Here is a 103,819-nt window from a genome sequence, read left to right on the forward strand (position 1 = left end):
TCGCCTCCTCGCCATTGGCAGCCACGCGAACGGCGTAACCGCCGCGCTGCAGGTGTCGGCGCAGCAGCTCACGCGCATTGGGATCATCGTCGACCACGAGAACGATCGGCGCATGCTCGGGCTCGGCAGCCTGCGGACCCTCGGAACGCTTTTCTGCCGCAGAGACTGTAGTGTCCGATGCAGCGCGTGTTACCGCCGGCAGACGAACTACAAACGCCGTCCCCTTGCCGGCTTCGCTCGTCAGCGTCACGTCGCCACCCATCAGCCGGCAGAAGCTCTTGGTGATGGCGAGGCCCAGCCCCGTACCACCATAGACGCGGGTCGTCGAGTCGTCCGCCTGAGTAAAGGCCTCGAACACCTTGGCCTGCTGATCTGGCGTCATGCCGATGCCGGTATCGCGCACCTGGAACTCGATCCATTCGCCAGCCGCATTCGTGTCCCGCAGCGCGGTCAGCGTTATCGTCCCGTTCCGCGTGAACTTGCAGGCATTGCTGAGAAGGTTGAACAGGGTCTGCCGCACCTTGGTCAGATCGCTGTGGATCGTGCCGATCTCGTCAGCACAGTTCGCCACCAGAGTGTTGCCGGTCTTCTTGGCCAGCGGGGTGACAGTCGCCGCGACGCTATCGATCATGGGGTGGAGCTCGAAGGTCTCGAGATAGAGCGTCATCTTGCCAGCCTCGATCTTGGAAAGATCGAGGATGTTGTCGATCAGGCCGAGCAGATGCTTGCCGGCATCCTGAATCTTGCGCAGGTCCGCCATCTCCGATTCGCGGCCGGCGTTCTGGGCGTCCTCGAACAGGATCTCACTGTAACCGATGATCGCGTTCAAGGGTGTGCGCAGTTCATGACTCATGTTGGCTACGAAGTCCGACTTCGCGCGTGTCGCCTGCTCGCTCGCCCAGATCGCCTTGTGCAGCTCGCCTTCCATGCGCTTGCGGTCGCTGATGTCGGCGAGGCCGTTGATCATCGCCGGGCGCCCTTCGAACTCGACGCGCTGAGAAGCTATGAGCGCCCAGAACTCCTCGCCTCCAACCCGCTTGAGCAGCATCTCCATGCCCTCCACATGGCCGTGCTCGGTGAGCGCGCCGATGAAGCGCTCGCGATGTTGCGGGTCTGCGTAGAGGGTTTTCGCTTGCAGGCCCAGGGCAGACGAACCTTCGAGCTCGAACATCTCGCTGAAGCGCCGATTGGCATACCGGATGATCCCGTCATCAAAGGTTACGATCGCCACCGCCATAGGCGCGGCCTCGGCGATGACGCGCAGCCGCTGTTCGCTCTCTTGGATCGCCTGCTCCGCCTTCTTCACGTCGGTGATGTCGGTGTAGGTCGCCACGGTGCCGCCGTCGTCGGTTTTGCGCTCGTTGATCTGGATCCAGCGCCCGTCGGAGCGGCGTTGCACATGCGTGCCCTTGGGATCGCGATGCTGAGCGAGGCGTTGCTCGATCCAGGCTTCGACGCGCCCCTCCGCGTCGCGGATCTCGCCGCTCGCGGTCGCGTTGCGGAGGATTGTCTCGAACGATACGCCCTGATTCACGACATTGATGCTGGCGGTGCCGTGCATGTCCCGGTACCGCCGGTTGTATATAACCAGCTTGTCGTCGGCATCGTAGAGCGAGAAACCCTCGGAGATGCTCTCGATCGCGTCGACCAACCGGCGCTGCGCCTCTGTTGCCTTGTCGCGTGCCTCCGACAGCTCCTTCGAGCTCAGCTCTTGCGAGCGCTCGACCATCGCCCGATCGCTATCGAAATCGGTGTATGCGGAATCGACGGCCGCCACGAAAGACTGCAACGCAGCCGGTACTTCGCCCTCCACACCGAGGTGCTTTCTGAGCTGGCGTCGTAGCAGCCTGTGCATCGGTGCCCTGTGACCGTTCAGTCCTCGGCGAAAGTTGTAATTGTCATGGTTTGATTGTGCAGGCGGCAGTCGCCGCCATGCGTGAAGGGGCAAAGCTCGCCGTACGAGTAGAACCCGGAAATCTTCGCATCCGCCCCGAAGACATTTCGAATTGCTTCGATTTCTTCCTCGGTGCGCTGCTTCATCACGAGCTTACGACCGACGCAGCTCACTAGAATTGCAAGGTCCGGTCGCCTGCCGCCGAGCCCGCTGAGACTGGCGTTGGCGGCAGCCGTCGCGCCGTCGACCAGATCGTCGACATTGGTCTTCATCAACTGCGCCGTTCCGCCCTGTGGGATGTCGCCCGCGAACGTCATTGACTTTTTCTGCTCGTCCACAGACAGGACGGTTCGGACGACACCCTGGCCGCCCTTTGCCTCGGTAACCAGGATGGGAAAAAGCAAGGCAGAGCTTGGCAACTGGTCGGCGTGGGGGCCCAGGTACGATTTATAGAGATCGAGCGCCGAACGCTCATCCAGCTCATAGAGGATGTTGCCTTCGGCCCGTGTGATGGTGCGCAGGGGCCCAAATGCCTGCCAGCCGCCCATCGATCCGTAGCCAATGCGCAAATCGTCGCCATACAGACCGACCGCCGCCACGCGCTGAGGGCCAGCGCCACCGTCGGCAATGACCCAAGTCTCGGCGAAGTTGGTTCCGTCTCCGGAAAGGCCGCCAGTGATCGACACGCCTTCCGAGACGCCGCTCGCGAGACCGCGCGCCAGATCGGAGCCGTTGACGTGCAAGCCGTCCGAAAGCACGAACACATGGCGCAACGAGGCGTCGTTCAACTGCTGCGCGAGCTCCTTGCCGACGTTGTAGCTTGCCTTTGCGTCACCAATCGTAGCGGAGGCGAACCGCAGTCGCGTATGTTCGAAGTCGACAAGGGTGGCACTCACTGAGTCGTCGACGACCACGTCGCCGAGAATCTCGCCGGAAGTCGAGCAACCAAGCATGGCGGCCCCTTTGAAGTGGTCGCGCAACTCGCCCACGAGGCTGCCTGCCTGCACCAACGACCTAGCACCGAAAACGAACACGACACTCTGACGTCCGACTTCGCCAGTTGGCAAATTCGGCCGCCACCCGTCACTTTTGGACCACTTGTACTGCGCTGTTTTCATGAGTCGTCTCCATCACAAAGACAAACTCTCCGCCCCGATCGGGCCTCTGCCCCGGTCAGGACGTCCGCCTGAGCAGGGTAGCTGATCGCCGGTGCCGGCGATGAAATTCGCAGGACTGCACCCACCGCCTGGCCAGAGTCCATCCCATCTGGAGCGCGGCGAGCGGCCATTTTGTGTGTTCTTACGCCGGCCGCAATATGGCGACGACAACCTCCTGAAGCCGTGTAGCTAGCTCGTCATCTGTCCGGAATTTCTAGCTCCTCCATTGTCCCGTAGCTGCGAGCAGCGTCTCGATCTTGCCCAACAGCCTCTGCAGCTCGATCGGTTTTGTGTCGTAGTCGTCACAGCCGGCCTTGAGGGCCTTGTCCCGGTCGGTCGCCATGGCGTGCGCCGTGAGCGCGATGATAGGGATCTTGCGCAGTTCGGGCGTCGCCTTGATCTGGCGCGTCGCCTCCCAACCGTCGATCACCGGTAGGCTCATGTCCATCAAAATGAGATCTGGCCTGTCGCTCGTCGCGATCGCGACGCCGCGTGCTCCGTCCTCGGCAATGATGACCTCGTACCCACCGCGCACGAGGCGTCGCGAGAGCATATCGCGGTTCATCTCGTTGTCTTCGACCAGCAGGATCTTGGGCATCGCACCGCCTCGAGCCGGACTGTGAGCACCGCTTGCCGAGACTTCCAAATAGACGCCTGAAGAACAATTTAGCACCCAAGCCTACCTGTCGCATCACAAAAAATGGCGAGCTGTGGCGCCGACATTGAATTGAGGCGGGACGCGTGATCTGGGGCTGCGCCGACAGGTAGCCAACCACCTCTGCCACAAGGACGGGCGTGAGCCGGCGTTGCAGATGGTTGATGCGGGGTCGTTTTCCCTTGTCCGCAAGGCGAGGTCGACAGCGCTCCGTACCGCGACGCAGCTCTTGCTGCTCGCTTACGGAGATCGACGCAATCGCCGTTCCCACCAACCACCACGCGCACCGCACCAGTTTCGCACCAGAAACGACCGCGCCAAAATGCAACGAACGCGATCGAACCCGAACAAAGGCACAGCAAGATCAACGAAGCTGCACCATATCCGGCCGCTCATAACGGTCTGGTTGCAGGTTCGAGTCCTGCCGGGCCCACCAGCGGATCAATCACTTGACCCGATCGCAATGCTCGATCAGCAATTCCGTGAGGACTCGGATCTTCCGCGCGGGATGCTGGCCTGGCGGGCGGATGACATAGGCACCCGCCGGAGGTGGTGGATGACGGGTCATGACTGGAACGAGCGCCCCCGATGCCAACAATTCATCAGTGAGGAAATCGGGGAGGTAGGCAATCCCGAGTCCTGCCGTTGCGGCGGCCACCAGAGCTGTGCCGTTGTCGGCCTTGAAGCGCCCCTGTGGACGAACCGTGATGATCTTGTCGCCGTCCATGAGCTGCCAAGTTTCGGTGCCCTGCATCAGAGCTTGATGGGCGATGAGTTCCTCGGGTGTCTCAGGCGACCCGTGCTCTTTGACGTAGCCAGGACTCGCAACGAGCTTGCCGTAGATCGGTCCGACGCGCTTGGCGATCAAATTCGAGTCTTGAAGATGGCCAATCCGAATCGCGCAGTCATAACCTCCTGCGATGAGATCGACGAATTGGTCACTGTAGCAGGTGTGGATTTGGAGCTGGGGGTGTCGTCGCGCCATTTCCGCCATCACGGGAGCGAAGTAGTTCGAGCCGAACGACAGCGGCACAGCAACTCGCAAGCGTCCACGAAGCTCGCCGGCAGGCAGGATCGTCTCTTTGGCCACATCGATCTCGGTGCAGACCCTCGCAGCATAGTCTCGGAACGTCGCGCCAGCTTCCGTTAGAGCGGCGCCACGGGTGGTTCGTGCAAGAAGCTGGACGCCAAGTTCCGATTCAAGCCGCAAGAGCCGTCGACTGACGATCGACTTGGAGACGCCGAGCCGAAGCGCAGCAGGCGAAACTCCGCCAGCATCGGCGACTTCTACGAATGTCCGCAGCTCTTCGATGTCCACTTTGGCGTTCCTCATTTCGCGACACAGCTTGCCACGAAACGGTACTACCGCATCGAAGACGGGAACGGCAATAAGCCCTCCAGGTGGCGCCGCCTTTGGCGAGCGTCTCCCCAAAACCGATGCCGCATTCAACGGCAACAAAGGGATGTCATGATGAAACTTCGTAACGGCCTTGCTTCGCTGCTTCGTCCCGAAGACTCAGTGCTCGTTCTGATCGACCACCAGCCCTACCAGCTTGCGAACGTGAACAGCCATGAACCGCAGATGGTGATCAACAACACGGCAGCTCTCGCGAAGGCAGCAAAGGCCTTCGGTGTCCCCACGATCCTGACGAGCGTGATTGCCGAGCGGGGTGGCCTCCTCTTCCCTCAGATCACCGAAGTGTTCCCCGGACAGGAGGTGATCGACCGGACCTTCATCAACACCTGGCAGGACAAGAAGGTAGTGGACGCGGTCAAGGCCACGGGCCGCAAGCAGCTAATCATCGCCGGTCTGTGGACCGAGATATGCGTCGCGATGCCGACGATCCAGGCCCTCGGCGAAGGCTGGGACGTCACCGTGGTCACAGATGCGTCGGGTGCCGTTTCGGTCGAGGCCCACGAGGTCGCCATCCAGCGCATGATTACCGCCGGCGCCAACATGATGACCTGGTTGGCAGTGGCGGCCGAATGGCAGCGCGACTGGGCCAGGGCCGACCAAGCCGTCAAGCTGACGGAGGTGATCCTGCAGCATGCCGGCGGCAGTGGCATCGCGTTCCTGTGGGAGCAGCAGCTACTCAACACACCGGTCCCGAAAAGCGCGGGCTGAGCTGAACCGGGTGACGAGGATCCTGGAACCGTTGCGGGCCTCGTCACCCTCGCCTGGTGGCGCGACGGGCGTAACTACAACACCAGCAACAGTCCCGAAACCAGCAAGATGCTGAGAATAATTCGCCGGAACAGCGCGTCATTGACGCAGCGAAAGACAAAAATCCCGAGCGCCGTTCCTACAAGGAGCGCCGGGATGGTGACGGCGAAGTCAACCAGGACCTTTGTCGACAGATCTCCTCGGATCAGCATGAGAACAAGTGCCAATATCTGCATGGCGGCGATGAAGGGTTGAACCATTCCGCGCTGCTCGGTTTTTGGCACGCCGTGGATGTCACACCATATGGTCGGTATTGCACCCGGCATTGCCGTCAACCCGCCGACAAAGCCTCCGCCGAAGCCGATTAATGCATTACGTCCCGCATTCATCTGCAAGCGATGAGAAAGCACCGGCCGGAATAACGTGTAGGCCGCGTAGCAGGCGACGGCGATACCAAAGCTCTCTCTGAAGATCCGCGCGTCTGCAGCTTGCAGCAACCACACGGCGATCGGAACGCCAAGCAATCCACCGACGACCAGTCCCGAGCTCTGTTTCCAGCGGATGCTTTTTCTCAAGGCCCAAAGACCCGCGGCTTGCACGGTGATGCTGCAGGCCATCATCAGCGGGACCGCCTCCCGTGGTGGGAGAACGTGAAGGAGAATCGCGCCGGCCACCGCCGAGAAGGCAAAGCCCGCGAGGCCCGAGACGAAAGCGCCGCAAAACACAGCGATACTGAGCAGGCAAAACGACGCCATGTCGCCCATGAGCTAACCCTTCTTGTCTCTCAAATCCTGGAATAGCGACCTGGCGATTAGTCCCCGGACGACAGTCCGGGCGGCTCGGGCGGTGCCCCGGCATCGCTCTGGCGGATCGAAGTCAACATCGTGGCTGCGAGGATGTGAAAAATGACAACGCAGATGGCGATCGTTGCGAGCAGCGTATTCTCGCCCGGCGCCGAAATCGGAAGCTTGCGTTCGGACGACTTTTCACTGACCGGCATTGTCGCGCCCTCCAACATCTGACCGAGAGGCAAATTGGGGCCACCCACTGTCGACCAGGTGACGATTCTGTCGAAGGGTGCGCTCTGCCTGCAGGCGTCGCGAATGGTGGAGCGCTTGAAGGAGGTGCCCAAACCAGCCGTCTTTTCGGGAAGAGCCCGTGGAGGCGCCAAACGAACTCGTTGAAAATAGCGCATCGCTTCTGGTTGAAGCTCTGCTGTTGAACAATGGTACGGAGGATGCCACGATCGACTGAAACATCTTGTGAAGCAACAGCCTATAGAACACGCGGGTGAGACGCCGCGCCTTCTCTTCCAAGCGCATGACACGAGCACCTTGTGTGAGTGACTGGATACGGCTGGAAGTATCGGGCGGGACGCCGCGCCACGCTTTAAGGCGAGCTTAATTTGTTCTTATCGTTTCCTTGATTCTGAAGGGTGTGCTTGATTTCGGGCCGGTGTACCGGTTGAATATCCGCCTCGCGCGCACCTCCGAAGGCATTGTTTTGCTGTATCTATTTGACGAGTTTGTCCTCGACACCGACCGGCGGGAATTGCGCCGTGACGGACGTACGATCCCGTTGCAGCCTCAGGTTTTTGACGTCCTCGAATATCTGATCCGCCACCGCACCCGGGTGGTGACGAAGGACGATCTGATCAGTGCAATTTGGGGCGGGCGCATCGTCTCGGAGTCAGCGCTCACCACCCGCATCAACGCAGCCCGTACGGGAATAGGCGATTCCGGCGAGATGCAGCGGCTGATCAAGACCTTGCCGCGCAAAGGCGTCCGCTTTATCGGCACGGTGCGGGAAGCGGCCAGGGAGGTCGAGAACGCGGTCGTACCTCTGAAAACCGAAATCTCCACCCTGGTGGTCGGCCGGACACCCTCCTTCGAGACGATCGACCAGATGACACGGCACGTCTTGTCCGGCAAACGGCAGATGGCTTTTGTCACCGGAGAAGCCGGAATTGGCAAGACGGCTTTCATCGCCAAGGCGGTCGAGCAGCTGACGGACCAGGGCTTCGATCAGCTCTATGGGCGCTGCACCGAACGATTCGGCACAGACGAAGTTTTTCTTCCACTCATCGATGCGCTGGTGAGCCGTTATCGCGCAAACGGTCCGGAATTGATTTCGGCAGTTCGCGCCCACGCCCCCACCTGGATCCTGCAATTGCCCGGCGTCATCGACGCATCGGAACGCGCGGCTTTCCAGGACGAAGTGTTCGGCGCGACGCGCGAACGGATGCTGCGCGAATTCTGCGATCTTCTGGAAGCGCTGAGCATCGACCGCCCCTGGGTTCTTGTTCTCGAAGATCTGCATTGGAGCGACTTCGCGACCCTCGACGTACTGTCTCGCTTCGCGCGCGGGAACGGCAAGGCGCGCGTGCTGGTCCTCTGCTCCTATCGTCCGGCCGACAGTTCCGTCGGCGGGCATCCCATTCCTCGCCTGCACCGGGATCTCGAGATTCATGGATACTGCAGCGAATTGCGCCTCGATCGGTTGTCGCGCTCGGAGGTCGAGCGTTACCTGGCATTGCGCTTCGACGACGAGGAACTTGCCTCCAGCCTGTCAAAGCCGGTGTTCGACCGAACGCTGGGACATCCCTTGTTTGTTGCCACGCTGCTCAAACACTTGATCGACCAGGAGTCGATAGTCGAAATGGACGACGGATGGCGCCTGTCCTCACAGGCGGCATTTACGCAAGACCGCATTCCAGACAGCCTCGTGAACATGATCGGCCACGAGCTCGATCGCCTCACCGACAACGAGCGGCGTCTGCTCGATGTCGCCAGCGTTGCCGGCGAAGAATTTTCTGCGGCCCTCGTTGCGGCCGGCCTGTCCGACGATGCGATCGACGTTGAAAGGGACATCGAAGCGTCGATCCGGAGGGATCAAATCCTCGTTCGTTCGGGGGTTTCCGAGTGGCCCGATGGCACATATTCGGGCTCCTACGCCTTCCGTCACATTCTCTATCAGAACATCATTTACCAGAATCTTCCGCCCGGGCGCCGCGCACAAACGCACAAGCGCTTGGGCAAGAGGCTGGAGGAGGCCTATGCCGGCCGCACCTCCGAAATAGCGCCCGCGCTCGCACTTCACTTTGAGCTGGGTCGCGACTTTCCGAGCGCGTTGCGCTACCTCCAGGAAGCGGCAAAGAGCTCGACGAAACGCCTCGGCCATGCGGAGGCCGCAAGCTATCTCACCCGCGCGCTTGGCATACTCGATCGTTTCGATGCTGCCGACAAATTCTCAACCCGCGTCGCTCTTCTGCGGCAGCGAAGCTGGGCGCATCGCTCGTGCGGCGACCTCGTCGGCTCCATCCGTGATCTGCGAGACATGATTGCCTGCGCCGAACAAGCGGGCGATGTCCAGCAACAGCTCAACGGCCTCACGGCTGTGAGCAGTCTATGCTTGCGCGTGGATCGCCACGCCTGCCTTGAGGCCGCTGAAGATGTACTGTCGCGAAGCCAGGCGCTTGCGGACGACACGTTCAAGGCCCTGGTCCAGGGCAGCAGCGCGAGCGTCAACCTGTTCCTGAACGGCTGGCGCAAACAGGACGCCACGCTCTGCGACAGGGCGATCGAGCTGAGCGCGAATGCCACGAATTATGGCATCTTGATCAGGCGCAACGGAATATCCGGTATCGTTGATTGCTGGAGGTCGCGGTACCAGGAGTGTCGGCGCGCCGGCACGGAAGGCAAGCGATTGGCGCGTCTGGCTGGCGACGTTTACACTTTCGTTCTGTTCAACGTTCTCGAGTCTATCGCGCTTATTCATCTGGGCGAATGGCGCGAATTGCGACGTGAAATCACGGCCGGCCTCGAACTGGCCGTCAGGAACGCGAACGGCCCCAGCAGCGCATTGTGCCGGCTGACGCTTGCGTGGCTGCACGTCGAAGCGATGGACTTTGATGGCGCCCGGGAGCTCTGCGAAAGCGTCGACGATAGTCTGCTGGTCGGCGATCAGTCGACTTACTTCCACAAGCGGGCCGTTCTTGCCAAGGCCTATGTCGGCCTGAACGATCCTTCGGGAGCTCGCAGGCAATTTCACGATATTGAGCGCCGCCGGCTTGAAGAAGGCATCGACATCGAATTTACCGCCGCGACGCAGGTGTATCATTGCCTCGGCGAATATTACTTGCAGGTTGACGACTTTACGCAGGCTCAGAGCTGTGCTCGCCAGCTCCACGACTATGTGGCTACCGCCCCGGATCTCAATCACCTGGCCCAGGCCCACGGACTGCTCGCGCGTACTGCGCTTGCCTTGGGCAATTCAGCGGAGGCTCAGTTGCAGCTGTCCCGCGCGCTGGAGATCGTCGACAGTGCCGACTTCCCGATTGCTTCCTGGCGGGTGTACCGCACGGCCGCCGAGATCTTCGCGAAGTACGGAGACGTCGACAGAGCGGCGACGTATCGCATGCGATTTGTCGAGACCGTCCGAAGGCTCGCGCAAAATTTCGAACCCGGGGATCGGCTGCACAAGAGCTTGCTCGCCATGTTGGCAACGCGAACAGCGCAGCTGGAAGCAATGACCGCTCTGCCTTCGCGGCCCGACAGCGCACTCCATTGACCCAATCCGCCTTGGATTACGGTGACAGTGCACTCAATAGCGCAAGCCGCGTTCGCAAGGTTCGTAAGCTCATGAATCAAGCGCACCATCACCGTAACAGCCGCCCTTCGAGGCTTTGACGGCGAGACCATAGCCGAGAACGCGCATGGACCCGCGCCGCGCATAGGATCATACTCCCCGGGCATCACTTTGTTCGACGAGCAAGGGAGCCAGCGAATGTACGCCAACATTCTCTTGAGCACGGATGGATCGGACGTCGCGAGAAAAGGCGTGGAGCACGGCATTGCCCTGGCGAAGGCTTTGAACGCCAAGCTGACGATCATCACGGTGACGGAAGCGCTGCCGGTCGACTATGGGGGCGGACACGACTCGGGATGGATTCCGACGCAGGACGAGATTGACAGCTTTGACGCAGCCTGCAAGACCCGTGCGGGCAAAGTGCTTGACGAAGCGCGCGCCATGTCCGAGCAGATCGGTGCTTCTGCAGAACTCCTGCATGTTCCGAATGCGCACCCGGCGACTGCGATCATGGAAACGGCAAAGTCGAGGGGCTGCGACTTGATCGTCATGGCCTCTCATGGGCGTCGCGGCATCAGGAAGCTGTTTTTGGGCAGCCAGACATCCGAGGTCCTGGTGGACGGAAGCGTGCCGGTGCTGGTGGTGCCGAAGCCGGCATAAATGACCCTGCAGGGTTGACCCGACGACGCGCGGCTGTTCCGCTGAGCACCCGCACAAGACCGCTCTCTCGCGGCAGGAGAAATTCATGGTTAGTGAAAAAGGCCCGAACATCAAGAAGAAGCAGAAATGCAAAAATTGCGAGGGCAAAGGTTTGCTCAAGAAGGGCGACAAGGTGGTGAAGTGCCAGCGATGCAAAGGCACCGGGGTGCGGTGATGTTGGGTTGACGGCCTCTGTATTGCCGCGGCCGCTGCATCGCCTCGGTGATCGATTTTATTTTCGATCAGCAGGGCTGGATCTGGCCGACGTCACGGCGTCACCGATTCGCCTCAGCGTATTGGTGTTGCGCAACGTGCCGACGCCTTGCAGGCGCCCGGCGCCTATCGCCGAAAGCAAACGCGATCGCGCTGGATCGCCCGGAACGTGGATCCAGAGATCGCCACCGGCAACCGCAATTCGTTCATCGCTGATATAGGGTTTCAAGGCGTTTGCGCCGCCTCTCGGAATTGGACTGCGCATCACGCGAACGGCGACCCTTGCCGGATCGGCGGTCGCCTCAGCACGAAACGGGTTCGCGCGTAGCAGGCGTCGCCATGCGTCGGCGTTGCGAACGATGATCGCGACATGCTTGCCGAACCGCGCGTCGAAGGCCGCTTCGAGATTTGTCTCCAGCTTGCCAATCGACGCCTCGTCGCTCTCGAATGTCAGATTTCCCGTCGCGCCGATGGTTCTGACGTCATGGAGGCCGAGGCCTTGCGCCATGTCGCGTAGCTCGGCCATCGCCAATCGCCGGCCGAGCGGGAGAACCACACTGTAAAGCAGGGCCACGTAGGTCGTCATCGCGGGATGGCTCTCGTTTTCGGTCGGCTGTCCTGACGCGTTATCTTGCGGGGTGCAGTCCAGCACACTCAACTACTCCGACCGCTTTCGCGGGTTCAAGGGCTCAGGAATAAAGTGAACTCCAATTCCGACGCGTCCAGTTGACGGCGAAATCCGATCGATATTTTGGACAAGCAGGAGAACTCTCTGCAGTCACGGTTGTCCAGGCGGTACCACCTCGAAGATCAGGCAGGTGGTGCTTGCCTGAGCGGAAAGTCTACCACTCGCATCCCACAAGCTTGCTTCCGCCATCGCTGTCTGACGGCCCAGGTGGATGACGCGTCCGATCGCCTTCATCGGCCCGGTCTCGCGATTGACGCCCCGGAGGTAATTTACCTTGATCTCCAGTGTCGTGTAGGCGCGCGCGACGGGGAGCTTGGTGTGGACGGCGCAGCCCATCACCGAGTCGAGCACCGTAGCAATGATGCCGCCATGCACTGAACCGATCGGGTTGTATTGCGATTCCTGCGGTCTCAGCACCATCTCGACAAGGCCGTCATCAACCCTATCAATAGCAAAATCTACGAGATGGCAGATCGGCGGCAACGGAAGCTCGCCTCGAAGCATAGCTTCGAGGAAATCTCTCCCGCTCATCGTCTGCCCCGTTGCAGCCAAGGCTCGGGGATCATCCCAACGAATTGTGCGCTCGCGCGGGAGCTGCGTGGACAAGGTTGGCATGTCGACTATCCGGCTAAGGCGCGATGATTTTGAGTTGAATCGTCATCGCGCTTTAGCCCTTTGTTTGAGCATGATCTTTTCGGGAAACCGCTGCACACTTTTCCGGATCATGCTCCAGGACAACTTTGCCAAACGGTCGATCCTCAATCAGATGACGCAAGGCTTCGGCCGCTTCGGCGAGGGGATAGACCCGCTCGACAACCGGCTTGACCGATCCGCCCGCGATCAACGGAACAATATCCCGCCACGCGGCGGCGACGCCGAGCGGTGACTGGGCAAATAAAGAGAATCCGCTCATCCGCGCGCCTTTCCAGATCAGGTCTGTCACATCGATCGTGGTCTTGCGCCCGGCGGAATAGCCTAACGTAATCAGGACACCGCCAAGACCGAGGCTGCTCAGCGCCTCGCTGGTTACGGTGCCGCCGATGCCATCGATAACGATGTCGACTCCCTTGCCGGCCGTGATCCGGCGAACGCCTTCGGCAAGACCTTCAGTGGAAAGGTCAATCACGTCCTCGAAGCCAAGCTCTCGTGCTCTGGCAGCTTTCGCCGCGCTGCCGGCCGTTGAAATCACCTTGCCGGCGGCCTGTGCTCGCGCGAGCTGATAGGTCGCGTTGCCGACTGACCCACCGATTGCCGGAGCCAGCACTGTTTTGCCCGGCTTGAATCCGGCGAGCGTCAGTGTGATCTGCGCCGTCAAGTAGGCCACCGGAAGGCTGGCGGCGATCACATCGTCGATCGCGTCGGGGACGAGCGCTGCATCTTCGGGCCTCACCAGCAACCATTCCTGCCATGCGCCACTCTCACGGACGCCATAGGGACCGGCGAACATCACGCGGCTTCCCACCGAAAAACTGGAGTCGCCAGCATCCTCGATCACGCCGACGCCTTCATTGCCGAGCACCAGAGGCGCCGTGGTCCGCGGCAGTCCACCCGACAGAATTGTGTGATCGAGCGGCGTGACGCCGGCGGCGGCGACACGAACCAGCAACCTGTCCTTTGCCGGTTTCGGTTGGGGCAGCTCTACCTGCCGCAGCCCGTTGTAACCCGACAATGTCCCCGCCTGGATCGCGCGCATCGCTCTCGCTCCTTTAAAGTTACTGACCTGTCTGTAACTTGAAGTTACATACAGGTCTGTTACTTTGTCAACCGCGAAATTGAAACACGAGATCAAACGGTTATGGAGAAGTCAGCGCGCCCCCGACGCGGCGCTCCGCCAAAGGGCGAAATCAGCGCTCGCGAGCGCATCCTCACGACGGCGAGCGAATTGTTCTATCGTGAAGGCATCCGTGCCATCGGCGTCGACACGGTCGTCGAGCGTTCCGGCGTCTCGAAGACGAGTCTTTATCGCCTCTTTGAATCAAAGGACGCCTTGATCGCTGCCTTCGCCGAGGAACAGGATCGGTTGTTCTGGGCGTGGTGGGACCACGTTGAAGAACAGCACGCCGATGATCCGCGCGCTTTGCTGGAGGCGCTGCTGTCCGGTATCGCAAGGCGGATCCTGCACCCCGCCTACCGTGGCTGTCCGTTCCTCAACCTGGCGACGGAATTTCCTGACGACAAACATCCGGGCCGCGTCATCGCCCGGCGCAACAAGGAGGAAATGCGGACGAGGCTCACGGCCATACTTGGCAAATTTGGCGTCGGTGATTCCAACCGTACCGCATCTCAGATAGCGCTGATCATTAACGGCGCATACGTCACCGGCCTCATCGCGCAACCCGCAGATCTGAGGGGCGATCTGGTCGATGCCGCAATGAAATTATTGGTCTAATGGTTGGGCCGTTCGACATCAGGGCCGATGTTGCAGATGGTTCAAACGCTCATCTCTGCCGAGTCCGCTGTGGGCCCGATAGCGGCATGGCGGACGAAACGCGGACCCGTGCGGTTGAAGCCTGTTAGCGGTTCGTGGCGGTCTTCTCTATGCCGCCGGTGATCGGTCGCGTGGCGCAAAAGGACGCTTCTCGAGAGTCACCCCCGCGGCGCGGTCGCTGCCCCGGGGCGCCAGCCGCCATATTTCGGATGCTCCTTGCCGATCGGCAGCGCCACCACTGTTCCGGTTTCCGCGGCGTGATAGAGCGCAGTGATCAGTTCCAGCGAACGCCGCGCGTCCTGGAGCGTCACCGGCAACGGCCCGTTGCTTTCCAGCGCCTGATGATAGGCCGCCATCAAGCCTTCGAACCGCGATGGCACGAACGTAAACCCTTCCAGCGCCTTAGCGATACGCGCCTCGGCCTCGGGCGAGGTGGCGATGATCTGCCAGGGATCGTCGCCGGGGGCATAAGGCGCGAGCGAGCTCTCAAAGGTGACGTGCTCGAAGCAAAGCCGAAGGCGGCTGATCTCCCTGGCCGAACCCAGCGTTGCGACCAAGGAGGCCAGCGCGCCGCTTTCCATCACAAGGCTTGCCACGGCGCAGTCTTCAACCTCGATCGTGTTAACGCGCGTTGCGGTGCGCGCAAACGCCGAGGCGACGTCACCCATCAGCCAGGTGAGGATGTCGTGGGAGTGGATGGCGTGGGTGAGCAGCGCCCCGCCCAGTTCGGTCTCGAAGCGGCCGCGCCACGGCACCGAATAGTATTTGGCGCCGCGCAGCCAGGCGGTCTCGACGGTCGCGAGGTACGGCTTGCCGGCGAGGCCGAGTTCGACAATCCGCCGCGCCTTCTGCAGGCCGTTGCCGAAACGATATTGGAACACCGGCATGATGCGCCCGCGCGCCCCGGCCTCGGCGGCGGTGAGCTGGTCGATCTCGTGCAGCGAGCCGACGAGCGGCTTTTCGCAGACCACCTGCTTGCCGGCGGCGAGCGCCGCCATAACTTGCGGAAAGTGCAGCGTCGGCGGCGTGCAGATATCGACGATGTCGATGTCGCCCATGGCCAGCACCTCGTCGAATGAGGTGGTCCGGCGTGCGACCTCGAACTCATCGCCGACGCTGGCGAGGCGCTCCTCGCTGAGGTCGCAGATCACCTGCAGATCGTACTGATCGCGCAAGCGCGCATAGCCCTCGGTGATATGGTTGCGGCCGATGCCTAACCCGATCACGGCGACGGTGTAGCGTTTCGACATGCCTTAAGCCCTTCCTTCCGCCGTCGCCTGCGCGGTGAGCGCCAGCTCCATGGCCTTGAAGCAGCGTGCCTGCGGTATAGCGGTCTCGGTGCGATTGAGCACGTCGGAGATGAGCTGGCGGCCATAGGGCAGTTCGACATTGGAACAGTCGATCCGGTGGACACCCCTGCGGTCGACCATGATGAGATGGTCAATGCCGGGCTGCCCGGCGACGTCGATATATTTGCGCAGCTCCATGTACCCCTCGGTGCCGAGAATGGTGATCCGGCCGTCGCCCCAATTGGGCAGACCGTCGGGGGTAAACCAGTCGACGCGGACGTAGCCGGTGACATCACCGGTCCGCAGCAGCATTTCGCCGAAGTCCTGCAATTCCGGCCTATCAGGATTGGCGCGGTTGGCGACCGTCGCGCTGACGACCTTGGCATCGAGCGCGTCGGCGAAGAACAGGAACTGTTCGCATTGATGCGAGGCGATGTCGGTCAACACGCCGCCGGTGCGCTCGCGCGAATAGAACCAGTCGGGCCGCGGCAGATTCTTCAGTTTGTGCGGGCCGAGCCCGACGGTGTTGATGACCTTGCCGATGGCGCCGGCCGCGATCAGTTCGCCGGCTTTCACGGTGGAGCGGGTTTCGAAATGCTCGGAGTAGCAGATCGAATAGATCCGCTTTGTCTCGGCCTGGACCCGGCGCACCTCGGCCAATTGCTCCAGCGACGTCATGCCCGGCTTGTCACTCATATAGTCCTTGCCGTGGCGCATCACCTCGATGCCGAGCGGAGCGCGGTCGGCGGGGATGCCGGACGAGAGGATCAGGGCGATGGTCTTGTCGTCGAGCAATCTCGCCCGCTCGGCTACGCGCGGGACTTGCGGATATTTCGCCGCGAAGGCCCTGGCCAAATCGTCCTCGACGGCATGAAAGCCGACCAGCTCGGCGCCGGCGCGCAGCAGGCAATCGACCTGGCCATAGATGTGAGCGTGATTGATGCCGATCGCGGCGAAGCGCAGTTTGCTCATGGCTTTTCTCCCTTAGGTAGCAGTCGATGCGGGGATGCGTCCGATATCGTCACCCCTTCATCCCCGTGGTGGCGATGCCGTCGATCAGGAGGCGCTGGAACAGCAGGAAGAGGACGAACAGCGGCAGCAGCGTCAGCGTCGACATGGCGAACAGGCCGCTCCAGTCGGATTTGCCGGTGGAATCGACGAAGCTGCGCAAGCCGAGCTGCACAGTGTAGGAATTCATGTCGTTGAGATAGATCAGCGGCCCGAAGAAGTCGTCCCAGGTCCAGATGAAGGTGAAAGCCGCGGCCGTGGCGAGCGCCGGCACCGATAGCGGCAGGATCACGATCCAGTAGATGCGCCACGGCCCGCAGCCGTCAATCATCGCGGCCTCATCGAGTTCGCGCGGGATGGAGCGGAAGAACTGCACCAGCAGGAAGATGAAGAAGGCGTCCACCGCCAGGAATTTCGGCACGATCAGCGGCAGGAAGGTGTCGACCCAGTCGAGGTTGAGGAACAGGATGTATTGCGGGATCAACGTCACGTGATACGGCAGCATCAGGGTGCCGAGCATCAGCGCGAACCAGAACTTCTGGCCGCGGAATTTCAGTCGGGCGAACGCGTAGGCTGCGAGCGAGCACGACATCACGTTGCCGACCACGCTGCACAGCGAAACCACGAGCGAATTCAGGAAGAACCTTCCGAAGGTCACCTGCAGCCCGGACCAGCCGCGCCAGTAGGCGTCGAGGCTGAAATTGCGCGGCCACAGCGAGGCGTCGCCAAAGATGTCGCTGTCCGGCTTGAACGAGCTCGCCAGCATCCACAACAGCGGATACAGCATGGCAATCGAGGCGAGGCACAGCACGACATGATGGATCAGCGCGCGGCCGCGTCCGTTGCGAGGGTGCGGAATCTCATCCGATGTCGCGAGATCAACCATCGTAGTGCACCCAGTAACGCGATGACAGGAAGGACAACGCGGTGAAGGCCGCGATGATCACGACCAGCACCCAGGCCAGCGCGGAGGCATAGCCCATGCGGAAATAGGCAAAGGCCTCCTGGTAGAGATAGAGCGTATAGAACAGCGTCGCATCGATCGGGCCGCCGGTGCCCCCGCTGATGATGAAGGCCGGCGTGAACGCCTTGAAGGCGTCGATGGTTTGCACCACGACGTTGAAGAAAACCACCGACGTCAGCAGCGGCAGGGTGATCCGCCAGAATTGCTGGCTGCGGCTGGCGCCATCGATCTCGGCGGCCTCATAGACGTCCTTCGGAATTTGGCGCAAGCCGGCGAGGAAGATGATCATCGGCGAGCCGAACTGCCACACGCTCAGCGCCACCAGGGTGTAGAGGGCGGTGTCGGGATTGGAGATCCAGCTCGGTCCATGAATCCCGAAGAGCTTCAGCGCCTGGTTGAGCAGGCCGTCGCCGGCGAACAACTGGCGCCACAGCACCGAGATGGCAACGCTGGCGCCGATCAGCGACGGCAGATAGAAGATCGCCCGGTACAGCGGCAGGCCGCGGAGGCCCCGGTTCAGGATCATCGCCACCAGCAGCGCGAAGGCGAGCTTGAGCGGCACAGCCAGCGCCACATAGAGGAAGGTGACGTGCATCGCCGCGCTGAACTTGGGATCGCTGGTCGCGATGCGCACGTAGTTGGCGGCGCCGACCCAGCGCGGATTGCTAAGCAGATCGTAATCCGTGAACGACAGATACAGCGAGACCAGCGCCGGCCCCAGCGTGAGCGCGAAAAAGCCGATCAGCCAGGGCGCGAGAAACAGATAGCCCGCGGCGCTGTCGCGCCAGGAGGATTCGGGCGAGCGTGCGGCCGCGACGGGTGTGGCAGCGTCGATCAGCGTATCCGCCACCGCGTCTATCCGCGGGCCAGCACGGCGGCCGCCTCGGCGACAAACTGCCTGGCACCGTCGGCGGGGGTCAGGCGGCCGAAACCGACCTGCTCATTGACGCGCCGCAGCACGCTCTGGATTTCGCCGGCGCCGCGCGGCGGCGGAGGCGGCAACGGCCCAACCTTGTCGCTGACCAGGCCGATGTAGTCGACCATGGCGCGACCGAGGTCGTCGAGCGTCGGCGTCACGACGTTGCGCACCGCTGATGACGGCGGCACGCCGCGTTCGACGCCGAGCACCTTGCCGGCTTCGAGGTCGGCGACGAAGTAACTCACGAGCTTGACCGCCGCCTCGGCCTGTTTCGACTGCGCCGCGACGCTCCACATCATGGCCGGCTTCAGATACTGGCCGGGTTTCGCGCCTTTTCCGCCGTCGGGATAGGTGGAGAGGCCGAGCTTGCTCTTGCTGATGGCCTGGAAGCCGACCAGCTGGTTGGAGTGGGCAAAGGCCATCGCCGTCTTGCCGATCGACAACAGGTTCGAGTCGATCTCGCCGCGGTCGAGCGCCTGAGTATCCGGCGCGGCGCTGGCGCCGCGCTTACGCAGGTCGCTCCAGAACGCGAACCATTCGGCCATGTCCTTTTCGTCGTAGCCGACCTTGCCTTCGCCCGTGTACAGCGACTTGCCGCGCTGGGTGAGCCAGACTTCGAGCAGCGGCTCGTTGCGGCCGCCGTCCTCCATGCCCGTAAAACCGTCGCGCTTGGCGGCCTTGGTGATCGCGGCGGCGAGATCGCCAATCTCGCTCCATGTCATGTTCCAGACCGGCTCTCTCAAGCCGAGACTCTGGATCAGCGCCTTGTCGTAGACCATCGCCGTTGAGTTGAGGCCGAGGCTGACGCCGTAGATCTTGCCGTCGACCTTGCCGCTGTCGACCGCGGCCGGGCTGAAATCCGTCAGGTTGAGAGCGTTCGGCACGTAATTGTCCAGCGGCAACAGGGCGCCGCGGCGGGCGTATTCGTAGATGTAGCGGTAATCCATCTGCAGCACGTCGGCTGCATTGCGGCCGGCGGTTTGCGTCGCAAGCCGCGCCCAGTAGTCGGTCCAGCCCAGCGACTCGCCGGCGATCGTCACCTCCGGATGGCCGCTCACATAGAGCTTGTTGACTTTGTCGGTGCGCTCCGCCCGTTCCTTGGCGCCCCACCAGAACATGCGCAGCCGCAACTCCCCCGCCACAGCGGAAAAATCGCCGAGGCTCGCCAGCGTTGCACCGCCGATACCGGCTCCGATCAATGAACGACGCGAAAGCGCAAAGCCGCTCATGACTTGTCCTCCCTGACCTCGTGTCGATCAGGGCGCGTGTACGGCCCGGCCGATGACACCAGTTAACCGCGTGCCAATGCGCAAATTGCGCAACGTGCCGCTTTTTGACCGAAGGTAGCGGCGCAGTGTCGACTTTGTCAAACGCGAGCTCGGTTCCTACACACAACGAACACGATCAAACGCAGACGAAAGCGCAGCAAAATCACAGAAGCATGACGGACGCTATCCTGCCGCTCATAACAGGCCGCCTCACTCCTCCACCCGCCACAGCCGCCACTTCTCCGGCACGCCCTTGAGCTGATGCACCCCGTGATCCCTGAAGCTGATCGCCGACTGCGTCTTCAGCAGATCCTTCACCGCGCTAGACACCAGGACTTCGCCGGCGCGCGCCTTGGCGGCGACACGGGTGCCGATGTGGAAGGCGAGACCGACCATTTCGCCGCCGCTGATGGTGTATTCGCCGGCGTGCAGGCCGACCCTGATGTCGAGGCCCAGCGTGCGCACGGCTTTCTGGATCGCAGTCGCGCAGCTGATGCCGGCGGCCGGCGCCTTGAACGTCGCGAGCACGCCGTCGCCCGTCGTCGTGACTTCCTTGCCGCGCGAAGTCTTCAGCTCCTTGCGGACGGCCGCGTAATAGTGGCCCATGATCTTCGTCCAGCGCGCATCGCCGAGCTTGGCGGCCTTTGCGGTGGAACCGACGATATCGACGATCAGGATGGTGGCGAGTGCCTGCTTGGGCTCGGCGCTGCCGCCGCCCGACCGGCGCCGGTTCGCAATCGGCCCGGCCAGCGGCTCGTAGCGATGGTTGCGGCGCCGCGCGATCGCGGCCTTGGCGTAGTCCTGGGCACGCTGCGCCGTGCCGCAACGAATGGTCTTCTCCTGCGGCAGACGCGACCAGTAGACCTTGCGCCCGTCTCCGGCGCCATGGACCTCCACGGCGCCCCACTTCAGGAAAACCGCCGAGCCGACGCGCCTGACACACCAGGCCTTCGACGTGTATCCGGAGACGTTGGACTGATGGACTCCGATGCGAAGAAATTTTGGCATGAACGCGCGGCCAATCGTAGGAACGTTTGGGCTACCCAGGGTAAAGGGTAGTCGGACATTCCCGCGTTGGCAACAAGACTCCCCGATCGAAGATTTGCCGATAGCGCTCGCGTCAGCTCGCGATCACGTCGTGGGGGGCTCAAACGCAAACAGCTCGATCGGTTCGCTGAATCCCCGCACCTCGTGTTCGCCTACCCGCTCCAGCTCGAATATCGGCTCCACCAAATCGGCGAACGCGCGGGACAGCAGCACCTTTTTTCCCAGCTGCTTGGTGAGCGCCTCGAGACGCGAGGCCATGTTGACGGCGGGGCCGATCACGGTGAAGTCGAGCCGGGTGGTCGAGCCGATATTGCCGTACATGACGTCGCCGACATGGACCCCGATGCCGTAGTTCAGCGGCGCGCGGCCGCTGCCGTTATTCCGCTCGTTCAGCGCGACCATCGCCGCTCGGGCTTCGGTCACGGCATGCAGCAGGTTTGCGCAGGCATTGGGCTGGCTGAGCGGGAAGATCGCGAGCAGGCCGTCGCCGATGAACTTCAGGATCTCGCCGCCGTGCCGCGCGATCGGCTCGGACATCGCGTCGAAATAGTCGTTGAGCAGGTCGATGACGTCGTCGCGCGGCCAGTTGTCGGAGATTTTCGTGAAATCCCTGAGGTCGCAGATCATGATCGCGGCGCGCACCGTGGTGCCGGTGCCGCGCCTGGTGGCGCCAGCCAGGATCAGCTCGCCGGCATGGGAGCCGACATAGGTCTCGAGCAGCGTTCGCGCCAGGCGGTTCTTGATGCGGATTTCGCTGACCAGCGCCAGCACCGGCAGCAGTTTCTTCAGCGCAGCGATGTGCGCGTCGTTGAAACCGCCGGGACGGTCGGTCGCGAAGGTGACGAGATGGCGCTTGCCGAGGGTGTGGTAGAGCGGCCAGGCCACATAGTCGGTCAGGCCCTTGGACCGCATCTCGTCATAGAGGGCGTGCTTGCGGCCGAGCGCCGGATCGCGTTCGAGGTTCTCGCGCACCTCGGTCGCCCCCTCGAACATTTCGTTGGCGGGACTGCCGATGAATTCGGACCGCTCGCGCACGTCATAATCGACCCGCGCGATCTCGGCCTCGCGCATGCCGTCGGACCACATGAAGCGGGCCCCCAGCCATTGCGGATGATGGATCAGGACATGAAGCGTGGACCGCTTCAGCGGAATGCCGGCCTGCTGGAGGCGGAGACACATCTGCGCAAAGATATTGTCGATGAAGCGTTCGTCGCGCGTGCCGTTGGTCAGCCAGTCGACGACGCCGTCGGACAGCGTGGCGGGCGGATTTTTGTCTGGCGCGCTCATATCCTGCCCCTTCGCGGCGGTCTGCACGTGAGGAGATATCGTGCTCCGGCGCGACCGCGTCAACCTAGCCAGTTGCCCGGATTGTGCGCATCGGCTGCGCGGTTGCCGCCTAGCCGGCGAGCCGGATCGATCCCAGCACCGCCAGCCCCGAAACGAGCGCGAGTTGCGATGCCTCGGTCAGCTCGACCTTCAGCGTGCTGCCGTGGGGGATGACAAAATCCTCGCTATTGAGGCGAATGCTGCAATTGCCGGAAACCGCGTAAACCAGATGCGTGCCGGCGGACAATGGCCGATCGCCGGGTTCCCGAAGCGCCACAAGCGCGATCTCCGCCGCACCGTGCCGGGCCATCAGGTTCACGACCTCGACGGGACCTGCCTCAAGCTCGGTCACGATCTCGAGCTCGCCGGTGAAGCGCACGGTCGTGAACGGTTCGCGCTCGTCGAATTCCTGTCCTGGTGCTTTCAGCACCAGCCCGCGCCCCGCGACGACCATCTGCAAGCGGTCGATGCCGGGCATGTAGGAGAACGGACCGGGCGCCACGATCGGCGTGAACGCAAAGCGCCAGAGCAGGCTGTCCCAATCCTTCGCCGGGCTACCGGCACGATGGGCATCCGCGATATCGGTGAAGATGCCGCCGCCGTTCTTCCAGGGCGAGCGGGTGTAGTCTTCGGATTTCAGCAGCGTGGTCTTCATGTCCTGGAGTCCGTCCGGAAAGGCAGTGGCCCGATATCACAATGGCCCAAGGCTTGCGATCCTGGAACAGCAAATCGCGATGTCCTGGCGAAAGCCAGGACGACGTTGAGGAGGCCGCCCGGTCCTCGCCTCCGCGACTATTTTGTCGTCAGCGCCGCGATCGGGCGCCACGCCGCATCGGGCGCGGCGGCAGCAAGCTGCCGGCAGCGGTCGCGCATGAGTTCGGCCGGGCGATCGGCGCCGCGCTCGCTCAGAACGGCTTCGAAACAGGCGAGCGCGTCGGCAAACCGGCGCGAGCGGTAGTTGGCAAGACCGCGTTCGTAGTCCGCGATCCATCCCGCCGCGACCGGGCCTTCATCCGCGATTCCGACGAGCTCGTGGACCGAGAGCCCCTCCTCTCGTCCGTAAACCGCAATGCGGTCGATCTCACGCGAGACGATGGCACCGCGCGCCAGACGTTCGGTCGCCTCGCCGATCAGGATTTGCGTTCCGTAGGATTTGTTGGCGCTCTCCAGCCGGCTGGCGACATTCACGGCATCGCCGATCACGGTGTAGTTCAGCCGCAGCTCCGAGCCGATATTGCCGACCAGCATGCGGCCGGAATTGATGCCGATGCGGATCTGGAGCGGCTGGCCGAGATCGTCGGCAAGGCCAGACTGGTCGATCACCCTGCGGCAGGCCAGCGCCGCGCGGCAGCATCGCGCAGCGTGGTCCTCTTGCGGCTGCGGCGCGCCCCAGAACGCCATGACGGCGTCGCCGATGAACTTGTCGATCGTTCCGCCGTTGGCGACGATAATTTCCGAGGTGAGGTCAAGATAGCGCGACAGCAGCGGCACCACGCGGTCGCCCAGCCGCTCGGACAGTCCGGTGAAGCCGGCGATGTCGATGAACATGACGCTGAGCTCCTGGATGCTGCCGCCGGGCCTTGCCTCGACGCCCTGGCGCAGCAGGTCACGGACGAGATCGGCCGGAATGAACTTGCGGAAGGCGGATAGTCCGGACGCCATCTCGGCAATCGCGCCCGACAGGCTCGCGATTTCCTTGAGCCGCGACGGATGGCGACGGACCTGCTCCAGCGCGAACGCCTCGACATGGCGAAGCTCCCCGACGACGCGGGACAACGGCGCGGCGATGACCGAACGCGCCAGCATTGCCGAAGCCAGCGCCGCGAACACGGCGCCGACGGCAAGACCGAGAATCAGGCGCCGCAGCGTCGTCTCGACCGGGCCGAGAAATTCGGCCTCGGGGATCACGGTCGCGAGCGACCAGCCAGGAAACGGCAGCGGCGTCAGCGCAACCTCGTAGGCCGCACCGCCTGACGTGAGCCGGCTACGCCAGGCCTCCTTGCGGCCGGCCTCACCCGCCTTTTCGAGCGCTGCGCGCGCGAGCGGGAGCAGCGTGGTGTCGCCGCCCGCCGGATGCAGCTCGTCGGCATCCTTGTCCGGCGCGGCGACGAGCTCGCCGCTGCCATCGACGATGAAGGCCGTTCCCGTGCGACCGACCTCAAGCTGCGACAGGAAGCGTGCAAGCCTTGTATATTCGATGATGACAGCCAGAACGCCTTGCCGCTCCTGATAGACGTCGATCGGGCCCGCAAAGGCAATCGATGGCCGCTCGCCGGTCGGATGGCCCGTGACCCTGAACCATTGCGGCTCGTCCCCGGCGAGCCCGGCCTTGAACCAGGCCTGATCGGCGACGCGGAAATCAGTCGGCTCGAAGCGGCGATTGGCGAATTCGATGTCGCCGGGCACGACATCATATTCATCGACGCGGCGCTGGCCCGGATGATCGGTCAGCGAGATCTCCATCATTTCCAGGCGGCGATCGCCGAGCTTGTGCGCCGCGAAGAACGAGCCGTCGGGCCAGCCGAAAGCGACCCAGGAGATCGTCGCCTGCGACTGCAACTGCGACAGAAAGACGAACTCGCGCTTGTCGGCCTCACGGGTATCGAGCACGTTCTGCAGGAACAGGGTGCGGATCGCGGTGTGCGCGGCACGCGCCTCGTCGACGATGGCCGAGACCTCCTTGCGTACCGCCGCCACGATCTGCTCGTTGATGGTCGCGGCGAGCTGCCGGCTGGTCGCCTCCGCGGTGCGCCACCACAACAGGCTGGAAAAGGCAGCCGTCAGCAGGATCGCCGCGAGCACCAGCGCGGACACGGCGAGACGGATGCTGACCGTCAGCCTCGCGATCGCCTGAAGCCGCCGTCCGGGATCAACATTCATCGCCGTTTTCGCCTTCGCGGACCTGCGCATCCTCTGACATCTACGCTGCTGGCCCTCATTCGTTACGTGTGGCAGGTGCGAGCCGTCCTCGCCAATGCCCTGTGGCTAACGTCTCGATAGCGCCAAGGCATTGGATTTGCGCCGGCGATTGCCCGCTAATCCCGGCCCAGGCGCACCACACATGCGCCCGACCCAATCGGTCTCACGGACTCGTGAGCGGCCCTGCGGTAACGCAGCCTGCGTACGAAGCGAACGAGACTATGCGCTTGTCGCCTGCCAGGCGATGCACCTCGAAAGGAGAACTCCGATGTCTGCCAAACACGCCATCACCACGCTCGCGCTCGCCGGTGCCATGTCGACCGCGCTGGCGACCCTCGCCGCCGCCGGCCCGCTGACCAAGGCCGAAGCCGATGCCGCCGTCGCCGCCAAGAAGGAAAAGTGCTTCGGCGTCGCACTGAAAGGCCAGAACGATTGCGCCGCCGGACCGGGCACGACCTGCCAGGGCACCTCGACCGTCGACTTCCAGGGCAACGCCTGGAAATTCGTCCAGGGCGGCACCTGCACCAGCATCGACCTGCCGGGCGGCAAGAAGGGGTCGCTGAAGCCGGTCTGACGTCGGCCAACCAACACATCCCGTCAACAGGACAAAGCGGAGAAGCACTATGATCACGGCCCTCAAGCCAGCTTCCGTGCCGCTCCGCTTTTCGCTACCAATCGGCGGCATCGCCGGAACCAGCTTCAAGCCAGAACACCTTGCGGCGATTCTGGAAGCCGGCCCGAAAGCCGGCTTCTTCGAGGTGCATGCCGAGAACTACATGGGCGCGGGCGGTCCTCCGCATCGCGCGCTGGAAGCGATCCGCCGCGACCATCCGCTGTCCCTGCACGGCGTCTGCATGTCGATCGGTGGGCCGCAGCCGCTCGACAAGGCGCATCTGGCGCGCTTCCGCAGCCTCGTCGCGCGCTATCAGCCGGCGCTGGTCTCCGAGCATCTCGCCTGGTCGACGCATGAGTCCAGCTTCTTCAACGATCTGCTCCCGCTGCCCTATACCGAAGCGACGCTGGCTTGCGTCTGCAATCACATCGACGAGGTGCAGGAGGCGATCCGCCGCCCGCTGCTGCTGGAGAACCCGTCGACTTACGTGACCTTCCGCGAGTCGTCGATGAGCGAAACCGATTTCATTCGCGGCATCGTCGAGCGCACCGGCTGCGGCCTGCTGCTCGACATCAACAATGTGTTCGTGTCCGCAACCAATCACGACTTCTCCGCGCTCGACTATCTCGCCGGTTTTCCGCTTGCTCACGTCGAGGAAATTCATCTTGCCGGCCATGCCGAGCAGACCGACGACGATGGCAATCTCCTCCTCATCGACAGCCACGACGGCCCGGTCGCGGACGCCGTGTGGAAGCTGTTCGAGATCATCGTGGCGCGGCGCGGTCCCGTGCCGACGCTGATCGAATGGGACAGCAATATCCCGGACTGGCCGATCCTGCGCGCCGAGGCTGTCGCCGCGCAGGCGATCCTCGACCGCAGCCAAACGGCCACAACGGCGGAGGATCGCCGTGCGGCCTGAAGCTGACCTCGGATTTGCCGCGGCCTTCGCGCCGCCGCTACTCGACCCCGCGCGTAACGCGCCGACAGCCGTGATCGGCCGAAACGGCAAGCCGGCAGGCAGACGCTACGACGTCTACCGCAACAACGTCACGGTCAGCCTGATCGATGCGCTGGCTGCGACCTATCCGGCCGTGCAGCGCATCACCGGCACCGATTTCTTCCGCGCCATGGCGCGCTTCCACGTCCGCAATACCCCACCGACCTCGCCGCTGCTGTTCGAGTACGGCCGCGACTTCCCGGACTTCGTCGCGAATTATGCGCATGCGCAAGACATGCCCTGGCTGGCCGACGTTGCCCGCATCGAGCGCGCCTGGCTCGATGCTTATCATGCTGCCGACGCATTGCCGCTGGCGCCTGCGCTTCTGTCCACCATTGCGCTGGAGCGGCTTGGCGGTCTCGTCCTCACGCCGCATCCGGCCACACGGATCGTACGCTCGCAATATGCGGCCGCGACGATCTTTGCCGCCAACCGCGACAGCGCGCCCGTGGCACGCATCGACGCGTCAACGCCGGAAGACGCCCTGATCACCCGGGCCGAATTCGACGTCATGGTGCGCCACCTTCCGCCCGGCGGCGCCGTCTTTGCCGCCAGCCTGATGTCCGGCCAACCGCTCGGCGCGGCCGCAATGGCGGCGTTCGACACGTCTGCCGATTTCGACATCGCCGAGAACATCGCCGGCCTGATCGAATCCGGCGCATTCACCTCAATTGCTTTTGGAGATCCAGCATGATTACGGACCAGCGCATGCCCGCAAGCGGCAGCCTTCCACCCCTCGGGCTGCTCGTCGACAAGGCCAATCAACTGGTGCAGGCCATTGCGGCACCGTCGGTGGTTCAGCTCGTGCTGCGCTTCGCTCTGGCAGTGCCGTTCTGGCGCTCGGGCATGCTCAAATGGGGCGGCTTCCTTCGGCTCAACGACACCGCCGTGACGCTGTTCAGCGACGAGTTCATGCTGCATCTGCCGGGCGGGCCGTATCATTTTCCGGCACCGGCGGTGATGGCCTTCCTGTCGGGCTCGGGCGAGATCGTGTTCCCGATCCTGCTGGTGCTGGGACTAGGCACGCGGTTTGCGGGACTCGGACTGTTGTTCATGACAGTGATCGTCGAGCTCACGGTGCCCGACGGCTGGCCGATCCACCTCACTTGGGCGGCCATGGCGCTCGGCATCATGGCTTACGGGCCGGGGAGCCTCTCGCTCGACCATCTCATCTGTCGTGCACGATCGCACGGGCGATAGGCACTCGCCGCCGCTCGCGTCCGTAGCCCGGATGGAGCGCAGCGCAATCCGGGTCAGTTCGGGCGATGAGGCAGCGCTCCCGGATTACGCTTTCGCTCCATCCGGGCTACGGAATCAGATCCTACATCCCGCTCAGGCCGCTATCCACCGCGAGCGTCTGCGCGGTGACATAGACGCTCTCGTCCGAGAGGAAGAACAGCACGGCATAGGCGATCTCCCACGCCGTCGCCTGCCGGCCGAAGGGGACGTGGCCCTTGCCGCGCGAGGGGCGGCCGGCGCCGGCTTCGCGGCCGTTGGGGGTATCGACGAGGCCGGGATAGACGAGGTTGGCGCGGATGCCGCGGCGCGCGCCGAGATGGGCGATGTTGCGCATCAGGCCGCCGAGCGCGGCCTTGGAGGAATCGTACACCGCCATCTGCGAGCCCGCTTTCAGCGCCGCGATCGAGGAGATGAAGACGATGGCACCGCCATTGTCGAATCTCGGCAGGGCGGCGCGGCAGCACAGCATGGGGCCGCGGACATTGACGTCGTAGATCCTGTTCCACTCCTCGGGACTGACGGCTTCGAGACCGACCTTGCCGAAGGTGCCGATGTTCAAAACCATGCCGTCGAGCCCGCCCATCGCGCGGTGCGCTTCGTCGACCATGCGAACGACGTCGGCTTCGCTCGTGACGTCGGCCGCGATGGCAAAAGCCTCCCCGCCTTCGTCGGTGATGCGCTTCACCGTCTGATCGGCGGAGGTGCGGTTGAGATCGGCCACCGCGACCTTCGCACCCTCGCGCGCGCAAAGAATGCTCATGGCGCGGCCGTTGCCGATCGGATCGGTCAAGGCATCGAACACGCGCTGGCCGCCGCCGACGATCAGGATGCGGCGTCCGTTGAGACGTCCCCTCCCCGGCGCCTCACCGAGCGACTCTGCGCTCGGCGGACGGACATAACGCTCCGGCTTGATCTCGGAATTCTCAGCCATGCGCCCCGCCTATTTCTTGCCGCCGTCATAGACCTTCATGCCGGCCGCGGGATCGAGATCGGTCTCGGTCGCCTCGGTGACGCGCGCCATCATCATGTAGAAACCGAGCGCGACGATGGATTCCACGACTTCCTGGTCGCTGAAATGGCGGCGCATGGCGGCAAAGGTCGCCTCGCCAACGCGGACGTTCTCGACGACCTCGCGGCCGAATTTGAGCAGCGCGCGCTCGGCATCGCTTAAGCCGGCGGCATCATAGTCACTGCGTTCCACCGCATCGATCTGCGCTTGCGTGCAGCCGACGCCGAGCGCGATCGGAACGTGCTGGCGCCATTCATAGGCGCCGCCTTCGAGCTGCGCGGCCTGGAGGACCAGGAGCTCGCGGTTGACCGCCGAGAGCTTCTGCTTGTGCAGGATCGAATTGCCGAGCCGCATCGCCGGGATCATGTTGGCCTCGGCATGCGCCATCATGCGAAAGATGTTGAGCTTGACCGGCATGCGGTCGAACGAGGCGCGGATGTCGCCGCTCGTCGTCTCCGGATCAATCAGGGGCAGCCTTGCCACGCGTTTCTCCCTTGGGTTTTCGTTTCTTGTCGTCGCCGTCGCCTGCCGCGATCAACGACAGGAAGAAGGCAAGATAGCGGTCGATCGCCTCGATCACTTTCGGCCGCGGCGACGGCGTCGCGCCCATCACGTAATGTTCGAGGCGGATGTAGATGAGGCCCGCCGCGAACAGCCGCGCGGTCTCGCGCGGATCCGGCGTCGAGACAAGGCCGGCGAGCGCGAAGCCGCGGAAGTAATCCGTCATCAGGCTCTGCTCGCGCGCGTAAAAATGGTCGGCGAACTTGGCACGGATGCCGGGCACGCGGTTGCGCTCGGCGGTGATCACCTTCTGGAACTGATGCTCGCGCGGATCGGACCATTGCTCGACGAGGTCCAAGGCAAACTGCCGGCAGAACGCGGCGGGCTGGCGCGCGAGCTGCTTGTAGCGCGGCTCCTCCAGCCGGCTCGCCGAGCTGGCCGGGCCGTGCTCGGCGACGATCGCTTCCAGGATCGCGGCCTTGCCGGCGAAATGATTGTAGAGGCTGCTCTCGCGGATACCGACGCGGCGCGCGAGCTCGCGCATCGAGGCGCCGCCATAGCCGCTCTGCGCGAACAGATTGAGCGCTTCGATGAGGATGCGCTCGCGGGTCGTAGGCGCAGCCGCTGCCGCCGCGCTGGAGGTGTGGACAGCCATGCGGCTTGACTAACGAACGATCGTTCGTTAGTCAAGCATACGAACGATCGTTCGTTTGCCAGTCTGGCGGCGACGGTCGCGGCCCGCAAGTCTGGTTGCGGGCGCTGTTCTCGCGTTTCAACTCCGCCCCGTCGAGAGGCAGAGAGCAAATCTGGGGAGACGACGTCATGGCGCGCTTTGCCAGCCTTCGTGCGGCCTGCATTCTGTTGCCGCTGCTCGCAGCCAGCAACGCCTCTGCCCAAACCGCGAAATACGATCCCGGCGCGGACGACAAGACCATCAAGGTCGGCACCACCGCGCCGCTGAGCGGCCCGGTCTCGGCCTTCGCCCAAATCGCGAAATCGGCGGAAGCGTATTTCCGGAAAGTGAACGACGACGGCGGCGTCAACGGGCGGCGCATCGAGATGATCATCGCCGATGACGCCTACAGCCCGCCGAAGACGGTGGAGCAGACGCGGCGGCTGGTCGAGAGCGAGGAAGTGCTCTTGATCTTCGGCGGCGTCGGCACGCCGACCAACAGCGCCGTGCACAAATATCTCAACGACCGCAAGGTACCGCAGTTGTTCCTCGGCTCGGGCGCGGCGAAGTGGGACGATCCCAAGAACTTTCCGTGGACCGTCGGCTGGCAGCCGACCTATCGCGACGAGGCGATCGCTTATGCCAAGTACATCAAGGCGAGCCACGCCAATGCGAAGATCGGCGTGCTCTACCAGAACGACGATCTCGGCAAGGACTATCTGAAGGCGTTGGAGCAAGGCCTCGGCGGTGGTGAGGCGATCGTGGCGCGCGCCGCTTACGAGACCTCGGCGCCGACGGTGGACACCCAGATCCTGCAACTGAGGACCGCGGGCGCCGATGTCGTGCTGGTGGCGGCGACGCCGAAGTTTGCGGCGCAGGCGATCCGCAAGATCGGCGAGATCGGCTGGAAGCCCGTGACCATCATCTCCAACGTCTCGGCCTCGATCAGCGGCGTGCTGGAGCCGGCCGGCAAGGACAATTCCACCGGCGTCATTTCCAGTCAGTACCTGAAGGACGCGACCGATCCGGCGCTCAAGGACGATGCCGGCTACAAGGAGTGGGCCGCCTTCATGGACAAATATTTGCCGGAAGCCAACAAGAGCGACTGGCTCAACGTCTATGGCTACACCATCGCGCAGACGCTGGTGACGGTGCTGAAGGCATCCGGTAACGACCTCACCCGCGCCAACGTGATGAAGCAGGCGACGAACCTGAAGGACGTGCACCTGCCGATGCTGATCAACGGCACCGCGGTGAACAATTCGCCCGAGCACACAACGCCGATGACGAGCCTCCAGCTCATTCGTTTCGACGGCACGCGCTGGGTGCCGTTCGGCGACCTCCTGAATAACTGACCACATGCGGGGGTTGCGGATCGGCAGCATGCGGGTCGATCTCGTCAGCGAGATCCCCACGCTCGCTTTTGAGAAGACCTGGCTGTTCGCCAACGTCACCGACGCGGTGATCGCGGAGAACCGCAGCTGGCTCGATCACCGCTATATCGAGCCGGAGACCGGCCGCTTCATCCTCAGCCACCACTCCTATCTCGTGCGCACGCCGCGCTGGACCGCCATCGTCGACACCTGCTGCGGCAATCACAAGAAACGGCCGCGCGTGCCCGTGTGGAACGACCTCAACCAGCCCTATCTCGACAACATGCGGGCGCTCGGCGTTGCGCCCGAAGAGGTCGACTTCGTGATGTGCACGCATCTGCATGTCGATCACGTCGGCTGGAATACGCGGCTCGTCGGCGGCCGCTGGGTGCCGACCTTCCCCAACGCCCGCTACCTGATGGGACGCCAGGAGTACCGGCACTTCGAGGCCGCGCACAATGCGGCGCCGAAGAACCCGGTGAACCACGGCTCGTTCGAGGATTCCGTGTTGCCGGTGGTCGCGGCGGGCCTCGCCGAGTTCGTCGAGACCGACCATCACCTGTTCGACGACCGCGACGCCGCCTTGCGCTTCGCGCCGGCACCCGGCCACACCGCCGGCAACATGCAGATCCATCTCAATGGCGGCCACGACCACGCGGTGATGTCGGGCGACGTCATCCACCATCCGATCCAGTGCGCCGCGCCGTGGCTGTCCAATGCCGCCGATGCCGATCCGGCCGCGGCCATCGCAACCCGGCTGGCGCTGCTGGAGGCGCTCGCGGACACGCCGAGCTATCTGCTCACCGGCCATTTTCCCGCCCCGACGGCCGGGCGCGTGATCCGGCACGGCGACGCCTACCGATTTCGTTTCGAGAATTAAGGGAATGCCATCATGATGCTGCGCACCGTCACGCTTTCATTGCTCGCATTGCTGCCCGCGGCGCTCACTGCGCGCGCCGAGGACCCCGCCGCCTACCCCACCCACAAGATCAGGATGCTGCTGCCCTATGCGGCCGGCGGCGGCGGCGACGTGATCGGCCGGCTGCTCGCGGACAAGATGGGCAAGTCGCTCGGACAGAGCGTCTATATCGAGAACCACACCGGCGCGGCCGGCACGCTCGGCACGCAGATGGTAGCGGCGGCGGCGAACGACGGCTACACCATCACCATCGGTGGCATGACCACGCATGTGCTGGCCCCCGCGATCTATCCAAAGCTGGCTTACGATCCGATCAAGGATTTCACGACGATCGGCCGCGTCGGCACCTCCTCGATCATGCTGGTGGCGACCAAGGACTTTGCCGCCAATGACATCAAGGGCCTGATCGCGCTCGCCAGGAAGGGCGAGCCGATCCAGTATGGCAGCTGGGGCGTCGGCTCGACCGGGCAATTCTGCGCGGAGATCTTGATGCAGCAGAGCGGCATCAAGATGGATCACGTGCCCTTCAACGGCATCGCAAAACTCGCCGGCGACCTGCTCGGCGGCCACATCTCGCTTGCGACACTCGACATGGCGACCGCAACGCCGCTGGTGAAGGACGGCTCGATCAAGGCGCTGGCCGCCTGCGGCGAGCGCTCGCCGAGCCTGCCTGACGTCGCGAGCTACAAGGAGCAGGGCGTGGCGTTCGACCGTAGCCTGTCGTGGGCGATGTATGCGCCGGCGGGTCTTGCCGAGCCGGTTGCGAAGAAGCTCTCGGCGGCGCTGAAGGACGCGCTCGGCGATGCCGAGGTCAAGGAGAAGCTGCTGGCGCTCGGCATCACGCCGCAATTCGTTCCCGGCGAGGAGCAGCGCGACATCAACGCGCGCGACATCGCGGCCTGGAAGCAGGTTGCCAAGGACGCCGGCATCGAAGTCAAGTGAATCGAGGTCAAGTGAACAAGGCGGCAAGAGGAGCGCGGGCATGAGCCGCATCTTCGGCGCGGTGCGCCAGAACGGATATGTGGTGCGGGACATCCAGGCCGCGATGAAGCACTGGGTCGAGGTGATGGGCGTCGGCCCCTGGTACTACATGGACCGCGTCCGGACCGACTGGTTCCGCCATCGCGGCCAGGACTCCGCCGTCGAGATGAGCATTGCGCTGGCCAATTCCGGCGATCTCCAGATCGAGCTGATCCAGCAGCGCAACGACGCGCCCTCGCTCTACAAGGAATTCCTCGACGCCGGCCACGAAGGCCTCCAGCACATGTCGTACTGGAGCAACGACTATCAGGCGCTCTACGACAGGGCGCTCGCGCTCGGTTACAAAGTGGGCCACGAGGGCCAGATCGGCGGCGACAAGGGACGCTTTGCCTATTTCGACACCCAGGCGCATCCGGGCACCGTGATCGAGATCTCCGACATCAGCGGCACCAAGGGGCCGTTCTTCGAGAAGGTCCGGCAGGCGGCGATGAACTGGGATGGCACGCGGCCGATCCGGGAGGTTGTCGCGAAATCGTAGGACCGGTCACTGGCCACCGCGTCCGCCTATGAGGTGGGCGTTCTGTGTGCTGAGCTTCCGCAGCGTCATGGCCGGGCTTGTCCCGGCCATCCACGTTCCAGCCAGGCGGAACGAAGAACGTGGATGCCCGGATGCAGGAACCGGCGGGGTTCACATCGCTGCTCGCGCGATAGATGGCGTTCCATGGTAGCTTGATCCCGTGTCCGAACCTTCAGCGAGGCAAACATGTCCTCCACCGACAAGGTCTTCGCCGGCTCGATCCCGAAAATCTACGACGAGTATCTCGTCCCGCTGATCTTTTCCCACTACGCCGCCGACATCGCCAGGCGTGTCGCCGCGCTCGCCCCGTCCACGTTGCTGGAAACCGCCGCAGGCACTGGCGCGGTGACGCGGGCCGTGACGGCGGCGCTCCCCGCCGGCATCCGTTACGTCGCAACCGACCTCAACGAGCCGATGCTCGCGATCGCCGAGCAGCGCCAGGGCGAAGACGAGCGCATGTCCTGGCGCCAGGCGGATGCCACCGCGCTGCCTTTCGACGATGCCACGTTCGACGTGGTCTGCTGCCAGTTCGGCGCCATGTTCTTTCCGGATCGCATCAAGGGTTACGCCGAGGCGAAGCGGGTCTTGCGGCCGCAAGGCTCGTTCGTGTTCAACGTCTGGGACCGCATCGAGGAGAACGTGTTCGCCGACGAGGCGACGGCCGTGCTCGGAAAAATCTTTCCCGACGATCCGCCGCGCTTCATGGCGCGGACGCCGCACGGCTATCACGACAAGGCCGTCATCAAGGCCGATCTGGAGCAGGCGGGCTTTCGTCACATCTCGATTGAAACACTTCCCGCGGTGAGCCGTGCGCCGACACCCGAATATGTGGCGTTCGCATACTGCCAGGGGACGCCGCTGCGCAACGAGATCGAGGCAAGGGATGCGAGCAAGCTTCAGGCTGCGACGGACGCCGTTGCCGAGGCGATCCGAACGCGCCATGGAGCCGGACCGGTCGAGGGCAAGATCCAGGCGCTGGTGATCACGGCGCAACCGTAGTTGCGGGACGCTTCAGCTTGCGTCCAGCGTCCTACCAGAAACTCCGCGGCATCGGCTGCGCCGGCTGATAATACGGGTAGCCGCCGCGCTGGCGGCGCGGGTTGACGGGTTGCGGGTTCGGATCGCGCTGGAAGAAGAAGCCGAAGCCGTTGCCGCCATTGTCCCAGCTGTCGTCGCTCGCAATGTCCATCGGCGCGGTCGGCTTGCGCGTGATGAAGCCGCCCTGGGGCTGGTTGCTCAGCACCGCGACGAATTCGGTGCGGTAATTGGTCTCGCTGCTCAGCGGCTCGTCCGAGATGATGATCGACGAGCGCGGCAACGCGGTCGGCGCGATGCGATCCCACACGTCCTGCGGAATGGTGATACGGTCGAGCGCGTCCTTGGCGTCGTCGCCGTTTTCGATCGTCACGACGCTCCAGCGCAGGCCGGTATCGTTCTTCGCCATCGCGGTGAAGATATGCGTGCCGAGCGGCCGGTCGGGATTGCGGATCGTGACCGGGACCTCGATGCTGGTGTCGAACACCTCGCCGCCGCCATCCGGCGCCGGCTTGTGCGTGTTCCGCCGCACATAGAGCCTCTGCGTCGCGCGGCTGATATAGACAGACACCGGCTCGAGCGCGAGTTTGGCGTCGGTCGCCGCCTTGACCGCATCGGCCTTTTTGGTCGCAGTCGCCTTCGCAGCCTCCTTCGTGGCAGCGACCGCGTCGCGCTTCGGCTGCGCAGCGGCCTTGGCGGTGTCGAGCTGCGTTGCCGCATCGGCAGCCCTGGTGGCGGCCTTCTGCTTCAGCTCCTCGGCCTTCGCGCGGGCCTGATCGGTCTTTGCCGCCGCGAGCGACTTGTCGGCGAAGGCGAGCTCGGCATCGGCGCGGGCCTTCTGCTGTTCCAGCTTGCGCAGCGAGGCGGGAAGCGATGCAGCCTCCTTCGCGGCGATTGCCGCGGCCTTCTTGGCCTCGTCGGCGGCCCGGGTCGCCTCCTCGGCCTCGGCGGAGAGCTTGTCGGCCCGGCTCGGCACCGCCGCGATGGCTTCGCGCTTCGGCACGAACAGCGAGGGATGGGTGAAATCGATCGGGGCCGCGTCGTTCGGCGAGATGATCACGCGCATGCCGATGTTGGTCTTGTCGAACAGCCCCTCCGCAAAGCCGAAGGGCATCCGCACGCAGCCGTGCGAGGCGGCATAGCCCGGCAGCGGCCCGCCATGCAGCGCGATGCCGTTCCAGGTGATGCGCTGCATGTTCGGCATCCAGGCATCGTCATACATGGTCGAGTGGTGGTCCTTGTCCTTCTCGACGACGGCGAAAACGCCGGCCGGCGTCTCGCGCCCGGTGGTGCCGGTCGAGACCGGCGCGCGCAGGATCCAGCCGTCGGCGTCGTAGAAGGTGACCTGCTGGCTCTTGATCGACACGATCGCCATGATCGGCTCGCCCGCCTCCCGCGGCGCCACCGCCTCGGCCGGCTGGCGCGCCTGCTTGGCCGCGGTCGCCGGGTTCGCCACGGCAAGCACGGCCAGCGTCGCAAGCGCAATCATGCCGGGATGGGCCCAACGCCGCATCGCCAGGGTGGATTGCGCCGTCGTCAGTCGGTTTTTCATGCCATGCCCCGGTCGAAATGCCAGTCCGCGCTCATGTCGATTGCGTCTCAGATTGCGATCTTTGGATTAAGAAATCGCAGCCGCCATACGTTCCGTCTGTGGCGATATTCGGCACGTTCCGGCGACAAATCTCTCATATACGACGGCTTGCGCAGGCGGAAGGGTGGCTCGCGGCCGAGGCTGGCCTGAGGCTGGCGGCGATCGCTGCGGCAGAATGTCCGCCTTCGAGGGGGCGGATCCGCCGGTTTTGTCCCCCCATTGCGGTGGAGCGCCGCGGCGATCGCAATCCGGGTCTCAGCGATGCGGACCGAAACCGGCCTATATTCGTTGAACCGGCAGGCTTTGGTTGAGAAGGTGGCTAAATGCCCGGCACCTTCCGGCCTACCCTCGGCGGTAAGCGCCACAGCGGGGCGCGCACCTTCACGACCGTCAGCGGCCTCGCCGCGAGGCGGCCGCAGGCGTCGGCGAGGCGGTTGAGGTCAAGGCTGCCTCTCCAAAGGAGACGAGTTGCAGCCGCTCCTCATCCCACAAGGTCAGCCGCACGGTCCGCAAGCTCTGGAGCAGCGTGATCCGTCCGACGCCGGCGAGTTGCGGATGGTCCCGCAACACGTCCGGCAGGCGATAGCAGGGAATTCGGCTGCTCAAATGATGGATGTGGTGGACGCCGATATTTGCCGTGAACCATCGCAAGACAGCCGGCAATTGGTAGTGCGAGCTGCCGTGCAGCGCAGCGTCGTGAAAATTCCAGGTCTCGTCATGGGACCAGTAGGTGTGCTCGAACTGGTGCTGGACGTAGAACAGCCAGACACCGATCGACGCAGCCAGAACGACGATCGGCAGGTGGACCAACAGGAATGGCCCATAGCCGACCAGCCAGATCATCGCGGCGACGAGAATCGCGATCGCGACGTTCGTGCCCATTGTGCTCAGCCAGGGCTTCCAGCCGCCGCGCATCAGCCCGACCGGCAACCGATGCTTCAAGATGAACAAATACGTGGGACCGACGCCAAACATCACGATGGGATGCCGATACAAACGATACAGCATCCGGCGCCATCGCGATTGGTCGCGAAACTCTCGCACGGTCAACGTATCGATGTCCCCCGAGCCCCTGTGATCGAGATTGCCGGAGTTGGCATGATGGCGGGCATGGTTTTGCCGCCAGTAATCGTACGGTGTCAGTGTCATCACGCCGATGGCTCGGCCGACCCAGTCGTTCGCAACGCGGCCGCGGAAGAACGAGCCATGTCCGCAATCATGCTGGATCATGAACAGACGGACCAGCAAACCCGCCGCGGGCACCTCGAGCAGCAGAGCAAACCAATAGCCGTGGTCAAGAGCAGCCCAGATCAGAGCCCAGATGACGCAGAGCGGCACCGCCGTGATCACCAGTTCGAGAACACCGCGCGCACTGTCGGCCTCGCGATAGCGGGCGAGCAACTGCGCCGACGCGCGGATCTCCGGCGTTCCTTTAGTCATTTCTGGTCTGCTCCCGATGTCCACCGAAGAAGTACTGTTATCGCCCACGGACGCCTCCGGCAGCAGTCATGAGATCGTGCCCCGCACGCGCTCATATTGATCCGTACCAGGATGTCCTGCTGAGCAATATTGCTCACGCCGGGAGCCGGCGTTGTCGCCGAATTAGCCTGCCCCCCATGACACAGCGCGACTGAGATGGAAAGGGTTAGGTCGGACGCATTCGCCGGTCGGCCGGCGATTTTCCGGCAATGTGAGCAATATAGAACAGAGGCTGACGGGCGAGCGCGGCATGCTCACCACATCGCAGCCGTCGAATCGGCTGTTATCGGCGGCGGCCAGCACACCCCGCCATATGGGCAGGAGCTTCATATGTCCGAGGTCTATGCTCGTCCAGAACCGACGCTGATTCCGATACCCCGGCCACTCTGCCCGGCCTGCCAAAGGCGCATGATTCTGGTCCACGTCGGGGCAAATTGCGACGGTCCCAATCTGCGAATCTTCGAATGCTCCAGGTGCGGGAACGTCCGCAAAATATCCATGGACGATCCGATGAGATCAGCCAGGTAGCAGCTGAAGGGAAACGCGCGAGGAAGCGGCCCCAGCACGGGGGTGCGAACCAGGGCCGCCATTCATCAGATATGATGAGTGGGCATCACATCCGGTCGCCATCACCAAGTCACCCCGGTGACGTTCGTTCCAGGCAGACTCTCACGACGCGCGCCTACCAGCGTTTGCGCCAAACGCCGCCCCAGCTTCCGCCCCACCCTCTTCGTCCGCGGACGAGCCCCATGATCATCAGCAGCAAGACCGCGCCGACCGCAGCGTCGATGATCTGCGAGACGATCCCCGAACCGAGATGAATTCCCAGTTGTGGGAATAGCCAGCTCGCAATGAAGGCGCCCGCTATTCCCACGGCGAGGTCGCCGACCAGACCCAAGCCCGTGCCCATGACGATCTGGCCCGCAAGCCAACCGGCCGCGATGCCCACAACCAATATGACGAAAAGGCTTTCACCAGAGATGTTCATTTTCACATCCTCACCAACGGACGACCAAGCGGTGTTCCGTCGCCGGTCAGCCTAGACCTGAGCAGGGGTGGATGATGTGCAAAACTGCTCAGATGCCGATCGCGTGATCGGCGCGGCTCACGATCAATTGCGGACTATTCCTTCAAAGGTGAGCAATTCTGCTCTGCGGCAGAGCGAGCCAACCGATACAGTCTCTAACGGCGCCTCCCGACCGGCGCGACGAGCCGCGTCGGCAAGTGACCGGCTATGCCTCTGCAGGTTGGTCCAGGAGATCTCATATTGACCATCAGAACAACGCGGACCACCGTCTCGTTCGCCAATCCCTTCGTGCTTCAGGGCCTGGAGGGCGCTCAGCCCGCCGGTGAATATGTCGTCCTCACAGACGACGAGCAGATCGAAGGGTTGTCGAGGATCGCCTATCGGCGCGTGGCGACGCTGTTTCAGACGCCCGCGAGGTCTGCCTCCCAACTGCTGATCCAGTCCTATGCGATCAGCCAAACGGAGCTGGATGCCGCACTCATGAAGGACCGGCATCAGACGGTCGTACGGCATTGAGCGCAGGCGAGGCTTATGGCGAGCCGGCCGAAGCCGCCGCCACAATTGCCTCGTCGGGATCACCGGCAGGCCCGTGGGTGGAAGCAAGATTTGCCTAACGCGCCCGGCACCGGGCCTGCTAAACTGAAGGTCCTTCCACCAGGTTTTTGACGACGTCATGCCAAGAGCGGTGAAAAGCGCGTTCGACCCAAAACTCTTTCTCGCCAAGGTCGGCGACGGCAAGGCCATATTGAATTTCGACAAGAACCAGGTCGTGTTCTCGCAAGGCGACGCCGCGGATACCGTTTTCTACATCCAGAAGGGGAGGATCAAGGTTCTCGTCGTCTCCGAGCAGGGCAAGGAAGCCGTGGTCGGGATCATGGAGCCCGGACAATTCTTCGGCGAAGGCTGCCTGAACGGCCATCCCTTGCGGATCTCGACGACGATGGCGATGGAGCGGTGCGTGATCACGTCCATCGCGAAATCGGCGATGCTTACGGCACTCAAGGGTGAACCAAAGTTCTCCGAGTTGTTCATGGAGTATCTGCTCAGTCGAAACAGCCGCATCGAAGAAGACCTGATCGATCAGTTGTTCAATTCGAGCGAGAAGCGGCTTGCGCGTCTTCTCCTGCTGCTGGCGAATTTTGGCAAGGATGGCGCCCCGCAGCCCATCTCGGCGCAGGTCAGTCAGGAGACCCTCGCAGAGATGATCGGGACAACCCGCTCACGTGTCAGCTTCTTCATGAACAAGTTTCGCAAGCTCGGTTTCATCACCTACAACGGCAAGATCGAGGTTCACAGTTCCCTCCTGAACGCGGTCTTGTATGACAAGCCTGAGATCGTGAGGGACGACTGAGACGGTTGGAGGCAAGAACGCTTCGAGCCGTCTCCTGCAACGATATGAAGGTACCCCATGAAAAAGCCGACCGCGCACGTCGACGAGATCGCGCCGAGAATCATTCAAAGGGCGGACGTCGCACCGGCCGATGGCTTCACGCTTGTGGTCGATGGCCACTTCAAGACCCGCTACGACAGCGAAACGGCTGCCCGAGAAGCCGGCGCCGAGTTGCTCGGCAGGTTCCCGATGCTGCAAATCCTGGTCTACGATGCTGCGACCGGGGTGCGGTCGCCGCTGCAATAGATTCGCGGCCAAAGGTCCGGGACGGCAGTTCGCGACTGCCGGCCTGCGCCGGGCGCCTCGTCAGCTCCGGCTAGACGCCCAGCGCCTTCCGGTTGAAGGTCCGCAGGAGGCGCAGCGACAGCGTTCGCACATTTGCGACATTGAGAAGCCACGCCGCGGCGGCGTAAGCGAGCCCGCCGGCGAGGCTCACGATGATCAGCGCGACGAAGCCGGTGCCGTTGACCTGCGATCGCGCGATCAGGATCGCAGCCGCCATCGCCGCGGCGGAGGCGCCAACGCCGGCGAGACGGTTGACGTCGAACGGCACGGGATGGGCACGGTGCATCAGCGCGACGGCGACCACGAAGCCGATCGCCTCGGTCGCAAGCGTCGCCAGCGCGGCGCCATTGAGGCCGTAACCTGCGACCAGTACAAACATCAGCGCGACGCTCACCACCAGGGTGAGGAACGACTGCGCCGCCAGCATGAAGGGCCGTTCGGCGAGCTGAAAGCTGATCTGGACGTAGAACTGATTGGCGATGCCGAAGAAGCGGGCGAGCACCAGGGTCGGCAGCAGCGCCGACACGCCGGCGCGGAAATCGACACCGACCAGCGTGCCTGCGACCTGATCCGCCGCCAGCGCCAGCCAGATCGCGACGGGCGCGACGACGACGAGCAGCAGCTCGAGACTCTCGGTGAGCCGCTCGCGCGTGGTCTCATTGTTCTTCTCCGACAGCGATCGGAACACGAGCGGAACGGTCGCCGCGGCGACGCTGGAGGCGATCATCACCATGAACTGGCGCGGCAGATCGGCGGCGACGCCAAAGATGCCGGCGGCGTCCTTGCCGAGGAGATAAGCGACGATCAGACGGTCGCAGGTCGAGTACAGCGCGACCGAGAGACCGGCCAGCGTCAGCGGCAGGCCATAGCGCGCCAGCTGCATGAACTGGCTGCGCTGGAAGCCTGCGATCCTGGTGCGGTCGCCGACGAGATTGAGGATGATGCCGGTCAGCGAGCCCAGCCCGAACGCCGCGAGCAGGCCCATGCCGCCCCAGCCGAGCCAGATCCCGAAGAGACCGAAGCCGACGCTCGATACGCTGCGGACGATCGAAATCGCCGCGAACCGGTAGGGGCGCAATTTGGCGCGCTCGAACTCCTGGCCGACATCGACCGCATTGGCCATGATCGCGACGAACATGCTGGCGAGCAGCAGCTCGACGCTGACGTCGCTGCGGAACAGGAAGACCAGCGGGGTCGCGGCACAGAGCACCGCGACCGTGAGCCCAAAGGCGACCATCGCCGTGCCGCGAAAATCCACCTCCGCCGACATCGCCTGATAACGGGACACCGACAGCTTGATCCAGGCGAAGAAGATCGCACCCAGAATGCCGGCAAGGCTGATGCCGACGACATAGACGCCGTACTCTGCGGGCGTCAGCAGCCTCGTGTAGGCGGTGACCGCAAAGAAGCCCACCACCGCAGGCAGGATGTAGGCGACCAGGTAGATGGAGAAATGGCGGTTCAGCATGCGGGCACGGGACCGGAAGCGGTCATGCGAGTTTTGCGGCCGTTAATCAGTCGGACCTTGGCGTGGCGATCGACTGCGCCGCAGCATCCCCGAAGAGTGTCACATAAGTCTGCAAATCGGGCCGCGAATGGAGCCACGCGGCGGATTTCGCGCGTTAGCGTTAAATTTGCCCTTTCCTCGAACCGGCTGCCGCGATCACCGAAAAGAAACCATGATTCAGGCGCCGTGCGACCTTTTCCAGCGCATGACCACGCCGGAACAGCGATGTGGCGGTATACGCGTTGACGCGCCGGATACCCGGCAAAGGTTAACCCAACACGACGAAACCCCGGCGTCGCACGGCCCCGCTTGGTACGATGGCGCGTTGGTTCCCGAGGGAATGCCGTGGCCAGGCTCGACAGACGCGAATTCCTTCTCGGCACCGCCGCAACGCTTGCGGCGGGCGCATCCGCGTCGGCCTTGCCGGCATCGAAACTTGCCCGGCGCCGTCCCGGCTTCGGCGCTGCGGCCACGCTCTGGGACCTGCAGGCCGATCCGCGGCTTGGCGAGGCCATCAGCACCTATTGCACGCAGGTCGTGCCGGTGCTCGAGCTGAAATGGCCGATGCTGCGGCCGAACGCACACACGTTTGCGTTCGAACGCGCCGACGCGATCCTGGATTTTGCGCAGGCGAACGATCTGACGATGCGCGGCCACGCGCTCGCCTGGTATCACGACATTCCGGACTGGACCAAGCAGATCAAGGACGCCAAGGGCGTCGAGCGTGCGTATCTCGACCACATCGGCACCGTCGTCTCCTACTACAAGGACAAGCTGACGTCGTGGGACGTCGTCAACGAGCCGATCCCGGACAATCCCCGCAGTCCGAAAGACCGGCGCGACACGTTCTGGACGCAGCATCTCGGCAGCAGCTGGATCCCGCTCGCCTTCCGCACGGCGGCCGCGGCCGATCCCTTCGTCAAGCTCGCGATCAACGAATACGATATCGAATCGGCGAAGGATTCCTTCATCGCCAAGCGCGCAGCCTACCGCAACCTGATCATGGAGCTGCTCGACCAGGGCGTGCCGCTGCACGCCGTGGGATTGCAATCGCATCTGCATGCCGAGCTCGAGATCGACACGCATGGGCTGGCCGAATTCGTCACCGAGCTGCGCTCGTGGGGGCTGGACGTTCTCGTCACCGAACTCGACGTCGACGATCAGAAGCTGACAGGCAATCCGGCCGAACGCGACGCCATCGTCGCCAAGCGCGTCGACGATCTGCTGACGGCCATTTCGGCCAGCGGTCCGGTGCGCTCGATCCTGACCTGGGGCCTCTCGGATCGCTACAGCTGGATCAACGGCACCTTCGCCCGCGCGGACAAGCAGCCGAACCGCCCGCTGCCGCTCGACGGCGAGTTCAAGCCGAAGCCGTTCATGGACGTCATCAGCAAGTTCACAAAGGACGTTTAGAGCAGCTTGCTCTAGCGCGTCTTCGGCGTCTCGAATTCGGCCGTGTCCCCCATATGATCGGGAGACAGGCTCGGTCCGCGACGGTCGCGCGAGCTGAGACGGAACACGTCGCGGATGTCGTCGATCGAGGTCGACGAATAGGACTGGATGCAGAGCGCGACCTGCTCGGGCGCGGCGGCGTGCATCATCGCCTCGATGGCCGGACGGTCGAGGCGCGTGTCATCCCAATGCGAGACCGCGATACTGTCTTCCGTCACCCGGTGCGCGGCCAGGTGCTTCGGCGAATTGGCAACGAAGTGGCCGTAGAGCAGGTACTCGGAAAACTTCTTCTTCCGGCACAGTGCGAGAGCCCAGCTGAGGCCCGTCGCCGACTTGATGGCGTCGGTCATCGCGCGCGCTGTGTCCTTGTCCCAGACCAGCGCGTTGCCGACATAATCGTCCGCCGGGAACGCACGCTCCTTGACACCGAGAAGCTGATCGACGGTGCGCAGCCACAGCACATGCAACGGATGGTCGGCGTCGATCCCCCTGCGCGTGACGAACAGCGGCGTCTTCTCGCCGCCGGCATAGTGGCCGACGTCGAATTCGCGGAAGAACAGATTGTCCGAATCCAGGATGCAGACGCGCTGCTCGGGCGCGTTGAGGACGCCGGCGATCTTCAGGATCTGCTGGATGTGCCAGCCATGCACGGGCGACGACAGCAGCGACAGCCAGACGCGTCGTTTGCTGATGAACTGGAGCGCCGGAGGCAGCGCGAACAGCCATTTCGGCAGATATCGCGAGGCCGGAACGATGACGCGCTTGTCGGAAGCGAACCGCTCGAACAGCGGCACGTCCTCATCGTTAACGAGAACATAATGCCGCGTATATCCCGTCAGCCAGGTGTCGATGCTCTCGCTGAGCAGCGAAAAGCGTTCGATATCCTTGGCATAGCTGGCAGTCAGCAGTGCAACGGAATGCATAGAGCGTGCTCAAATGGCCATCAAGCCCCAGTCATAACCGCACCCGGAGGCGGGGGAAACTCGCAACCTGAATCAAGGTAAAGTGAAACGAAGCATCAGCCATCCGACGGCAGCCCCTGCTCGATGGCGCGAAACCGCAGCGGCGCCAGGGCGGAGGCGCGCTGCCACCAGTCGGCGACGCGGTCGTCGAGCGCGGTCGTACCGCGGCCCCGGCCGGGAAAGATCCGGATCTGCTGGACCGGCTCCGCCTCGAACCCCTTGCCCTTGCGCGTGATCCTGATGACGGCGCCTTCGCGGTCCCGCTGGGTCAGCGGCACCAGAAGGCGACCGCGCGGACGGAGCGACTGGAGCCAGAGCGGATGCGGATGCGAGAAGCCGGCATGCACGATGATCACATCGGCGGGCGCGCCGATGTCCTCGCATCCGTCGCCGCGGACGACCTCGACATTGCGGTAGGCGCGAAGATAGTTCGCGGCACGAGCCGCAAGCCGCTCGTCGCATTCGATTGCACGCACCCTGCCCTTCGGACCGACGATCCTGGACAGCACCGCCGAGAAATAGCCGAGCCCGCAGCCGATCTGGACCACGCGGTCCTTCTCCCCGACATCGAGCAAATCGATGAAATGCGCCCACAGGCTCGGCAGACCGGTGTCGAGCTTGCGGCGCGCGTCGATCGCGACCAGCACATTGTCCTGGAGATGAACGGGATCGGCGTCGGGTGTCAGCCGGTAGCTGCGCGCCGCCTCGCTCTTGATGCGCCAGGGTCCTTTCGCCAGAAAATCCTCGCGCGGCACGGCGGCGAGCGCTTCGAGCAGGCGCTTCGAGGAAATCCGCTCGCGCTTGGCGATTCTTTCCACGTAGCGCGCACGCGCGGCGGCGAGATCGCTCATGTCAGGGATCGGCCCGTTCACGAACGGGCGCGTCCGACCCGAGCTCGTTGACCAGCTGCATCGCCTGCTTCAGGTCCGGCGTGTAGAAACCCTCGCTGAACCTGGCGACGATCGGCACGAGCAGGAGCCTTGCGTGCTCGCGCTTGCCGGCCTCGAGCGACAGGCGCGCGAGGCTGACGGCGGTGCGAAGCTCCCAGGACAGCGCGCCCTGCTTGCGCGCGATCTCCAGCGACAGGCCGAACAGATCCTCGGCCTCCTGCACCGAGGCCGGGTCGCCGTCCGACAGCGTGATCTCGCCTTGCAGGCGATAGACCTCGGCAAGATAGGAGTGATCGCCGGTCCTTCTGGCGGTCGCGAGCGCGCCGTCCAGCGCGCGCAAGGCGGCATCCCGCATCCCGACCTTGGCGTAGGCTTCCGCGAGCAGGCAGCGGAACCAGCAGCCGGCGAGCCAGGAATCCATCGCCTCATATTCGTCGAGGCCGAAGCGCATCTGGCTGAGGCCTTCGTCGGCTTCGCCGAGCTGGGTCAGCGCCCAGCCGCGCAGGATCGCGGCCTGCTGCTTCCAGTGCAGGAAATTGTGTTCGGTGGCGATGATCATGGCGCGGTTGGCGTGGTCGCGCGTGCCCTCGACGTCGCGCAAATGCTGGCAGAGATAGGCGCCGAACACGAGCGCGAAGGCGAGCGTGAAGGGGTGGCGGATCTTCTCGGCATTCGCGATCGCCTGCTCGCTGTGCTGGCGCGCCGCGTCGGGCCGGCCGAGGAACCACAGGAGATAGCCGAGATAGGACAGCGAGACCACGCCGGGATCGGTGCCGTGGCGCTCCATCAGGTCGGAGTGCAGATCGGGGCTGTAGAGGTTGATGCAGCGGTGCAGATGATGCTGCGAGGCGGCGAAGCGGCCGCGATAGAGCATGGTCATCGCGATCGAGCGATGCGCCTCGATCAGATAGCCGGTCTGCTGTGCCGGCTGCGTCCGCTCGTTCAGCCGCTCGCGCTTGGCGAACTTCAACAGCTCGACGCTGAGATCGTGCGCGCGGGTGAGATCGGCACGGATGAAATGGCAGACCCAGAGGCCGCGCGTGGCGGCAAAGGCCTTTTCGTCGTCATCGAGCTGCTGGCCGAGCTCGAGCGCGCGGATGTAATTCTCCTCGACCTCCTGCACGGCATAGCCCTTGGCGGCGATCAGCGCGTTGCCGAGCGCGATGCGCAGCTCGAGCTCCATCTCGTCGGCGCCCTGCATGCGCGCATTGGCCTGCACGACGCTGAGGCCGCGGCGCAGATGGCCGATCGCCTCGAGATTGGCGCCGCTCTTGGCCGCCTGTTTGCCGGCCTTGAGCCAGAAGCTCGCGGCACCCTCGCTCTGGCCGGATTCGGTCAGATGATGGGCGAGCAGCTCCGGCTCGCGCTCGGTCTTCTCCGGATACATCTCGGCAAGCACCTGCGCGATGCGGGCATGCAGCTTGCGCCGCTCGCTGTGCAGCAGGCTCGCATGCGCGGCGTTCTGGATCATCACGTGCTTGAACGAGTAGAGCGCATCCGGCGGATGGCCACGGCGCATGATCAGCCCGGCTTCCTCCAGATGGTTGAGCGCGGCCTCGATCTGCTCCGCCGACGTGTCGGCGACGGCCTGGAGCGTCTCGTAGGAGAACTCGCGGCCGATGGTGGCGCCGATCTGCGCGATCCGCTTGAACGGGCCCATCCGGTCGAGCCGCGCCATCAGCGAATCCGTCAGGGTTGCCGGGATCGCGAGTTGCCGCCACGGGCCCGACAGCACGTAGCGCCCGTGCCGCTCGGTCAGGAGGTTGGATTCGAGAACGGTCTTGGTCAGCTCTTCCAGAAACAGCGGCACGCCGTCGGTCTTGACGATGATCTCCTCGACGACCTCCTTGGGCAGCTCCCGTCCGGCGACGCGTTCGACCAGCGTCGCGCGCAGCTGCCGGCTCAGGCGGTTCAGCACCAGGGTGGTGATGTGCGAATGCGCGTTCCAGCTGGGCTGGAATTCGGAGCGGGCGGTGATGACGACCAGGATCGGCCGGTTCTGCACCCGGTCGACGAGGAGGTCGATGACCTCGCGGGAGGTCGGATCGATCCAGTGCAGGTCCTCGAACGCGATCACCAGCGGCATCTCGCGCGCGAGGCCGAGGAAGTGATTGACCAGCGCCGCGACCGTCGCATCCTTCTGCTGCTGCGGCGACAGCTCGAGCGGCGGATAGCGGTCTCCGGTCGGTATGGACAACAGCGCGGCAAACAGCGGCGTGACCTGCTCGATGTCGCCATGAGCCGCGGCGATCGCGGTCTCCAGGCTCGCCAGCGACAGCGCGGACGCATCCTCGCGGTCGAGGCCGAGCGAGAATTTGAGTTGCTCGGCGAACGGATAGAACGCGGTGGACGTGTAGTAGGGCGAGCACTGGAACGAGACCTGTCCGTGGCGGTCGCCCGCGATCCGCTCGAAAATCTCCTGGATGACGCGCGACTTGCCGATGCCGGGCTCGCCGAACTTGACCACGACCTGGCCGTCGCCGTCCTTGGCCTGCTGCCAGCGGCCCATCAGCAGCGCGATCTCCTCCTCGCGGTTGACGAGCGGGGTCAGCCGCGTGCCCATCGCGGCGGCGAAGCGGGTCTCCACCCGCGAAGCGCGCACCACGTGCCAGGCTTGCGCCTTCTCCGAGATGCCCTTCAGCGCATGGACGCCGAGATTGCGGTAGTCGAACTTCCCCTTCAGCAGCGACTGGGTCGAGGCGGAAATCACCACGCCGTTGGGCGGCGCCAGGCCTTGCAGGCGCGCAGCGAGATTGACGGTTTCTCCGACCGCGGAGTCGCGCTCTTCGGTGCCCTGTCCCACGAGATCGCCGACCACGACGAGACCGGTCGCGATCCCGATGCGGACCGCGGGCGAGTGGCTGAGCGCGCCACGCGGCTCGATCGCGCGAGCGGTCGACAGCACCCGCACGATCTCGAGCCCTGCACGCACCGCGCGCTCGGCGTCGTCCTCATGTGCGGTCGGATAGCCGAAATAGACCAAAATACCGTCGCCGACGAACCGGGCGGCAAAACCCTCGTAATGCTTGACCACGCGGACGCAGGTCTCGCGGAAGCTTGCGATCATGTCGCGCACGTCTTCCGGATCGAACTGCGCCGAGAGCGAGGTGGAATCCACCATGTCGCAGAACATGGTGGTGAGCTGGCGCCGTTCGGCTCCGACCTCCACCCGGGTCGGCGGAGGTGCCGCCGCGGCGGGCGCCTCCGCCGTTTCAGCCCGGAACAGCGCCGCCATCGCCCGCTGGAGCCGCTTGCGATCGCCAAGAGGCAATCCGAGCTCGACCAGGTCGGATTCGGTCAGATCCCCCATGACATCGAGATCGAGACGGTGCTGCGCGAAGAGATCGGAGTAGTGCGCAAGGCCGATACCTTCGAGCCAGCGCTTCAGCCCGCCATCCGCTTCGGTGCCCGGCTCATTCTCCAGCATGGTGATTCTGCCCAACCTTCACTCCGTCGAAGGGCTTTAGGCCCCTCAACCACAGATTTTGGGGCCCGAACTTCACCTCAGACTGGACGCATTCCCTAACTTCTAGGAAGAATAGCTCAATCAGATCAAAAAGGAATGGCATTGTCGGACATTGCATCCGGAGCGAGAACGGTCGGCGCGAGCGGCGAAACGAAGATCTTTTCCCATATCGGCGGCCTTCTCGACTTCTACGCCCGCAGGACGCCGGCGGCGCCCGCCCTGCTCGCCCCTGGCCGGCCGGCCCTCACCTACGGCGCGCTTGGCGAGCGGACGCAGGATCTGGTCCGCACGCTCCGCGGGCTCGGCATCGCTCCGGGTGACCGGATTGCGGTGGCGTTGCCGCGCGGCGCCGACAGCGCGCTGGCAATGATCGCGGTCGCTTCGACCGGCGCCTGCGTCCCCGTCAATCCTGATCTGACCGCGGACGAGCTGCAACGCTATTTCAGCGAATTGAAGCTGACGGCACTCGTCACCCGGGCCGACATGAACTCGGCCAGTCGCGACGTCGCCAGGGCGCTCGATATCGCGGTGATCGATTTCGTGCCGGGGCCGAAAGACGATCTCGGCGGCTGCGCGTTCGTGGGCCCCACGATCGGTCCGGCGCGCACGAGCGGCGCCTCGCGCGGCGACGACGATGCATTCATCCTGTTGACGTCGGGCACGGCGGCGCGGCCGAAAATGGTGCCGCTCACGCATCGCAATGTGTGCCTGTCCGCCACCAATGCCGGCCGCGTGCTGTCGCTCACATCCCATGATCGCCTGCTCAACGTCCTGCCGCTGTTTCACGCCCATGGTCTGATCTCGGGCCTCCTGACGGCGCTGGCCGCGGGCTCCAGCGTGATCTGCACCGACGGTTTCGACGCCTCGTCGTTCTTCGGCTGGATGCGGGAGCTGCAACCGACCTGGTACACGGCGGTACCGACCATTCATCGCGCGCTGCTGACGGCGGCGGAAGCGAATCCGGACCGTGCCCGGGCCTCGTCGCTGCGCGTGATCCGCTCGGCCTCGGCCTCGCTCGCGCCCGCGATCCTTGGCGGACTGGAGGCGACGTTCGGCGTTCCCGTGCTCGAGACCTACGGCATGACGGAGGCGGCCTCGCAGATCGCCGCCAATCCGTTCGAGCTGCGCAAGGTCGGATCGGTCGGCCGCGCTGCAGGGCCCGAGATCGCGATCATGGACGAGACGGGCCGCATGCTTGCGAGCGGCAAGCACGGCGAGATCGTGCTGCGCGGAGCGAACATGTCGCGTGGCTATCACAATGACGAGGCGGCGACCCAGGCCGCATTCCGCAACGGCTGGTTCCGGACCGGCGATCTCGGCTATCTCGATGCCGACGGTTATCTCTTCATCGTCGGCCGCATCAAGGACGTCATCAATCGCGGCGGGCAGAAGATCTCTCCGCTGGAGGTGGAAGAGGTCCTGCTCAGCCATCCGGCAGTGCTGGAGGCCGGTGTCTTTGCCGTTCCGCACCCAAAGCTCGGCGAGAACGTCGCCGCCGTCGTGGTGTTGCGGGCGAATTCCGAGGCGACCTCGGACCAGTTGCGCCAGTTCGCGCGAAAGCGTCTCGCGGCCTACAAGGTGCCGAGCCTGATCCGCAGCGTGGCGGCGCTGCCGAAGGGCGCCAGCGGCAAGGTCAAGCGCAATGCACTGGCCGATCTGATCGCGACGGCGGAGGACGCCGACGCGGCGCGCCTGCCGCGCACCACGCTGGAAACGCAGCTCGCGGAGATCTGGGCCGGCCTGCTTGAGCTGCCGCAGGTCGGCATCGATCAGGACGTCTTCGCGCTCGGTGCGGACTCGCTCGCGGTGACGCAGATGCGCTCGCGCCTGCGCGAACGCTTCAACGTCGACTTCTCGTTCGAGGACATTTTCGATTGCGCCACGGTCGCCGCGCTTGCGGCCCGGCTGGAGACTGCCGCAACCCATCGCGAAGCGACACTGCCGGCCTGGCGCCGGGCCCTAGCTGCGACAGCGGACGCGCCGCTGTCGTTCCAGCAGCAGCGGATGTACGTGCTCTCGCGGCTCGATCCGACCCGCTACAACTATAATGTCGTCGAAGTCGCGCTTCTCAAAGGTCTGGTCGACGTCGCCGCGCTTTCTGCGAGCCTCACTGCAATCTGCGCCCGCCATGAGGCGCTGCGCTCGGTCTTCATCGAACGGCAGGGCGAGCCGGCGCAGCTTGTGTTGCGATCGCCGCCTAAATTCGAGCGGATCAAGCTCAAGCCCTGCCCGGCAGACAAGCAGGCCGCGGTGATCCGGCGCGAGGCGCTCAAGCTCGCGCAATATAAGTTCGATCTGGCGCACGAGCCGCCGCTGAAGGTCACGCTGCTGTCGTTCGACAAATCCAGCCACGCTCTCGTGGTCAATTTGCATCACCTCGTCACCGATGGCTGGTCGCAGCGGCTGTTCTGGGAGGAGCTCGCCGCCCATTATGCCGCGGCACGCAAGAGCAGCGTAGCGGCGCTGCCCTCGCCCAGTTTCCAGTATCGCGACTTTGCGCTGTGGCAGCAGAGCTGGGCGCGAACGCCGGCGGCAAAGGAGCAGCTCGACTACTGGCGGGCGCAACTCGACGGCGTCACCACGCTGCCGCTGCGGACCGACCGACCACGGCCGGAGATCTGGAGCGGTCACGGCGCCCGTCACTATTTCGAATTCTCCAGAACCCTCTCGGGCGATGTCCGCGCGCTGAGCCAGGACCAAGGCGTCACGCCCTTCATGACCCTGCTCGCGGTGTTTCAGTGCCTGCTCTTCCGTCACACCTCGCATGAGGATGTCGCCACCGGATCGCTGATCGCCAATCGCAACCAGATCGAGAGCGAACGCCTGATCGGGCTGTTCGCCAACACCCTGATCCTGCGCAACGATTTTGGCGGTGATCCGAGCTTCGGCGAAATGTTGCGGCGGGTGCGGCAGGTGACGCTGGATGCCTACCGCAATCAGGATCTCCCGATCGAGGAGGTGCTGCGTGCGCTCCAGATCGCGCGCCGGAGCGACGGCAACCCGCTGTTCCGGATCATGTTCATCCTCCAGAACGCCTCGATCGAGGCGGCACGCTTCCCCGGCCTGTCGACGCGGCGGCTGGAGGTCGATCCAGAAGTGGCGCGCTTCGACATCACGCTCGAGCTGGTCGAGGCCGACGGGCGCTTCACCGGGTTCTTCGAATACGCCACCGATCTGTTCGACGCGGCCACGATCGAAGACATGGCTGCTCAATTCAAGACCCTGCTCAAGGCCGTCATCGCCAATCCGGATCAGCGCATCTCGCGCCTGCCGCTGCTGACCGAAGCCGAACGCCGGCAAACGCTGGCGAAAGGCCACGGCGTGCCGGCCAATTTCACCACCCGCGGCAACTTAAGCGAACGCTTCGACCGTCAGGCCAGGACGACGCCGAACGCTGTTGCGGCGTCGGACGGACACACATCCCTGAGCTATCGCGAACTGGCCCGGCGCAGCCAGGCGGCTGCGCGCTGGCTAGCCCGCGAAGGCGTCGGGTCCGAGAGCGTGGTCGCCTTGCTCGCGCAGCGCGGCCCCGATCTGCTCGCCGCAATGATCGCGGTGCAGCGCGTGGGCGCGGCCTTCCTGAATCTCGATCCCGACCAGCCGCCAGCGCGGCTTGCGACCATTCTCGGATCGAGCTGCGCCCGCGTGCTGCTGACCGGGCGCGCCCAGTCGGCCATGGTCGAGGCGCTGATCGAGCCGCTGGTCGAGCGCATCCAGGTGGCCGAGCTCGAAGACGCGATCGCGCCAGGGGCGACCAAGCCGGCCCGCGCCGCGCGGCGCGCAGCATCCAGCCTCGCCTATCTCATCTATACGTCCGGCTCCTCGGGCGCGCCGAAGGGCGTCATGATCGAGCAGCGCGGGCTGTCGAACCATCTGGCGTCGCTGATATCCGGGCTGAACCTCTCGGCCAGGGATGTGATCGCGCAGACCGCGCCGCAGAGCTTTGTCATCTCGGTCTGGCAGTTCCTCGCCGGACCGATGGTCGGCGCCCGCGTGCACATTTGCGGCAACGCGATCGTGCAGGACCCGATCCTGCTCGCGCAGGAGATCGAGCGCGAGCACATCACCGTGCTCGAGATCGTCCCGTCGCTGCTGCGGGTGATTCTCGATCGCATGGACGAGGCGAAGATCCAGCGCGCCTTCGCAAGGTTGCGCCTCCTGATCTCGACCGGCGAGCCGCTGCCGGTCGATCTCTGCCGCGCCTGGTTCGCCCGCTGCCCGAAGGTGCCGCTGATCAATGCCTATGGTGCGTCGGAATGTTCCGACGACGTCTCCCTGCATCGCCTGACCAAGCCGCCGGCGACCGCGACGGGCAACGTTCCGGTCGGCGCGCCGCTGCCGAACACCCAGCTCTACGTGCTCGACGCCAACCTTGAGCCGCAGCCGGTCGGCGTGACCGGCGAGCTCTGCATCGGCGGCGCCGGCGTCGGACGCGGCTATGTCAACGATCCCGCGCAGAACAAGCAACGCTTCCTGCCCGATCCGTTCTCGCGCCAGGCTGCTAGCCGGCTGTACCGGACCGGCGATCTTGCCCGCCGCCGCGCCGACGGCACGATCGAGTGCCTCGGCCGCGCCGACCATCAGGTCAAGGTTCGCGGCTACCGCATCGAGCTCAAGGAGATCGAGAACGCGCTGGCCGACCATCCGAGCGTGCGCGCCGGCATCGTCGAGCCGCGCCGCGAGGCCAGCGGCGATGTCAGGCTGATCGCCCATATCGTCGCAAGGCCCGGCAGCCGGGTCAGCGCCAGCGAGCTGCGCGAATTCCTGAAGGGCCGGCTGCCCGGCCACGCCATCCCGTCCGCATTCCTGTTCCTGGATCGGGTGCCGCTCAACGCCCATGGCAAGATCGACCGGTCCGCACTGCTGGCGCCCGTGCAGCAGGAAGCGTCGGGGCCGGATGCGGCGGTGCCGGCGCGGCGTTTCACCGAAAAGGTGCTCTCCGACATCTGGATCGATCTGCTGAAGGTCGAGAGCCTCGGTGTCACCGACAATTTCTTCGATCTCGGCGGCCATTCGCTGCTGGCGGGCCAGGCGATGGCGCGCGTCGCCCGTGCGCTCGGCGTCTCGCTGCCGATCAAGACCATCTTCGAGGCGCCGACGATCGAGGAGCTCGCCCGCCGGGTCGACGAGGCCGTGGCCGCCGAGCCGCACAAGCCTGCCGCAAGCGTGTCGCGGCTGATCGAAAGCGGCCCGCCAACGCTCTCGATCGCGCAGGACCAGATGATTCGCATCGAGCAGAACCTGCCGGGCCTGCCGCTGTTCAACCTGCCCTTTGCCTTTCGCCTCCAGGGCCCGCTCGATCCGGCCATCCTCGCCCAGGCGTTCGGCGACATCGTGCGCCGCCACGAATCGCTGCGGACTGCGTTCGGCTGGAACGGCGGGGAGCCCATCAGCCGCCTCGCCACACCCGGCGAACTCGGGCCCGTCCTCACCGTCGAGGTCATCGGCGACGGGCGGCCGCACAACAACAAGCGGCGCCAAGCCCTCGAACTCAGGAAGATCGATCTCCTGATCGAGCAGGAGACCTACACCCCGTTCGACGCCGCGCGGCCGCCGCTGTTGCGGGCACGGCTGTTGCGGCTCCATGCCGACGACCACGTGCTGCTGCTGACGCTGCATCATGCCGCTGCCGACGGCTGGTCGATCGGCGTGCTGTTCGAGGAATTGTCGAGCCGCTATGCGACACTGGCCGGACGTCCCTCGGCGCCGCTGCCGAAACTGCCGCCGGCCTTTTCGGACGTCGCGCGCTGGCAGCGCTGGTGGTGCGGCACCGACGCCGCCCGCCGCCAGGCCGCCGACTGGACGGAGACTCTGCGCGGCGCGGCCCCGGTCTTTGACGGCGACGCAAGCCCGGGCGCATCCACCGGTCACCAACCGCTCAGGCTCGAGCCCGATCTGATCGCGCGGCTCACGGCGTTCGCCGGCCAGCAGAACGCCACGCTGTTCATGTGCCTGCTCACCGGCCTGAAGGCCCTGCTGCTGGCACGGACCGGCCGCACCGACATCTCGGTCGCCACCGCCATGGCCAATCGCGCCCAGCCGGACACCGAGCGAATCGTCGGCCCGTTCGAGAATACGGTGATCGTCCGCACGAAAATCACGCCGGATCTGTCGTTCGCGCAAGCCTTGGTGCGGGTGCGCCAGAGCGTGCTCGATGCGCATGCGCGGCAGGAACTGCCGTTCAATATGCTGGCCGACCATCTGGAGCAGGTGGGGATCGACCCGGCCGCGCTGCTTCAGGTCTATTTCACGCTGCAAAATCCGCTGCGCCAGCCGCTCGATCTGCCGGAGATTGCGGTGCAATCGATCGGAAACGTCGCGCGCGAGGGGCAGCCGGTGCTGCCGATCGACCAGACCTGGCTGTCGCTGATGCTCAAGGAGCGCCCGACCGGAATCACCGGTTCATGCAATTACAAGGGCGAACTGCTCGACGGCCGTATGGTCGGCGAGTGGATGGAGGATCTCGTCGCGCTGCTGGGGACCGCCGCCGCCCAACCCAACACGCCGCTCGGCCGGTTGCTCGATCGCAGGGCGGCTTGACCGGCTGTACAGGACGGGCGAATACTGGTTCACTCGTCAAAGCTGTGAATGACCAAGTTGCATCTTGATTATTTGGCGCCAGCGCGCAAGATTATTCTCGCGTTTCGATTTGGACAATTATTTTAAACCGGGGGAGTGTTATGGGTTTCATCAAATTTACCAAGGGCACCTCGTTGAGCGACAAGGACCGCAAGGCCCTGCAAAAGTTGCTGACTGTCGAGAAGAAGAAGCTCCAGTCCGCGCTGAAGGACGTCGACGCCAGCCTTTCCATGCTGGGCGGCTCGAAGAAGGCCAAGAAGAAAAAGTAAGATTAGTCGGCCGGGACGCCGCACGAATCTTTCGGACAACGGGCCGCTCGCCTGCGAGTTGGGGTCTCGCACAAGCTTGAGCTCGTAAACCGGCCTGCAAATCGACAAGAATTCGCCCGGGTGGACCGATAACAACGGTCCGCTCAGTTGGTTCTTTGATTCTTCCGTCAGGACCGGGGGATTTGGCCTCCGCCTGACGCCATGGGCCTGATTGGATGGCAGACGACAGAATTGAACTGTTTGTCGGACTGATCGAGACTATTGACGCGCCGGGCGCGGCCGATGCGTGCCGGCGCCTGCTCTCGGTCGACGAACGGGTCCGCGCCGACCGCTTCATGTTCGAGCGGCATCGGCGGCAATATATTTTCGCCCATGCCATGCTGCGCCTGGCGCTATCGCAGGTCGCGCCCAACGTCGCTCCCTCCGACTGGTCCTTTGGGGCCGGCCGCTACGGGCGGCCGTTTGTCGCTGCGCCCGCGACCTCGACCGCGCTGCATTTCAGCCTGTCGCATGCCGATGGCTGCGTCGCCTGCGTCGTGTCCAGGCATGAGGCCGTCGGCGTCGACGTCGAAACCGTGTCACGGCGGGTCGCCCCGCTCTCCACCGCGAATCGCTTCTTTGCGCCGGAGGAGGTCGAAACGCTGCGCAGCCTGCCGGAGCCGGCGGCGATCGAGCGCTTCTTCGACTATTGGACGCTCAAGGAGGCCTATCTGAAGGCCAGGGGCTTTGGGCTCAACTTGCCGCTCGACGCCTTCGCGATGCAGGTGTCGCGCGAAGCCATCGAGATCAGCTTCAAACCCGACATCGCCGACGATCCGCAGGGATGGCGCTTCTCGCTGTGCTCGCCCTCCCCCTCGCATCGCCTCGCGATCGCCGACGGCTCCCGCGCGGACGGCGGCCTTCCCATCAGCCGCAATGCCTGGCCGCTCCAGGAAGCGGCTGAATGACGACCTCGCGGCTGCGCGTCTTCCCCGCGATCTCGCGCAACCGCGACCCCAGGACATATGTCGGCGAGCTGATGCGGGTGGCGCAGTTCGCCGACCGCAACGGCTTCGAAGGCATTCTGCTGTTCGAAGGCAACGACGTGTTCGTCGAGCCCTGGGCCATGGCCCAGCACATCATGGCAGGGACGACGCGATCTTCGCCGCTGATCGCCGTCAACCCGGTCTACATGCACCCGTTCACGGCAGCGAAATTCGTCTCGTCCTTCGCGCAGCTCTACGGCCGCAAGGTCTATCTCAACATGATCACGGGGACCGCGGTCAGCGACTTGCAGGGCCTCGGCGACGACCAGTCCCATGCCGACCGCTACGTCCGGCTCGGCGAATTCGTGGCGCTGATGCGGCAATTGCTCTCGAGTCCACGACCGGTGAATGTCGAGGGCCGGTTCTACCGCGCGAGCAATCTGCAACTGCGCCCCCGCCTGCCGGCGGAGCTGATGCCGGAATTCCTGATCGCGGGCCAGTCCGAGGCGGCACAGCGCGTGGCGAAGGAGACCGGCTGCATCAAGATGCAGATGCTGCCGCCCGACCTCGATCGCGGGCTCGACGTATCAGGCATGAATTTCGGCATCTTCGCGCGCGAGAGCCGCGACGAGGCGCGGCAGGCGGCCAAGGCGCGCTTCCGCGACAACCCCGATGATCGCGAGCTGCTCGCGCTCACCGTGGAGAACAGCGACTCCGTGTGGAAGCGGCGGTTGTACGAGGGTCAGAGCGGCGAGCTCGCGGACAATGGCTATTGGCTGCTGCCGTTCCTGACCTTCCAGGCCGACTGCCCCTACCTCGTCGGCAGCTATGCCGAGATCGGCGCGAGGCTGAGGGATTTTGCGGCAAAGGGCCTGACGACAGTCATGCTCGACATGGTCGCGGAGGAGGCCGAGATGCAGCACGTCTGCAAGGCGCTTGCGGCGAGCGGGATGTTTTGAGATTTTTCGCCGCCGCTTGCTGAAGCCTCCGCATCGTCATGGCCGGGCTTGTCCCGGCCATCCGCGCCTTGCTCCGCGGCACGAAGAAACGTGGATGCCCGGGACAAGCCCGGGCATGACGACCTACGGAGCGGCAAAAGCGCACCTCAACGCGCCTCCTCGAATCCTGCCAGCACCGAGGTCAGGTTCGCACCCAGGATGTCCGAGAGATAGCCGCCCTCCTGCACGAACACGGTCGGCAGGCCCATCCTGGCGATGGCCTGGCCGATACGGCGGAAGCCCGGCGTGGTGACGGCAAGGCCCTTCAGCGGATCGTGCTCGGAGGCATCGAGGCCGAGGGCGATGACGAGGGCGCCGGGAGTAAAGGACTCGATCGCCTTGCGCGCAACGTCCATCGCCTGGATGTAGCCGTCGTCGCCGGTGCCGATCGCCAGGGGGATGTTGAGATTGGTGCCGAGGCCCGGGCCTTCGCCGCGCTCGTGCGCATAGCCCCAGACGTAAGGATAATATGCGACGGGATCGGCATGGATCGACACCGTGTACACGTCCGGCCGCGCGTAGAAGATTCCTTGCGTGCCGTTGCCGTGATGGACGTCGACGTCAAGGATCACGACGCGCTCGTGCTTGAGCCGCAGATGAGCCGCGGCGATGGCGCTGTTGTTGAGGAAGCAGAAGCCGCCGGCCATGTCGCGATAGGCGTGATGGCCGGGCGGACGGCAAAGCGCGTAGGTCGCATCCTCGCCGTCCATCACCATCTGCGCGGCGGTGACCGCGACGTCAGTCGCAGCGCAGGCCGCGGCCCAGGTGCCCGGGCCGATCGGCGCCGCAGTGTCGGCGGTGTGCCAGCCGAGCCTGCCGACGATGTGGGTCGGATAGGTCGCGGCGTGGCGCACGGGATGGATGTTGCCGATCATCTCGGGGCCGGAATCGCCGAGCGCAGTCCAGGCGTCCCAGGCCTCGCTCAGGAACGACAGGTATTCCGGGCTGTGAATGCGCGCGCGGGGCCCCTGCCCGAATGTCGTCGGCTCCACCAGTTGATGCTTGCCGTCCTTCAACCCCTTGAGCAGGCGGTCGGCGCGCTCGGGCTGCTCGGTGGTGCGTTTGACGACGCCGCGAACCAGGAAGAATTGCGGATCATGGCTGCGGTGCAGTTCGGTATGGACGGCTTTCACTCAAACACTCCGTGGGTCGCTTTGACGGTGCCACAGATTCTTGAGCGCTGCGGCGGCCAGATGCAAGCAAGAAGAATGCCGCCGCTGTCGTACCGCCCTGTGTCGGAAGCAGATCGCCCCTGAGGCTCAGCAGCGCCCGCGCTGGAGACAGTGCTCGCGACCCGGCTGGTCGGTACGGAAGGCCTCGACGAAGCCGCCCTGGCGCTGCGTGACGAAGACGGTCTTGCCGTCATTGCCGCCGAAGGCGAGGTTGGTCGGCTCCTTGCCTTTCAACGCGATCTCGCGCTCGATCGCGCCATTGGGCTTCATCAGCGCGATCGTGCCCTTGAGAATGCGCGCGACGTAGAGGCGGCCGGCAACGTCGGTGCGCAGCCCGTCGACGGTGTCGGGCTGAAACGACTTCACCAGCCTTGCGCTGGTGAGCTCGTTGCCGCTGATCGTGTAGGACCAGATCTGGCCGCTGCTGGACTCGCCGACATAGAGCGTCTTGCCATCGGGACTGAGGTCGATGCCGTTGGTCGTGCCCATCGCGCGGGGCGCCGGCATCACCTGCCCCTGCACCGTTCCGTCGGCGGCTTTCGCGATGCGCCAGATGTGGCCCTCGCGGCCCTTCCAGTTCGGATCGCTCGCGTAGATCGTGCCGTCGCGCGCGACCGTGATGTCGTTGGGCTGGTTCATCTCGTCGGAGTGAAACCAGACGGCAGGCTCGGTGCTTCCCTTCGCAATGGCGAAGATGTTGTGCTTCTTGTAGTCGGCAATGAACATCACGCCGCTCCGATCGAAACGGATCGCGTTGCCGACGCTGCCTTCGGGGAGTGTCGTGAACAGCTCCGAAGCGGCAGCGCCCGCAGGCAGCCTGCCGATGGTGCCGGGCTTGCCGAGATTGACGACGAACAGATTGCCATCGAGATCGGCTGCGGGTCCTTCGATGCCGAACGTGTATTCGCTGGCGGGCGTCACCTGCACGCTGTCGAACAGCCTGGTTTCGGCAGCAGCCGGGGGCGTCGCGATGAGCAAAATGCTACTGCACAGGCACCAGAAATTCCTGCCGGATGTAATAGCCATCGTCGTCGGTGCACTCGCCGTTCAGATAGGGATCGGCCGGCCGGAAGAATCGGCTGAAGCCGGGTTTGTCTACAGCGCTCCTTTGTGTCACGACAACGACCTTGGCAGCCGGTATTTCGCCGCATTCCTTGTTGGTCTTGCCAAAGAACTTGCGTTGCGGCGGGCCGGCCTTGATCCGCATCCGCGTTCCCGGAACCATCCTGGCAGCGAGCAGGTCGGCGGTGTCGAGCAGACGCGCATAGCCGGGCTCGGTCTTCGGCAGGCTTTCGCCGCCCGGCGGCATCAGCTTCTCCGCGCCGAGACCGCGAAGGCGCGTGCGCAGCCTGCCGGCATCAGGATCGCCCGGATAGATCCAGCCGTCCTGTGACAGCATGAATCGGAGCACGGTTGCGTCCTTCTCTGCGTCCGACTGTCCTGCCTTCAGGCCGAAATCCGAATGGCAGCCGAGGCAATGCTTCTCGACGAGGCCCTTGCGCAGCGTGGTGAGGCGAACGCTGTTCTGTGCGTCCCTGGCGACGAAGGCCGCGAGCTGGTCGATCATCGCCTGGCTGCGCGTGTCGCAGGGCAGCGGCGCGGGCGCATCGCCCGTAGCGCGGTCAATGCGGATCACGGTCTGGTTCTTGTCCTCGACCAGCCAGATCGCGCCGTCCTCGGCGACCGTCATGCCGACCGGCGCGCCTTGCGGCCGCGCGCCGTTGACACGGTGCCAGCCTGCAATCAGCTCCTCGAACGGTGCGGCGGCGATCTCGCCGGCGTCGGTCTGGAAGCTGTGGGTCGGATCAGCCGCGCAGCTGACGTGGTAGCGCACCGGCGCAGGGCTCGGCTTTGGGAAGCCGTGATCGTCGACATCGTAGACGAGGACGCGGCTGCCGGTCGGGCGATAGCCATGCAGGCCGACCAGCAGCCTGCCCTCCAGCTCCGGGAATTTCGCGCCGTGATAATACAGCATCGCGAGCGGCGCGCCGTGCGGCGGCAGCAGCGAGAACGGCGGCTTGTAGAGCGCATTGGCCGTACAGAGCGATTTGTAGGTCCCGGATTGCAGCACGATCCTGAATTCGGGGCTCGGCGTCGACAGGTCGTAGCAATAGGGCCAGCCATAATGCCTGCCCTGCTCGATCGCGTTGATCTCCTCGTTGGGCTTGAAGATGTCGGGCAGATCGCGGCCATTCTCGCCTTGCAGGAAGGCGTAGCCGGCATCCGGGAAGTTCGGATGCAGTGCCAGCGCCATCGAGTTGCGCAGACCGCGCGCATAGATGGCGTGCGGCGGGTCGGGGTCGTTCGGCTTCAACGCCGGGAAGACGCCGCCTGACGGCGGCGTGAACAGCCAGATCGCGGCCATCGCGGAGGCGCCCTCGGCCGCCGCACAGGGTCTTGTGATCGGCGCGCGCGTGATGCAGTCGTCGCTGTGCGAGCCGACATTGACGAACAGCCGGCCGTCGCGATCGAACACGAACTGCTTGAGCGGATGCGCGCTCTCGTCGAGCCGGGTGCCATCGGGCAGCGTGATCCGGCGGCCCGGCATGTGACGGATGACGGTCTCGACCGTGCCGCGCGGATTGTCGGCGAGCGGATCGAACCGGAAGATCGCCTCCGCAGTCGAGGCATAGAGCTTCTTGTCCGGGCCGATCACGAGGCCGAACGGGTATTCGAGGCCGGTCAGCAGCTCCTTGAACCGCTGGCCCAGGGGCGCATGCGGATCGAGCAGCAGCAGCCGTCCATCGGTGTGGCCCCAGCCGCCCATGTCGGCGACCACGAACAGGTCTCGGCCGGGCACCTGGACGATCGAACGCGGAAATTTGAGGTGATCGTCCTCGCTGGCGACGAGGCCGGCGCAAAATCCGGCCTTCATGTCGATCTGGAGTCTTGGAAAAGCGAGATCGCCGCTGCCGCAGCTTTCCGTGCCGATCGCATAGCCGCTCCTCCTGAGCGACTCGGACGAGGCCGGGGCCAGGCCGAGCAGCACGCCGACGACGGCCACCGCGAACAAGCGCAGGCTCGGGCGTTCACAGCAGAATGTGAAGCAGTTCACAGCGGCCTCCCGGACGTATCGTCCAGGGTTGTTCCATGCCGCCTCAGCGCCGTCCAGTTGCCCATCACCCGCCTGTGATTAAACCTATAACGACCTTGGTGCCGACCAATCTCCGTAGATTCCCTTACCGGGCTCGTCCCGAATGTTTCGCGAATGCCTGGGGTGGTATCGGTTTGCCGTCCCGATCGCTTTCTACAGGAGGCGTGTATGGTCCAGATGTATTTCCACTGCTCCAATACCGAAGGCACGCTGATTGATCGGTACGGCACGGCGGTAGCCAATCTGACCGAGGCACGCGACCGCGCCGCCCAGATCATGCGCACGATGATCCAGACGCCCGGTGCGGAAGACTGGCGCGACTGGGTGATCCATGTCAGCGGCGACGACGGCGAGGAGATCTTCGACCTCCCCTTCACCGCCATGCTCGGCAAGCCGCATTGAGGTGATGCCATGCTGCTTGCTTCACTGACCCTGCTCCGTCAGCCCCTGAACTTCGTTGCCACCAAGTGGCAGACGCTGGTGAAAGTCGCCGGCGACCCCTACCGCCCCGAATTGCACTACATGCGCGGGCCCGGCCCGAAATGGCGCGCCAAGTATCAGGCCAGCCGGCTGAACCGCACGCTCTGAGCGCAGCGGCTTCGTAGAATTCCAGCTAACAGTCTCTCCACTCGTCATGCCCGGGCTTGTCCCGGGCATCCACGTCTTGGCATCCGCGTCAAAGAACGTGGATGGCCGGGACGTAGGCGAGCGGAAGCGACGCCGTCCTTCGGACGGCTATGCCCGGGCATGACGAAATCGGGGACGCAGCACCACCTCACCGCCCGGTGAACTTCGCCTTACGCTTCTCGACAAAGGCATTGCGGCCCTCGATCGCGTCGGCGCTCGTGCGGATCGTGGCCTGAAGCTCGATCTCGCGGCGGAACTGGGCCTCGTAGGTCGCGTGCTCGCTCTCCTCGACCAGCGCGCGCGTCGCGACCAGAGCGCGCGTCGGACCGTCGGCCAGGCGGCGCGCCAGCGTCAATGCCTCCCCCATCAGCTTGTCATCGTCGACGACCTGTCGCACCAGGCCGATCTCCTGGGCGCGTTCGGCCGTCAGCGGCTCGTTCAGGAGCATCAGCTCGAGCGCACGCTGGCGGCCGATCAGCCGCGGCAACAGCCAGGTCGAGCCGAGATCGGGCACCAGCGCGATGCGGCTGAACACCTGGATGAAGCTCGCCGACCGCGCCGCGACGATCATGTCGCCGGCCATCGCGAGGCTGAAGCCGCCGCCGGCCGCCACCCCGTTGACGGCGACGACGACAGGCACGCGGCATTCGCGCAACGCCCTGAAGGCCGGCCAGTAGAAGCGCATCACGCCGGCCGCGATGTCCTCGCCAAGCGCTGCGGAGGCCTTCAAATTCTGTCCCGAGCAGAAGCCGCGCCCGGCGCCGGTGAGGATCAGCGCACGAACACCCTCGTCCTGCGTCATCTCGCCGATCGCAGCCGCGAGCGCGCGGAGCAGGTCCGGCGTCATCGCGTTCAGGCTCGCCGGCTCGTCCAGCGTCAGGATCCCGACCGCGCCATCCCGCGCCTGTTTCACACCAGCCATGCCGCTTCTCCCTTTGGATGTTCTCGTTGGCCGCAATGTGCCATTGTCGGCGCGCTTCGCCAATTGCGGAGCTCTCAAGTCGGCGCAACGAAGCCAAGACCACCGAAGACAGACACAAGACCGCATCATGCCTCACCAGTTCAGCCTCGCCCAAACCGTCCGCAAGCCTGCCGTCAAGACCAAGGGCGGCATCGTCGCCGCGCAGTCGCGCCGGGCCGCCGAAGTGGGGGCGCAAGTGCTGGCGGCGGGTGGCGATTGCGTCGACGCGATCGTCGCGACCGCCATGGCGCTGAACGTGTTGGAGCCCTGGAACAGCGGCATCGGCGGCGGCGGGGCGATGGTGCTCTACCGCGCCATGGAAAATCGCTACGAGGTGATCGACTACGGCATGTGCGCGCCGCAGAGCCTGCGCGTCGCGGACTATCCGCTCAGCGGCGAAGGCGCAGCCTCCGATCTCTTTCCCTGGCCGCGGGTGAAGGACGACCGCAACGTCCATGGCCCCGGCGCGATCGCCGTGCCCGGCGTCGTTGCCGGCATGGAGGAAGCGCATCGCCGCCACGCCAAACTGCCGTGGAAAGACCTGGTCGCGCCGGCCGCCGCACTCGCCGGCGAAGGCCTGCTGGCCGATTGGTGGACCACACTGACGATCGCAAGCTCGGCGGCCGATCTCCGGCGCTATCCCGCAAGCGCAGCGGCGTTCCTGAAGGACGGCCTGCCGCCCAGCGCGCCCTGGGGCATCAAGTTCGAGACGCGGCTGCCGCAGGACAAGTTGAAGGCGACGCTGGCTCACCTCGCCGAAGCCGGACCACGCGATTTCTATGAGGGCGATCTCGCCAGGAGCATCGCATCCGACATCAAGGCCGACGGCGGCTCGCTGTCGGTGGAGGACCTCGCTGCGTTCCGCGCCCATCCGCGCGAGCCGCTGGCGATTCCCTATCGCGGCGGCAAGGTGTTTGCGACGCCGGAGCTCACGGCCGGACCGACGATGGCACATGCGCTGCGCCTGTTGCAGCAGACTCTGAAGCCGGGCACCGCGCCGGATGCGGCGGCCTACGCCGAATATGCGCTCGCCCTCCAAGCGGCCTATCGCGAGCGGCTCAAGGACATGGGCGATGCCGACGGCAAGCGCTCGCTCGGCGCCGAATATCTGGCGCCGGCCTGCACCACGCATTTCTCCGTCGTCGACCGCCACGGCAATATCGCCGCGGTGACACAGACGCTGCTCTCGTCCTTCGGCTCGAAATACGTGACGCCGCACACCGGCATCGCCATGAACAACGGCATCATGTGGTTCGATCCGACGCCGGGCACCACCAACTCGCTCGCACCTGGCAAGCGCTGCCTCACCAACTACACGCCCGTCATCGCCGAGACCAGGGACGGCAAGCGTCTCGCCATCGGCGCCTCCGGCGGTCGCCGCATCCTGCCCGCGGTGATGCAGCTCGCATCCTTTGCGATGGATTTCGGCATGGACCTCGACGCGGCGATCCATCAGCCGCGCATCGACGCCAGCGAGGGCGCGGTCGTGATCGGCGATATCAGGCTGCCGGCGGACACACGCAAGGCGCTTGCGGCGCGCTTCGACTATGCGGAGACGCAGGTGCAGGCGGTGCCGATGAAGTTCGCCTGCCCGAGCGTGGTCATGCGCGACGGCGACACGAATTCGGGCGCGGTCGAGATCTTCCATCCGTGGGCCGATGCAGTGGCGGAGGCTTGAGTCCGTCGGCGGGAGCGCGTGCCAGCGGTGAACCGCGGGCACGTCGCAAGCGGGGATGTGCCAGCACGCGTTGAGCCGATGCGCAATCGCGCATCTCCGCGTGCGTCACGACTCCTCCACATTTGCAGGGAACTTAGCTGCGCACCGTCCGTTCATTGAACGGACAAATGCGCTCGCCCCTCTGGAGGACACGATGAAGAAACTTGCGCTCGCCGCATCGCTGATTATTGCGGCCGGCCTCACATTTGCCAGCCCTGCCCTGGCCAAGGGCGGGCATGGCTACGGGCACGGTCATGGCCACGCGATGGGCCATCATCACCATGGCACACCGCCCGGATGGTCGCATGGGCGCAAGGTCGGCTGGCGCGGTTACGGGTGCCCGCCCGGACTGTGGAAGCAGGGCCGCTGCTGACGCGATCTGCAATTCCTGCAAGGCGCCGCCCCTGACAAGGCGGCGCCTTCTTCATATGCCGAGACGGTCCCGCACCCGCCCCGTGATGACCGCGGTCGTTACCCCCACCGGCCAGAATGCATGCATCGGGATCGGCTTGATGCCGGTGACGGGCATGTCGATCTCGGCCTTGGCGCCGCCGATCAGGCGGCGGGCAAGCTGCGCGCCCATCGCGGTGGAGAGCGCGACGCCGCGGCCGTTGCAGCCGAGCGAGATCAGGATACTTTCGGCCGGCTCATGCACATGCGGATAGTGGTCCGTGGTGATCGCGAGCCGGCTATTCCAGCCATGGGTCCAGGCGACGCCTTTGAGTTGCGGCCATAGCCGCTCGGCGTAGCGGATGAGATAGGCGACATCCGACGGCGAGTTGATCCAGCGCATCGGGCCGCGGCCGCCCATCAAGAGGCGGTTCTGCTGGTCGACGCGGTAATAGACCGTGATGTGGCCGCTCTCGTAGAGCACGGGACGCGTCGGCATGATCGAACGGGCAACCTCGTCGGAGAGCGGCGCGGAGGCGACGATCGAGGAAAACACCGGCACGATGGTGCGACGAAGCGCCGGCCAGAGATCATCGGTGAAGCCGTTGGTCGCGAGCAGCACTTTTTCTGCACGAACAACCGCGCGCGGCGTCTCGATGCGCCAATGCGCGCCGTCGCGGCGCAGCGACAGCGCCGGCGTCTCGCCATGCACCTTCGCGCCCGCCGAGATCGCGGCGCGCGCGAGACCGCGAGCGTAGCTGAGGGGATGCAGGTCGCCGCCGCGCGTGTCCAGCATGGCGCCGATATAGCGGTCGGAGCCGGTCATCTCGCGCAGCTGCTCGCGGTTCAGATATGTCACCGGCATGCCGCGGCGGATGCATTGCTGCGCGGTCTTCTCGATCGCAGCGGCACTGGCCTCGTTGTACGCTGCACGTAGCGTTCCGTTCTGCCGCGCCTCGCACGGGATCTGGTAGCGACGGATCAGCTCGTGGGTGAAATTGGTGGTGCCGTACGAGAACTCGATCATGCGGCGGCCAAGTTCAGTGCCGAAATCGGCCTCGATCTGATCGGGGTCGTGCTTCAAGCCGGGATTGGTGTGGCCGCCGTTGTTGCCGGACGCGCCCCAGCCCGGCTCCTGCGCCTCCAGCACCAAGGCCTCGACGCCCTGCTCCGCCAGATGCAGCGCGGTGGACAGGCCGGTGTAGCCGCCGCCGATAATCGCGACGGAGACGGTCTTGTCGACGTCGAGCGGCGGCGTGGCGACCGGCGCTACGGCGGTGTCGGCATAAAGCGAGGGCGGCAGAGGCAGGCGCGCAGTCATGGCGAAGACCGATCAGAGCGGATGCAGCACACGGCGCAGGAAATCCTGCGTGCGCGGGTGCTGGGGTTGGTTGAGCACCGATTTGGCCGCCCCCTGCTCGACGATGACGCCGCCGTCGATGAACAGCACGCGGTCGGCGACGTCGCGCGCAAAACCCATCTCGTGGGTGACGACGACCATGGTCATGCCGTCGTCGGCGAGCTTGCGCATCACGCCGAGGACATCGCCGACGAGCTCGGGATCGAGCGCCGAGGTCGGCTCGTCGAACAGGATGGCCTTGGGCTGCATCGCGAGCGCGCGAGCGATTGCGACGCGCTGCTGCTGGCCGCCGGACAGCTGCGGCGGGTGCGCGTCGGCTTTCTCAGCGAGGCCGACCTGGGCAAGCAGCACGCGGCCGCGCTCGAGCACCTGCGCACGCGGCTCCTTCTTCACATAGAGCGGCCCCTCGACCACGTTCTCCAGCACCGTGCGATGCGGAAACAGGTTGAAGCGCTGGAACACCATCGAGACCTGGGTGCGCACTTTCACGATCGACGGCGCATCGCGGTCGACCTTCAATCCTTCGACGCTGATCTCGCCGCGGTCGTAGCTTTCCAGCCCGTTGATGCAACGCAAAATGGTCGACTTGCCGGAACCGGAGGGGCCGACGATGCAGACCACCTCGCCCTTCTGGACGGAGGCCGTGATGCCCTTGAGCACCTCGTTCTGGCCAAAGCTCTTGTGGACGTCTGTGAGCTCGATCATTTCTTGCCCGCCCGCTTTTCGAAGTGACGGACCAGCAGGATCAGCGGGATGCTCATGGTGAGGTACATCAGCGCGACCAGCGTGAACACATTGGTGTTCTTGAAGGTCGAGGACGCAATCAGCTTGCCCTGGAGCGCTAGCTCAGCGACCGTGATCGTGGAGGCTTGCGAGGAATCCTTCAGCATCATGATCATGACGTTGCCGTAAGGAGGCAGCACGATGCGCACCGCCTGCGGCAGCACCACGCGGCGCATCGTCAGCCACCAGCCCATGCCGATCGACTGCGCCGCCTCGATCTGGCCCTTGTCGATCGCCTCGATGCCCGCGCGGAAATTCTCGGCCTGGTAGGCCGAATAGGCGATGCCGAGCCCGAGGATCGCGGCCTGCAAGGCCGACAGCGTGACACCGAGATCGGGCATCACGAAATAGAGGTAGAACAAGAGCACGATGATCGGGATACCCCGGATCACGTTGATCAGGCTGGCGCTGAGCATCGACAGCACCTTGATGCCGGAGACCCGCATCATCGCCCAGATCAGACCCAGCACCGTCGAGAGCAGCAGCGAGCCGATGGTGACGATGATCGTCAGCGCGACGCCGCTCATCAGAATCGGGAAGAACTCGGCCGCGTCGTGCCAAAAGCCTTTCATCGGGCAGCCTTCGATCAGCGTCTAACGATCAGCCCTGAGCCTTCTGGCCCCACTTCTCGAGGATCTTGTCGATGGTGCCGTTAGCCTTCAGCTTTGCCAGCGAGGCGTTGATCTTGCCGAGCAGCGCGGTCTCGCCCTTGCGCACGCCGATGCCGACCGAGCCGACGGTGACGGGCTTGTAGCCGTCGACGAGACGCACCTCGGGGAAGCCGCCCTGCTTCAGATTGTAGGCGAGGATCGGATAGTCGGCGTAGCCAGCCTTGAGGCGACCGGTGTTCACGTCGCGCAGGATGTCCGGGATGGTGTCGTAGGCCTTGACGTCGGCGAACAGTCCGGACTTCTTCAGCGCATCGACGAAGGCGGTGCCGACCTGTGCGCCGACCGTCTCGCCCTTCAGATCATCCTGCGTGGCATAGGCCTTGGTGTCGCTTTTCGGTACGACGAGGCCTTCACCATAGGTGTAGATAGGGTCTGAGAAGTCGATGACCTCCTTGCGCGGTGCCGTGATGAACATCGCAGCCGCAATGATGTCGATCTTGCTCGAGGTCAGCGACGGGATCAGCGCTGAGAACGCCATCGGCTCGATCTGCACACTGAGGCCGGCGTCCTTGCCGACTTCGGTGACGATGTCGACCATGATGCCCTGGATGGTGTTGGTCTTGGTGTCGAGGAAGGTGAAGGGAATGCCTGTCGGCGTCGAGCCGACCTTCAGCACCTGCTGCGCCGAAGCCGGCATCACCGCTGCAATCGCGAGCGCCGCGACCGCGGCCAGACCAAAACGCTTCAACGCCATCGCATCCCCCTTTGGGTCCGGCCGATGGCGGCGCTCGCAGATGTCTTGATCGCAGACGTTGCGGGCCAAGCCGTTTCGGCCTATTTTCACCAATATGAAAATTTGGTCACACTTTCGCAGGTGATGCAAGCGGTTTTCATGCACATGAAGGAAGCGGTTTGACGTGAGCGGTGGCAAAAGAATGCGCAAACCGGCCGCCGCAAAGGCGGTCAAGGTGGCCAAGGACGCCAGGAAGGCTATCGCGAAGCCCGCGGAGCCTGCAATGGACGTTGCAGTCGGCCGCCGCATCCGCGATCTCCGGCGGATCAGGCAATTCTCGCTCGAGACCGTCGCGGCGCGCACCGGCCTGTCGATCGGCTTCCTCAGCCAGATCGAGCGCGGCCTGTCGTCGCCGTCGCTGCGCGTGCTGGCAACGCTCTCCGACGTGCTCGGCGTCGGCATGGCGGCTTTGTTCGGTTCGAACCCAAGTGCCGACGGAGCCTCCGACCAGGTGGTGACGCGCGGGCTTCAGCGACCGGAACTGAAACTCTGGCGCAGCGGAATTTCGAAGCAATTGCTGAGCGCCGCGGGCAGCGACAACCGGCTCAACCTGTTCCTGGTGCACATCGATCCGGGCGGCTCCGCGGGCGACGAACTCTACACCCATGACGGCGAGGAAGCCGGCCTCGTGCTCGAAGGCGAGATGATGTTGACGGTGGACAGCGAGACGTGGTCGCTGAAGACCGGCGACAGCTTTCGGTTCGCGAGCCGCAGGCCGCACCGGTTTTCCAATCCGGCGCAGGATGCGAAGGCGGTGGTGCTGTGGGTGAATTGCGTGACCGCGGCGGGGTAAGCCCTCTACTCTCCGTCCCGTCACATGGGGAGCCTCGAAGGATGAGCGGCCCCGATACAGCCGGGCCGTCGCCCTTCGAGGCTCGCTGCACCGCGCGTTGCGCCGTGCAGCTCACACCTCAGGGTGACGGGAATAGAATAAATGCGCGCTGCCTCCACACCGTCATTGCGAGCGAAGCAATCCAGACTCTCACCGCGGAGGCATTCTGGATTGCTTCGTCGCAACGGCTCCTCGCAATGACGAGGGGATAGAGTCTCACCCAAACCGGTGTGCGTACCGATCCACCGTCAGCGCGCTGACGTCGATGTCCGGCTTCTTGCCCGACAGCATGTCCGCGAGCACCCGCCCCGAACCGCAGGACATGGTCCAGCCGAGCGTGCCGTGGCCGGTGTTGAGGTGGAGGTTGGCGTATTGGGTCGGGCCGATCACCGGCGGGCCGTCCGGCGTCATCGGGCGCAGGCCGCTCCAGAACGTCGCTTTCGAGAGATCGCCGCCGCGCGGGAATAGTTCGGTCAAGGAGTGATCGAGGGTGGCGCGGCGCGCATCATAGAGCTTGCTCGAATAGCCCGAGATTTCGGCGGTGCCGCCGACACGGATGCGATTGCCGAGGCGCGTGATCGCGACCTTGTAGCTCTCGTCCATCACAGTCGATTCCGGCGCGCCTGAGGCGTCCTTGATCGGCACCGTGATCGAATAGCCCTTCACCGGATAGACCGGCAGCGAGATGCCGAGCGGCGCAGCGAGCCGCGACGACCAGCTTCCGAGCGCGAGGACGTAGGCGTCGGCCTGCAACAGGCCGGCGCTGGTCGCGACGCCGCTGACGCGCGCACCGTCCGTGACGATGCGGTCGATGCCGGTGTTGAACATGAAGCGCACACCGAGCGCCTGGGCGTGCTTGGCCAGCGCCTGCGTGAACATGTGGCAGTCGCCGGTCTCGTCCTGCGGCAGGCGAAGTCCGCCGGCGAACTTCTCCTTCACGCCGGCGAGCGCCGGCTCGACAGCGATGCAGCCCTCGCGGCTCAGCACCTCAAAGGGCACTCCATATTGCTTGAGCACGGCGATGTCTTCGCCGGTGCCGTCGAGCTGCGCCTGGTAGCGGAACAGCTGGAGCGTGCCCTGCGAGCGCTCGTCATATTGAATGCCGATGTCGCGGCGCAGGTCGCGCAGGCAGTCGCGGCTGTATTCCGCGATCGGGATCATCCGGCTCTTGTTGACCGCGTAGCGCGCGCTGGTGCAGTTGCGCAGCATCTTGAGCAGCCAGACCCACATCACGGGATCGAGCTTCGGCCGGATCACCAGCGGGCCGTGCTTCATCAAGAGCCACTTGACCGCCTTCACCGGCACCCCGGGTCCGGCCCACGGCGAGGAATAGCCGGGCGACACCTCGCCGGCATTGGCGAAGGATGTCTCCAGTGCCGGCTCGGGCTGCCGGTCGACGACGGTCACTTCGTGGCCGGCACGGGCGAGGTAGTAGGCAGAGGTGACACCGATGACACCGCTGCCGAGGATCAGAACTTTCACGCTTGGTCAAACTCCCGCGGCATCACGCTCGCCGCTGCAAGGAAACAACTCGCAACGGCGAGAGCAATTATCAGGCCACCCGCTTGATGGCGTCGCCCAGGATCGACACGATGTCGTCGATGTGGCTCTTCTCGACGATGAGCGGCGGCGACAGCGCGAAGGAGTCGCCGCTCATGCGGAAGTACAGGCCGCGATTGAAGCAGTCGACCATCACGTCGTAGCCGCGCGCGCCGACCGCGCCGTCACGCGACGACAGCTCGACCGCGCCCATCAGGCCGCAATTGCGGATGTCGACGACGTTGGGCAGGCCCTTCAGCGAATGCAGCGCATCGCGCCAGTATTCGGCGATCGAGGCCCCGCGCGTGAGCAGGCCCTCGTCCTTGTAGATGTCGAGCGTCGCAATACCCGCGGCGCAGGCGGTCGGATGCGCGGAGTAGGTGTAGCCGTGGAACAGCTCCATCTGGTTCTCGGGGCCGACCATCATGCCGTCGTGAATCTTGCGGCTGGCGAACACCGCGCCGCAGGGAATGGTGCCGTTGGTGATGCCCTTGGCCGTCGTCATCAGGTCCGGCGTGACGCCGAAGAAGTTGGCGGCGAACGGCGTGCCGAGGCGGCCGAAACCGGTGATGACCTCGTCGAAGATCAGGAGAATGCCGTGCTTGTCGCAGATCTCGCGCAGGCGCTGGAGATAGCCCTTCGGCGGCGGCAGCACTGCGGTCGAACCCGGCACCGGCTCGACGATGACGGCGGCGATCGTCTCGGCGCCGTGCAAGGCCACCAGGCGCTCGAGATCGTCGGCGAGCTCGGCACCATGCTCCGGCTGATCCTTGGCGAAGGCGTTGCGGCTGAGATCATGGGTGTGGCGGATGTGGTCGACGCCCGGCAGCAGGGTCGCGAAAGCGCGGCGGTTGGCGACCATTCCGCCGACCGACGTGCCGCCGAAGCCGACGCCGTGATAGCCGCGCTCGCGGCCGATCAGGCGGGTGCGGCTCGACTGGCCGGTGGCGCGATGATAGGCGAGCGCGATCTTGAGCGCGGTGTCCACCGACTCGGAGCCGGAGTTGGTGAAGAAGACGCGGTCGAGGCCCTTCGGCGCGATCTCGGCGAGCCGCTCGGCAAAGTCGAACGCCAGCGGATGGCCCATCTGGAACGTGGGCGCGAAGTCCAGCGTCATCAGCTGCCGCTCGACCGCGGCGGCGATCTGCTTGCGGCCGTGGCCGGCATTGACGCACCAGAGGCCGGCGGAGCCGTCGATCACCTTGCGGCCGTCGACGGTGGTGTAGTGCATGCCCTCGGCCGAGGAGAACAGGCGCGGCGCCTTCTTGAACTGCCGGTTGGCCGTGAACGGCATCCAGAACGAGTCGGTCTTGATGGTGTTCGGAATCTGATGAAGGGTCACGGCCGCGCTCCTTTGCTGATCTGCTAGCAGAGGCACGGCTTCCAAGGCGCAACAAGTCCTTTTCTGGTGAGCTGCAAGCCATTGATTTCACTGGGGCCGCTGGTCCATATTTGCGCGATCCGCAACACCTGCAACAGGGACCAGGGGCATGAGCGTCGACATCGGTGGACGGCTGCGATTCATCCGGGCGCGCCAGAAGCTGTCGCAGCGCGAGCTTGCCAAGCGCGCCGGCGTCACCAATTCGACGATTTCGCTGATCGAATCCAACCAGATGAACCCGTCCGTCGGCGCGCTCAAGCGCATCCTCGACGGCATCCCGATGGGGCTCGCCGAGTTCTTCGCACTGGAGCCGGAGAGCCGGCGCAAGATCTTCTATCGCGCCGAAGAGCTGACCGAGGTCGGCAAGAAGCCGATCTCGTATCGGCAAGTCGGCGACAATCTGTTCGGCCGCAGCCTCCAGATTTTGAAGGAGCGCTACGAGCCCGGCAGCGACACTGGACGCGTTCACCTCGTCCATGACGGCGAGGAAGGCGGCATCGTGATCTCGGGCAAGCTCGAAGTCACCGTCGAGGACGAACGCCGCATCCTCAATCCCGGCGATGCCTATTATTTCGAGAGCCGCCGCCCGCATCGCTTCCGCTGCGTCGGCGGCAAGCCGTGCGAAGTGATCTCGGCCTGCACGCCGCCGACGTTTTGACGCACATCAAGATCCACCGGAATGTTTCGGACGGCCCGGTATCTTACGGAGTTTGAGCCATCTCAATTTCAGCGAGCCGAACCGCTATATATTACGAACCGTAGCCGAGCAGCCTGGCGCAAAGGTGCTGAGGTTATGGCCCCGGACTCCTAGGCGCTCCGGGGCCGCTTCGTAACAGGGCTCGCCGATGAAGATCACGCTCGCCAATGCAGAAGCCGCGCTCGACGAAGTTCGGCGCGATGCCGACAAGCTCCACTCGCGCGAGCTGCGCGAGGCCATCGCCCAATACATCGAGACGCAGCGAGAGGCGATCAAGGCCCTCCGGCGGAAGATGAACTGACGCTGCGACGCGGGTCGCTGGCCGCGCGGCCTTCTCCGCGCGACTCTCATTTGATATCGCCGCAGCGTTCAAGACTGCGTCAGCAATTGCTCGATCCGGATCGGAAAACGCCGCACCCGCACGCCGGTCGCGTGCCAGACCGCGTTGGCGACTGCGCCGGCGCTGCCGGTGATGCCGATCTCGCCGACGCCCTTGATGCCGAGCGCATTCACATGCGGGTCGTGCTCCTCGACCATGATCACGTCGAGCGGCGGCACGTCGGCATTCACGGGGATGTGGTACTCGCCGAGATTGGCGTTCATGATCCGGCCGCTGCGACGGTCGGTGATGGCCTCCTCGTGCAGCGCAAAGGACATGCCCCAGATCATGCCGCCGAACAGCTGGCTCTTCACCAGATGCGGATTGACGATGCGCCCCGCGGCGAAGGCGCCGACCATGCGCGTGACGCGGACCTGGCCGAGTTCGGGATCGACCTTCACCTCCGCGAACACCGCGCCATGGGCGTGCATCGCATACTCCTCCATCGCCGCAGGATTCGGCGCGCCAGTGCCACGCGCCTCGACCTCTGCGACGCCGGCACGCGCGAGGATCTCGGCATAGCTCTCGCCGCGACTCTCGTCGTCACGCCGGAACAGCTTTCCGTCACGCGCGACCACGCCCGCATTGCCCGCTCCGAACAGCGGCGAGCGCTCGTCACTGGTGGCGAGATCGGCGAGCTTTGCAATCACGGCCGCGCCGGCGCTGTGGATCGCAGCGCCCGCGGTCGCCGTGTGCGCCGAGCCGCCGGCAATGCCGGCGTCGGGCAGGTCCGACGTGCCGGCCTTGAATTCGACGCGGTCGATATCGAGACCGAGACCGTCGGCTGCGATCTGGGCGAGTGCCGTCCAGGCGCCCTGCCCCATGTCGTGCGCACCGATCTCCATCGCGCCGGTGCCGTCGCGGCGGATCGCCGCGCGCGCTTCCGCCTGGAACATCAGCGCCGGGAAGGTCGCGGTGCCCATGCCCCAGCCGACCAGAAGACCGGCATCGTCGCGCATCTGCCGCGGCTGGAGCGAGCGCTTGGCCCAGCCGAAGCGCGCGGCGCCCTGTTCGTAGCAGGCACGCAGCGCCTTGGATGAGAACGGCTTTCCCGTGATCGGCTCGACCTCGGCGTAGTTCCTCAGACGGAACGCAAGCGGATCGATGCCGCAGGCCCAGGCCATCTCGTCGATCGCGCTTTCCAGCGCGATCGAGCCGGTCGCCTCACCGGGGGCGCGCATGAACAGCGGCGTGCCGGTGTTGACGCGCACGGCATCGTGCGAGGTGCGGATCGCGGGGCTCGCATAGAGCGTGTGCGAGGCATCGGCCGCCGGCTCGTAGAAATCGTCGAACGTACTCGACACGGTCCTCGCATGATGATCGAGCGCGGTCAGGCGCCCCTCGCCGTCGGCACCGATGCGCAGCCGCTGGCGCGTCGGCGCACGATGGCCGACCGGGCCATACATCTGCTCACGGCGCAGCACGAGCTTCACGGGTCGGCCGACGAGCTTGGCGGCCATGATGCCGAGGGTCGGCGGGCCGGACATCAGCCCCTTGGAGCCGAAACCGCCGCCGAGGAACGGGCTGCGGATGTGGATCTTGTCAGGCGCAATGCCGAACAGCTCGGCGATGCGCCCGAGCGACAGCATCAGGCCCTGGGTCGGCATGTCGACCGACAGATTGTCCCCGTCCCAGCTGGCCACGATCGCATGCGGCTCCATCGCGTTGTGATATTGCGGCGGCGTCTCGTACGTCGCGTCGATCTGCTTCTCGGCCGAGGCAAGGCCCGCCTCGACGTCGCCGCGGTTATTTTCGGTGGGATTGCCGACGCCGACGACCGGCGGCACGTAGCTTTCGCCGGCATCGAGGCCGACGAGCGCAGGCAGCGTCTCGTAGCGCGGCGCCAGCAGCACCGCGCCTTCCGTCGCCGCCTCCAGCGTCTCGGCGATCACGACGGCGATCGGCTGGTTGGCGTAGCGAACCTCGTCGCTCTGCAGCACCTCCATCCGGAACACGAACGGGTTGGTCTTGATCTCCGGGTCGACCGCGAGCGGCGGCTTGTGGTCTGATGTCATGACGTCGACGACGCCGGGATGGCGCTTGGCAGCCGTGACATCGAGCGAGGTCACGCGGCCGCGCGAAATGCTCGAGACCGCCATCACCGCAAACAGCATGCCGGGCGGATGATTGTCGGCGGCATAGGTCGCCTGACCCTTGACCTTGAGGATGCCGTCGCGCCGGGTCAGCGGCTGGCCGATGTTCGAGCCGTGGCGCAGATTGGCGGGAGCGCTGGTGAGATTGAGCTCAGGCATGGATGGCTCCGGATGTCGAGGCAAAGGGAGAGGCCGGCAGCGCCGGCAGGCGCGCCGGCGTACCGGCGGCGGCGAGGGTCAGCGCGCGCACGACGATGCGGCGGGCGAGCTCGATCTTGAAGGCGTTGTCGCCGGACGGTTTTGCGTCGGTGAGCGCGCGCCAAGCGGCTTCCTGGAAGGCGTCGGCCGTTGGCGTAACACCCTTGAGAACGTCTTCCGCGGTGCGCGCACGCCAGGGCTTTGCGGCAACGCCGCCGAGCGCGATCCGCGCCTCCTTGATCTTGCCGTTCTCGATCTGCAACGCAGCGGCGGCCGAGACGACGGCAAAGGCGTAAGAGGTACGCTCGCGAACCTTGAGGTAGCGCGCATGCGCCGCAAAGTCGCGTGCCGCCGGCGGCAGACGCACCGCCGTGATCAGGTCGCCGGCTTCGAGCGCGGACTCGCGCTGAGGCGTATCGCCGGGCAGGCGATGCAGTTCGTCCAGCCCGATCTCGCGACGGCCGTTCCTGCCCTCGATCTCGATGATGGCATCGAGTGCGACCAGGGGAACGCAGAAGTCCGAGGGATGCGTGGCGATGCAGCTCTCGCTCCAACCGAGTACGGCATGGGCGCGGTTCTCGCCGTCGCGGGCGTCGCAGCCACTGCCCGCCTCGCGCTTGTTGCAGCGGCTCGCCGTGTCATAGAAATACGAACAGCGCGTCCGTTGCAGCAGATTGCCGCCGACGGTGGCGGCATTGCGCAGTTGCGCTGATGCGCCGGAGAGCAGCGCTTCGGCGACCGCCGGATAGGACCTTGCGAAGCCCGCATCGTGCGCGAGATCGGCGTTGCTCACCAGCGCGCCGATGCGCAACGACCCGTCGGCAAGATGCTCGATTCCGTCGAGCCCCTCGAGATGCGTGACATCGACCAGGCGATCCGGACGGCTGACACCGCCCTTCATCAGATCGAGCAAATTGGTGCCGGCGGCGAGATAGGTCGCGCCCGGCTGTGCGGCAGCGGCAACGGCCTCGGCAACCGTAGCCGGCCTGACATAATCGAACGGTTTCATGCGGAGCGCCTCTGATTGGATTCGTCCATGCGTTCTTGCGCCTCGCGCACCGCATCGACGATGCCGGCATAGGCGCCGCAGCGGCAGAGATTGCCGCTCATGCATTCGCGGATGCGTTCGGGATCGTCGCCGGCCTGGGCCTCGCGCATCATGCCGATCGCGCTCATGATCTGGCCGGGCGTGCAGAAGCCGCACTGGAATCCGTCATGGGCGATGAAGGCGGCCTGCACCGGGTGGAGCTGGTCGCCGCGCGCGACGCCTTCGATGGTGAGGATGTCGGCGCCGTCATGGCTGATGGCGAGCGCGAGGCAGGAATTGATGCGCTTGCCGTCGACGAGAATGGTGCAGGCTCCGCACTGGCCGCGGTCGCATCCCTTCTTGGTTCCGGTCAGATGGAGGCGCTCACGCAGGAGATCGAGCAGCGTGACGCGCGGATCGTCGAGGACGAAGTCGCGCCGCGCACCGTTCACGGTGAGGCTGATGGAGTGGTTCATACAAGGCTCCGATCAGATATGGACATGAGTGATCGCGCAGCGCGCCACCGCCGTGGCCGCCGTCGACATGCGCTGACCAGGCGGAAGCCGGCCAACATCCCAGCGAAGATACGGAGGCACCCTCCGCTTAACAAGGGCCGCGGAAAAATATTTGGAAATCGTCAAAAGCCCATGCGCCACCAACGCGATGCAGCCCTGCAAGGGTTCAATCTAACCTATTCGTGATCTACATTGCGGGCATGGACGACCACACCGACCAGACCCGAAAGCCCCGCGCCGATGCCGTGCGCAACCGCGAACGCGTGCTCGAAGCGGCCAAGGCCGTGTTCAACGCGGGAGGTCCGGAAGCGAGCCTGGAGGCGGTGGCGAAGCGTGCCGGCGTCGGCATCGGCACGCTCTATCGGCATTTCCCGACGCGCGAGGATCTGTTCGAGGCGGTGTACCGGCGCGAGGTCGAGCAGCTCAGCGAGCTCGCCGAGCAATTGAAGATTGCGAAGGACCCTGTCGACGCGCTGCGCCGCTGGCTACGTTCCGGCGTCGAATTCGTGGCCACCAAAAAAGGCATGTCGGCGGCGCTGGCGCTGACCTTCCAGAGCTCGTCGGAACTCGCGGCCTTCTCGATGGACCGGCTGACCAAGGCGATCGGCTCGCTGCTCGACCGCGCCGTCGCGGCCGGCGAGATGCGCGCCGATGTCAGCCCGGAAGACCTGCTCAGGGCTCTGATCGGCATGTGCTACATGCACGACCAGCCCGGCTGGCAATCCTCGGTGCTGCGGATGCTCGACGTATTCGTGGACGGGCTGCGGGTGCAGCCGGCCGGCAAGCCCAAGGCGCGCAGCGCCAAGCCCGCGAAGTCGGCGGTGAAACGGAAGCGATAGCGCGTCCGTATCTTGCCAGGGTCGTGCTAGGATCAGCATCGCCGGAATTTGAACGCGGAGCCTGTCATGCGCTTTGCCGCCTTGCTCGTCGCTCTCGGTATTATCTTCAGCTCCGTCTCAGCATTCGCCGACGATGTCACCGCCGCGCAAGGCGTCATCCGCGCCCAGGAACAGGCTTTTGCGCGCGACGATGCCACGGCCGCCTATTCCTATGCCGCACCGGCGATCAAGGAGATTTTCTCCGCCCCCGACATCTTCATGTCCATGGTGCAGAACGGCTACGCCCCTGTCTATCGTCACAAGAGTTTTGAATTTGGCGAGAGCAAGAACGAGGGTAACTGGATCGCGCAGCGCGTCCACATCGTCGATGCCAATGGCGAAGCCTGGGAAGCTCTGTACACGCTCGAGCAACAGGCGGACGGCAGCTACAAGATCACCGGCTGCTCGCTCCTGAAGGCGGGACAAGCAGTTTAAGTCGCAAAACCGGTCTTGACCGAACCCATCCGCGAGCGGATCAGCAGCAGCACGACGATGGCGATATTGACGGCGTTCCAAGCCACGCCATTCGCGAATGCCGCGGCATACGAGCCGGTGGCATCGAAGATGACGCCCGACACCCAGCCGCCGAAGGACATGCCGAACACCGAGGCGAAGATCACGATGCCGACGCGCGTCGCCGCCTCGCCTGCCGGCATCGCCTCGCGCACGATGATGGCGTAACTCGGCACGATGCCGCCCTGGAACAGGCCGAACATCGCGGAGATCAGGTAGAGCGAGGCGAGGCTGTCGAAGAACAGGTAGAACACCAGCGCAAAGCCCTGCGCCAGCGACCCGACCAGCAGCGTGCGGACGCCGCCGATCTTGTCGGCGAGAAAGCCCGAGCCGATCCGGCTGACGATGCCGCAGGCCATCATCAAAGACAGCATCTCGGCGCCGCGCGCCACGCCATAGCCGAGGTCGCCGCAATAGGCGACGATATGCACCTGCGGCATCGCCATGGCGACGCAGCAGGAGATGCTGGCGATCGAGAGCAGCACCGTCAGCGTGTTGGTCGAGAGCTTGAGATCGACCCTCGGCGGCGGCGCATTGGCATGGTCGCGGACATGGTCGTGGCCCATCTGCGCGCGCAGCACCAGCACCAGGATCGTCATCAGGCCCACGCAGACGAGGCCGATGCCGATATGGGTGTGGCGCCAGCCGATCGACTGCATGCCCCAGCTCACGATCGGAGGCCACATCGTGCCGGCGAAATAATTGCCGCTCGCGACGATGGTCACGGCGAGGCCACGATAGCGCTCGAACCAGTGCGAGGCCTCCGCCATCAGCGGCGCGAAGGTCGCCGAGGTGCCGAGCCCGATCAGGAAATACGCCGCCACGAACTGCCAGAGCTGACCAGACAGGCCCGCGAGCACATTGGCGACGCCGAGGAAGGCGATGCTGATCGCCATCGCCGGCACGATGCCGAACCGGTCGGTGATCTTGCCGGCGATCACGCCGCCAAGCCCGAAGCCGAACATCATGAGGGTGAAAGCCAGCGACACCGCGCCGCGCGTGGCGGCGAATTCGGCCTGGACCGCGGGAATCATGACCACGATCGCCCACATGCCGACGCCTCCGATCGATCCGATCAGAAGCGCAATGACAAGCCGCACCCAGGCCTGACGGGAATCAGGGCTGAATGAGTCTGAGGTGTGTCCGGGATGATTTGGGGCGTGCACGGGCCGGACCATGGCCCGCGGATCGGAACACGGTCAAGCTTCGTGGCGTGATATTGGGCATGCGCGGTGCACTGCGGTAAGAAGATGCTTGGCGGATGCGCGTTTTGCCATTAGTTTGCAATCTGCGTGTGCAAGACTGCCGCGCGAGGAGCCTATCGGCGGAATGCTGTTGCGATTGACACGATCGATGCGGATCAGGGTGGGGCGAATCATCGCCCTCGCCTATCTGTTCTGCGTGCTCGCGCCGGCCGCAAGCCTTGCCTGGGGCAACGGTCCGGCGCCGTGTCTCGACGACGCGCTCCTCGCCGATCTCGTGCCGGTGCATCATCAGATGCAGGCCGGCCACATGCATGACGGCGTGTCGCATGACCACGCCGGACCGCATGCGCATCCCCAGACCGCGGCGCAGGACGCTCCTGCTCCGCATCATCATGACGGCAAAGGGACAGTGGGCCCGTGCTGCGCGATGATGTGCGTGAGTGCGCTGCCGGCCGATCTGCCCGTCGTCGCCAAGCCGCTTCAGCCCATCTCCGCCTGCGCGCCCGAGATCGTGGTCAGCCTGCACAGCGCGGCGCCGCCCCTTCTCTACCGTCCTCCCATCGCCTGATCTGACGCGACGACGTCAGGCCTAGCGCGCGTCCGCGCGTGCGAACCTGTGGTCTCAAGACAGATCAGGGATGAATCATGCTTACGCTTTCCGGGGCGAAGTCCGCCGCCGCATCCGCGGCGCGTGGACGACACTTCTCATTTCATTGGCCGCTGCTGGCCGCGATAGCACTGGCGTTGTCCGGCTGCATGCCGGCAGCCACGCAGCTCGCAGGCGCCGATCCTGCCGATCCGGCGACGAAGGTCGCGCCTGTCGGCTATCGGCCGACCGTCGCGCCCTATAGCAGCCTGCGGCCTGCGACGCCGGCGCCGTGGCGCGACCGCAACGACGCCGTCACGCCGCAGCCGAAGCAAGACCGGTAGGAACCCGCCATGACACACCATTTTGCGCGGGGCCTGCTCGTGCTCATTGCGCTCGGCGTTTCCGGCTGCGCCGCATTCTCGCCCGACGGCGGCATGACGGCGGTTTCAGACCTGACCAGCCAGACCATCAACAAGGACGTCGCCTTCGTGCGGTCGGCCGAGGGAGCCGACGTTGTCGACGCGCGCGTTCGCCGGCTGCTCTCGCGGACGCTGAGCGCAGAGACCGCCGTCCAGATCGCGCTGCTCAACAACAAGGGGCTCCAAGGCGCCTATAACGAGCTGGCGCTGGCCGAGACCGAACTGGTGGAGCAGAGTCTGCCGCCCAATCCCGTGTTCTCGGTCTCGCGGATCGCGGGCAATGGCGCCAGCGAGATCGAGCGCCAGGTGGTCGGCGACATCCTGGCGCTGGCGACCCTGCCGTTCCGCTCCGAGATCGCCCGCGACCGCTTCCGCCAGGCTCAATTGCGTGCGGCGCTGGCGACGCTGCGGCTCGCCGCGGACGTGCGGCGCGCTTATCTCCGCGCAGTCGCCGGCAACGAGATGGTGGTGCTGCTGACGGACGCGAAGGCGACGGCGGAATCGACCGCACAGCTTGCGGTCAAGCTCGGCGAGACCGGCTCGATCAACAAGCTCGACCAGGCCCGCGAACAGGTGTTCTACGCCGAAACCACCGCCGACCTCGCAACCGCGCGGCAGTCGGCAACCAGCGCACGCGAAAGGCTGGCGCGGCTGATGGGGCTGTGGGACGACGGCCTCGATTTCCGCCTGCCCAACCAGTTGCCGCCGCTGCCGCGCCGGCCGCAGGCACTGCCTTCGATCGAAGTCGACGCGGTCGCCCATCGCATCGACCTGCAGATCGCGCGGCTGGAGCTGACGGCGCTGGCGAAGTCGTTGAATCTCACCGAGGCGACGCGCTTCGTGACGCTGCTCGATCTCGCCGGCATCTCCCGCCGCACGCAGGATCCGGAGGGCCCGCCGTTCCGCGAACGCGGTTTTGACGTGCAGTTCCAGATTCCAATCTTCGACGGCGGCGAGGTGCGCATGCGGCAGGCGGCGGAGACCTACAATCTCGCCTTCAACCGCCTGACCGAGCGTGCCGTGAATGTTCGCTCCGAGGCGCGCGACGCCTATCGCGCCTACCGGTCGACTTACGATATCGCCAGTCACTTTCAGCGCGAGATCCTGCCGCTGCGCAAGATCATCACCGAGGAGATGCAGCTTCGCTTCTCCAGCATGCAGGTCGACATCTTTGCGCTGCTGACCGAAGCGCGGCAGCGCCTAGCATCACTGCGCGGCGCCATCGACGCCAGGCAAAACTTCTTCCTCGCCCAGTCCGACCTGCAGACCGCCATCAACGGCGGCGGCGCCCCTGCGGCCGGCGGCGAAAATTCAACCACCATCGCCGCGGCAGCACCTGCCGATGGCGGCCACTGAGACGGAGGCCAGCATGTATTCCCGCCGAGGATTTTTGGGCACAGCGGCGCTTGCCAGCGCGTCGGCCATCAGCGGCCGCGTCCAGGCCGCGTCGATTCCGGAAGCACCTCATATGGACAAGGTGGTGATGCAGCCGCCGCTGCATCCGACCAGCGGCCCCGACTATCGCCCCGTGGTCACGCTGAACGGCTGGTCGCTGCCGTTCCGCATGAACGGCGACTGGAAGGAATTCCACCTCGTCGCCGAGCCCGTGGTGCGCGAGTTCGCCGAAGGCATGAAGGTGAACCTGTGGGGCTATAACGGCCAGTCGCCGGGGCCGACCATCGAGGCGGTCGAGGGCGACAAGGTCCGCATCTTCGTCACCAACAAACTGCCCGAATACACCACCGTGCACTGGCACGGCATGATCATCCCCAGCGGCATGGACGGCGTCGGCGGACTGAATCAGCCGCACATCGAGCCCGGCAAGACCTTCGTCTACGAGTTCGAGATGAAGAAGAGCGGGACCTTCATGTACCACCCGCATTCCGACGAGATGGTGCAGATGGCGATGGGCATGATGGGCATGGTCGTCGTGCATCCGCGCGATCAAAGCTTCCGCCCCGTCGACCGCGACTTCGTCTTCGTGATGAGCACCTATCGGGTCGATCCCGGTACCTATCTGCCGCAGGTCAACGAGATGACCGACTTCAACATGTGGACCTGGAATTCGCGGGTGTTTCCCGGCATCGATCCCTTGCCGGTGCGGCTCGGCGACAAGGTGCGCGTGCGCATCGGCAATCTCAGCATGACCAACCATCCGATCCATCTGCACGGCCACAGCTTTGCGGTGACCTGCACCGATGGCGGCTGGGTTCCGGAGAGCGCGCAATATCCGGAGACGACCACCGACGTCCCCGTGGGCGCGGTGCGCGTGTTCGACGTGCTCGCCGACAATCCCGGCGACTGGGCGTTCCACTGCCACAAATCGCACCACACCATGAACGCGATGGGGCACGAGGTGCGCAATTTGATCGGCGTGTCGCGCAAGGACCTCGCCAAGGCCGTCGGCAAGCTCGCGCCTGACAGCATGGCGATGGGCTCGACCGGCATGGCGATGGGCAACATGGAGATGCCCGCGCCCGACAACACGCTGCCGATGATGACCGGCACCGGCCAGTTCGGTCCGATCGAGATGGGCGGCATGTTCACGGTGATGAAGATCCGCGAGGACCTCGCGCGCGACGATTACCGCGATCCCGGCCCCTACAAATTCCCGCAAGGCACGGTCGCCTACGAGGTCACGCCGCCGGCCACGGAACCGGCGCGGCAAAAGCCGGGCGCCGCGCCGATGAAGAACATGAAGATGTGAGCGTTTCGATGAACCACCAACTGGAGACTGCAATGAAGAAGACTATCAAGCTCGCCCTCGCGCTGGCCGCGCTGTCGACCGCGCCGGCTTTCGCCCACGACCAGCACGGGCACGGGACCTTTTCGGCCGGCGAGCCCGGTGATCCCAAGAAGCCCGCACGTATCATCGAGATCGCGATGAGCGAGATGTCCTACGAGCCATCGAACATCACGGTCGAACGCGGCGAACAGATCCGCTTCGTGCTGCGCAATACCGGCAAGGAAGACCACGAATTCCTGCTCGCCACCACCAAGGAGAACCTCGCGCACGCCGAGGTGATGAAGAAGCACCCGCACATGGAGCACGACGACCCGAACGGGGTCCGGCTCGCCCCGAGCAAGACGGCCGAGATCCTCTGGAAGTTCAGCAAGGCCGGCACGTTCGAATTTTCCTGCCTGATCCCGGACCATCGCGACTACGGCATGGTCGGCCACGTCACCGTGAAGTGAAACAAAGGAGAAAACCATGAAACCGATCAACCGCTTCACCACAGCGCTCGCGCTGACGCTGGGCCTGACCTTCGGTGCCGCCGCGGCGCAGGGCGCCTCGATCAGCGGCGAGGTCAAGAAGATCGATGAGAGCGCCGGCAAGATCACGCTCAAGCACGGGCCGGCCAAGAGCCTCGGCATGGACGAGCCCATGACCATGGTCTACCGCGTCAAGGACCCCGCTTTGCTCAAGCAGGTGAAGGTCGGCGACAAGGTCACCTTCGAAGCCGAGGAGGCGGCCGCCGGGTACACGGTGACCAGGATGGAGAAGGCGAAGTAGGCGGCGCCCTCCCACGCCGTCATTCCGGGGCGCGCCTCTTGGCGCGAGCCCGGAATCCATTTCCCCACGACACCTGCAGCACGATGGATTCCGGGTTCGCCCTCCGGGCGCCCCGGAATGACACCCCTGGAGGCCCGAAACACGCCCCCGCACTCTTGCCGCACCCCTCGTTAACCCTTTGCTAACCATACACCCGGCAAGAATTGCCGGGTGAAGTCGAGTGTCGTCAGCCGCGTAAAACGGGAGGTCCCCCGTGGACGCCAGTGCTGTGCCTCACTTTCGGAACGGCGGCCCTTCGGCCGCCGCGCAGACGTTTGGGGCGCGCGGCCGGCAGTCGCGCGGGGAGGCAGCTACCATGGTCGACGTCACCGCGGGACAGGGCGTAGGGAGCACAAACGCCGGCGTCCCCACCGTTGCCGAGATCGTCAACATCCTCAAGCGCGGCGACATCGCGCTCGCGCTCGGCATCCTCACTATCCTGGTGGTCTTGATCCTGCCGCTGCCGGCGATCGTGCTGGACCTGTTCCTGGCGATCTCGATCACGCTCTCGATCCTGATCCTGATGACGTCGCTGTTCATCCAGGCTCCGCTGGAATTCTCCGCCTTCCCGACCATCCTGCTGATCTCGACCATGCTGCGGCTGTCGCTCAACATGGCCTCGACCCGCCTGATCCTGTCGCACGGACACGAGGGCACCGATGCCGCCGGTCACGTCATCGAAGCCTTCGGCAGCTTCGTGATGGGCGGCAATTTCGTCATCGGCATCATCGTTTTCGCGATCCTGATCATCGTCAACTTCGTCGTCATCACCAAAGGTTCGGGCCGCATCGCCGAAGTCGCCGCGCGCTTCCACCTCGACGCCATGCCCGGCAAGCAGATGGCGATCGACGCCGATCTCTCCGCCGGCCTGATCGACGAGAAGGTCGCCAAGGAGCGCCGCAAGGCGCTGGAGGACGAGAGCGGCTTCTTCGGCGCCATGGACGGTGCCTCGAAATTCGTCCGCGGCGATGCCATCGCCGGCCTTCTGATCGTCTTCATCAACGTCGTCGGCGGCATGATCATCGGCGTGGCGCAGCAGGGCCTGTCCTTCGCCGACGCCGGGCGCAGCTACACGCTGCTGACAGTCGGTGACGGCCTCGTCACCCAGGTGCCGGCGCTGATCGTCTCGACCGCGGCCGGCCTGCTCGTCTCCAAGGCCGGCGTCTCCGGCGCCGCCGACAAGGCGCTGATGAAGCAGTTCTCCGGCTATCCGCAGGCGCTGGCGATGTCCTCGGCCGTCATGCTGGTGCTGGCGGCGCTGCCGGGCATTCCGACCATCCCCTTCCTCGCGCTCGGCGCCGGCGCCGGCGCGCTGGCCTGGACCGCGCGCAACCGCAACCGCGCCACCGCCAAGGCTGACGAAGCTGCCAAGGCCGCGCCCGCGGCAGGTCAACCCGGTGCGCCGGGCACGGCTGCGACCGAAGAGCCGATCTCGGCGGCGCTGAAGATCGACGACCTCAAGATCGAGCTCGGCTATGCGCTGCTGCCGCTCGTCAACGGCCCCGATGGCACCGACCGCCTCACCGAGCAGATCAAGGCGCTGCGCCGCTCGCTCGCGATCGAGATGGGCTTTGTCATGCCGGCGGTGCGCATCCTCGACAACGTCCAGCTCGAAGCCAACACCTACATCATCAAGATCAAGGAGGTCGACGCCGGCACCGGCAAGATCTGGCCGAACCAGTTCATGGTCATGGACCCCGGCGGCAGCCAGGTTCAGGTGCCCGGCATCCACACCACCGAGCCGACCTTCGGCCTGCCCGCGACCTGGGTCGATGCCAGCCTCAAGGAAGAGGCTTCGCTCAAGGGCTACACCGTGGTCGACGCCGCGACCGTGCTCTCGACCCACCTCACCGAGCTGCTCAAGGCCAACATGTCGGACCTGCTCTCCTATGGCGAGGTGCAGAAGCTGCTCAAGGAGCTGCCGAAGGAGCAGAGCGAGCTGGTCAAGGACATCGTCCCCGGACAGGTCACGGTCTCCGGAATCCAGCGCGTGCTGCAGCTGCTGCTCGCCGAGCGCATCTCGATCCGAGATCTCTCCACCATCCTCGAGGGCATCGCCGACTCGCTCGCCTTCTCGCGCAATCCCGCCACCATGGTCGAGCACGTCCGTGCCCGCCTGGCGCGTCAGATCTGCGCACAGAACACCTCCTACAACGGCTATCTGCCGCTGATCGCGCTGTCGGCGCGCTGGGAGCAGGCCTTCGCCGAATCCATCATCGGCCAGGGCGAGGAACGCAGCCTCGCGATGCAGCCCTCGAAGCTGTCGGAATTCATGACCGGCGTGCGCGAGGCGTTCGAGCGCGCCGCGCGCGAAGGCGAGGCGCCGGTGCTGGTCACGTCTGCGGCAATTCGTCCCTTCGTCCGCTCCCTCGTCGAGCGGTTCCGGGCCCAGACGACGGTGCTGTCGCAGGCTGAAATCCACCCCAGGGCGAGGCTGAAAACGGTCGGAAGCATCTGATTTGCCTTAAGAAGCCGTGTGTTTTTCGGCCACAGGCAAATGGTTTTTGGGTTCCTGGCGCCTTGTCGACCAAATGCGGACAAGACGCCTCAAAGGCACATTACGACTTTGAAATAATTACAGAATTGCACGATCGAAGGACGCTTTTGATCGCGATCTTTCACGTCCTTTCACGCTCTTGTGACCGCCCCTTGGGAACGAATCCCCCCAATACTAGGTTGTTGGGCACCGGAAGCATGAACCTGCCCGAACAGGGTAGCGACTACTTCGGGTAGATGGCGGCAGGAGCCTTCCATGAACCACTCGATTTACAGCGCAGATCGCTCGACCCACCTGAAGATCGTGGTCGTAGCCCTCGTCGCAGGGATCGCGGTGGCAGGCTTCGGCATCACGGCACGCACGGGTTCGGATGAAGGTCTGACCCAGACGGCTCGCGTCATCAAGGCCGGCAAGCCGGTAGCTATCACCAGCTCGAACGCATCCCTCGTTCGCTAAGGAGATCTGACGAGTTTTATGAATTCACGCGGCTCTTTACCAGCCCCCCAAAGTCGCCACGTGGATATGTAGACGACCCCAACCCCAAGTCGACTACAGAAAGCGCCCGCCCCCCACGGGCGCTTTCTCATGTCTGGGGTATGTCGCGTCGTTCTCCCCTCTCGTCTCCCGGACGCGCTGTGAGCGCACAATTGCATCATCCCCGTCATTGCGAGCGCAGCGAAGCAATCCAGAAGCTTCCGTGTCGGCGGTGTCCATTCCGTCATCCCCGCGCAACCGCGAAGCGGTTGTCGCTGGAGGTGCGAGTGGCGCAGTGCACCTGCACTGCGTCGCGAGCCTCGAAGGATGAACGGCCTAGACGTAGCTGGGCCGTCGCCCTTCGAGGGCCGCTGAAGAAGCGGCCACCTCAGGGTGACGGAGATTGGCAAGCGCTCGCTGCAACATTGGACTTCTGAAACGTTAGGCACACCTTCGCGCTCTCGCGGCTCATCTCGCCCGAGCTATGCCTGGTCGCCTCACCCTCGATTGAAAGAGGGCGCAGGGAAGACCGGGTGCCGGCCGGGCACCCACGGTCCACTGTGCGAAAGGTGGCAACAAGAATCTGCACAGCGGCATACAGGTGTAGCCAGGACATCCGGCCTTCCCTGCGCAGTGGGCTTACGGCTTATGTCGCGCTCTCCCCGGGGAGCGATGCACTATTGCCCCCGTCGCCGTGCAGATGACTGATGCGCGGGCCCGGTTGGGCCGCAACATCACCGCAAGACTTGACGCACAGACCCCGGGCGCCAGGACCACACGATTTTGCCGTACGCAGATCGCACCGGTCGTGCGCGCGACGTTTTTGCTCACGGTCGCCCGCCCTGCAAAACCCTTCGCGCCGATGTAATCCACGTCCACCGCCGCCTGGCCCGCGTTCGTGACGATCGCGATACGCCCCTCTTCCTTGGGCCGGGTTGCGCGACCGATACGCCGTTTCCGAATTTCGGTAAAGTGGAATATTTTTGCCGGCGCGGATTGACCGATAGACTGGGTGTTTTGCCCGTCAGGCAACGCAAGGGCTTGTGGCTGGGCCCACCCGCCGAACAGGTCTCGATCAGCCGCCTCAATGTCAAATTTCTGCAACTGGAATCAAAGCTGACTGTCAGCGAACTGCACTGTAAGGTCAGCTATGGGCCATAAGCGAGCGCGGCAAAACATGCCAGCGCATGCTCCGGCAAATGCTGTTGGTCCACGCCTGGGCGGGGTTAACGCTGCGCCGGCGAGCCAGAAAAGTCCTTGACGCAACAGAACACCATGGATTTGGATCGGTCGGAAGACCTTGATTGGTCGATGGACGGAGCCGAGCCTTGAAATTTTTGCTGAGAATTATGCTCGCAACCGCTTTCGTGAACCTTGCTCCAGCCGTCGCCCAGGCGCCGAAGAAAGCCGTCGCTTCTCCTGCCTTGCAGAAGGAATTCGATGGCTTCATCGAGAAGTTTCGCACGGCGCTGAGGACAAACGATTCCGCCGCCGTCGCCGGTATGACACGATTGCCGTTCATGAACGACAACGCAATTCGCGACGCCGCGCAATTTCGCGCCAAGACCTATCCGACCTCGTTCACGGCGAAAAATCGCGCGTGTATCCAGCGCGGCAAGGCCGTCTACGATCGCGATCAAGAGAACAATGACAATTACTTCGTCTTCTGCGGCGAGCTCATCTTCGTCTTTACCAAGACGCCGGCGGGGTTCCTTTTTACGGAGGTCGGCGCGAATGACTGATCAGGCAACAATGCTATCCAATGCCGCCGGACGTATGATCGGCGCCTCGCTCAGCGACGTATTGGATACCGCAACCTAGGCGATGGGCCGCACTCCATGCAAATCCGTGAAGTCACCGCTGCCGAAGCGCGCGCCTTAACAACAAAGAAAGTCGCAATGGATCGACCTACCAGGATCTTTCTTATCATCTGCCTTGCGGCCTTTTGCTCATCGTTTGTTGTGCAAACCGCCTTTCAGTTCCTCGGCGCAGAAATATCCGTATGGGGCGGCAATCCGGGATGGCAACGAGAAATTGCATTTTGGAACGTTGGCGCCGCCATCATCGTGTTTTTGACGTTGCGCCTCGGCGAACCCCGGCTTGCCATCGCCGTCGTCACGGGCTGTACCGTCCTGTTCTTTTTGCTTGGCACCAATCACTTATTTGCCTTCATCGCCAATCCGAAGGCGCAGTTCCATTGGCCTCCGCTGGTGCTCAACTATATTGGGCTTATCTTCGGTGTTCGCGTTCTCTTGGCATTTCGCCAGCGCAAACAATGACGCCTTGCGGGCCAGATGGCTAGCGTCGGGTTCGAGGGCGGACGCCGTGACCCGACGGCGGCGCTTTGCGGTTCGGTCGGGCTCGCCACTTTCCTATCCGTGGACTCGCTGCCGTGTAGCGGATTAGTGCAACATATGTTTTGCGACCCACACTATTCGGCAACACGAAAGCGATCGTTCGTAAAGGGCGCGTGACTTCCGAAACGGGTCATTTGCCGACGTTTGGCCGACGGACGCATGGTCCGGCTCAACGACGCGGTGCCCCATACGTCGGCGGCGGCGCCTGCACGGTCGGCGTGGCAGCGGCGAACAGCTCCTCCTTGCTCCCGTTGAGCGGCGGATAGATGCGCTTGCGGTTGATGGTCTGCTTCGTCGCCTTCGCGGCCGCGCCGGTGGCGCGGACCTCGCGGTCCCACCCCTCCGTATAGAGCGCGCCCCAGTTGCCGAGATCGAGCACGGTGACGTACCAGTCGATCCGCAGCGGCAGCATCGGCAGGCGCAGGAGATCGGCCACGACATTGTGGCCGGCGAAGCGGCCCATGGGGCGGGCGAACTGGCAGGACATCACGGTCGGATGCAGTCCGTCGACCACGCTGGAGGCGACGTCGCCGGCCGCGAACACGCCACGCAGATCAGCAACCCGCATGAACGGATCGACCAGAAGGCGCCCGAGGCGATCGCGCGCGCCCGTAAAGCTCGTGGCCAGCCGGCTCGCACGTAGCCCAGCGCACCAGATCACCGTCTGGGCCGCGATGAATTCGCCCGAGCTCAGGTGCACTCCGGCCGCCTCGACCGATGCGACACGCGCGCCAAGGCGCGTCTCGATGTCGAGCGACGATAATGCCGTCTCGATGACGGGACGCGCATGCGCGCCGATGGTGGCGCCGACCGTCGGATTGGGATCGACCAGGATGATGCGGCGGCTGCCGGTGATCCCGGCACGCGCCAGCCGGTCCGGCATCTCGGCCGCGACCTCGATGCCGGTAAAGCCGGCGCCGACCACAACGACCGTCGAACGCCCCGGCGACGGCACGCTGCGCCCGAGCGAGACGAGATGATCCTCCAAGCGCAGGGCCGCAATGTAGGTGTCGACGTCGAAGGCGTGGTCGGCAAGGCCCGGAATGTCTGGGCGCATCACCTCGCTGCCGAGCGCGAGCACCAGCCGGTCGTAGCCCAAGGTCTCCTCGCCGTCGCTCGTGACCAGCGAGATCTCGTGCCGTGCCGGATCGATGGCTTCGACCTCGCCGATGCCGTGAGTGACGCCGATCGGATCGAGCAATTGCCCAAGCGGAAGCGCGACCTCGCCGAGGTCGAGCTCGTAGTTGCGTACCCGGATGTTGTGGTAGGGATTGCGGTCGACGATGCGGATCTCGATGTCGCGGCCGGCAGCGCCGACCTCGTCGCGCTTGCGTGCAGCACCGATGGCCGCCCACAGGCCTGCAAACCCGGCGCCGAGCACGACGATACGCGCCATGTCCGCCTACTGTACTTTCCAACGGAATCCTGCGGTCTGCCCGCGCAGGCAGGTATAGCTCAAGAACCCCTGCCGACCAACTGTGCCGGCGCGCGCCGCTGCACAAAATCCCGGCTCACGCCTCGCGCAGTTCCGACGGCGTCGCACCAAAGCGCTTGCGGAAGGCGCGGTTGAAATAGGACAGGTCCGAGAAGCCCGAGGAATGCGCGATGTCGCTGATCTTGCGCGCCCTCGCGCGGGGATCGCCGAGCAGCTTGCGCGCCAGCAACAGGCGCTGCTCCAGCACGAATTCGGTGAAGGTCGTGCCGGCCTGCTCGAACAGGCGCTGCGCCTGGCGCGGGCTCAGGCCCGAGCGCGTCGCAACTTCCGACAGGCAGAGATCGTTGCGGCCGAGCGCGGCCATCACGTCGGCGCGCATGAGTTCGAGACGGGCCGCCGCCTGGCCGCGGCCGCGCGCGAGGCTTGCATGCTCGGCATCGGTCCCGAGCAGGAGGCCGACGAGATCGACCATGTGCTGCGCGGACAGACGCTGGCCGACGGCGTCGAGATGCGGGCCGTGATTGGCGGCGAGCGCATGGTAGCGCAAGATGGTTTCGGCGACCGCACCGTCGCAGAGCACCTGCGACAGCTTCTCCTCGGCGCGCGGATTGATGTCGAGCAGCGCGCGGCGCGGCATGCGGATGGTGGTGAAGCGATCTTCGTCGGTGTGGCCGACGGTGCCGGTGACGCCCATGTCGACGAGCACCATCTGCGCCGGCGCGAGCTCGACGGTGTGGCCGTTCTGCCCGACGCGGACGAGGCCCGCATGTGCCGCGATCAGGACGAGATCGTCGCTGCCGTCGGCAAGGTGGCTCTGGTTACGTGAATATTGCGCGGAAGCGCCTTCGGGAATGGCCAGCGCGATGTTGTCGACCACGCTGATCTGGAGCCGGCAATCGATGCTGTCGCCATGGCTCGGCCCGATGTCGAGACCGCAGGCCCCGAAGGCCCGATCGCGCCAATGCTCGAAGGCCGCGCCTTGCGGCAGGCCCGCATATTGGTGAACGAAGATGCCCGGCGTTCTCGCTGCATCCATTTGATTTCTCGCCCCTCTCCGGCACCATGATTGGCGGCGCCGACTGCAAATTCCGGGCATTTGACGCCGCCAATTGCGGAGAGGTTCAAATCGGGGCTGGATTTGGCCGGGATTGTCGGAATGCGACGGCGGGATGGACCGGGGCGACATGCTTGCCCAGTTGCACGCGCTCGCAGTTGCACGCGCTCGTAGCCCGCATGAGCGCAGCGACATGCGGGAACCAGTCGTCCCGGATGTCGCTTCGCTCATCCGGGCTACGATAGCTACGACACCTACTTCTTCGCGGGCGCTTGCGGCTGGGACGGCGGCACGGTCTCGATCAGCTTGCCGGTAAAGACCGGCGCCGAGGTCGGCTGGCCGCTGGGCGAGCCGCCGGCCTGCTCGACGGTGACGGCGTAGGTCGCGCCGTTGACGACGTCGGCATCGTAGGAGGCCAGCAGCGGACGCGCGGTAAAGTCGCCGCCGCCGATCACGCCGAGCGAGCGCGGGCGCGGCAGCTTGTCGGAGATCAGCCAGAGCTCGAAGCTCTTGCCGGGCTCCGGCGTCGCGCCGACCTTGCGCACGGTGAAATTCCGCGTCGCACCGTCGATGGTAAGGATGAAGGCCGGGCCGCCGGCCGGGCCCTGCAACAGCGCGACATATTGCGAAGACGCCGCGAGCGGCGCCGGTGTCTTCACTTCAACCGTCTGGATGCGCGGTGCAGGGCGCAAGCCGCCCGGCAGCGCATCGGGCAGGAAGATCTGAAGCGACAGCGTCACCAGCAGCGCCGCCGCAAGCGCGCCGACGGCGGATGCGATCGAGCGCCAGCGCTTCACGCGGCGCTCGAGCCGGATCACATTGGTGTTGTCCACGACCGGCGCCGGCGGCGCGCGCGAGACGTCCGGATCGGGCGCATGGACCTGCGGCATGAAGATCGGCGCGACGTCGGGAAGCGCATCGGACGGCGGTCGCGCGGTTTCGGGCTGTGCGTCTTCGGAAAGCTGCGGCACCGGTTGCTCCGTGCGCTCCGATGAAATTTCCGGCGTGACAGGGTCGAACGAGGACGTCTCCGGTACAGGTGGTGGCGGCGGCGAGGCTTCGGACAGCGCGGGCGGCTCCTGCGCAAAGCCCGTCCGCGCGAGCTCGGACCTGATGTTCTCCCACACGATCGGACGCGGCTCGATCGTGCCGACCATCTGGTTGAGGACGCCCAGCCGGTAGGCCCAGGCCTGCACGATGTCGGCGAACGCCTTGTCCACCGCCATCATGATCTCGACCTGCGCGCGCTCGTCGGCGTCGAGGGTGCCGAGCGCATATTCCGCGGCGAGCGCGATATGGTCCTCCGTGTAGGCCATCACTTGCAGTCCAGAACCACCCTCACAGTATAAACTCTCATAATCCGAGGCACTCGCGGATATCCAACATGCTGCGCCGCAGCCACGTCTTCACCGTGTTGACGGGCGCGGCGAATTTCTCCGCCAATTGCTCGCGGCTCCAGCCGTTGTAATAGGCGAGAAGCACGAGCCTCTGACGGTCCGGCTCGAGCCGGCCGATACATTCCAGGAGCCGCTTCAGCTCCTCGGTCATCTCCCGGCGCGCCAGCGGATCGGGACTGTCGGCTGCGACCTCCATCGCCTGAGGCTCTTCCTCGATGGAGACTTCCGACTTCTTGCGCACGATATCGATCGCACGGTTGCGCGCGATCGACGCCATCCACGTGATCGGCGACGACAGGGCCGGATTGAACTGGCCGGCGTTGTTCCAGATCTTGACGTAGGTCTCCTGAATGACTTCCTCTGCGATATCCTGCCGACGCAAGATACGAAGCACGACGCCATAGAGTTTCGCGCGCGTGGCGACGTAAAGGCGCTCGAACGCGGCCTGATCGCCCTTCGCCACCGCCTCAATCAGCCCGACCAGCTCTGCTGGCGTCAGCATTCAGCCCCCCAACGCGTAGGCTCGGGCGCGTTCCGCGCAGGCCCGGCACTTGCACTACCATAGCGCGCAGCAAAGCCGACCACCAAGGGGCGTGGCGCCACGCTGTGGACAGCACATACGAAAACCCGGACCTTGCGGGTCCGGGTTCTGCGAATTTTCGGCGGTTCTTACTGCTAGCGCCTCAGGCGACGGCGCCGATACGGGCCCGCATCAGGCCGATGCTGTCGAGGTCGGCCTGCTCGCGGGCGTTTTCCTCGGCGCGTTCGCGGGCCTGGTCGCGCTCGTCGAGGAGCTCGACCTTCTTCAGCTCCTCGAAGGCCTCGGCCAGCGCGGCCTTGGCTTCGTCGAGCTGGCCCTTGAGCTCGTCGGCCGAGCGGGTCAGGTTCTCACGGCGCTGGATCGCGGCCTTGGCATAGGTCGGATAGGCGAAGTGCGAGGGATCGTTGATCCCGGCACGCTCCTGCTCGGTCTGGATCTCGCGTTCGAGATCGACCGACATCCGCTGGAAGTCGGCGATCATGGTCTCGATCTGGGTGACCCGGCGGCGCTTCTCGTCGACCTGAAACTTCTTCAGGCGGATGAGGGTATCACGTGACTTCATCGACTCGTACTCCCCAGAAGTCCCCTGGCTGCACGTGGGACAACACCGGTCTCCCCACTGGCCCAATCGGGGCCAAGACCGGCTCTGCTACTCTGTGAGAGCGGATGATGAACTGACAAAGTTAGCGTTCCGTTTCCAAATTACCGAGGATTTGCGCCAACTCGCGATAGCCGTCCGCCAACGAGGCATTTTCGTCCTTGCGCTGGCGCAGGAAGGCTTCCAGGGGCTCGTGCAGGCGGATCGCCTCGTCGACCTCGGGGCTGGAGCCGGCCCGGTAGGCGCCCAGCCGGATCAGTTCCTCCATGTCGGCATAGGTCGCCATCACCGCCCGCGCCTTCTGGATGGTCGGCCAGAACTGCGGATCGGCCGATTTCGGCATGGTGCGGGAGACGGATTTGAGGATGTTGATGGCGGGGTAGCGGCCGCGCTCGGCGATCGAGCGCTGCATCACGATGTGGCCGTCGAGGATGCCGCGGACGGCGTCGGCGATCGGCTCGTTGTGGTCGTCGCCGTCGACCAGCACCGTGAAGATCGCGGTGATCGCGCCCTCGCCCAGGCCCGGCCCGGCACGCTCGAGCAGCTTCGGCAGCTCGGTGAACACGGTCGGCGTATAGCCCTTGGCGGTCGGCGGCTCGCCGGCGGACAGACCGATCTCGCGCTGGGCCATGGCGAAGCGCGTCACCGAGTCCATCAGGCAGAGCACGTCCTGATCCTCGTCGCGAAAATACTCGGCGACCGCGAGTGTCAGATAGGCCGCCTGGCGACGCATCAGCGCCGGCTCGTCGGAGGTTGCGACCACCACGACGGAGCGCGCCAGGCCCTCCTCGCCGAGATCGTCCTGCAAGAATTCCTGAACCTCGCGGCCGCGTTCGCCGATCAGCCCGATGACGCTGACGGCGGCGTCCACGTTGCGCGCCAGCATCGACAGCAGCACCGATTTGCCGACGCCGGAACCTGCGAAGATGCCCATGCGCTGGCCGCGGCAGCAGGTGAGAAACGTGTTCATCGCGCGCACGCCGAGATCGAGCGGCGCCCCGACGCGCTTGCGCGAATGCGCCGGCGGCGGCGTATTGCGGAACGGCATCGGCGAGGCCCCCTGCGGCAACGGCCCCTTGCCGTCGATCGGCTCGCCCAGCGCGTTGACGACACGGCCGAGCCAGGCCGACGACGGCCGCACCTGATTGGCGGCATTGGCGATGACCGCCTTGCAGCCGCGCCGCACGCCGTCGAGGCCGGCGAACGGCATCACGACAGCATTGTTGCCGGAGAAGCCGATCACCTCGCAGGGGATGGAACGGTTGGCGCCGGTCTCGATCACGAGCCGCGCGCCGACCGACATCGCATGGATCGGGCCGGCCACTTCGACCATCAGGCCGCGCACACCGACCACACGGCCATAGATATTGATGCCGTCGATATCGCCGATCTGTTCGGCCAGAGCCTTCATCGGTGGGCCTTCATCGGGGGCGAGCCTTCATAGGAGGGCCTTCATGAGGTGGTCGTCTTCGTGATCCCGGGCCTTCACGGGGAAACTCTTAAGTTTCGCCATATTTCTGAACGGCGCTTAACTTCGTGTTTACCCGCATCGTTAATCATTGCGTCACTGTCTTTGTGACTGAGCGTGACTCCCCTTCAGAAGAAGGCTGAGTCGCGGGAGTCGGTTAGGCCCGTCTCTTAAAGTGGAACTTGAACGGAGCCGGATAACGAAAGCTGCTTCTTACGCAAGACCTTAGGGCGATTCGACAAAAATTGCACCGGGGGGACTTGCGTTCCAGAATCAGGATTTGTTAACCATCTGTTGTCAGGATCCGAATCAGTTGTTCAAAGGCGTTTTGTTGAGTGCCGCGAATGCGGCCGACCTGACGCCCAGGAGCGGCGACTATGGGGAACTGGCATGCGCGTTTTGCTGATTGAAGATGACAGCGCCGTCGCGCAGTCGATCGAGCTGATGCTGAAGTCTGAGAGCTTCAACGTCTACACGACCGATTTGGGGGAAGAAGGCGTCGATCTCGGTAAATTATACGATTACGACATTATCCTTCTCGACCTCAACCTGCCTGACATGTCCGGCTACGACGTGCTCAAGCAACTCCGGGTCTCCAAGATCAAGACCCCGATTCTGATCCTCTCCGGCCTCGCCGGCATCGAGGACAAGGTCAAGGGTCTCGGCGTCGGCGCCGACGACTACATGACCAAGCCCTTCCACAAGGACGAGCTGGTGGCCCGCATCCACGCGATCGTGCGCCGCTCCAAGGGCCATGCCCAGTCGGTCATCCAGACCGGCGACCTCGTCGTCAACCTCGACACCAAGACGGTCGAAGTCGGCGGCCAGCGCGTGCATCTGACCGGTAAAGAATACCAGATGCTGGAGCTTCTCTCGCTCCGCAAGGGCACGACCCTCACCAAGGAAATGTTCCTCAACCACCTCTATGGCGGCATGGACGAGCCCGAGCTGAAGATCATCGACGTCTTCATCTGCAAGCTCCGCAAGAAGCTCGCCAACGCCTCCGAAGGCCGCAACTTCATCGAGACCGTGTGGGGCCGCGGCTACGTGCTGCGCGAGCCGCACGAGCACGAAGAGCGCATTCCCGCCTGATCCTTACGTTTACGTCGCGGGCCCTTCGGGGCTTGCTCCTCCCAGCCTGGACCCCGCCGCAAATGGCGGGGTTTTGTTTTTTGGGGGACGCGAAGGCGGCCTCATCGCCCTCCTGCCGTTGAACCGCTATCCTTCCCCCGCCGACGAATGGTCGCTGCACGATGGGGGAACGATGATCCTGCAATCACTCGCCGGCCTGCCCGCCTTCCTGGTCTATTTCTGCACCGGGCTGATCGCGATCGTGGCGTATCTGTTCGTCTACACCCGCATCACCCCGTACAACGAGTTCCAGCTCATCCGCGACAACGAGCCGGCCGCGGCGATCTCGCTCGGCCTCAGCCTGCTCGGCTTCGTGGCACCGCTGGTCAGCGCCATCGCGCATTCGGCCAACGTGCTGGACTGCCTGATCTGGGCGGTGATCGCCCTGATCGTCCAGGTCATCGTGTTCTTTCTCGTGAAGGTCCCGGTGCCGAACCTGTCGACGCGGATTGCCGAAGGCGAGCTTGCCCCGGCGATCTGGCTCGGGCTGTCCTCGCTCGCAGCCGGTCTCCTCAACGCCGCCTGCATGATCTACTGACATGGCCGACAAACCCTCCAAGGAGTTCGGCAAGCGCCGGCCGGCGCAGCCGACACCGCGGGCGCCGGCGAAGCGCTCCGGCCATGTCGCCCTCCTGGTGATGGGCACGCTCGCGGTCGGCACCACCGCCTACACGCTGATGCCGCGGCAGACTTGCGAGCCCTCTCCTCCCGGGACGGATCCAGCGGTGCAGACGAGCACCGCGTGCAGCAGCAGAAGCAGTTCCTCGGGCGGCAGCGGCGGCTCGGGCTCATCGTCGCGATCGAGTTTCTTCAGCAGCGATTCCACCAGCCATTCCTCCTCGGGAACGTCGTCCGATTCCGGCCACAGCAGCGTGAGCCGCGGCGGCTTCGGCTCGTTTGGCCATGGCTTCTCGGGCGGGGGCTGATCCATGCGGCGCATCACCTGCCTCGAGCGCGCCGACTGGCGAGAGACCGCGGCGCAATGCGGCTTCGTCTTCCACACCAACGGCGGCGAGCGCTATTGGGACGAGCGCGCCTATTACGCCTTCACCCTCGACGAGATCGAGCGCGGCATCGAGACGCCGACCGGCGAGATCGACGCGATGTGCCTGGAGCTTGCCGGCCGCGTCATCGGCGACGAGCGCCATCTGCAGCGCTTGAAGATCCCGCAGGCGTTCTGGGACTTGATCAGAGCGAGCTGGCAGCGCGACGACCGCAGCCTGTACGGCCGGCTCGATCTGAAATTCGACGGCCATGGTCCGGCGAAATTGCTCGAATACAACGCGGACACGCCGACCTCGATCTTCGAGGCCGCCGTATTCCAATGGACCTGGCTCGAGCAGGCGATCGAACGCCGCATCATCCCGGTGCGCGCCGACCAGTTCAACTCCATCCACGAGCGGCTGATCGAAGCCTGGAAGGAGATTGCCGCAGGCCGCCATGTCCATCTCACCGGTACCACCGGCAACGAGGAGGACGCGGGCACGCTGGCCTATCTCGAGGACACCGCGCGCCAGGCGGGGCTATCGACCACGCTGCTCGACATCGAAGCGATCGGCTGGCGCGACGAGGCCGGCGGCTTCGTCGATCTCGATAACAGCGACATCGCACTCGCCTTCAAGCTCTATCCCTGGGAATGGATGTTTCACGACGCCTTCGGCGCAAAGCTTGACGGCGCGCCGACCCGCTGGATCGAGCCGCCATGGAAGGCGGTGCTCTCCAACAAGGGCATCCTGCCGCTGCTCTGGGAGATGTTTCCGAACCATCCCAATCTGCTGCCCGCCTTCTTCGAGGACGATCCGCGCGCCGCCGAGCTCGGCAGCTCCTATGTGCGCAAGCCGCTGCTGTCGCGCGAAGGCGCCAATGTCACGCTGGTGTCCGGCGGAATGCCGCTCGACGAGCAAGCAGGTCCTTACGGTGCAGAAGGCTTCGTGCGGCAGGCCCTCTCGCCACTGCCGAACTTCTCGGGCTTCTATCCGGTGATCGGAAGCTGGCTGGTGAACCACGAACCCTGCGGCCTGTCGATCCGCGAAGACGAGAGTGCGATCACCGGCAACGGCTCGCGGTTTCTGCCGCATGCGATCTTGTGAGGGGTGACTTTCTTCCTTCTCCCCTTGTGGGAGAAGGTGGCGCGAAGCGCCAGATGAGGGGTTCTCTCCACTCGCAAGACCGTTCGTGAGGATAGAGACCCCTCACCCGGCTTCGCTATCGCGAAGCCACCCTCTCCCACAAGGGGAGAGGGTGAGAAGCACCTCACCTCGCCGCGGCGACCCTCAGCGGCTGCGGCGTCAATCCGCCCATGGGGCGGCCGGAGCGCGCCGGGTTGAGCTGATAGAGACCGCGGCGCTCGGTGACGGGACGGAAAGCGTCGGTGATGCCGACGACGGATTCGGCAGCGCCAAGCAGCAGCGTGCCGTCGGCTTCCAATCCCTTCGCCATGCGCTCGAAGATCACCGCCTTGGTGTCCTGGTCGAAATAGATCAGCACGTTGCGGCAGAAGATCACGTCGAACGTGCCGAGATGGGAGAAGTCCTGCAACAGATTGAGCTGGCGGAACTGCACCATCGCGCGAATGTCGGCATTGAGCTGCCAGAGCTCGCCGACTTGCGTGAAGTACTTCATCAGGTGCTGGATCGGCAGGCCGCGCTGCACCTCGAACTGGCTGTAGACGCCGGCCCTGGATTTCTCCAGCACCTCCTGCGACAGGTCGGTGGCGACGATCTCGGTGCGCCAGCCGGCCAGGGCCGCGCCCATCTCCTTCAGGCACATCGCGATCGAATAGGGCTCCTGCCCCGTCGACGACGCCGCCGACCAGATGCGCAGCGATTTGCGCGCCGCACGCGCCTGGATCAGGCCCGGCAGGATGGTCTCGCGCAGATGATCGAACGGGATCTTGTCACGGTAGAAGAAGGTCTCGTTGGTGGTCATCGCTTCGACCACGTCGGTCGCAAGCCGGCCGTCGCCGTTCCTGATCTTCAGCACGAGATCGGGGATGCCTGATAGACTCGCCTTGCGGGCAAGCGGCAGCAGCCGACTCTCGACCAGGTACTGCTTGTCGGCGGAGAGATCGAGGCCGGAGCGCTCTTTCAGGAATTTGCGCAGATACTCGTAGTCAACCGGCGTCACGAGCGGTCTCCCGCGAACAGGCGGTTGACCTTGGCGCCGATCTGGTTGAGCGGCAGGATCGCCGCGCAGATGCCGGCATGGGCGGCCGCGCCCGGCATGCCCCAGACGACGCTGGAGGCTTCATCCTGTGCGATCACGCTGCCACCGGCGGCAACGATGTCCTTGCCGCCGCGCATGCCGTCCGAGCCCATGCCCGTCAGGATCACGGAGAGAACGGCGCCGTGCCAGATGTCGATGGCGGAGGTGAAGAGCGGATCGACCGCGGGCTTGCAGAAATTGACGGCGGGGCCGTCGTCGAGCGCGATCGCGACGTCCGCACCGCTGCGCACGACGCGCATGTGCTTGCCGCCGGGCGCGAGGTAGATCCGTCCCGGCTTCACCGGCTCGCCATCGACCGCCTCGGCCGCCGGCCGGCGGCTCGAACGCGCCAGATGCTCGGCAAGAATGGTGGTGAAGGTCGGCGGCATGTGCTGGGTGATCAGCACCGGGAAGCGGTCGATGACCGGGCCGAGCTCGGTGACGAGGGCCATCAGCGCCTGCGGTCCGCCGGTCGAGGAGCCGATCAGCAGCACCTTGGGTGCCTGGGTCGAGAACGGACGCGTGGACAGCGCCCCCGACGACGGCGCAAGCGCGGCGGGCCGCGCGACAACCGGTGCACGTGCAGCCGGCGCGGGGATTGCAGTCGAGCTTGGGCTCGCGGGCGCCAGCGGCGGGCTCGCAACTGCGGGCTTGCGGCGCAGCCGTGCACCGAGGTGACGGATCTTCTGGATCAGGTCGTGATGGAAGGTGTCCGCGGCCGACGCCTCGCGCGTCGATTCGGGCTTCGGAATGTAGTCGGCCGCGCCGAGCGACAGCGCCTTGAAGCTGACTTCCGCGTTGCGGCGCGTCAGCGTCGAGGCCATGATGATGACGAGATCGCGCTTCTTCGCCAGCAATTGCGGCAGCGCCGAGATGCCGTCGAGCTCGGGCATTTCGATGTCAAGCACGGCAACATCGGGATTGATGCGTTCGAGCTGGTTGACCGCCTCGAGCCCGGTACGCAGCGAGGCTGCGACCTCCATGTCGTGCTCGGCGCCGACCCAGCGCGAGATCAGACCGCGGATGACGACGGAGTCATCGACGATCATCACCCGCAGCGGCCCCGCTTCGCGCGACGAACCCGTGGTCGAATTACCTGCGAACGCAACACTCATTACTCACCAACTCAGACTGAAACGGTTCAGTTGAAAACAAACGCCGAAGGAGCCGTTCAGCCTCCGGACGTCGCTCAGATCAAGCCGACTTCCTGGAACTTCGCCGTCACGATGTCCTTGTCGAAGGGCTTCATGATGTACTCGTTGGCGCCGGCGTGAAGCGCGCGTGCGATGTGCGCAACGTCGTTCTCGGTGGTGCAGAACACCACCTTGGGCTGGTCGCCGCCGGGCATGCGCCTGAGATGGCCGAGAAACTCGTAGCCGTCCATCACGGGCATGTTCCAGTCGAGCAGCACCGCGTCGGGCAAGCCGCGCTTGCAGGCCTCCAGCGCCTTCTCACCGTCCTCGGCTTCGAGGATCTGGAAGTCGAGGCCCTCCAGGATCCGGCGCGCAACCTTGCGGATGACGCTGGAATCATCAACGACGAGACAAGTTCGCATGTGAACCTCTGCTTCCTGCCCCCTTTTTCGGGGACACTTCCAATTGCAAGTCCATCGGCGGCGATGCCGCCGTATCAGGCCGCCATCATCTCGGGCGCGAGCTCGAGGACGCGATCGACGTCGAGGACGACCATGAGCTGGCCGTCGAGACGGTGGACGCCGCCGGCGAGCTTGGCCATGCGGGGGTCGAGGTTGACGGGGTTCTCTTCCTTGCCGTCCTCGGGCAGGCGCAGCACCTCGCCGATCTGGTCGATCAGCAGGCCATAGGATTCGCCGCGCAGGTCGACACCGACCGCCATCGGCACCTTGCCGTCCTCGGGCCTGGGCAGGCCGAGACGGGCGCGCATGTCGACCACGGTGACGATGCGGCCGCGCAGGTTGAGGACGCCGGCGATCTCGCGCGAGGACAGCGGCACGCGGGTGACGCGCTCGGGCATGAACACGTCCTGGACGCGGGAGATCGGCAGGCCGAACAGCTGGCCGCCGATCATCGCGGTGACGTATTCGACCATGGCGCCTTCGGTGGTCTGCATCTTGTTGGCCATAAGCGTATCTCCTGATCCGGTTCTTTCGTTTTGAGCATGATCTCGTCGGAAAACCGCTTCACACTTTTCCGGATCATGCTCTGGTTACGCCGCGGCCCGGCTCAGCTCGGAGGCGCCGGCGGCGCCCGCGGTCTGTTCCTTCAGCGCCGCGATCAGACCGGGACGGTCGAACTTGGCGACATAGTCGTGGAAGCCGGCCTGACGGCCGCGCTCGATTGCCGCCGGCGACACCAGC

General features: G+C 64.8%; 99 protein-coding genes (1 of these 99 only partly in view). 46 read left to right on the forward strand and 53 right to left on the reverse strand.

Going from position 1 to position 103,819, the window contains the following annotated elements:
* From A3M7_RS45820 to A3M7_RS0143145, 4 genes are all read right to left on the reverse strand, one after another.
* Positions 1-1,777 carry the 5' portion of a response regulator gene (locus A3M7_RS45820; RefSeq protein WP_198033926.1) on the reverse strand. Its footprint begins 647 nt before the window's first position, so only the first 1,777 of its 2,424 coding nucleotides appear in the window; the start codon lies at positions 1,775-1,777; its stop codon lies beyond the left edge, outside the window.
* A gap of 95 nt (positions 1,778-1,872) precedes the next feature.
* The gene (locus A3M7_RS0143135; protein ID WP_027549463.1) at positions 1,873-3,012 is read right to left on the reverse strand and encodes an FIST signal transduction protein; all 1,140 of its coding nucleotides are present in this window, start codon (positions 3,010-3,012) and stop codon (positions 1,873-1,875) included.
* Between the two features lie 253 nt (positions 3,013-3,265).
* Complete coding sequence (locus A3M7_RS0143140; protein WP_011085073.1) at positions 3,266-3,649, reverse strand: response regulator; 384 nt, start codon at positions 3,647-3,649, stop codon at positions 3,266-3,268.
* A 502-nt stretch (positions 3,650-4,151) separates the two neighbouring features.
* A complete protein-coding gene (locus tag A3M7_RS0143145) occupies positions 4,152-5,024 on the reverse strand; it encodes a LysR family transcriptional regulator (RefSeq protein WP_027549464.1) in 873 nt (290 codons plus the stop codon).
* Positions 5,025-5,177: 153 nt separating this feature from the next.
* Between A3M7_RS0143145 and A3M7_RS0143150 the strand changes: the two genes are divergently transcribed.
* A complete protein-coding gene (locus A3M7_RS0143150) occupies positions 5,178-5,831 on the forward strand; it encodes a hydrolase (RefSeq protein ID WP_027549465.1) in 654 nt (217 codons plus the stop codon).
* A gap of 74 nt (positions 5,832-5,905) precedes the next feature.
* Here A3M7_RS0143150 and A3M7_RS0143155 read toward each other — a convergent pair whose 3' ends face one another.
* Entirely contained in the window at positions 5,906-6,634 is a 729-nt protein-coding gene (locus tag A3M7_RS0143155; protein ID WP_027549466.1) for a sulfite exporter TauE/SafE family protein, read from the reverse strand.
* A 47-nt stretch (positions 6,635-6,681) separates the two neighbouring features.
* On the reverse strand, positions 6,682-7,065 hold the full coding sequence (locus tag A3M7_RS0143160) for a hypothetical protein (protein WP_156937141.1): 384 nt from the start codon (positions 7,063-7,065) through the stop codon (positions 6,682-6,684).
* Between the two features lie 269 nt (positions 7,066-7,334).
* Here A3M7_RS0143160 and A3M7_RS45825 point away from each other — a divergent pair, with 269 nt between their 5' ends.
* The 3 genes from A3M7_RS45825 (at position 7,335) to A3M7_RS51160 (ending at position 11,331) form a co-directional block, all read left to right on the forward strand.
* Entirely contained in the window at positions 7,335-10,439 is a 3,105-nt protein-coding gene (locus A3M7_RS45825) for an AAA family ATPase (RefSeq protein WP_156937142.1), read from the forward strand.
* Positions 10,440-10,655: 216 nt separating this feature from the next.
* The gene (locus A3M7_RS0143170; RefSeq protein ID WP_027549468.1) at positions 10,656-11,117 is read left to right on the forward strand and encodes a universal stress protein; all 462 of its coding nucleotides are present in this window, start codon (positions 10,656-10,658) and stop codon (positions 11,115-11,117) included.
* An 85-nt stretch (positions 11,118-11,202) separates the two neighbouring features.
* Entirely contained in the window at positions 11,203-11,331 is a 129-nt protein-coding gene (locus tag A3M7_RS51160) for a hypothetical protein (protein ID WP_256374932.1), read from the forward strand.
* A gap of 57 nt (positions 11,332-11,388) precedes the next feature.
* Here the strand turns inward: A3M7_RS51160 and A3M7_RS0143180 are convergent, their stop codons facing one another.
* The 3 genes from A3M7_RS0143180 to A3M7_RS45830 all read right to left on the reverse strand — a co-directional run bounded on the left by A3M7_RS0143180 (position 11,389) and on the right by A3M7_RS45830 (position 13,750).
* Positions 11,389-11,955: a DUF1697 domain-containing protein gene (locus A3M7_RS0143180; RefSeq protein ID WP_027549469.1), complete on the reverse strand. Its 567-nt coding sequence runs from the start codon at positions 11,953-11,955 to the stop codon at positions 11,389-11,391.
* Positions 11,956-12,147: 192 nt separating this feature from the next.
* Complete coding sequence (locus tag A3M7_RS0143185) at positions 12,148-12,672, reverse strand: PaaI family thioesterase (protein ID WP_027549470.1); 525 nt, start codon at positions 12,670-12,672, stop codon at positions 12,148-12,150.
* Positions 12,673-12,724: 52 nt separating this feature from the next.
* Positions 12,725-13,750 carry a zinc-binding alcohol dehydrogenase family protein gene (locus tag A3M7_RS45830; RefSeq protein ID WP_049824055.1) on the reverse strand — a complete coding sequence of 342 codons (1,026 nt, stop codon included), beginning with the start codon at positions 13,748-13,750 and terminating at the stop codon, positions 12,725-12,727.
* Positions 13,751-13,852: 102 nt separating this feature from the next.
* On the opposite strand from A3M7_RS45830, the gene A3M7_RS0143195 reads away from it, so the two are divergent.
* Complete coding sequence (locus tag A3M7_RS0143195; protein ID WP_027549471.1) at positions 13,853-14,446, forward strand: TetR/AcrR family transcriptional regulator; 594 nt, start codon at positions 13,853-13,855, stop codon at positions 14,444-14,446.
* A 197-nt stretch (positions 14,447-14,643) separates the two neighbouring features.
* Here A3M7_RS0143195 and A3M7_RS0143200 read toward each other — a convergent pair whose 3' ends face one another.
* The 9 genes from A3M7_RS0143200 to A3M7_RS0143240 form a co-directional block, all read right to left on the reverse strand.
* Positions 14,644-15,735, reverse strand: coding sequence for a Gfo/Idh/MocA family protein (locus tag A3M7_RS0143200; RefSeq protein WP_027549472.1), 1,092 nt, complete (start codon positions 15,733-15,735; stop codon positions 14,644-14,646).
* 3 nt (positions 15,736-15,738) lie between these two features.
* Positions 15,739-16,746: a Gfo/Idh/MocA family protein gene (locus A3M7_RS0143205; protein WP_027549473.1), complete on the reverse strand. Its 1,008-nt coding sequence runs from the start codon at positions 16,744-16,746 to the stop codon at positions 15,739-15,741.
* A 49-nt stretch (positions 16,747-16,795) separates the two neighbouring features.
* Positions 16,796-17,569, reverse strand: coding sequence for a carbohydrate ABC transporter permease (locus A3M7_RS0143210; protein ID WP_245284474.1), 774 nt, complete (start codon positions 17,567-17,569; stop codon positions 16,796-16,798).
* 91 nt (positions 17,570-17,660) lie between these two features.
* Complete coding sequence (locus A3M7_RS0143215; RefSeq protein WP_049824067.1) at positions 17,661-18,584, reverse strand: carbohydrate ABC transporter permease; 924 nt, start codon at positions 18,582-18,584, stop codon at positions 17,661-17,663.
* Between the two features lie 17 nt (positions 18,585-18,601).
* Positions 18,602-19,894 carry an ABC transporter substrate-binding protein gene (locus A3M7_RS0143220; protein WP_049824056.1) on the reverse strand — a complete coding sequence of 431 codons (1,293 nt, stop codon included), beginning with the start codon at positions 19,892-19,894 and terminating at the stop codon, positions 18,602-18,604.
* Between the two features lie 249 nt (positions 19,895-20,143).
* Positions 20,144-20,941 (reverse strand): adenylate/guanylate cyclase domain-containing protein, encoded by a 798-nt coding sequence (locus A3M7_RS0143225; RefSeq protein WP_027549477.1) that lies wholly within the window; start codon positions 20,939-20,941, stop codon positions 20,144-20,146.
* Positions 20,942-21,064: 123 nt separating this feature from the next.
* Complete coding sequence (locus A3M7_RS0143230; protein ID WP_027549478.1) at positions 21,065-22,267, reverse strand: adenylate/guanylate cyclase domain-containing protein; 1,203 nt, start codon at positions 22,265-22,267, stop codon at positions 21,065-21,067.
* 109 nt (positions 22,268-22,376) lie between these two features.
* Positions 22,377-22,961 carry a HutD family protein gene (locus A3M7_RS0143235; protein ID WP_027549479.1) on the reverse strand — a complete coding sequence of 195 codons (585 nt, stop codon included), beginning with the start codon at positions 22,959-22,961 and terminating at the stop codon, positions 22,377-22,379.
* Between the two features lie 137 nt (positions 22,962-23,098).
* Positions 23,099-25,186: an adenylate/guanylate cyclase domain-containing protein gene (locus A3M7_RS0143240; protein WP_027549480.1), complete on the reverse strand. Its 2,088-nt coding sequence runs from the start codon at positions 25,184-25,186 to the stop codon at positions 23,099-23,101.
* Positions 25,187-25,493: 307 nt separating this feature from the next.
* Here A3M7_RS0143240 and A3M7_RS0143245 point away from each other — a divergent pair, with 307 nt between their 5' ends.
* Genes A3M7_RS0143245 through A3M7_RS0143260 form a run of 4 tightly spaced genes read left to right on the forward strand, consistent with a single transcriptional unit; the run spans position 25,494 to position 28,035 of the window.
* Positions 25,494-25,799, forward strand: a complete 306-nt coding sequence (locus A3M7_RS0143245; protein ID WP_027549481.1) for a DUF2282 domain-containing protein — start codon at positions 25,494-25,496, stop codon at positions 25,797-25,799.
* A 49-nt stretch (positions 25,800-25,848) separates the two neighbouring features.
* Entirely contained in the window at positions 25,849-26,757 is a 909-nt protein-coding gene (locus tag A3M7_RS0143250) for a DUF692 domain-containing protein (RefSeq protein ID WP_027549482.1), read from the forward strand.
* Positions 26,747-27,529 carry a DNA-binding domain-containing protein gene (locus tag A3M7_RS0143255; protein WP_027549483.1) on the forward strand — a complete coding sequence of 261 codons (783 nt, stop codon included), beginning with the start codon at positions 26,747-26,749 and terminating at the stop codon, positions 27,527-27,529. The genes A3M7_RS0143250 and A3M7_RS0143255 overlap by 11 nt, the downstream gene beginning before the upstream one ends.
* The gene (locus A3M7_RS0143260; RefSeq protein WP_027549484.1) at positions 27,526-28,035 is read left to right on the forward strand and encodes a DoxX family protein; all 510 of its coding nucleotides are present in this window, start codon (positions 27,526-27,528) and stop codon (positions 28,033-28,035) included. Before A3M7_RS0143255 ends, A3M7_RS0143260 begins: the two co-directional genes overlap by 4 nt.
* A gap of 121 nt (positions 28,036-28,156) precedes the next feature.
* Here A3M7_RS0143260 and A3M7_RS0143265 read toward each other — a convergent pair whose 3' ends face one another.
* From A3M7_RS0143265 to A3M7_RS0143275, 3 genes are read right to left on the reverse strand one after another with little or no spacing between them, the layout of a single operon-like run.
* Positions 28,157-29,005 (reverse strand): SDR family NAD(P)-dependent oxidoreductase, encoded by an 849-nt coding sequence (locus tag A3M7_RS0143265; protein ID WP_027549485.1) that lies wholly within the window; start codon positions 29,003-29,005, stop codon positions 28,157-28,159.
* 9 nt (positions 29,006-29,014) lie between these two features.
* Positions 29,015-29,566, reverse strand: coding sequence for a carboxymuconolactone decarboxylase family protein (locus tag A3M7_RS0143270; RefSeq protein WP_027549486.1), 552 nt, complete (start codon positions 29,564-29,566; stop codon positions 29,015-29,017).
* Positions 29,544-30,239 carry a TetR/AcrR family transcriptional regulator gene (locus A3M7_RS0143275; protein WP_027549487.1) on the reverse strand — a complete coding sequence of 232 codons (696 nt, stop codon included), beginning with the start codon at positions 30,237-30,239 and terminating at the stop codon, positions 29,544-29,546. Before A3M7_RS0143275 ends, A3M7_RS0143270 begins: the two co-directional genes overlap by 23 nt.
* A 167-nt stretch (positions 30,240-30,406) precedes the next feature.
* Between A3M7_RS0143275 and A3M7_RS0143280 the strand changes: the two genes are divergently transcribed.
* The 5 genes from A3M7_RS0143280 (at position 30,407) to A3M7_RS0143300 (ending at position 35,106) form a co-directional block, all read left to right on the forward strand.
* Entirely contained in the window at positions 30,407-31,612 is a 1,206-nt protein-coding gene (locus A3M7_RS0143280) for an ABC transporter substrate-binding protein (RefSeq protein WP_027549488.1), read from the forward strand.
* A 28-nt stretch (positions 31,613-31,640) separates the two neighbouring features.
* Positions 31,641-32,510: an MBL fold metallo-hydrolase gene (locus A3M7_RS0143285; protein WP_245284471.1), complete on the forward strand. Its 870-nt coding sequence runs from the start codon at positions 31,641-31,643 to the stop codon at positions 32,508-32,510.
* Between the two features lie 12 nt (positions 32,511-32,522).
* Entirely contained in the window at positions 32,523-33,491 is a 969-nt protein-coding gene (locus A3M7_RS0143290) for a tripartite tricarboxylate transporter substrate binding protein (RefSeq protein WP_027549490.1), read from the forward strand.
* A gap of 40 nt (positions 33,492-33,531) precedes the next feature.
* A complete protein-coding gene (locus A3M7_RS0143295) occupies positions 33,532-34,068 on the forward strand; it encodes a VOC family protein (protein ID WP_027549491.1) in 537 nt (178 codons plus the stop codon).
* A 225-nt stretch (positions 34,069-34,293) separates the two neighbouring features.
* A complete protein-coding gene (locus A3M7_RS0143300; protein WP_027549492.1) occupies positions 34,294-35,106 on the forward strand; it encodes a class I SAM-dependent methyltransferase in 813 nt (270 codons plus the stop codon).
* A 31-nt stretch (positions 35,107-35,137) separates the two neighbouring features.
* On the opposite strand, the gene A3M7_RS0143305 is transcribed toward A3M7_RS0143300, so the two are convergent.
* The 3 genes from A3M7_RS0143305 to A3M7_RS0143315 all read right to left on the reverse strand — a co-directional run bounded on the left by A3M7_RS0143305 (position 35,138) and on the right by A3M7_RS0143315 (position 39,200).
* The gene (locus A3M7_RS0143305) at positions 35,138-36,694 is read right to left on the reverse strand and encodes a L,D-transpeptidase (RefSeq protein WP_027549493.1); all 1,557 of its coding nucleotides are present in this window, start codon (positions 36,692-36,694) and stop codon (positions 35,138-35,140) included.
* Positions 36,695-37,123: 429 nt separating this feature from the next.
* Entirely contained in the window at positions 37,124-38,173 is a 1,050-nt protein-coding gene (locus A3M7_RS0143310) for a fatty acid desaturase (RefSeq protein ID WP_027549494.1), read from the reverse strand.
* A gap of 721 nt (positions 38,174-38,894) precedes the next feature.
* Positions 38,895-39,200: a GlsB/YeaQ/YmgE family stress response membrane protein gene (locus A3M7_RS0143315; RefSeq protein ID WP_049824057.1), complete on the reverse strand. Its 306-nt coding sequence runs from the start codon at positions 39,198-39,200 to the stop codon at positions 38,895-38,897.
* A 279-nt stretch (positions 39,201-39,479) separates the two neighbouring features.
* Between A3M7_RS0143315 and A3M7_RS0143320 the strand changes: the two genes are divergently transcribed.
* The 3 genes from A3M7_RS0143320 to A3M7_RS0143330 all read left to right on the forward strand — a co-directional run bounded on the left by A3M7_RS0143320 (position 39,480) and on the right by A3M7_RS0143330 (position 40,875).
* Positions 39,480-39,755, forward strand: coding sequence for a hypothetical protein (locus A3M7_RS0143320; RefSeq protein ID WP_027549496.1), 276 nt, complete (start codon positions 39,480-39,482; stop codon positions 39,753-39,755).
* A 157-nt stretch (positions 39,756-39,912) separates the two neighbouring features.
* Positions 39,913-40,590 (forward strand): Crp/Fnr family transcriptional regulator, encoded by a 678-nt coding sequence (locus tag A3M7_RS0143325; RefSeq protein ID WP_027549497.1) that lies wholly within the window; start codon positions 39,913-39,915, stop codon positions 40,588-40,590.
* Between the two features lie 57 nt (positions 40,591-40,647).
* Complete coding sequence (locus A3M7_RS0143330; protein ID WP_027549498.1) at positions 40,648-40,875, forward strand: hypothetical protein; 228 nt, start codon at positions 40,648-40,650, stop codon at positions 40,873-40,875.
* Between the two features lie 70 nt (positions 40,876-40,945).
* On the opposite strand, the gene A3M7_RS0143335 is transcribed toward A3M7_RS0143330, so the two are convergent.
* On the reverse strand, positions 40,946-42,382 hold the full coding sequence (locus A3M7_RS0143335; RefSeq protein ID WP_027549499.1) for a lipopolysaccharide biosynthesis protein: 1,437 nt from the start codon (positions 42,380-42,382) through the stop codon (positions 40,946-40,948).
* Between the two features lie 384 nt (positions 42,383-42,766).
* On the opposite strand from A3M7_RS0143335, the gene A3M7_RS0143340 reads away from it, so the two are divergent.
* The gene (locus tag A3M7_RS0143340) at positions 42,767-43,834 is read left to right on the forward strand and encodes an endo-1,4-beta-xylanase (protein ID WP_027549500.1); all 1,068 of its coding nucleotides are present in this window, start codon (positions 42,767-42,769) and stop codon (positions 43,832-43,834) included.
* Between the two features lie 11 nt (positions 43,835-43,845).
* Here A3M7_RS0143340 and A3M7_RS0143345 read toward each other — a convergent pair whose 3' ends face one another.
* The 3 genes from A3M7_RS0143345 to A3M7_RS0143355 form a co-directional block, all read right to left on the reverse strand.
* Positions 43,846-44,796 (reverse strand): DUF6492 family protein, encoded by a 951-nt coding sequence (locus A3M7_RS0143345; protein WP_027549501.1) that lies wholly within the window; start codon positions 44,794-44,796, stop codon positions 43,846-43,848.
* A 95-nt stretch (positions 44,797-44,891) separates the two neighbouring features.
* A complete protein-coding gene (locus A3M7_RS0143350; protein WP_027549502.1) occupies positions 44,892-45,686 on the reverse strand; it encodes a protein-L-isoaspartate O-methyltransferase in 795 nt (264 codons plus the stop codon).
* Between the two features lies 1 nt (position 45,687).
* Positions 45,688-49,152: an AAA family ATPase gene (locus A3M7_RS0143355; protein ID WP_027549503.1), complete on the reverse strand. Its 3,465-nt coding sequence runs from the start codon at positions 49,150-49,152 to the stop codon at positions 45,688-45,690.
* Positions 49,153-49,287: 135 nt separating this feature from the next.
* Here A3M7_RS0143355 and A3M7_RS0143365 point away from each other — a divergent pair, with 135 nt between their 5' ends.
* The 4 genes from A3M7_RS0143365 to A3M7_RS0143380 all read left to right on the forward strand — a co-directional run bounded on the left by A3M7_RS0143365 (position 49,288) and on the right by A3M7_RS0143380 (position 57,963).
* Positions 49,288-55,731, forward strand: coding sequence for a non-ribosomal peptide synthetase (locus tag A3M7_RS0143365; RefSeq protein WP_027549504.1), 6,444 nt, complete (start codon positions 49,288-49,290; stop codon positions 55,729-55,731).
* Positions 55,732-55,871: 140 nt separating this feature from the next.
* A complete protein-coding gene (locus tag A3M7_RS50220; protein ID WP_198033927.1) occupies positions 55,872-56,039 on the forward strand; it encodes a hypothetical protein in 168 nt (55 codons plus the stop codon).
* A 215-nt stretch (positions 56,040-56,254) separates the two neighbouring features.
* Positions 56,255-56,986, forward strand: coding sequence for a 4'-phosphopantetheinyl transferase superfamily protein (locus A3M7_RS0143375; protein WP_027549505.1), 732 nt, complete (start codon positions 56,255-56,257; stop codon positions 56,984-56,986).
* Positions 56,983-57,963, forward strand: coding sequence for an LLM class flavin-dependent oxidoreductase (locus A3M7_RS0143380; RefSeq protein WP_027549506.1), 981 nt, complete (start codon positions 56,983-56,985; stop codon positions 57,961-57,963). Before A3M7_RS0143375 ends, A3M7_RS0143380 begins: the two co-directional genes overlap by 4 nt.
* A 146-nt stretch (positions 57,964-58,109) precedes the next feature.
* Here A3M7_RS0143380 and A3M7_RS0143385 read toward each other — a convergent pair whose 3' ends face one another.
* From A3M7_RS0143385 to A3M7_RS0143395, 3 genes are all read right to left on the reverse strand, one after another.
* Positions 58,110-59,135: a histone deacetylase family protein gene (locus A3M7_RS0143385; protein ID WP_027549507.1), complete on the reverse strand. Its 1,026-nt coding sequence runs from the start codon at positions 59,133-59,135 to the stop codon at positions 58,110-58,112.
* Between the two features lie 126 nt (positions 59,136-59,261).
* On the reverse strand, positions 59,262-60,200 hold the full coding sequence (locus A3M7_RS0143390; protein WP_027549508.1) for an SMP-30/gluconolactonase/LRE family protein: 939 nt from the start codon (positions 60,198-60,200) through the stop codon (positions 59,262-59,264).
* Positions 60,157-62,229 (reverse strand): sorbosone dehydrogenase family protein, encoded by a 2,073-nt coding sequence (locus tag A3M7_RS0143395; protein WP_027549509.1) that lies wholly within the window; start codon positions 62,227-62,229, stop codon positions 60,157-60,159. Before A3M7_RS0143395 ends, A3M7_RS0143390 begins: the two co-directional genes overlap by 44 nt.
* Before the next feature lie 207 nt (positions 62,230-62,436).
* Here A3M7_RS0143395 and A3M7_RS50225 point away from each other — a divergent pair, with 207 nt between their 5' ends.
* Together A3M7_RS50225 and A3M7_RS50230 are read left to right on the forward strand one after the other, a co-directional pair.
* Positions 62,437-62,670: a hypothetical protein gene (locus tag A3M7_RS50225; protein WP_027549510.1), complete on the forward strand. Its 234-nt coding sequence runs from the start codon at positions 62,437-62,439 to the stop codon at positions 62,668-62,670.
* Between the two features lie 9 nt (positions 62,671-62,679).
* Complete coding sequence (locus A3M7_RS50230; protein WP_167771207.1) at positions 62,680-62,856, forward strand: hypothetical protein; 177 nt, start codon at positions 62,680-62,682, stop codon at positions 62,854-62,856.
* 187 nt (positions 62,857-63,043) lie between these two features.
* Here the strand turns inward: A3M7_RS50230 and A3M7_RS0143410 are convergent, their stop codons facing one another.
* Positions 63,044-63,817, reverse strand: coding sequence for an enoyl-CoA hydratase-related protein (locus A3M7_RS0143410; protein WP_027549511.1), 774 nt, complete (start codon positions 63,815-63,817; stop codon positions 63,044-63,046).
* 127 nt (positions 63,818-63,944) lie between these two features.
* Between A3M7_RS0143410 and A3M7_RS0143415 the strand changes: the two genes are divergently transcribed.
* Both A3M7_RS0143415 and A3M7_RS50235 read left to right on the forward strand, forming a co-directional pair.
* A complete protein-coding gene (locus A3M7_RS0143415) occupies positions 63,945-65,534 on the forward strand; it encodes a gamma-glutamyltransferase family protein (protein WP_027549512.1) in 1,590 nt (529 codons plus the stop codon).
* 193 nt (positions 65,535-65,727) lie between these two features.
* A complete protein-coding gene (locus A3M7_RS50235; RefSeq protein WP_198033928.1) occupies positions 65,728-65,946 on the forward strand; it encodes a hypothetical protein in 219 nt (72 codons plus the stop codon).
* Between the two features lie 51 nt (positions 65,947-65,997).
* Here the strand turns inward: A3M7_RS50235 and A3M7_RS0143425 are convergent, their stop codons facing one another.
* Genes A3M7_RS0143425 through A3M7_RS0143440 form a run of 4 tightly spaced genes read right to left on the reverse strand, consistent with a single transcriptional unit; the run spans position 65,998 to position 69,471 of the window.
* Positions 65,998-67,284, reverse strand: coding sequence for an FAD-binding oxidoreductase (locus A3M7_RS0143425; protein WP_027549514.1), 1,287 nt, complete (start codon positions 67,282-67,284; stop codon positions 65,998-66,000).
* Between the two features lie 12 nt (positions 67,285-67,296).
* Positions 67,297-68,028, reverse strand: coding sequence for an amino acid ABC transporter ATP-binding protein (locus A3M7_RS0143430; RefSeq protein WP_027549515.1), 732 nt, complete (start codon positions 68,026-68,028; stop codon positions 67,297-67,299).
* Positions 68,025-68,678, reverse strand: coding sequence for an amino acid ABC transporter permease (locus tag A3M7_RS0143435; protein WP_027549516.1), 654 nt, complete (start codon positions 68,676-68,678; stop codon positions 68,025-68,027). Before A3M7_RS0143435 ends, A3M7_RS0143430 begins: the two co-directional genes overlap by 4 nt.
* Positions 68,679-68,706: 28 nt before the next feature.
* Positions 68,707-69,471 (reverse strand): ABC transporter substrate-binding protein, encoded by a 765-nt coding sequence (locus tag A3M7_RS0143440; RefSeq protein WP_084303051.1) that lies wholly within the window; start codon positions 69,469-69,471, stop codon positions 68,707-68,709.
* Positions 69,472-69,495: 24 nt separating this feature from the next.
* Here A3M7_RS0143440 and A3M7_RS50240 point away from each other — a divergent pair, with 24 nt between their 5' ends.
* Together A3M7_RS50240 and A3M7_RS0143450 are read left to right on the forward strand one after the other, a co-directional pair.
* The gene (locus A3M7_RS50240; protein WP_177234631.1) at positions 69,496-69,633 is read left to right on the forward strand and encodes a hypothetical protein; all 138 of its coding nucleotides are present in this window, start codon (positions 69,496-69,498) and stop codon (positions 69,631-69,633) included.
* A 19-nt stretch (positions 69,634-69,652) separates the two neighbouring features.
* Positions 69,653-70,303 carry a helix-turn-helix domain-containing protein gene (locus tag A3M7_RS0143450; RefSeq protein ID WP_049824058.1) on the forward strand — a complete coding sequence of 217 codons (651 nt, stop codon included), beginning with the start codon at positions 69,653-69,655 and terminating at the stop codon, positions 70,301-70,303.
* A gap of 255 nt (positions 70,304-70,558) precedes the next feature.
* Here the strand turns inward: A3M7_RS0143450 and A3M7_RS0143455 are convergent, their stop codons facing one another.
* Positions 70,559-71,824: a D-amino acid dehydrogenase gene (locus tag A3M7_RS0143455; RefSeq protein ID WP_027549519.1), complete on the reverse strand. Its 1,266-nt coding sequence runs from the start codon at positions 71,822-71,824 to the stop codon at positions 70,559-70,561.
* 70 nt (positions 71,825-71,894) lie between these two features.
* Positions 71,895-73,223 carry an aspartate aminotransferase family protein gene (locus tag A3M7_RS0143460; protein ID WP_049824059.1) on the reverse strand — a complete coding sequence of 443 codons (1,329 nt, stop codon included), beginning with the start codon at positions 73,221-73,223 and terminating at the stop codon, positions 71,895-71,897.
* 148 nt (positions 73,224-73,371) lie between these two features.
* Between A3M7_RS0143460 and A3M7_RS0143465 the strand changes: the two genes are divergently transcribed.
* Together A3M7_RS0143465 and A3M7_RS50245 are read left to right on the forward strand one after the other, a co-directional pair.
* Positions 73,372-73,920, forward strand: a complete 549-nt coding sequence (locus tag A3M7_RS0143465) for a cupin domain-containing protein (RefSeq protein WP_011085008.1) — start codon at positions 73,372-73,374, stop codon at positions 73,918-73,920.
* A 187-nt stretch (positions 73,921-74,107) separates the two neighbouring features.
* Positions 74,108-74,260 (forward strand): hypothetical protein, encoded by a 153-nt coding sequence (locus tag A3M7_RS50245; protein WP_167771203.1) that lies wholly within the window; start codon positions 74,108-74,110, stop codon positions 74,258-74,260.
* A 68-nt stretch (positions 74,261-74,328) separates the two neighbouring features.
* Here A3M7_RS50245 and A3M7_RS0143475 read toward each other — a convergent pair whose 3' ends face one another.
* From A3M7_RS0143475 to A3M7_RS0143485, 3 genes are read right to left on the reverse strand one after another with little or no spacing between them, the layout of a single operon-like run.
* Positions 74,329-76,590: a xanthine dehydrogenase family protein molybdopterin-binding subunit gene (locus tag A3M7_RS0143475; protein ID WP_027549521.1), complete on the reverse strand. Its 2,262-nt coding sequence runs from the start codon at positions 76,588-76,590 to the stop codon at positions 74,329-74,331.
* Complete coding sequence (locus A3M7_RS0143480) at positions 76,583-77,638, reverse strand: xanthine dehydrogenase family protein subunit M (protein ID WP_027549522.1); 1,056 nt, start codon at positions 77,636-77,638, stop codon at positions 76,583-76,585. The genes A3M7_RS0143475 and A3M7_RS0143480 overlap by 8 nt, the downstream gene beginning before the upstream one ends.
* Positions 77,635-78,132, reverse strand: a complete 498-nt coding sequence (locus A3M7_RS0143485) for a (2Fe-2S)-binding protein (RefSeq protein WP_027549523.1) — start codon at positions 78,130-78,132, stop codon at positions 77,635-77,637. Before A3M7_RS0143485 ends, A3M7_RS0143480 begins: the two co-directional genes overlap by 4 nt.
* A 239-nt stretch (positions 78,133-78,371) precedes the next feature.
* Here A3M7_RS0143485 and A3M7_RS0143490 point away from each other — a divergent pair, with 239 nt between their 5' ends.
* Entirely contained in the window at positions 78,372-79,010 is a 639-nt protein-coding gene (locus A3M7_RS0143490; protein WP_027549524.1) for a TetR/AcrR family transcriptional regulator, read from the forward strand.
* Between the two features lie 66 nt (positions 79,011-79,076).
* A complete protein-coding gene (locus tag A3M7_RS0143495; protein ID WP_027549525.1) occupies positions 79,077-79,484 on the forward strand; it encodes a DUF4864 domain-containing protein in 408 nt (135 codons plus the stop codon).
* On the opposite strand, the gene A3M7_RS0143500 is transcribed toward A3M7_RS0143495, so the two are convergent.
* Entirely contained in the window at positions 79,481-80,740 is a 1,260-nt protein-coding gene (locus A3M7_RS0143500) for an MFS transporter (protein WP_027549526.1), read from the reverse strand. The two genes, A3M7_RS0143495 and A3M7_RS0143500, sit on opposite strands and share 4 nt — an antisense overlap.
* A gap of 151 nt (positions 80,741-80,891) precedes the next feature.
* On the opposite strand from A3M7_RS0143500, the gene A3M7_RS0143505 reads away from it, so the two are divergent.
* The 8 genes from A3M7_RS0143505 (at position 80,892) to A3M7_RS0143540 (ending at position 88,281) form a co-directional block, all read left to right on the forward strand.
* A complete protein-coding gene (locus A3M7_RS0143505; RefSeq protein ID WP_027549527.1) occupies positions 80,892-81,335 on the forward strand; it encodes a hypothetical protein in 444 nt (147 codons plus the stop codon).
* Between the two features lie 77 nt (positions 81,336-81,412).
* A complete protein-coding gene (locus A3M7_RS0143510) occupies positions 81,413-81,697 on the forward strand; it encodes a hypothetical protein (RefSeq protein WP_027549528.1) in 285 nt (94 codons plus the stop codon).
* Between the two features lie 9 nt (positions 81,698-81,706).
* On the forward strand, positions 81,707-83,131 hold the full coding sequence (locus tag A3M7_RS0143515; RefSeq protein ID WP_027549529.1) for a TolC family protein: 1,425 nt from the start codon (positions 81,707-81,709) through the stop codon (positions 83,129-83,131).
* Positions 83,132-83,144: 13 nt separating this feature from the next.
* Positions 83,145-84,482 carry a multicopper oxidase family protein gene (locus A3M7_RS0143520; protein ID WP_027549530.1) on the forward strand — a complete coding sequence of 446 codons (1,338 nt, stop codon included), beginning with the start codon at positions 83,145-83,147 and terminating at the stop codon, positions 84,480-84,482.
* A 32-nt stretch (positions 84,483-84,514) separates the two neighbouring features.
* Complete coding sequence (locus A3M7_RS0143525) at positions 84,515-84,970, forward strand: cupredoxin domain-containing protein (RefSeq protein WP_027549531.1); 456 nt, start codon at positions 84,515-84,517, stop codon at positions 84,968-84,970.
* Positions 84,971-84,986: 16 nt separating this feature from the next.
* Positions 84,987-85,289 carry a copper-binding protein gene (locus tag A3M7_RS0143530; RefSeq protein WP_027549532.1) on the forward strand — a complete coding sequence of 101 codons (303 nt, stop codon included), beginning with the start codon at positions 84,987-84,989 and terminating at the stop codon, positions 85,287-85,289.
* Positions 85,290-85,644: 355 nt separating this feature from the next.
* Positions 85,645-87,786 (forward strand): flagellar biosynthesis protein FlhA, encoded by a 2,142-nt coding sequence (gene flhA / locus A3M7_RS0143535; protein WP_027549533.1) that lies wholly within the window; start codon positions 85,645-85,647, stop codon positions 87,784-87,786.
* A gap of 294 nt (positions 87,787-88,080) precedes the next feature.
* Complete coding sequence (locus A3M7_RS0143540; protein ID WP_027549534.1) at positions 88,081-88,281, forward strand: hypothetical protein; 201 nt, start codon at positions 88,081-88,083, stop codon at positions 88,279-88,281.
* Between the two features lie 657 nt (positions 88,282-88,938).
* Here the strand turns inward: A3M7_RS0143540 and A3M7_RS50990 are convergent.
* The gene (locus A3M7_RS50990) at positions 88,939-89,403 is read right to left on the reverse strand and encodes a hypothetical protein (RefSeq protein ID WP_156937145.1); all 465 of its coding nucleotides are present in this window, start codon (positions 89,401-89,403) and stop codon (positions 88,939-88,941) included.
* Positions 89,404-89,603: 200 nt separating this feature from the next.
* Between A3M7_RS50990 and A3M7_RS0143550 the strand changes: the two genes are divergently transcribed.
* Both A3M7_RS0143550 and A3M7_RS0143555 read left to right on the forward strand, forming a co-directional pair.
* Positions 89,604-90,041: a hypothetical protein gene (locus A3M7_RS0143550; protein WP_245284473.1), complete on the forward strand. Its 438-nt coding sequence runs from the start codon at positions 89,604-89,606 to the stop codon at positions 90,039-90,041.
* Between the two features lie 96 nt (positions 90,042-90,137).
* Positions 90,138-90,578, forward strand: a complete 441-nt coding sequence (locus tag A3M7_RS0143555) for a hypothetical protein (protein WP_156937146.1) — start codon at positions 90,138-90,140, stop codon at positions 90,576-90,578.
* Between the two features lie 247 nt (positions 90,579-90,825).
* Here A3M7_RS0143555 and A3M7_RS0143560 read toward each other — a convergent pair whose 3' ends face one another.
* The 6 genes from A3M7_RS0143560 to fliI all read right to left on the reverse strand — a co-directional run bounded on the left by A3M7_RS0143560 (position 90,826) and on the right by fliI (position 97,092).
* Positions 90,826-92,052 (reverse strand): NAD(P)/FAD-dependent oxidoreductase, encoded by a 1,227-nt coding sequence (locus tag A3M7_RS0143560; RefSeq protein ID WP_027549537.1) that lies wholly within the window; start codon positions 92,050-92,052, stop codon positions 90,826-90,828.
* 115 nt (positions 92,053-92,167) lie between these two features.
* The gene (locus tag A3M7_RS0143565; protein ID WP_027549538.1) at positions 92,168-93,127 is read right to left on the reverse strand and encodes an AraC family transcriptional regulator; all 960 of its coding nucleotides are present in this window, start codon (positions 93,125-93,127) and stop codon (positions 92,168-92,170) included.
* A gap of 272 nt (positions 93,128-93,399) precedes the next feature.
* Positions 93,400-94,461: an anti-sigma factor domain-containing protein gene (locus A3M7_RS0143570; RefSeq protein ID WP_027549539.1), complete on the reverse strand. Its 1,062-nt coding sequence runs from the start codon at positions 94,459-94,461 to the stop codon at positions 93,400-93,402.
* Between the two features lie 37 nt (positions 94,462-94,498).
* Positions 94,499-95,044, reverse strand: coding sequence for a sigma-70 family RNA polymerase sigma factor (locus A3M7_RS0143575; RefSeq protein WP_027549540.1), 546 nt, complete (start codon positions 95,042-95,044; stop codon positions 94,499-94,501).
* Positions 95,045-95,225: 181 nt separating this feature from the next.
* The gene (gene fliJ / locus A3M7_RS0143580; protein ID WP_011084990.1) at positions 95,226-95,645 is read right to left on the reverse strand and encodes a flagellar export protein FliJ; all 420 of its coding nucleotides are present in this window, start codon (positions 95,643-95,645) and stop codon (positions 95,226-95,228) included.
* Between the two features lie 121 nt (positions 95,646-95,766).
* A complete protein-coding gene (gene fliI, locus A3M7_RS0143585; protein ID WP_027549541.1) occupies positions 95,767-97,092 on the reverse strand; it encodes a flagellar protein export ATPase FliI in 1,326 nt (441 codons plus the stop codon).
* A 447-nt stretch (positions 97,093-97,539) separates the two neighbouring features.
* On the opposite strand from fliI, the gene ctrA reads away from it, so the two are divergent.
* From ctrA to A3M7_RS0143605, 4 genes are all read left to right on the forward strand, one after another.
* On the forward strand, positions 97,540-98,241 hold the full coding sequence (gene ctrA, locus A3M7_RS0143590) for a response regulator transcription factor CtrA (protein ID WP_008138878.1): 702 nt from the start codon (positions 97,540-97,542) through the stop codon (positions 98,239-98,241).
* A 172-nt stretch (positions 98,242-98,413) separates the two neighbouring features.
* Positions 98,414-98,818 carry a DUF350 domain-containing protein gene (locus A3M7_RS0143595; RefSeq protein WP_027549542.1) on the forward strand — a complete coding sequence of 135 codons (405 nt, stop codon included), beginning with the start codon at positions 98,414-98,416 and terminating at the stop codon, positions 98,816-98,818.
* 1 nt (position 98,819) lies between these two features.
* Positions 98,820-99,206, forward strand: coding sequence for a hypothetical protein (locus A3M7_RS50995; protein WP_084303055.1), 387 nt, complete (start codon positions 98,820-98,822; stop codon positions 99,204-99,206).
* A 3-nt stretch (positions 99,207-99,209) separates the two neighbouring features.
* Positions 99,210-100,370 (forward strand): glutathionylspermidine synthase family protein, encoded by a 1,161-nt coding sequence (locus A3M7_RS0143605; RefSeq protein WP_027549544.1) that lies wholly within the window; start codon positions 99,210-99,212, stop codon positions 100,368-100,370.
* 163 nt (positions 100,371-100,533) lie between these two features.
* Here A3M7_RS0143605 and A3M7_RS0143610 read toward each other — a convergent pair whose 3' ends face one another.
* The 4 genes from A3M7_RS0143610 to A3M7_RS0143625 form a co-directional block, all read right to left on the reverse strand.
* A complete protein-coding gene (locus A3M7_RS0143610; RefSeq protein ID WP_027549545.1) occupies positions 100,534-101,406 on the reverse strand; it encodes a protein-glutamate O-methyltransferase CheR in 873 nt (290 codons plus the stop codon).
* Complete coding sequence (locus tag A3M7_RS0143615) at positions 101,403-102,599, reverse strand: chemotaxis response regulator protein-glutamate methylesterase (RefSeq protein WP_027549546.1); 1,197 nt, start codon at positions 102,597-102,599, stop codon at positions 101,403-101,405. The genes A3M7_RS0143610 and A3M7_RS0143615 overlap by 4 nt, the downstream gene beginning before the upstream one ends.
* A gap of 74 nt (positions 102,600-102,673) precedes the next feature.
* The gene (locus A3M7_RS0143620) at positions 102,674-103,039 is read right to left on the reverse strand and encodes a PleD family two-component system response regulator (protein ID WP_007600538.1); all 366 of its coding nucleotides are present in this window, start codon (positions 103,037-103,039) and stop codon (positions 102,674-102,676) included.
* 74 nt (positions 103,040-103,113) lie between these two features.
* Positions 103,114-103,584 carry a chemotaxis protein CheW gene (locus A3M7_RS0143625; protein WP_027549547.1) on the reverse strand — a complete coding sequence of 157 codons (471 nt, stop codon included), beginning with the start codon at positions 103,582-103,584 and terminating at the stop codon, positions 103,114-103,116.
* Between the last annotated feature and the right edge of the window lie 235 nt (positions 103,585-103,819).

Origin of the sequence: Bradyrhizobium sp. WSM2254, assembly GCF_000472645.1 — a bacterium.
Taxonomy (GTDB): Bacteria; Pseudomonadota; Alphaproteobacteria; order Rhizobiales; family Xanthobacteraceae; genus Bradyrhizobium; species Bradyrhizobium niftali.

Excerpts from the sequence above, each read along its gene's own strand:
- A3M7_RS0143220 (WP_049824056.1), bottom strand. The coding sequence starts at position 19,894 with ATGAGCGGCTTTGCGCTTTCGCGTCGTTCATTGATCGGAGCCGGTATC.
- A3M7_RS0143625 (WP_027549547.1), bottom strand. The coding sequence starts at position 103,584 with ATGGCCAACAAGATGCAGACCACCGAAGGCGCCATGGTCGAATACGTC.
- A3M7_RS0143375 (WP_027549505.1), top strand. The coding sequence starts at position 56,255 with ATGGCAGACGACAGAATTGAACTGTTTGTCGGACTGATCGAGACTATT.
- A3M7_RS0143530 (WP_027549532.1), top strand. The coding sequence starts at position 84,987 with ATGAAACCGATCAACCGCTTCACCACAGCGCTCGCGCTGACGCTGGGC.
- A3M7_RS0143485 (WP_027549523.1), bottom strand. The coding sequence starts at position 78,132 with ATGAACCACTCCATCAGCCTCACCGTGAACGGTGCGCGGCGCGACTTC.
- A3M7_RS0143440 (WP_084303051.1), bottom strand. The coding sequence starts at position 69,471 with ATGGCGTTGAAGCGTTTTGGTCTGGCCGCGGTCGCGGCGCTCGCGATT.
- A3M7_RS0143615 (WP_027549546.1), bottom strand. The coding sequence starts at position 102,599 with ATGAGTGTTGCGTTCGCAGGTAATTCGACCACGGGTTCGTCGCGCGAA.
- A3M7_RS0143505 (WP_027549527.1), top strand. The coding sequence starts at position 80,892 with ATGCTGTTGCGATTGACACGATCGATGCGGATCAGGGTGGGGCGAATC.
- A3M7_RS0143410 (WP_027549511.1), bottom strand. The coding sequence starts at position 63,817 with ATGGCTGGTGTGAAACAGGCGCGGGATGGCGCGGTCGGGATCCTGACG.
- A3M7_RS0143475 (WP_027549521.1), bottom strand. The coding sequence starts at position 76,590 with ATGCCTGAGCTCAATCTCACCAGCGCTCCCGCCAATCTGCGCCACGGC.
- A3M7_RS0143595 (WP_027549542.1), top strand. The coding sequence starts at position 98,414 with ATGATCCTGCAATCACTCGCCGGCCTGCCCGCCTTCCTGGTCTATTTC.
- A3M7_RS0143140 (WP_011085073.1), bottom strand. The coding sequence starts at position 3,649 with ATGCCCAAGATCCTGCTGGTCGAAGACAACGAGATGAACCGCGATATG.
- A3M7_RS0143210 (WP_245284474.1), bottom strand. The coding sequence starts at position 17,569 with ATGCTGTATCCGCTGTTGTGGATGCTGGCGAGCTCGTTCAAGCCGGAC.
- A3M7_RS0143380 (WP_027549506.1), top strand. The coding sequence starts at position 56,983 with ATGACGACCTCGCGGCTGCGCGTCTTCCCCGCGATCTCGCGCAACCGC.
- A3M7_RS0143365 (WP_027549504.1), top strand. The coding sequence starts at position 49,288 with ATGGCATTGTCGGACATTGCATCCGGAGCGAGAACGGTCGGCGCGAGC.
- A3M7_RS0143430 (WP_027549515.1), bottom strand. The coding sequence starts at position 68,028 with ATGATCGAGCTCACAGACGTCCACAAGAGCTTTGGCCAGAACGAGGTG.
- A3M7_RS0143465 (WP_011085008.1), top strand. The coding sequence starts at position 73,372 with ATGAGCGTCGACATCGGTGGACGGCTGCGATTCATCCGGGCGCGCCAG.
- A3M7_RS0143390 (WP_027549508.1), bottom strand. The coding sequence starts at position 60,200 with ATGGCTATTACATCCGGCAGGAATTTCTGGTGCCTGTGCAGTAGCATT.
- A3M7_RS0143250 (WP_027549482.1), top strand. The coding sequence starts at position 25,849 with ATGATCACGGCCCTCAAGCCAGCTTCCGTGCCGCTCCGCTTTTCGCTA.
- A3M7_RS0143425 (WP_027549514.1), bottom strand. The coding sequence starts at position 67,284 with ATGACTGCGCGCCTGCCTCTGCCGCCCTCGCTTTATGCCGACACCGCC.
- A3M7_RS0143355 (WP_027549503.1), bottom strand. The coding sequence starts at position 49,152 with ATGCTGGAGAATGAGCCGGGCACCGAAGCGGATGGCGGGCTGAAGCGC.
- A3M7_RS0143195 (WP_027549471.1), top strand. The coding sequence starts at position 13,853 with ATGGAGAAGTCAGCGCGCCCCCGACGCGGCGCTCCGCCAAAGGGCGAA.
- A3M7_RS0143560 (WP_027549537.1), bottom strand. The coding sequence starts at position 92,052 with ATGGCGCGTATCGTCGTGCTCGGCGCCGGGTTTGCAGGCCTGTGGGCG.
- A3M7_RS50225 (WP_027549510.1), top strand. The coding sequence starts at position 62,437 with ATGGTCCAGATGTATTTCCACTGCTCCAATACCGAAGGCACGCTGATT.
- A3M7_RS0143575 (WP_027549540.1), bottom strand. The coding sequence starts at position 95,044 with ATGCTGACGCCAGCAGAGCTGGTCGGGCTGATTGAGGCGGTGGCGAAG.
- A3M7_RS0143170 (WP_027549468.1), top strand. The coding sequence starts at position 10,656 with ATGTACGCCAACATTCTCTTGAGCACGGATGGATCGGACGTCGCGAGA.
- A3M7_RS0143280 (WP_027549488.1), top strand. The coding sequence starts at position 30,407 with ATGGCGCGCTTTGCCAGCCTTCGTGCGGCCTGCATTCTGTTGCCGCTG.
- A3M7_RS50235 (WP_198033928.1), top strand. The coding sequence starts at position 65,728 with ATGAAGAAACTTGCGCTCGCCGCATCGCTGATTATTGCGGCCGGCCTC.
- A3M7_RS0143540 (WP_027549534.1), top strand. The coding sequence starts at position 88,081 with ATGAACCACTCGATTTACAGCGCAGATCGCTCGACCCACCTGAAGATC.
- A3M7_RS0143565 (WP_027549538.1), bottom strand. The coding sequence starts at position 93,127 with ATGGATGCAGCGAGAACGCCGGGCATCTTCGTTCACCAATATGCGGGC.
- A3M7_RS0143325 (WP_027549497.1), top strand. The coding sequence starts at position 39,913 with ATGCCAAGAGCGGTGAAAAGCGCGTTCGACCCAAAACTCTTTCTCGCC.
- A3M7_RS50245 (WP_167771203.1), top strand. The coding sequence starts at position 74,108 with ATGAAGATCACGCTCGCCAATGCAGAAGCCGCGCTCGACGAAGTTCGG.
- A3M7_RS51160 (WP_256374932.1), top strand. The coding sequence starts at position 11,203 with ATGGTTAGTGAAAAAGGCCCGAACATCAAGAAGAAGCAGAAATGCAAA.
- A3M7_RS0143510 (WP_027549528.1), top strand. The coding sequence starts at position 81,413 with ATGCTTACGCTTTCCGGGGCGAAGTCCGCCGCCGCATCCGCGGCGCGT.
- A3M7_RS0143300 (WP_027549492.1), top strand. The coding sequence starts at position 34,294 with ATGTCCTCCACCGACAAGGTCTTCGCCGGCTCGATCCCGAAAATCTAC.
- A3M7_RS0143330 (WP_027549498.1), top strand. The coding sequence starts at position 40,648 with ATGAAAAAGCCGACCGCGCACGTCGACGAGATCGCGCCGAGAATCATT.
- A3M7_RS50230 (WP_167771207.1), top strand. The coding sequence starts at position 62,680 with ATGCTGCTTGCTTCACTGACCCTGCTCCGTCAGCCCCTGAACTTCGTT.
- A3M7_RS0143515 (WP_027549529.1), top strand. The coding sequence starts at position 81,707 with ATGACACACCATTTTGCGCGGGGCCTGCTCGTGCTCATTGCGCTCGGC.
- A3M7_RS0143490 (WP_027549524.1), top strand. The coding sequence starts at position 78,372 with ATGGACGACCACACCGACCAGACCCGAAAGCCCCGCGCCGATGCCGTG.
- A3M7_RS0143450 (WP_049824058.1), top strand. The coding sequence starts at position 69,653 with ATGCGCAAACCGGCCGCCGCAAAGGCGGTCAAGGTGGCCAAGGACGCC.
- A3M7_RS0143275 (WP_027549487.1), bottom strand. The coding sequence starts at position 30,239 with ATGGCTGTCCACACCTCCAGCGCGGCGGCAGCGGCTGCGCCTACGACC.
- A3M7_RS0143240 (WP_027549480.1), bottom strand. The coding sequence starts at position 25,186 with ATGAATGTTGATCCCGGACGGCGGCTTCAGGCGATCGCGAGGCTGACG.
- A3M7_RS0143155 (WP_027549466.1), bottom strand. The coding sequence starts at position 6,634 with ATGGGCGACATGGCGTCGTTTTGCCTGCTCAGTATCGCTGTGTTTTGC.
- A3M7_RS0143305 (WP_027549493.1), bottom strand. The coding sequence starts at position 36,694 with ATGAAAAACCGACTGACGACGGCGCAATCCACCCTGGCGATGCGGCGT.
- A3M7_RS0143415 (WP_027549512.1), top strand. The coding sequence starts at position 63,945 with ATGCCTCACCAGTTCAGCCTCGCCCAAACCGTCCGCAAGCCTGCCGTC.
- A3M7_RS50995 (WP_084303055.1), top strand. The coding sequence starts at position 98,820 with ATGGCCGACAAACCCTCCAAGGAGTTCGGCAAGCGCCGGCCGGCGCAG.
- A3M7_RS0143525 (WP_027549531.1), top strand. The coding sequence starts at position 84,515 with ATGAAGAAGACTATCAAGCTCGCCCTCGCGCTGGCCGCGCTGTCGACC.
- A3M7_RS0143225 (WP_027549477.1), bottom strand. The coding sequence starts at position 20,941 with ATGCCAAAATTTCTTCGCATCGGAGTCCATCAGTCCAACGTCTCCGGA.
- A3M7_RS0143520 (WP_027549530.1), top strand. The coding sequence starts at position 83,145 with ATGTATTCCCGCCGAGGATTTTTGGGCACAGCGGCGCTTGCCAGCGCG.
- A3M7_RS0143285 (WP_245284471.1), top strand. The coding sequence starts at position 31,641 with ATGCGGGTCGATCTCGTCAGCGAGATCCCCACGCTCGCTTTTGAGAAG.
- A3M7_RS0143620 (WP_007600538.1), bottom strand. The coding sequence starts at position 103,039 with ATGCGAACTTGTCTCGTCGTTGATGATTCCAGCGTCATCCGCAAGGTT.
- A3M7_RS0143230 (WP_027549478.1), bottom strand. The coding sequence starts at position 22,267 with ATGAGCGCGCCAGACAAAAATCCGCCCGCCACGCTGTCCGACGGCGTC.
- A3M7_RS0143150 (WP_027549465.1), top strand. The coding sequence starts at position 5,178 with ATGAAACTTCGTAACGGCCTTGCTTCGCTGCTTCGTCCCGAAGACTCA.
- A3M7_RS0143555 (WP_156937146.1), top strand. The coding sequence starts at position 90,138 with ATGCAAATCCGTGAAGTCACCGCTGCCGAAGCGCGCGCCTTAACAACA.
- A3M7_RS0143245 (WP_027549481.1), top strand. The coding sequence starts at position 25,494 with ATGTCTGCCAAACACGCCATCACCACGCTCGCGCTCGCCGGTGCCATG.
- A3M7_RS0143205 (WP_027549473.1), bottom strand. The coding sequence starts at position 16,746 with ATGAGCAAACTGCGCTTCGCCGCGATCGGCATCAATCACGCTCACATC.
- A3M7_RS0143180 (WP_027549469.1), bottom strand. The coding sequence starts at position 11,955 with ATGACGACCTACGTGGCCCTGCTTTACAGTGTGGTTCTCCCGCTCGGC.
- A3M7_RS0143500 (WP_027549526.1), bottom strand. The coding sequence starts at position 80,740 with ATGGTCCGGCCCGTGCACGCCCCAAATCATCCCGGACACACCTCAGAC.
- A3M7_RS50240 (WP_177234631.1), top strand. The coding sequence starts at position 69,496 with ATGGCGGCGCTCGCAGATGTCTTGATCGCAGACGTTGCGGGCCAAGCC.
- A3M7_RS0143570 (WP_027549539.1), bottom strand. The coding sequence starts at position 94,461 with ATGGCCTACACGGAGGACCATATCGCGCTCGCCGCGGAATATGCGCTC.
- flhA (WP_027549533.1), top strand. The coding sequence starts at position 85,645 with ATGGTCGACGTCACCGCGGGACAGGGCGTAGGGAGCACAAACGCCGGC.
- fliJ (WP_011084990.1), bottom strand. The coding sequence starts at position 95,645 with ATGAAGTCACGTGATACCCTCATCCGCCTGAAGAAGTTTCAGGTCGAC.
- A3M7_RS0143185 (WP_027549470.1), bottom strand. The coding sequence starts at position 12,672 with ATGCCAACCTTGTCCACGCAGCTCCCGCGCGAGCGCACAATTCGTTGG.
- A3M7_RS0143160 (WP_156937141.1), bottom strand. The coding sequence starts at position 7,065 with ATGCGCTATTTTCAACGAGTTCGTTTGGCGCCTCCACGGGCTCTTCCC.
- A3M7_RS50220 (WP_198033927.1), top strand. The coding sequence starts at position 55,872 with ATGGGTTTCATCAAATTTACCAAGGGCACCTCGTTGAGCGACAAGGAC.
- A3M7_RS0143345 (WP_027549501.1), bottom strand. The coding sequence starts at position 44,796 with ATGCATTCCGTTGCACTGCTGACTGCCAGCTATGCCAAGGATATCGAA.
- A3M7_RS0143315 (WP_049824057.1), bottom strand. The coding sequence starts at position 39,200 with ATGAACATCTCTGGTGAAAGCCTTTTCGTCATATTGGTTGTGGGCATC.
- A3M7_RS45830 (WP_049824055.1), bottom strand. The coding sequence starts at position 13,750 with ATGCGCGCGATCCAGGCGGGGACATTGTCGGGTTACAACGGGCTGCGG.
- A3M7_RS0143350 (WP_027549502.1), bottom strand. The coding sequence starts at position 45,686 with ATGAGCGATCTCGCCGCCGCGCGTGCGCGCTACGTGGAAAGAATCGCC.
- fliI (WP_027549541.1), bottom strand. The coding sequence starts at position 97,092 with ATGAAGGCTCTGGCCGAACAGATCGGCGATATCGACGGCATCAATATC.
- A3M7_RS0143295 (WP_027549491.1), top strand. The coding sequence starts at position 33,532 with ATGAGCCGCATCTTCGGCGCGGTGCGCCAGAACGGATATGTGGTGCGG.
- ctrA (WP_008138878.1), top strand. The coding sequence starts at position 97,540 with ATGCGCGTTTTGCTGATTGAAGATGACAGCGCCGTCGCGCAGTCGATC.
- A3M7_RS0143495 (WP_027549525.1), top strand. The coding sequence starts at position 79,077 with ATGCGCTTTGCCGCCTTGCTCGTCGCTCTCGGTATTATCTTCAGCTCC.
- A3M7_RS0143135 (WP_027549463.1), bottom strand. The coding sequence starts at position 3,012 with ATGAAAACAGCGCAGTACAAGTGGTCCAAAAGTGACGGGTGGCGGCCG.
- A3M7_RS0143290 (WP_027549490.1), top strand. The coding sequence starts at position 32,523 with ATGATGCTGCGCACCGTCACGCTTTCATTGCTCGCATTGCTGCCCGCG.
- A3M7_RS0143605 (WP_027549544.1), top strand. The coding sequence starts at position 99,210 with ATGCGGCGCATCACCTGCCTCGAGCGCGCCGACTGGCGAGAGACCGCG.
- A3M7_RS0143200 (WP_027549472.1), bottom strand. The coding sequence starts at position 15,735 with ATGTCGAAACGCTACACCGTCGCCGTGATCGGGTTAGGCATCGGCCGC.
- A3M7_RS0143235 (WP_027549479.1), bottom strand. The coding sequence starts at position 22,961 with ATGAAGACCACGCTGCTGAAATCCGAAGACTACACCCGCTCGCCCTGG.
- A3M7_RS0143480 (WP_027549522.1), bottom strand. The coding sequence starts at position 77,638 with ATGAAACCGTTCGATTATGTCAGGCCGGCTACGGTTGCCGAGGCCGTT.
- A3M7_RS0143335 (WP_027549499.1), bottom strand. The coding sequence starts at position 42,382 with ATGCTGAACCGCCATTTCTCCATCTACCTGGTCGCCTACATCCTGCCT.
- A3M7_RS0143260 (WP_027549484.1), top strand. The coding sequence starts at position 27,526 with ATGATTACGGACCAGCGCATGCCCGCAAGCGGCAGCCTTCCACCCCTC.
- A3M7_RS0143435 (WP_027549516.1), bottom strand. The coding sequence starts at position 68,678 with ATGAAAGGCTTTTGGCACGACGCGGCCGAGTTCTTCCCGATTCTGATG.
- A3M7_RS0143265 (WP_027549485.1), bottom strand. The coding sequence starts at position 29,005 with ATGGCTGAGAATTCCGAGATCAAGCCGGAGCGTTATGTCCGTCCGCCG.
- A3M7_RS0143310 (WP_027549494.1), bottom strand. The coding sequence starts at position 38,173 with ATGACTAAAGGAACGCCGGAGATCCGCGCGTCGGCGCAGTTGCTCGCC.